110 protein-coding genes and 2 pseudogenes (1 of these 112 running past the window's edge) are annotated in these 115,343 nt (G+C 38.0%); 48 read left to right on the forward strand and 64 right to left on the reverse strand.

Annotated features, from left to right (window positions below; all coding sequences use genetic code 11):
* Positions 1–426 precede the first annotated feature (426 nt).
* Positions 427–1,401 (forward strand): transposase, encoded by a 975-nt coding sequence (locus tag H5092_RS11145; RefSeq protein ID WP_182733502.1) that lies wholly within the window; start codon positions 427–429, stop codon positions 1,399–1,401.
* A 280-nt stretch (positions 1,402–1,681) separates the two neighbouring features.
* Positions 1,682–1,903, forward strand: coding sequence for a hypothetical protein (locus H5092_RS11150; protein WP_002961860.1), 222 nt, complete (start codon positions 1,682–1,684; stop codon positions 1,901–1,903).
* Positions 1,904–2,115: 212 nt separating this feature from the next.
* Here H5092_RS11150 and H5092_RS20875 read toward each other — a convergent pair whose 3' ends face one another.
* The 3 genes from H5092_RS20875 to H5092_RS20885 all read right to left on the reverse strand — a co-directional run bounded on the left by H5092_RS20875 (position 2,116) and on the right by H5092_RS20885 (position 3,075).
* Positions 2,116–2,427 (reverse strand): IS3 family transposase, encoded by a 312-nt coding sequence (locus tag H5092_RS20875; RefSeq protein ID WP_404936175.1) that lies wholly within the window; start codon positions 2,425–2,427, stop codon positions 2,116–2,118.
* A gap of 139 nt (positions 2,428–2,566) precedes the next feature.
* A complete protein-coding gene (locus H5092_RS20880; RefSeq protein WP_404936176.1) occupies positions 2,567–2,710 on the reverse strand; it encodes a transposase in 144 nt (47 codons plus the stop codon).
* Positions 2,711–2,796: 86 nt separating this feature from the next.
* Positions 2,797–3,075, reverse strand: a complete 279-nt coding sequence (locus H5092_RS20885) for a transposase (protein ID WP_182733503.1) — start codon at positions 3,073–3,075, stop codon at positions 2,797–2,799.
* Positions 3,076–3,578: 503 nt separating this feature from the next.
* On the opposite strand from H5092_RS20885, the gene H5092_RS11165 reads away from it, so the two are divergent.
* The 4 genes from H5092_RS11165 to H5092_RS11180 all read left to right on the forward strand — a co-directional run bounded on the left by H5092_RS11165 (position 3,579) and on the right by H5092_RS11180 (position 8,199).
* A complete protein-coding gene (locus H5092_RS11165) occupies positions 3,579–4,400 on the forward strand; it encodes an SDR family oxidoreductase (protein WP_220492519.1) in 822 nt (273 codons plus the stop codon).
* A 10-nt stretch (positions 4,401–4,410) separates the two neighbouring features.
* Entirely contained in the window at positions 4,411–5,643 is a 1,233-nt protein-coding gene (locus H5092_RS11170) for an AGE family epimerase/isomerase (RefSeq protein WP_182733505.1), read from the forward strand.
* Between the two features lie 637 nt (positions 5,644–6,280).
* Positions 6,281–6,448 (forward strand): isochorismatase family protein, encoded by a 168-nt coding sequence (locus H5092_RS11175; RefSeq protein WP_310736010.1) that lies wholly within the window; start codon positions 6,281–6,283, stop codon positions 6,446–6,448.
* Positions 6,449–7,041: 593 nt separating this feature from the next.
* Positions 7,042–8,199, forward strand: coding sequence for a DUF547 domain-containing protein (locus H5092_RS11180; protein WP_182675837.1), 1,158 nt, complete (start codon positions 7,042–7,044; stop codon positions 8,197–8,199).
* Between the two features lie 638 nt (positions 8,200–8,837).
* On the opposite strand, the gene H5092_RS11185 is transcribed toward H5092_RS11180, so the two are convergent.
* Positions 8,838–9,866, reverse strand: a complete 1,029-nt coding sequence (locus H5092_RS11185) for a methionine synthase (RefSeq protein ID WP_182715455.1) — start codon at positions 9,864–9,866, stop codon at positions 8,838–8,840.
* A gap of 78 nt (positions 9,867–9,944) precedes the next feature.
* Positions 9,945–10,922, reverse strand: coding sequence for a DUF1852 domain-containing protein (locus H5092_RS11190; RefSeq protein WP_007582790.1), 978 nt, complete (start codon positions 10,920–10,922; stop codon positions 9,945–9,947).
* A 621-nt stretch (positions 10,923–11,543) separates the two neighbouring features.
* Between H5092_RS11190 and H5092_RS11195 the strand changes: the two genes are divergently transcribed.
* From H5092_RS11195 to H5092_RS11215, 5 genes and pseudogenes are all read left to right on the forward strand, one after another.
* Complete coding sequence (locus H5092_RS11195) at positions 11,544–12,293, forward strand: spermidine synthase (RefSeq protein ID WP_182733506.1); 750 nt, start codon at positions 11,544–11,546, stop codon at positions 12,291–12,293.
* 135 nt (positions 12,294–12,428) lie between these two features.
* A pseudogene (locus tag H5092_RS11200) lies at positions 12,429–13,441 on the forward strand (DUF5924 family protein).
* 71 nt (positions 13,442–13,512) lie between these two features.
* Entirely contained in the window at positions 13,513–13,749 is a 237-nt protein-coding gene (locus tag H5092_RS11205; protein WP_182733507.1) for a hypothetical protein, read from the forward strand.
* Positions 13,750–13,760: 11 nt separating this feature from the next.
* Positions 13,761–14,063, forward strand: coding sequence for a hypothetical protein (locus H5092_RS11210; protein ID WP_310736011.1), 303 nt, complete (start codon positions 13,761–13,763; stop codon positions 14,061–14,063).
* Between the two features lie 263 nt (positions 14,064–14,326).
* Positions 14,327–15,130: a hypothetical protein gene (locus H5092_RS11215; RefSeq protein ID WP_182733508.1), complete on the forward strand. Its 804-nt coding sequence runs from the start codon at positions 14,327–14,329 to the stop codon at positions 15,128–15,130.
* Between the two features lie 68 nt (positions 15,131–15,198).
* On the opposite strand, the gene H5092_RS11220 is transcribed toward H5092_RS11215, so the two are convergent.
* Positions 15,199–15,519, reverse strand: coding sequence for a hypothetical protein (locus H5092_RS11220; RefSeq protein ID WP_182733509.1), 321 nt, complete (start codon positions 15,517–15,519; stop codon positions 15,199–15,201).
* 12 nt (positions 15,520–15,531) lie between these two features.
* On the reverse strand, positions 15,532–16,578 hold the full coding sequence (locus H5092_RS11225; protein WP_182733510.1) for a YHYH protein: 1,047 nt from the start codon (positions 16,576–16,578) through the stop codon (positions 15,532–15,534).
* A gap of 250 nt (positions 16,579–16,828) precedes the next feature.
* Here H5092_RS11225 and H5092_RS11230 point away from each other — a divergent pair, with 250 nt between their 5' ends.
* The gene (locus H5092_RS11230) at positions 16,829–17,488 is read left to right on the forward strand and encodes an NADPH-dependent FMN reductase (RefSeq protein ID WP_182733511.1); all 660 of its coding nucleotides are present in this window, start codon (positions 16,829–16,831) and stop codon (positions 17,486–17,488) included.
* 121 nt (positions 17,489–17,609) lie between these two features.
* Positions 17,610–18,056 carry a hypothetical protein gene (locus H5092_RS11235; protein ID WP_182733512.1) on the forward strand — a complete coding sequence of 149 codons (447 nt, stop codon included), beginning with the start codon at positions 17,610–17,612 and terminating at the stop codon, positions 18,054–18,056.
* Positions 18,057–18,170: 114 nt separating this feature from the next.
* Here the strand turns inward: H5092_RS11235 and H5092_RS11240 are convergent, their stop codons facing one another.
* A complete protein-coding gene (locus H5092_RS11240; protein WP_182733513.1) occupies positions 18,171–20,186 on the reverse strand; it encodes a TonB-dependent receptor in 2,016 nt (671 codons plus the stop codon).
* Between the two features lie 225 nt (positions 20,187–20,411).
* On the opposite strand from H5092_RS11240, the gene H5092_RS11245 reads away from it, so the two are divergent.
* Positions 20,412–22,229, forward strand: coding sequence for a protein kinase domain-containing protein (locus H5092_RS11245; protein WP_182733514.1), 1,818 nt, complete (start codon positions 20,412–20,414; stop codon positions 22,227–22,229).
* Between the two features lie 114 nt (positions 22,230–22,343).
* On the opposite strand, the gene H5092_RS11250 is transcribed toward H5092_RS11245, so the two are convergent.
* Positions 22,344–22,868 (reverse strand): hypothetical protein, encoded by a 525-nt coding sequence (locus H5092_RS11250; RefSeq protein ID WP_182733515.1) that lies wholly within the window; start codon positions 22,866–22,868, stop codon positions 22,344–22,346.
* A 13-nt stretch (positions 22,869–22,881) separates the two neighbouring features.
* Positions 22,882–23,883: a YHYH protein gene (locus H5092_RS11255; RefSeq protein WP_182733516.1), complete on the reverse strand. Its 1,002-nt coding sequence runs from the start codon at positions 23,881–23,883 to the stop codon at positions 22,882–22,884.
* Positions 23,884–24,077: 194 nt separating this feature from the next.
* Here H5092_RS11255 and H5092_RS11260 point away from each other — a divergent pair, with 194 nt between their 5' ends.
* Entirely contained in the window at positions 24,078–24,509 is a 432-nt protein-coding gene (locus H5092_RS11260; protein WP_182733517.1) for a DUF3859 domain-containing protein, read from the forward strand.
* A 98-nt stretch (positions 24,510–24,607) separates the two neighbouring features.
* Here H5092_RS11260 and H5092_RS11265 read toward each other — a convergent pair whose 3' ends face one another.
* The 3 genes from H5092_RS11265 to H5092_RS11275 all read right to left on the reverse strand — a co-directional run bounded on the left by H5092_RS11265 (position 24,608) and on the right by H5092_RS11275 (position 26,774).
* Positions 24,608–25,024, reverse strand: coding sequence for a VF530 family DNA-binding protein (locus tag H5092_RS11265; protein ID WP_002960902.1), 417 nt, complete (start codon positions 25,022–25,024; stop codon positions 24,608–24,610).
* A gap of 72 nt (positions 25,025–25,096) precedes the next feature.
* Positions 25,097–26,089: an MDR family oxidoreductase gene (locus H5092_RS11270; RefSeq protein ID WP_182733518.1), complete on the reverse strand. Its 993-nt coding sequence runs from the start codon at positions 26,087–26,089 to the stop codon at positions 25,097–25,099.
* 49 nt (positions 26,090–26,138) lie between these two features.
* Entirely contained in the window at positions 26,139–26,774 is a 636-nt protein-coding gene (locus tag H5092_RS11275; RefSeq protein WP_182724478.1) for a TetR/AcrR family transcriptional regulator, read from the reverse strand.
* Positions 26,775–27,183: 409 nt separating this feature from the next.
* On the opposite strand from H5092_RS11275, the gene rmf reads away from it, so the two are divergent.
* Positions 27,184–27,354, forward strand: a complete 171-nt coding sequence (gene rmf, locus H5092_RS11280) for a ribosome modulation factor (protein ID WP_002960897.1) — start codon at positions 27,184–27,186, stop codon at positions 27,352–27,354.
* Positions 27,355–27,419: 65 nt separating this feature from the next.
* On the opposite strand, the gene fabA is transcribed toward rmf, so the two are convergent.
* Positions 27,420–27,935: a bifunctional 3-hydroxydecanoyl-ACP dehydratase/trans-2-decenoyl-ACP isomerase gene (fabA, locus tag H5092_RS11285; protein WP_002960896.1), complete on the reverse strand. Its 516-nt coding sequence runs from the start codon at positions 27,933–27,935 to the stop codon at positions 27,420–27,422.
* Between the two features lie 203 nt (positions 27,936–28,138).
* Between fabA and H5092_RS11290 the strand changes: the two genes are divergently transcribed.
* Genes H5092_RS11290 through H5092_RS11300 form a run of 3 tightly spaced genes read left to right on the forward strand, consistent with a single transcriptional unit; the run spans position 28,139 to position 30,244 of the window.
* Positions 28,139–28,996 carry a 6-carboxytetrahydropterin synthase gene (locus H5092_RS11290; protein ID WP_182724477.1) on the forward strand — a complete coding sequence of 286 codons (858 nt, stop codon included), beginning with the start codon at positions 28,139–28,141 and terminating at the stop codon, positions 28,994–28,996.
* Positions 28,989–29,807 (forward strand): M23 family metallopeptidase, encoded by an 819-nt coding sequence (locus H5092_RS11295; RefSeq protein WP_182693902.1) that lies wholly within the window; start codon positions 28,989–28,991, stop codon positions 29,805–29,807. Before H5092_RS11290 ends, H5092_RS11295 begins: the two co-directional genes overlap by 8 nt.
* A 5-nt stretch (positions 29,808–29,812) precedes the next feature.
* A complete protein-coding gene (locus H5092_RS11300) occupies positions 29,813–30,244 on the forward strand; it encodes an acyl-CoA thioesterase (RefSeq protein ID WP_182733519.1) in 432 nt (143 codons plus the stop codon).
* Between the two features lie 271 nt (positions 30,245–30,515).
* Here the strand turns inward: H5092_RS11300 and H5092_RS11305 are convergent, their stop codons facing one another.
* From H5092_RS11305 to H5092_RS11325, 5 genes are read right to left on the reverse strand one after another with little or no spacing between them, the layout of a single operon-like run.
* Complete coding sequence (locus H5092_RS11305) at positions 30,516–31,838, reverse strand: Na+/H+ antiporter family protein (protein ID WP_096793083.1); 1,323 nt, start codon at positions 31,836–31,838, stop codon at positions 30,516–30,518.
* Positions 31,839–31,846: 8 nt separating this feature from the next.
* A complete protein-coding gene (locus H5092_RS11310; protein ID WP_182733520.1) occupies positions 31,847–33,817 on the reverse strand; it encodes a DUF3488 and transglutaminase-like domain-containing protein in 1,971 nt (656 codons plus the stop codon).
* Positions 33,817–34,803, reverse strand: coding sequence for a DUF58 domain-containing protein (locus H5092_RS11315; protein WP_182733521.1), 987 nt, complete (start codon positions 34,801–34,803; stop codon positions 33,817–33,819). Before H5092_RS11315 ends, H5092_RS11310 begins: the two co-directional genes overlap by 1 nt.
* A gap of 6 nt (positions 34,804–34,809) precedes the next feature.
* Positions 34,810–35,715, reverse strand: a complete 906-nt coding sequence (locus H5092_RS11320; protein WP_182695959.1) for a MoxR family ATPase — start codon at positions 35,713–35,715, stop codon at positions 34,810–34,812.
* 13 nt (positions 35,716–35,728) lie between these two features.
* Complete coding sequence (locus H5092_RS11325; RefSeq protein ID WP_002960883.1) at positions 35,729–36,112, reverse strand: response regulator; 384 nt, start codon at positions 36,110–36,112, stop codon at positions 35,729–35,731.
* Positions 36,113–36,641: 529 nt separating this feature from the next.
* Here H5092_RS11325 and H5092_RS11330 point away from each other — a divergent pair.
* The 6 genes from H5092_RS11330 (at position 36,642) to H5092_RS11355 (ending at position 43,499) form a co-directional block, all read left to right on the forward strand.
* Positions 36,642–37,970 carry a hypothetical protein gene (locus H5092_RS11330; protein WP_165723449.1) on the forward strand — a complete coding sequence of 443 codons (1,329 nt, stop codon included), beginning with the start codon at positions 36,642–36,644 and terminating at the stop codon, positions 37,968–37,970.
* Between the two features lie 152 nt (positions 37,971–38,122).
* Positions 38,123–39,427 carry a sugar ABC transporter substrate-binding protein gene (locus H5092_RS11335; RefSeq protein ID WP_007377152.1) on the forward strand — a complete coding sequence of 435 codons (1,305 nt, stop codon included), beginning with the start codon at positions 38,123–38,125 and terminating at the stop codon, positions 39,425–39,427.
* A 146-nt stretch (positions 39,428–39,573) separates the two neighbouring features.
* Entirely contained in the window at positions 39,574–40,446 is an 873-nt protein-coding gene (locus H5092_RS11340) for a carbohydrate ABC transporter permease (RefSeq protein ID WP_182733522.1), read from the forward strand.
* Positions 40,447–40,448: 2 nt separating this feature from the next.
* The gene (locus H5092_RS11345; protein WP_002960878.1) at positions 40,449–41,279 is read left to right on the forward strand and encodes a carbohydrate ABC transporter permease; all 831 of its coding nucleotides are present in this window, start codon (positions 40,449–40,451) and stop codon (positions 41,277–41,279) included.
* Positions 41,280–41,289: 10 nt separating this feature from the next.
* A complete protein-coding gene (locus tag H5092_RS11350; RefSeq protein WP_182715476.1) occupies positions 41,290–42,291 on the forward strand; it encodes an ABC transporter ATP-binding protein in 1,002 nt (333 codons plus the stop codon).
* 248 nt (positions 42,292–42,539) lie between these two features.
* Positions 42,540–43,499, forward strand: a complete 960-nt coding sequence (locus H5092_RS11355) for a sugar-binding transcriptional regulator (protein ID WP_002960874.1) — start codon at positions 42,540–42,542, stop codon at positions 43,497–43,499.
* Positions 43,500–43,932: 433 nt separating this feature from the next.
* Here H5092_RS11355 and H5092_RS11360 read toward each other — a convergent pair whose 3' ends face one another.
* From H5092_RS11360 to H5092_RS11425, 14 genes are all read right to left on the reverse strand, one after another.
* Complete coding sequence (locus H5092_RS11360; protein ID WP_182733523.1) at positions 43,933–44,757, reverse strand: alpha/beta fold hydrolase; 825 nt, start codon at positions 44,755–44,757, stop codon at positions 43,933–43,935.
* A gap of 445 nt (positions 44,758–45,202) precedes the next feature.
* Positions 45,203–45,628 (reverse strand): response regulator, encoded by a 426-nt coding sequence (locus H5092_RS11365; protein ID WP_182715478.1) that lies wholly within the window; start codon positions 45,626–45,628, stop codon positions 45,203–45,205.
* 16 nt (positions 45,629–45,644) lie between these two features.
* On the reverse strand, positions 45,645–48,512 hold the full coding sequence (locus H5092_RS11370) for a hybrid sensor histidine kinase/response regulator (RefSeq protein ID WP_182715479.1): 2,868 nt from the start codon (positions 48,510–48,512) through the stop codon (positions 45,645–45,647).
* Complete coding sequence (locus H5092_RS11375; RefSeq protein WP_182733524.1) at positions 48,509–49,675, reverse strand: hypothetical protein; 1,167 nt, start codon at positions 49,673–49,675, stop codon at positions 48,509–48,511. The genes H5092_RS11370 and H5092_RS11375 overlap by 4 nt, the downstream gene beginning before the upstream one ends.
* A gap of 9 nt (positions 49,676–49,684) precedes the next feature.
* Positions 49,685–50,500 carry a type II secretion system F family protein gene (locus H5092_RS11380; protein ID WP_182733525.1) on the reverse strand — a complete coding sequence of 272 codons (816 nt, stop codon included), beginning with the start codon at positions 50,498–50,500 and terminating at the stop codon, positions 49,685–49,687.
* Positions 50,497–51,372 carry a type II secretion system F family protein gene (locus H5092_RS11385; RefSeq protein ID WP_182733526.1) on the reverse strand — a complete coding sequence of 292 codons (876 nt, stop codon included), beginning with the start codon at positions 51,370–51,372 and terminating at the stop codon, positions 50,497–50,499. The genes H5092_RS11380 and H5092_RS11385 overlap by 4 nt, the downstream gene beginning before the upstream one ends.
* On the reverse strand, positions 51,365–52,663 hold the full coding sequence (locus tag H5092_RS11390) for a CpaF family protein (protein ID WP_182733527.1): 1,299 nt from the start codon (positions 52,661–52,663) through the stop codon (positions 51,365–51,367). Before H5092_RS11390 ends, H5092_RS11385 begins: the two co-directional genes overlap by 8 nt.
* A 6-nt stretch (positions 52,664–52,669) precedes the next feature.
* Positions 52,670–53,437: a hypothetical protein gene (locus tag H5092_RS11395; protein ID WP_182733528.1), complete on the reverse strand. Its 768-nt coding sequence runs from the start codon at positions 53,435–53,437 to the stop codon at positions 52,670–52,672.
* 83 nt (positions 53,438–53,520) lie between these two features.
* Positions 53,521–53,910: a hypothetical protein gene (locus tag H5092_RS11400; RefSeq protein WP_076925982.1), complete on the reverse strand. Its 390-nt coding sequence runs from the start codon at positions 53,908–53,910 to the stop codon at positions 53,521–53,523.
* Between the two features lie 288 nt (positions 53,911–54,198).
* Positions 54,199–54,876: a lipopolysaccharide assembly protein LapB gene (locus tag H5092_RS11405; protein ID WP_182693153.1), complete on the reverse strand. Its 678-nt coding sequence runs from the start codon at positions 54,874–54,876 to the stop codon at positions 54,199–54,201.
* Positions 54,873–56,792 carry a pilus assembly protein N-terminal domain-containing protein gene (locus H5092_RS11410; RefSeq protein WP_182733529.1) on the reverse strand — a complete coding sequence of 640 codons (1,920 nt, stop codon included), beginning with the start codon at positions 56,790–56,792 and terminating at the stop codon, positions 54,873–54,875. The genes H5092_RS11405 and H5092_RS11410 overlap by 4 nt, the downstream gene beginning before the upstream one ends.
* Positions 56,793–57,004: 212 nt before the next feature.
* Entirely contained in the window at positions 57,005–57,577 is a 573-nt protein-coding gene (locus tag H5092_RS11415) for a tRNA-(ms[2]io[6]A)-hydroxylase (protein WP_165743839.1), read from the reverse strand.
* A 47-nt stretch (positions 57,578–57,624) separates the two neighbouring features.
* The gene (locus H5092_RS11420; protein WP_182733530.1) at positions 57,625–58,257 is read right to left on the reverse strand and encodes a sulfotransferase; all 633 of its coding nucleotides are present in this window, start codon (positions 58,255–58,257) and stop codon (positions 57,625–57,627) included.
* 14 nt (positions 58,258–58,271) lie between these two features.
* The gene (locus H5092_RS11425; RefSeq protein WP_182733531.1) at positions 58,272–58,643 is read right to left on the reverse strand and encodes an MAPEG family protein; all 372 of its coding nucleotides are present in this window, start codon (positions 58,641–58,643) and stop codon (positions 58,272–58,274) included.
* Between the two features lie 152 nt (positions 58,644–58,795).
* Between H5092_RS11425 and H5092_RS11430 the strand changes: the two genes are divergently transcribed.
* On the forward strand, positions 58,796–60,148 hold the full coding sequence (locus H5092_RS11430; protein WP_182733532.1) for a DUF2254 domain-containing protein: 1,353 nt from the start codon (positions 58,796–58,798) through the stop codon (positions 60,146–60,148).
* Between the two features lie 2 nt (positions 60,149–60,150).
* On the opposite strand, the gene H5092_RS11435 is transcribed toward H5092_RS11430, so the two are convergent.
* The 3 genes from H5092_RS11435 to ggt all read right to left on the reverse strand — a co-directional run bounded on the left by H5092_RS11435 (position 60,151) and on the right by ggt (position 64,765).
* On the reverse strand, positions 60,151–60,876 hold the full coding sequence (locus tag H5092_RS11435; RefSeq protein ID WP_182733533.1) for an SIMPL domain-containing protein: 726 nt from the start codon (positions 60,874–60,876) through the stop codon (positions 60,151–60,153).
* A 273-nt stretch (positions 60,877–61,149) separates the two neighbouring features.
* Positions 61,150–62,844: an NAD-dependent malic enzyme gene (locus H5092_RS11440; RefSeq protein ID WP_170070897.1), complete on the reverse strand. Its 1,695-nt coding sequence runs from the start codon at positions 62,842–62,844 to the stop codon at positions 61,150–61,152.
* Positions 62,845–62,986: 142 nt separating this feature from the next.
* Positions 62,987–64,765: a gamma-glutamyltransferase gene (gene ggt / locus H5092_RS11445; protein ID WP_182733534.1), complete on the reverse strand. Its 1,779-nt coding sequence runs from the start codon at positions 64,763–64,765 to the stop codon at positions 62,987–62,989.
* A gap of 97 nt (positions 64,766–64,862) precedes the next feature.
* Here ggt and rrtA point away from each other — a divergent pair, with 97 nt between their 5' ends.
* Positions 64,863–65,459 (forward strand): rhombosortase, encoded by a 597-nt coding sequence (rrtA, locus tag H5092_RS11450; RefSeq protein WP_182733535.1) that lies wholly within the window; start codon positions 64,863–64,865, stop codon positions 65,457–65,459.
* A gap of 89 nt (positions 65,460–65,548) precedes the next feature.
* Here rrtA and H5092_RS11455 read toward each other — a convergent pair whose 3' ends face one another.
* From H5092_RS11455 to H5092_RS11475, 5 genes are all read right to left on the reverse strand, one after another.
* Positions 65,549–68,053: a prolyl oligopeptidase family serine peptidase gene (locus H5092_RS11455; RefSeq protein ID WP_182733536.1), complete on the reverse strand. Its 2,505-nt coding sequence runs from the start codon at positions 68,051–68,053 to the stop codon at positions 65,549–65,551.
* A 132-nt stretch (positions 68,054–68,185) separates the two neighbouring features.
* Entirely contained in the window at positions 68,186–69,349 is a 1,164-nt protein-coding gene (locus tag H5092_RS11460; protein ID WP_182695939.1) for an endonuclease/exonuclease/phosphatase family protein, read from the reverse strand.
* A gap of 112 nt (positions 69,350–69,461) precedes the next feature.
* Positions 69,462–70,613: a 5-(carboxyamino)imidazole ribonucleotide synthase gene (locus H5092_RS11465; RefSeq protein ID WP_182711244.1), complete on the reverse strand. Its 1,152-nt coding sequence runs from the start codon at positions 70,611–70,613 to the stop codon at positions 69,462–69,464.
* 2 nt (positions 70,614–70,615) lie between these two features.
* A complete protein-coding gene (purE, locus tag H5092_RS11470; RefSeq protein ID WP_002962540.1) occupies positions 70,616–71,098 on the reverse strand; it encodes a 5-(carboxyamino)imidazole ribonucleotide mutase in 483 nt (160 codons plus the stop codon).
* Between the two features lie 150 nt (positions 71,099–71,248).
* Positions 71,249–72,838: an ABC-F family ATPase gene (locus H5092_RS11475; RefSeq protein ID WP_182733592.1), complete on the reverse strand. Its 1,590-nt coding sequence runs from the start codon at positions 72,836–72,838 to the stop codon at positions 71,249–71,251.
* A 637-nt stretch (positions 72,839–73,475) separates the two neighbouring features.
* Between H5092_RS11475 and H5092_RS11480 the strand changes: the two genes are divergently transcribed.
* The gene (locus H5092_RS11480) at positions 73,476–74,684 is read left to right on the forward strand and encodes a porin (protein ID WP_182733537.1); all 1,209 of its coding nucleotides are present in this window, start codon (positions 73,476–73,478) and stop codon (positions 74,682–74,684) included.
* An 89-nt stretch (positions 74,685–74,773) separates the two neighbouring features.
* Here H5092_RS11480 and H5092_RS11485 read toward each other — a convergent pair whose 3' ends face one another.
* Entirely contained in the window at positions 74,774–75,685 is a 912-nt protein-coding gene (locus H5092_RS11485) for a LysR family transcriptional regulator (RefSeq protein WP_182733538.1), read from the reverse strand.
* A gap of 108 nt (positions 75,686–75,793) precedes the next feature.
* Here H5092_RS11485 and H5092_RS11490 point away from each other — a divergent pair, with 108 nt between their 5' ends.
* A complete protein-coding gene (locus H5092_RS11490; RefSeq protein ID WP_182695935.1) occupies positions 75,794–76,966 on the forward strand; it encodes an MFS transporter in 1,173 nt (390 codons plus the stop codon).
* A 24-nt stretch (positions 76,967–76,990) separates the two neighbouring features.
* Entirely contained in the window at positions 76,991–78,136 is a 1,146-nt protein-coding gene (locus H5092_RS11495) for an MFS transporter (protein ID WP_182694208.1), read from the forward strand.
* A gap of 519 nt (positions 78,137–78,655) precedes the next feature.
* On the opposite strand, the gene H5092_RS11500 is transcribed toward H5092_RS11495, so the two are convergent.
* The 3 genes from H5092_RS11500 to H5092_RS11510 all read right to left on the reverse strand — a co-directional run bounded on the left by H5092_RS11500 (position 78,656) and on the right by H5092_RS11510 (position 80,824).
* Positions 78,656–79,537, reverse strand: coding sequence for an alpha/beta hydrolase (locus tag H5092_RS11500; RefSeq protein ID WP_182733539.1), 882 nt, complete (start codon positions 79,535–79,537; stop codon positions 78,656–78,658).
* Positions 79,538–79,567: 30 nt separating this feature from the next.
* Complete coding sequence (locus H5092_RS11505) at positions 79,568–80,179, reverse strand: MarC family protein (protein WP_033029579.1); 612 nt, start codon at positions 80,177–80,179, stop codon at positions 79,568–79,570.
* Positions 80,180–80,341: 162 nt separating this feature from the next.
* Complete coding sequence (locus H5092_RS11510) at positions 80,342–80,824, reverse strand: GNAT family N-acetyltransferase (protein ID WP_182733540.1); 483 nt, start codon at positions 80,822–80,824, stop codon at positions 80,342–80,344.
* A gap of 107 nt (positions 80,825–80,931) precedes the next feature.
* On the opposite strand from H5092_RS11510, the gene H5092_RS11515 reads away from it, so the two are divergent.
* On the forward strand, positions 80,932–81,132 hold the full coding sequence (locus H5092_RS11515) for a hypothetical protein (protein ID WP_002962626.1): 201 nt from the start codon (positions 80,932–80,934) through the stop codon (positions 81,130–81,132).
* Between the two features lie 58 nt (positions 81,133–81,190).
* Here the strand turns inward: H5092_RS11515 and H5092_RS11520 are convergent, their stop codons facing one another.
* On the reverse strand, positions 81,191–81,385 hold the full coding sequence (locus tag H5092_RS11520; protein ID WP_182733541.1) for a CPXCG motif-containing cysteine-rich protein: 195 nt from the start codon (positions 81,383–81,385) through the stop codon (positions 81,191–81,193).
* A gap of 281 nt (positions 81,386–81,666) precedes the next feature.
* On the opposite strand from H5092_RS11520, the gene msrA reads away from it, so the two are divergent.
* Positions 81,667–82,266 carry a peptide-methionine (S)-S-oxide reductase MsrA gene (msrA, locus tag H5092_RS11525; protein ID WP_039487894.1) on the forward strand — a complete coding sequence of 200 codons (600 nt, stop codon included), beginning with the start codon at positions 81,667–81,669 and terminating at the stop codon, positions 82,264–82,266.
* Positions 82,267–82,334: 68 nt separating this feature from the next.
* Here the strand turns inward: msrA and H5092_RS11530 are convergent, their stop codons facing one another.
* Positions 82,335–82,574: a hypothetical protein gene (locus tag H5092_RS11530; RefSeq protein WP_182695932.1), complete on the reverse strand. Its 240-nt coding sequence runs from the start codon at positions 82,572–82,574 to the stop codon at positions 82,335–82,337.
* A 323-nt stretch (positions 82,575–82,897) separates the two neighbouring features.
* Between H5092_RS11530 and H5092_RS11535 the strand changes: the two genes are divergently transcribed.
* The 4 genes from H5092_RS11535 (at position 82,898) to H5092_RS11550 (ending at position 87,473) form a co-directional block, all read left to right on the forward strand.
* A complete protein-coding gene (locus H5092_RS11535; RefSeq protein WP_182733542.1) occupies positions 82,898–83,812 on the forward strand; it encodes a 2OG-Fe(II) oxygenase family protein in 915 nt (304 codons plus the stop codon).
* Positions 83,813–84,146: 334 nt separating this feature from the next.
* Positions 84,147–85,409 (forward strand): hypothetical protein, encoded by a 1,263-nt coding sequence (locus H5092_RS11540; protein ID WP_182733543.1) that lies wholly within the window; start codon positions 84,147–84,149, stop codon positions 85,407–85,409.
* Complete coding sequence (locus H5092_RS11545; protein WP_024604289.1) at positions 85,409–85,849, forward strand: hypothetical protein; 441 nt, start codon at positions 85,409–85,411, stop codon at positions 85,847–85,849. The genes H5092_RS11540 and H5092_RS11545 overlap by 1 nt, the downstream gene beginning before the upstream one ends.
* Complete coding sequence (locus H5092_RS11550) at positions 85,842–87,473, forward strand: sensor domain-containing diguanylate cyclase (RefSeq protein WP_182733544.1); 1,632 nt, start codon at positions 85,842–85,844, stop codon at positions 87,471–87,473. The genes H5092_RS11545 and H5092_RS11550 overlap by 8 nt, the downstream gene beginning before the upstream one ends.
* A gap of 31 nt (positions 87,474–87,504) precedes the next feature.
* Here the strand turns inward: H5092_RS11550 and H5092_RS11555 are convergent, their stop codons facing one another.
* Positions 87,505–87,927 (reverse strand): hypothetical protein, encoded by a 423-nt coding sequence (locus tag H5092_RS11555; RefSeq protein ID WP_182715497.1) that lies wholly within the window; start codon positions 87,925–87,927, stop codon positions 87,505–87,507.
* A 264-nt stretch (positions 87,928–88,191) separates the two neighbouring features.
* Here H5092_RS11555 and H5092_RS11560 point away from each other — a divergent pair, with 264 nt between their 5' ends.
* Positions 88,192–88,893, forward strand: a complete 702-nt coding sequence (locus H5092_RS11560) for a metal-dependent hydrolase (protein WP_182715498.1) — start codon at positions 88,192–88,194, stop codon at positions 88,891–88,893.
* Between the two features lie 382 nt (positions 88,894–89,275).
* Entirely contained in the window at positions 89,276–89,878 is a 603-nt protein-coding gene (locus H5092_RS11565) for a thiamine biosynthesis protein ThiC (protein ID WP_182733545.1), read from the forward strand.
* A gap of 279 nt (positions 89,879–90,157) precedes the next feature.
* On the opposite strand, the gene H5092_RS11570 is transcribed toward H5092_RS11565, so the two are convergent.
* The 6 genes and pseudogenes from H5092_RS11570 to H5092_RS11595 all read right to left on the reverse strand — a co-directional run bounded on the left by H5092_RS11570 (position 90,158) and on the right by H5092_RS11595 (position 95,489).
* On the reverse strand, positions 90,158–90,601 hold the full coding sequence (locus tag H5092_RS11570) for a hypothetical protein (RefSeq protein ID WP_182733546.1): 444 nt from the start codon (positions 90,599–90,601) through the stop codon (positions 90,158–90,160).
* Positions 90,602–90,675: 74 nt separating this feature from the next.
* A pseudogene (locus H5092_RS11575) lies at positions 90,676–90,837 on the reverse strand (transposase); the annotation flags it as partial.
* A 200-nt stretch (positions 90,838–91,037) separates the two neighbouring features.
* Entirely contained in the window at positions 91,038–92,822 is a 1,785-nt protein-coding gene (locus H5092_RS11580; RefSeq protein ID WP_165735165.1) for an ATP-binding protein, read from the reverse strand.
* Positions 92,815–94,026 (reverse strand): hypothetical protein, encoded by a 1,212-nt coding sequence (locus tag H5092_RS11585; protein ID WP_182733547.1) that lies wholly within the window; start codon positions 94,024–94,026, stop codon positions 92,815–92,817. Before H5092_RS11585 ends, H5092_RS11580 begins: the two co-directional genes overlap by 8 nt.
* 205 nt (positions 94,027–94,231) lie before the next feature.
* The gene (locus tag H5092_RS11590) at positions 94,232–94,705 is read right to left on the reverse strand and encodes a hypothetical protein (protein WP_165735167.1); all 474 of its coding nucleotides are present in this window, start codon (positions 94,703–94,705) and stop codon (positions 94,232–94,234) included.
* Positions 94,706–94,901: 196 nt separating this feature from the next.
* Positions 94,902–95,489, reverse strand: a complete 588-nt coding sequence (locus tag H5092_RS11595) for a cold shock domain-containing protein (protein ID WP_182715501.1) — start codon at positions 95,487–95,489, stop codon at positions 94,902–94,904.
* 414 nt (positions 95,490–95,903) lie between these two features.
* On the opposite strand from H5092_RS11595, the gene H5092_RS11600 reads away from it, so the two are divergent.
* Entirely contained in the window at positions 95,904–96,524 is a 621-nt protein-coding gene (locus tag H5092_RS11600; RefSeq protein ID WP_154944503.1) for a trimeric intracellular cation channel family protein, read from the forward strand.
* Positions 96,525–96,595: 71 nt separating this feature from the next.
* On the opposite strand, the gene H5092_RS11605 is transcribed toward H5092_RS11600, so the two are convergent.
* Entirely contained in the window at positions 96,596–97,105 is a 510-nt protein-coding gene (locus H5092_RS11605) for a DUF421 domain-containing protein (protein WP_182715502.1), read from the reverse strand.
* A gap of 91 nt (positions 97,106–97,196) precedes the next feature.
* The gene (locus tag H5092_RS11610; RefSeq protein ID WP_220492521.1) at positions 97,197–97,649 is read right to left on the reverse strand and encodes a GNAT family N-acetyltransferase; all 453 of its coding nucleotides are present in this window, start codon (positions 97,647–97,649) and stop codon (positions 97,197–97,199) included.
* Between the two features lie 121 nt (positions 97,650–97,770).
* Between H5092_RS11610 and gloA the strand changes: the two genes are divergently transcribed.
* From gloA to H5092_RS11625, 3 genes are all read left to right on the forward strand, one after another.
* Positions 97,771–98,298 (forward strand): lactoylglutathione lyase, encoded by a 528-nt coding sequence (gene gloA, locus H5092_RS11615; RefSeq protein WP_182711227.1) that lies wholly within the window; start codon positions 97,771–97,773, stop codon positions 98,296–98,298.
* A gap of 168 nt (positions 98,299–98,466) precedes the next feature.
* The gene (locus H5092_RS11620; RefSeq protein WP_024589303.1) at positions 98,467–99,096 is read left to right on the forward strand and encodes a response regulator transcription factor; all 630 of its coding nucleotides are present in this window, start codon (positions 98,467–98,469) and stop codon (positions 99,094–99,096) included.
* Positions 99,083–100,681 carry an MASE1 domain-containing protein gene (locus H5092_RS11625; protein ID WP_182733548.1) on the forward strand — a complete coding sequence of 533 codons (1,599 nt, stop codon included), beginning with the start codon at positions 99,083–99,085 and terminating at the stop codon, positions 100,679–100,681. The genes H5092_RS11620 and H5092_RS11625 overlap by 14 nt, the downstream gene beginning before the upstream one ends.
* Here the strand turns inward: H5092_RS11625 and H5092_RS11630 are convergent.
* The 8 genes from H5092_RS11630 to bioB all read right to left on the reverse strand — a co-directional run bounded on the left by H5092_RS11630 (position 100,678) and on the right by bioB (position 108,763).
* Complete coding sequence (locus tag H5092_RS11630; RefSeq protein WP_182733549.1) at positions 100,678–101,220, reverse strand: hypothetical protein; 543 nt, start codon at positions 101,218–101,220, stop codon at positions 100,678–100,680. The genes H5092_RS11625 and H5092_RS11630 overlap by 4 nt on opposite strands.
* A gap of 201 nt (positions 101,221–101,421) precedes the next feature.
* Positions 101,422–101,940, reverse strand: coding sequence for a hypothetical protein (locus tag H5092_RS11635; protein WP_310736012.1), 519 nt, complete (start codon positions 101,938–101,940; stop codon positions 101,422–101,424).
* A 247-nt stretch (positions 101,941–102,187) separates the two neighbouring features.
* Entirely contained in the window at positions 102,188–103,051 is an 864-nt protein-coding gene (gene htpX / locus H5092_RS11640; RefSeq protein ID WP_182733550.1) for a protease HtpX, read from the reverse strand.
* A gap of 212 nt (positions 103,052–103,263) precedes the next feature.
* On the reverse strand, positions 103,264–104,847 hold the full coding sequence (locus tag H5092_RS11645; RefSeq protein WP_182733551.1) for an FAD-dependent oxidoreductase: 1,584 nt from the start codon (positions 104,845–104,847) through the stop codon (positions 103,264–103,266).
* Between the two features lie 121 nt (positions 104,848–104,968).
* Complete coding sequence (bioD, locus tag H5092_RS11650) at positions 104,969–105,652, reverse strand: dethiobiotin synthase (protein ID WP_154903079.1); 684 nt, start codon at positions 105,650–105,652, stop codon at positions 104,969–104,971.
* Positions 105,653–105,680: 28 nt separating this feature from the next.
* Complete coding sequence (locus H5092_RS11655) at positions 105,681–106,556, reverse strand: methyltransferase domain-containing protein (RefSeq protein WP_182733552.1); 876 nt, start codon at positions 106,554–106,556, stop codon at positions 105,681–105,683.
* Entirely contained in the window at positions 106,553–107,710 is a 1,158-nt protein-coding gene (locus tag H5092_RS11660; RefSeq protein ID WP_182733553.1) for an 8-amino-7-oxononanoate synthase, read from the reverse strand. Before H5092_RS11660 ends, H5092_RS11655 begins: the two co-directional genes overlap by 4 nt.
* Positions 107,711–107,722: 12 nt before the next feature.
* Positions 107,723–108,763, reverse strand: coding sequence for a biotin synthase BioB (bioB, locus tag H5092_RS11665; protein WP_002961242.1), 1,041 nt, complete (start codon positions 108,761–108,763; stop codon positions 107,723–107,725).
* A gap of 94 nt (positions 108,764–108,857) precedes the next feature.
* Here bioB and bioA point away from each other — a divergent pair, with 94 nt between their 5' ends.
* The 6 genes from bioA to H5092_RS11695 all read left to right on the forward strand — a co-directional run.
* A complete protein-coding gene (gene bioA, locus H5092_RS11670; RefSeq protein WP_182733554.1) occupies positions 108,858–110,159 on the forward strand; it encodes an adenosylmethionine--8-amino-7-oxononanoate transaminase in 1,302 nt (433 codons plus the stop codon).
* Between the two features lie 171 nt (positions 110,160–110,330).
* Positions 110,331–111,143, forward strand: coding sequence for a hypothetical protein (locus H5092_RS11675; RefSeq protein ID WP_002961238.1), 813 nt, complete (start codon positions 110,331–110,333; stop codon positions 111,141–111,143).
* Positions 111,144–112,184, forward strand: a complete 1,041-nt coding sequence (locus H5092_RS11680) for an extracellular solute-binding protein (RefSeq protein WP_096793161.1) — start codon at positions 111,144–111,146, stop codon at positions 112,182–112,184. It begins immediately after the preceding gene.
* Positions 112,184–113,683: an iron ABC transporter permease gene (locus tag H5092_RS11685; protein ID WP_024597048.1), complete on the forward strand. Its 1,500-nt coding sequence runs from the start codon at positions 112,184–112,186 to the stop codon at positions 113,681–113,683. Before H5092_RS11680 ends, H5092_RS11685 begins: the two co-directional genes overlap by 1 nt.
* Before the next feature lie 14 nt (positions 113,684–113,697).
* Positions 113,698–114,714, forward strand: coding sequence for an ABC transporter ATP-binding protein (locus H5092_RS11690; protein WP_007586793.1), 1,017 nt, complete (start codon positions 113,698–113,700; stop codon positions 114,712–114,714).
* A gap of 35 nt (positions 114,715–114,749) precedes the next feature.
* Positions 114,750–115,343 carry the 5' portion of a Vat family streptogramin A O-acetyltransferase gene (locus H5092_RS11695; protein WP_024604311.1) on the forward strand. 36 nt of this gene lie beyond the right edge of the window, so only the first 594 of its 630 coding nucleotides appear in the window; it begins with the start codon at positions 114,750–114,752; the stop codon falls past the right edge of the window.

A 115,343-nucleotide genomic window follows, 5' to 3' on the forward strand; every position in this document is an offset into this window, starting at 1 on the left:
TAGAGGAGCCTTCAATCAATCGAACTACTGTATAAAAGGCTTTGGTTGCAGCCAAAGCTTGGGCCTCACATTACCCGAACTTGGTTAAAGTATTAATTAATTTATGGGTTTATTATCCATACAAGTGTTTTCAAGTCGGACAAATTACAGTTGGCTTTTTGTTCGTGCCTCACTTATTTTAGCCAACAGCAATTTGCCGCTTAAAACGGCGTTATGTACCTAAATATGAATCTGAGCTCGTTTAATCAATTGATAATAAGTTTGTCTGCTGGAATTACAGCGTTAGACTTTGCTTTTTTACCTTCAAAAGACGGCGTATTTTCATCTTTATATATAAGAAATAACAGTGACACCCATCCTTAATTTTGCTCTTTTTAAAATTAAGGACTACGTTTTGTTTAGTCTAAAAAATAAGCAGGGTGTCTTATGGCTATCGCAAGAAAGCGTCAAGTAAGTTTGGTTGATACAAAATACTACCATTGTATTTCACGCTGTGTTCGTCGTGCATTTTTATGTGGGGAAGATCGTTTTACTGGTCAATCTTATGAGCATCGACGAGGGTGGGTTGAAGATAAGCTGCTTGAATTAGCTAAAGTATTTTGTATTGATGTATGTGCTTATGCCGTAATGAGTAATCACACCCATTTAGTACTGTATGTAGATGATAAGAAAGCAAACAGGCTGAATGATAAAGCGATTGTTATTCACTGGCACAAGCTGTGCAAAGGCACATTGTTAACGCAAAAGTACATACAGGGTGAAAGGCTAAGTAAAGTTGAGCTTATCTTTTTTAATCAAACAGTAAAGGAATATCGAGAGCGCCTATCAAGTATTAGCTGGTTTATGCGGGTGTTAAATGAAGACATTGCCCGCAGAGCAAATAAAGAAGATAACTGCACAGGGAGGTTCTGGGAGGGTAGATTCAAATCGCAAGCATTACTAGATGAAGCAGCACTTGCAGCCTGTATGGCCTATGTTGATTTAAATCCCATTAGAGCTAAAATGGCTAACACACCAGAAGAGTCAGACCATACCAGTGTACAAAATCGCTTAACATGCGCGGCAGAAGGTAAACAACCTAAGCAGTTACTACGTTTTGCAGGCATGCCACGTCAGATTATGCCTAAAGGGCTGCCGTTTGAGCTTAAATCGTACCTTGAACTCGTTGAGCTAACAGGGCGAATAATACGAGAGGATAAGTGCGGGCATATTGATAATATGAACCTTCCTTTACTAGAAAGGCTTAATATATCCCGAGATAACTGGCTAAAACTCACTACGCAATTTACGCGCGTATTTCACGGCGCAGTAGGCAGGCCGACCTCACAAGCAAGTTACTGTGAAAACTTAAAGCGAAAGCGGCGAGCGAATATCAGTAACTGCGAAAAGCTATTAGCATAAATTAAAAACCATTCAGTAAAAGTTAAAACAGATACTTTTATTGGTGAATAATTAGGCTGACACCCATTCTAATTATTACTTTTTGTTTTATCCAATATTACTGATCTCCACCATTTCGGTGCATTTGCGCACTGATTAAAAATAATTTTCAGTTAACTTATTGTTTACAGGTGTTTATTTGATGGTTAAGATAAATGCATTGTAATACATGGACATTTGTCGGTTTATAAAACGACAAATGTCGTAGACAAAATTGTTATAACCAAAGGAGCTGTAGTGGATGGAATCAAAAGTAAAGTTAACTGGTGGCACGTTATTCGTAATAGCGTTAATTGTTCTCTTTTTGGGGAATGCACGTTCCATAGAAATTGTAGAAAAACTAGATGAGATACAGTCTGATGTTTCTAGCTTAAAGAGTGAAGTTGCATCTTACAAGCAGCAAGTTGAAATATTGAAAAATGAAAACCTTAACTTAAAAGAACAGCTTAGAAGTGGTAATTAGTTATAACAAGCTGTTAAACAAGGACAATGCTCCTGACCCGTTTTAGTGGACACCTCCTCATCACTTTGAGGAAAATAATGATTAGGATGACACCCATCCTTAATTTTGTCATTTAAATGTTAGGTTCTCAAAGGTTGCATATTAAGTTAACCTTCTTTTTATCACCGACTCAAGGACTGTTTGAATGGGTGGAATGGACTTCCCAGCTTCCACTAGACAGTTTTTAACTCAGAATAATACGCTTCTTCAAACTTAGCAGGTGAAACACCGCCTGTGTGTGAGTGGCGCTTCCTTGGATTGTAAAACATTTCTATAAAATTGAATATCTCAGCTTTTGCATCTTCCCGTGTCGAGTATATCTTACGCTTAATTATTCGTTTTTTAATCGTAGCAAAAAAGCTTTCAGCAACCGCATTATCATGACAATTCCCAGCGCGGCTCATTGAAGGCACAAGATTATGTTCTTTCATAAATGCGAGATAATCAGCGCTACCGTATTGACTACCTTGATCACTATGAAGCATTACCTTAGTCTTCGGTTGACGTTGGTATACAGCCATCAACAGTGCGTGATGTTTTACCGCCTTTAATATGGCGACGTTTATACCCAATTTGCGCTTTAAGCTTGTGTTGTCGCATGATCTTAGCTACTCGATTAACACTTCATAGCTCACCGGCTTCACACAAGTCTGCATGTATCCAAGGGCTACCATACGTGCCACCACTGGCCACATAAAACGCTTTAATGAGTTTCAACAATCGATTATCTTCAAGCGCTCTATCGCCTAAAGGCTTTTTTAACCACACATACAAACCACTGCAATGCAGCTTAAAAAGGCGGCACATCGCAGTGATGGAAAACTCATTTTGGTGTTCTCGAATGAAGCCGTACTTTACTCGGTGTTGCTGGCAAAGTACCTTGCGGCCTTTTTAAAAATATCCCGTTCCTCCATGACTCGTTTCAATTGCGCCTCTAATTTAGCGATCTTTAATTTTTCATCGGATGATTGAACGGCTTTAGGTTTATCCGATAACTGGCTTCGCCAGTGATATAACGTTTTAGTAGAAATATCTAATCGTTCAGCGACTTCTGCGACTGAATATCCGCGCTCAGTAATTTGTTTAACTGCCGCTTCTTTGAACTCTTGGGTATAACGTTTGCCTTTGCTCATAAAACACCTCTAATTAGAAGTTACAATGTAACTTATTGGGTGTCTAGCAAACTATGGGAAGTCCAAGGTAACCTTTTTGCTAAAGTTAAACGTCCCAGATCACTGTATCAAAGAGTGGGCTAAAGTAGAGATAAATACCGTAGTACCATTATATAAATTTTGGTTTATTAATTAAATCAACAGGCTTGCAAAAAATTTAACAGGGATAAAAATAGTTTTTTTTACCCAAAACTCTAAACACGTTTTATTAAAGAGAAGCTTTTCTTTAACCTAACCTTTCGTTCAAAAAAAGCACAAACGGCTTTTTAATTTTACGTAAAAAGTCAGTAATCGACTGTACCTGGACTAGAGCTTGGGGATGGTTAAGACATCAAATTATAACGAATTATTTAAAATACTCGTACGTATCAATTTTGTTAAACCTAGGTTCAGTTATTATCAATATGATTATTACCTGAAATTAATCCAGTGCTCGCACTACTAATTAAATTATGGAGATCCCCATGAGTAAGCAGATAGATAAAGCAATGCCACAAGCAGAATTCATCGCGCAGGACTACCAAGGCTCAGGAAAGTTGAAGGACAAAACAATATTAATAAGCGGCGGTGATAGTGGCATTGGCCGTGCGGTGGCATTGCATGCGGCCCGTGAAGGCGCGAAGATAGCTTTTATATACCATACTGATGCTGACGCTGCAGAGCAAACCCGCAAAGCAATAGAATCCGAAGGGGCAGAGGTTTTGGTAATACAGGGAAATGTTGGTAAAAGTTCAAACTGTGATGCGGCGGTGGCTAAAGTGATTGATCATTGGGGTGAGTTGCATGTTTTGGTTAATAACGCTGGTTTTCAAAAGCCATTTGATAGCTTAACTGATATTAGTGATGAGCAATGGGCAGCCCATTTTGATGTCAATATGCACGGTATGTTCTATCTGGCGCGAGCCGCGCTGCCACATCTAAATGAAGGTGCTAGCATCATCAATACCACGTCTGTCAATGCATTTGCTGGTAATAAGCATTTGGTGCCTTACACAGCGACCAAAGGAGCCATCAACGGATTTACCCGTGCACTTGCGTTGCAATTAGCACAGAAAGGTATCCGTGTTAATGAGGTCGCACCTGGCCCTGTAGTGACTGAAATTCAGCTAACTTTCAAAGGATATGACGACGATATTATAAAAGACATGGATAAGGTCACTCCAATGCAGCGAATGGGACAACCACGTGAAATGGCTGCCGCATTTGTTTATTTAGCATGTCAAGATAGCTCTTTCGTTACAGGCCAAACTATTCACGTCAATGGTGGCATGATTATCAATGGTTAAGACTTTTGTTATGAAACAAATAAACAAAGATACTTGGTATAAACGCAGTACTCATAGGAATTGGTTGAGCAATCAAGGCCAGCATTTGCTTGAGCATTATAAAAAAGCGAAAGTAAGCGGAGGTTTTGGCACGCTGAATGATAAAGGGCAATTGACTGGCCACTCGGCTGTCACTATCGTTACCGCTAGAATGGTTCATTGCTATAGTCTTGCCTCATTACTGGGTGTTCCTGGCGCGAGCCAATTAGTCGATCACGGCTTGCAAGCACTGCTAGATGGGGCATTGAGAGACCATGAGCAGGGTGGTTGGTTTGAGGATGAAGGCCACAAAGGCATTAAACAGGCATATGTTCATGCTTTTGTGGCGCTCGCCGCGGCGAGCGCAAGTATGGCCGAGCGACCTCGCTCACAGGAACTGCTTGATGCTATCGTTGCGATTATTAATCAGCATTTCTGGGTTGAGGCTGAAGGCGTAATGGCCCCAAGTTTCGATGAGAAATGGAATGTAAGCGAGTGCTATCGTGGTGCTAATGCCAATATGCATACAACTGAGGCCTTCCTAGCATTGTTTGATGCGACAGGTGAAGAAATATGGCTAAATCGGGCTATGGGGCTGGTAGAGCGCTTCGGCCATGACATTGCTAGCTCGTATGATTACCGTTTACCTGAGCATTTTGATACTAACTGGCAGATATTGACGGATTACAACGCAAATAAACCCACAGATGATTTACGTCCGTGGGGGCTAACCCCTGGTCATTTTGCAGAGTGGGGTGGATTGTTGTTGAAAGTTGAGGCTGGACTTGTTGCAAGCGGGCAAGCAGCACCAGATTGGTTGTTAGAAGATGCAATAAGACTATTAGATAGTGCCATGCACTATGGTTGGAATGCCGATGGTAAGCAGGGAATGGTTTATACAATTGGATGGGACAATCAAGTTTCGGTTGCCAATAGGCCTTGGTGGGTTCAGGCGGAGGCTGCTAATACAGCATACCTATTGATCAGACGCACAGATGACATGAGGTTTGAGGCAATATATCGCGAAGTCTGGGATTATATTGCCAGCATGATAATTGACTCGGAAAAGGGTGGTTGGCTTCCTGAGGTTGACAACGATGGACAGCGAACCGAAAAGGTTTACCCACTTCGCGAAGATCTTTACCATGCATTTCAAGCAACCTTAACGCCGCTGCTGCCAATCAGCGCATCCCTTGCTGGCGGGTTGAGAAACCACAACCTATAAGTTTTGGAAAGTCATTACACAATAAAGCAAGGTGTGGTTAGATTGTCTTTTAACCACGCTTTAGCTGTAATAGATTGTAATTATTTTTTTAATCTAAAAATCTAGAGTTTTTTAAACTGTTATTAACAATTATCAATGAGATAAACACTTGTAGAGTGCCTTCTACTTTAACTGGGGGGCATCTACTTTATTTTCGGTTTTTTAAATAATGGCTGTTTTGTGGCTATAAGTACTACTTTTAAGCGAGTGGAAAGCATTGAAAAGGCATATTCATTACTAAATTTACAATATCTTCTATACCGCTCCAATGAAAAAATAAGTATAAATAATGTGTTAGTAAAACATTTTATGTAGTGATGATAAATACATAGTAAAAAATTTAATTAACGTCGTGAGTTATTATTTGAGGCGAGAATGTTTTTAGGTAGTATATTTACCATAAAAATTGCAACGTAAGCATATGAGTCGCCTCTATCATTTGTTGTGAAGCGTTAATAGGCATAACACTTACTTGGTCTTAACGGTTATCAACTATATAAAGACACATTCTAGTTGGCGTTACCTAAATTCACAGAAGATAAGTGATCTCTTTTTCAATAAACTTGTTATTACTTATATATTTAATTTAAGGGCTAATATGTTAACTAAAGAGAATACTGGGCTTATTGTTGTTGATATTCAAGGCAAGCTCGCGCGTTTAGTTCATGAAAGTGATGTTTTAATATCTAACTGTGAAAAGTTAATTAAAGGAGCTCAAGCATTATCGCTGCCAATTATTTATCTTGAACAATATCCTGATGAATAATTAGGCTGACACCCATTCTAATTATTACGAAAAAAGCCAACTAAAACAGTATGAAGTTTTCATTGTTATATAATGAACCACGAAAAAAAGCTGAGCCATGTAGGCATAATGAAAGCAAAAATAGATAGCCGAATCGGAAGACAATAGCTGTTTATTAAATAATGGCAAACGACTCGGCTGTATAGAACCGGCTTTCCTTTAAGTAAAAAGCGAAATATTATCGTGAATAAAGGGATGAACAAACTGACCTTACGAGGTCAGATGAAAATGAATGCCTTTACTTTATTGTGTGGAAACTGTATTGCCTTGTTCATAAAATACAGTTGCAAAAGACGATGCATTGAGAAAGGGAGGCCCTTTTACCCTAAATTAAAGCTACTCAACCAGCCGCAACCCTTTCCAAAACGCCAATTAAAACAACACCAAATTCCCACTTTATATTCTGCATAAAATACAGTAATCGATTGAACCAAAATAGGAACTCAGCTATGGTTTGTTTATCAATAAAAATAAATAAAAAACGAGTTAATCTACAGATTCGTTATGTTGCTCATGAAGAATGTGGGCTATTCTACTCAAAATAAGGATTTTTTATGAGTTTATTTAAATTAGTTAGTTTATTGATCAAGTTTAGTTGTTTGTTGTTGCTTTTAAGCGCCCCAAAATATCTTCATGCTGAGGATAAAGCCTACCCTCAATTTAGCGGTTATTCACCTAAATCTAAGTTAACAATAAACTTTGAACCTGTGAACATATTATTAGAATCGAATGTTCTTGATATGGGGCCATCCAGAAGAATAAATGCTAAACTTGACAAACCTCCGATAGGTACTAGGTTAAGAAATGTTTTCCCCAGTGCTACCCATAATGAAAGTAACAGATTCACGTATGAGTTGATAAAATCTCCTAAACAAAAAAGTTTAGTCAATGATGTTAAAAAATATTTAGAATCATTGCCCGAGAAAAACAACCTTAATTTATATTCAAAACAAGAGCAATTGGCCTATTGGCTTAATCTTTATAACATTACTTTAATTAACGAAATTGTTAAGCGGTATCCAATAGTTAGTTTAGAAAAAATATTAACTGGTCCTGACTCACTATTGGATAAAAAGCTAGTAAATATTGGTAGTCTTCAGTTGAGTCTCAGTGACATACAGTATGGGATTTTAGATAAAAACTATAGTAAAGAACCTTTAATTATTTATGGATTATATCAAGGGTATATCGGCAGCCCAAATATCAATAAAAAAGCCTTTTCAGGTAAAAATGTATATAAGCTATTAAAAAATAATGCAACAGATTTTGTCAATTCGAATAGAGGTACAAAAATTGATTCTCTAAATAGTTTAGAGGTCTCAAGTTATTATGCGAGAAATGCTGATTATTTTCCTAATTTTAGCAATGACCTCAAACTTCATCTGTTGCAATTTGCTGATAAAACAACCCAAGAAATAATAAATAAGTCGGATAAAATTGAGCCCATTATAAATAATTGGGCAATTGCTGATCTATTTGGAAGTAAAAGAGTCTTTGGTGGGGGCATATCTACTAACTCAGCAGCATCAATAGGAATGTCAAGAAATTATGCGTTGACCGATAAAGTCACTAAAGACGCGAACACAGGTGGAAAGTTCAGACTTTCAGCTAGAGAAATAACCAGGTTAAAGGAGTTAATGAGAGTAAGAGCTAAGAATTACGGTGAGACATCCGTAACGATAACAGACCTAGAATTACAAGATGAAAACTAAAATTTACAATATATGAACAGTAGCTCAGTATGGTGAGTAAAAAATAAACAAAATAAACTAGGCACCCATCCTAAATTTCATGAAAAACACTAATAGATTGAACCAAAATAGGAAGTCAGCTATGGTTTTTTATCAACAAAAACAAATAAAAAACGAGTTAATCTATAGGCTTGTTAGGTATACAAGGAAGTATTGAGTTTGGTGTTGATCCTTAAAGAAAAATTCAAAACTATTTTTGAGTCTACTTTCTTAATCGTTATATTCTTACTTTGTGGGTTGGCAATTAGTGAGATCCTAATTCAGCCGTTTGCAAAACTCGTATTAATATCTATATTCTTTTTAGCATGGTTTATATTGCTAATTTATGGCTTAATTTACAAAGAGTCTTATATGTTTAAGTGTTCTGTAAAAAGTAGATTATTAATATACTTAGCTGAGCAGTTTATATATTGTTCTTTGATCATAATTACAGGTATTGTTCTCTTTCGAGCAGTGTATACCTAACAACACCTCTGAGGTGGACAGCAAGCTCTAAAGCTCACTTCCCACCGCAAGTTTTAACAGTGGTGATCTCTTACTTTTCAATGCCGCTAGGTAAGTTGATTCATCTTAGGGCGTATGTAGATTTAAACCCTATTTTACTTATTTAGTTCTTTTCTTATAATTTCAGCTCCAGCGCTCAAGGCATTTAATTTGCCGTTAGCTATATGGTGAGGTAGTGGAGCCATACCGCAGTTTGTACACGGGTAGAGTTTGTCGGCATCTACAAATTGCAGTGCTTTACGCAGCGTATTAGCTACTTCCTCTGGCGTTTCGATAGTATGATTTGCTACATCAATAGCACCAACCATTACTTTTTTTCCGCGAATGAGTTCTAGTAAATCCATTGGTACATGCGAGTTATGGCACTCTAGTGAAATAATATCGATTTTAGATTGCTGAAGTTTAGGGAATGCTTCTTCGTACTGTCGCCATTCACTTCCTAGTGTTTTTTTCCAATCTGTATTGGCTTTAATGCCGTAGCCATAGCAAATATGCACGGCTGTTTCGCATTTGAGCCCTTCAATTGCGCGCTCTAAACAGGCAATTCCCCAGTCGTTTACTTCATCAAAAAATACATTAAACGCGGGCTCGTCAAATTGAATAATATTAACGCCTGCGGCTTCTAACTCTTTTGCTTCTTGATTTAGAATTATGGCAAATTCCCACGCTAGTTTTTCGCGGCTTTTATAATGATCGTCGTAAAGCGTGTCTATCATTGTCATTGGGCCTGGCAATGCCCATTTAATAGGTTGTTTGGTTTGCTTGCGTAAGAATTTAGCGTCTTCAACAAACACAGACTTTTGACGGCTAACAGGGCCAACAACTGTAGGCACGCTTGCGTCGTATCGGTCACGAATTTTTACTGTTTTACGTTTTTCAAAGTCAACACCGTTTAGGTGCTCTATAAATGTAGTTACAAAATGCTGCCTTGTTTGCTCGCCATCGCTAACAATATCAATACCGGCTTGTTGTTGGTCGAATAATGACAAGCGTAGGGCGTCGTGTTTTCCTTGGGTTAATTCATCACCTTGTAATTTCCAAGGTGACCAAAGTGTTTCTGGCTCTGCAAGCCATAAAGGCTTAGGTAAACTGCCAGCGGTAGATGTAGGTAGTAATTTTTTCATAATAAATAATGCCGTATATTTTAGTTAATTATTAAACGGAGCGTTAAGCGCGTTATTACTGGTTGTTACTATTAGTTGTTATGACAGATAGCGAGTAGAGAATTGCTCAAGAACCGTTTGGTACGGCTTGATAAAATGCTCTTGTGCAAACTTGCCTTGTTCATTTGCTAACTTGCCGCGCTCTTCTCGGTCATACACAATTTGCGTTAGTGAGTGATCCAAGTTTTTTAAGTTTGGTTTATATGATTTACCCGCTGTTGCGTTGGCATTATAAATCTCTGGTCTGTAGATTTTTTGAAACGTTTCCATCGTACTAATGGTGCTTATAAGCTCAAGATTGCTGTAATCATTAAGTAAATCACCAAAGAAAAACAATGCTAAAGGCGCGGCACTATTTGGTGGCATAAAATAACGTACCTGTAAGCCCATTTTTTTGAAGTATTGCTCAGTTAAAGACGATTCATTTGGTTCGTATTCAACGCCAAGTACCGGGTGTTGGTTTTCAGTGCGGTTGTAGGTTTTGTTATCTGACACACTTAGGCATATAACCGGTGGTTTTTTAAAGTTTTGTTTATATGTATCCGAATTTACAAATGACTGAAATAGCTTGCCATGTAAAACCCCAAAGTCATCAGGAATACTAAATTGAGGCTTGCCTTTATTGTGCTCTTGTAGAAGTACGCTAAAATCGTAGTCGCGCACATACGATGAAAAGTTGTTTCCTACAATGCCTTCAATGCGCTTATTAGTTTTATGATCAACAATATTTGTTTTTAATATTTCGATTGATGGGAAGCTTTCGCCGCCGTCTTCAATACCTATCTCAACAGAGACAATTTCAAGCTCAACAGCATAACGCTCACCTTTGGTGTTATCCCAATGGGCTAGGGCATTAAAACGGTTGTTAATCATGTTTAAGGCGTTACGCAAGTTTGCTTTGCGGTATTCACCTCTGGCTAAATTAGCAAAGTTGGTTGTGATACGCGTATTAGTTGATGGATGATAATTTTCGTCGAGTGAAACGCTCTTTATATTAAATGTAAAATCTTTTTTCATCGTGTTTATATCCAATTTTATAATTTAAACCTGATTGATGCTTTGCGCTTTATTAACCTTGCAACTTACTTAGCTGGCTTAGCTGGTTTAGGTATTCAGCAGCTTTAAGTTGTTAGTAATAGTGTTTAGTGCTAAGGGATGAGTAATTTATACGTGGATTGGCATATGAAGAAAAACGGTTTAATTTCACATAAAACATGAGTCATATTCATTACACATTATTGTTAGATGCGATTACGTAGTAATTGACGAAAAAAAGGCATAAATCGATAAAAATAAAGGATGGATGTTTAGCCGTTTAGACTTCCTTTGTGTTGGTGTGTACTTTATTCATGTTAAACATGAGGAATATTCAAAGAGTTTTTTTGTAGCTATATCAGTGTATTAGTTGGTTTTTAGCATATTGCATCGCTGTTTATAATAAATGTCGTCACGGGTAAGTTCCAGCTAGCTATATAAGTAGATACCTTAGCTAATCTAATCTCAAAAGATAAACCGACTTTTCTGAGTACGTATATAAATGCCTGTAAATTAATAAAAGGCTATAAATCATATTAATAGCCATGGCAGTACGTTAAGTAAGTTATACTCGTTTTTCATCACCTCACCTATTGAGTATTCGTGGATATCAAAGGCACTTGTATTGCATCAACTATTGATGAGCATGGCCCTGTTTATGTATATCAAACAAAAAAGAATCTTATTCTCAGCTTTGACGGAAAAATTTATCAAAGCTGTATTAAATTAAATAATATTAATGGGTTAAGCTTAGCTTATACGCAAGCTATGATGGCTGCGCTTTTTTTTATTCCGCATTTAAAAACCGCGATGATAATGGGACTTGGGGCGGGCTCTATCGCAAAAAGTCTTTATCATGCGTTTCCCGCGCTGACTATACATACCGTTGAATATCGTAAAGCCGTTGCTGATATGGCTATAAAATATTTTGAAGTTCCCGTGTCAGAACGTTTGTTTATTCATATTGATGATGCGGCAAACTACATGAAAAACACGCAGATAAAAACGGATGTTATTTTTTCTGATTTATATAGCTCAGATGGGATGGAGTCAGATCAGGTGCAATCATCCTACTTACGCGATTGTAAAAATGCGCTCACTTTTGATGGTGTTTTAGTACTTAATATTTGCCATACCAAAATTGGGCAGAGGGAAGCGTTTGATCAACTACTTGAGAAAGAATTTGCCGGACAGATTTTTAGTTTTATTATTGAAGGCGGTAATAAAATTGTGCTCGCTTTTAACAATAGAATGCCTGCACTTAGTGAGGATGAATTACTTGCTAAGGCTTACGCGTTACAAAAATTAATAAACGTACCAATGACGCGCTATGCCGGGCTTTTATTTAATTAAAATGGTTAGTTTGATGTACTGTTAAATGGGGCGTTTAAATCCATTCATCTATCTGTTGTTCATTTAAACTTGGTTAAACTAATCATACTCTGAATAAAAATAATAAAGTACGTACTCGTACGGAAACACTCATACATGGATTACTGTAAAAATATAATCGCTAAATTTATAAGCGCGATGCAAAAGCGGCCTGGATTATTGGCTGTGTTGGCGTTTTTGTCGGGCGTTGCTAGCTTTGTACTTGTAGATAGAAAAGAGTCTTTTTCGCAAGTTATTGCGATATTTTTACTTATTAGTTGGTTGTGGCTAATTATTGATAATTGGCTACGAGACAAAGTAGAAGAAAAATTTGGTGTGGCTGTATCTCCTAATGTAATGCGTTTTGCTCTACAAATGGTGCAACAAGAAAGTCTATTTTTTGCTTTGCCGTTTTTTTTAGCGGTTACGCAGTGGGACCATCCTCAAGCGTTTTTTACCTCCCTCATTGTGTTATGTGCGGTTATATCGGTAATCGACCCCTTTTATTATAAGAAGCTTGCTAAAAACCGTACGTTATTTAGTGTGTTTCATAACTTTGCTTTATTCGTTGTTTTACTTGTTACCTTACCTATTTTGTTAAACCTTACAACGAGCCAAAGTTTAGCTGCAGCCCTTGTAACTGCTGTCGTGGTACTCTTCCGAGTTTAAACAATTTAATGCCTAATGCACGCTGGTGGCGTTTTCCTATTCTTGTATTGATTTTATGTGCATTGAGCACTGCTGTGTGGCAATTAAGAAGCTATGTGCCTCCTGCTGCGCTGCGATTAACCGATATTACGTTAGCTCATGAAGTTGATTTACAACATAAAAAGCCAGTAGGGAGTATTAAACAGTTAGACTCTTATACACTGCATCATCAAGGTTTATATAGTTGGACTGCTGTTAAAGCACCAAGAGGCTTAAATGAAAAAATATTTCATGTGTGGCTTCATAATAAAAAGGAAGTTGATCGGATCACGTTAAGTATAAACGGCGGGAGAGAACTAGGTTATAGAGCGTGGACACACAAAGTAAACTTTCCTAAAGACTCTGTTGGTAAGTGGCAAGTAAAAGTAGTCACCGAATCAGGTCAGTTAATAGGTTTAACGAAATTTACTGTTACACCTTAATGATGGTAATAGGTTTGTAATCTAATAAATATTTGATAGGCTATTTTTACAGTGTTTATTGGATGAACGTTATGAGTTTTGCATTTGATCTGTTTATTTGGTTAATGGTAGAGACTATTTTAGGTTTTTTTATTTACTCAACAGGTTGTACTATTTTAAAAATAGTTACCTTTGGTAAGTTTAAATGTGATATTACCGATTACGTATCGTTTAAGGCGAATAAAGCTAAAAATGTTTATTTAATTTGTGTGTTCGGGTTTAGCTTTTACGTGCTATTAATTGGCTTTGTTGCCTACATGAGTCATTAAATTATAATTACATGAATAACAATACGTTATTTACAGCAGGCATTTTAAGCTTTATAGCATCACTTTTACATGTAGCCTGTGTTTTTGGAGGGCCTGACTGGTATCGCCTTTTGGGTGCTGGTGAGCAAATGGCTCAAATGGCAGAGCAGGGCAGTATGTATCCTACTTATGTAACTTTAGCTATTTCAGTTATTATTGCTATTTGGGGCTTTTATGCGCTCTCTGGTGCGGGCGTCATTTTAAAACTGCCACTTTTAAAAACTGCGCTCGTATTAATAACCGCAGTGTATTTAATACGAGGTATTGCGGGTTAAATCATTCCTTTTTTAACTTCAAGCCAAATCGTTCATCAGAATTCTATTCAATTTTGGATTATAAGCTCGATAATCTGCTGCATTTATGGGTTATTTTACTTATTTGGTACCCTTAAATTGTGGCGAATAAAAAATGTATGAATGCTAGATTTCCTGATTTTTTAAATTCAAATTATTAAATACTGATAGCTTATTTTTATATTGCGAAATACTATGTGCGACTATTTTTTACGCGCATATATTTTGGCTTTAGGTATCTATAAATGAATAAAACGTTATTGAGTACTTTGCTTGCAGCTCTTATTTGTGCATCTCTTCTAGCTAAAGTGCAGGCCCAAGATGTTCATGCACTTGAGCCTGAATTAGGTGTTGGCGGAAATATTAAGCTAGATGATGCAAGTACAGCTTATGTTGATGACGGTTTTGATTTTCATGTGCATCCACTTTGGGAAAGCCGATATGTAAGTGAGGGCCGTGACAATTTAGCGGGTAAAGGTATTGCCTCAATCGCAACTGAATTCAATTATAATGAAATAGCTATTATTCCGTGGGTTGCAACGGGTGTTGATAGCGATTATACCGAGTTTAACTTAAATGCTATTTATGCAACTCAGTTATTTAATACCGTTGATATGTTTATTGGTTACAACCATTTAAGATCGCGTGAAAATACCTCTAATGCTCTCGACAATGAGGTTAGCTTAGATTTTTCGTATTTTTACGATGATAAATTTCAGCTCACTAGCAGCGCATATTATTCGTTTGATTCTCAAGGCATATTTATAGAGCTTGCGATAAATAAAGACTACGAGATAAATGAAGCTGTTAATATCGATTTTCAAACGGGGCTAGGGTTTAATGCAGGTTATGTAAGTGAGGGCCATAATGGTATTAACAACCTTAAGCTTACAGCTAACGTGTCGTATCAAGTTATTAAGCAGCTTGAAGTATACGCATATACTAGCTACACCATGGCAATTAATAAAAACGCTGAGCGTTTTGTGGGTGATCAAACCTTAAAAAACGTGTTATGGAGTGGTATTGGTCTGAGCTATCTATATCGTTAAAAGTTAGCAGCACAATAAAATGGTTGTGCTGCTTATTAAGAGTTTATCAATAAAAATTAGCCCTAAATTTACATAGCTTTATTAACGTTGATTTTTAAATCACTCTTTTCTTTTTCGTGAGTGTGGCTTTTTATAGGGGCGGAAATTCCATTATCAATTTTTTGAATCGGCTGGCTTCGTACACACATTAAATCATCAGTCATATACTGGCAGCTGCCAATATATAAATCGTTATGGCCGCCTTCGTATTTACATGATTGAGATTTTACTTTATCTGCGCAGGCTGTAACTGCAACACCATTTAACGGCCCTGAATGAGCATTTAAAAATGTGGGTGCTGCAAGTAAAGCCATACCAAACAAGCTTAAACATCTACTTTTTATAAACATAACAACTCCTTTTTAATGTTTTTCAGGATCATGGCCTGGCGGTGGACCATTATGATCACCCGGTGGCCCACCTGCAGGCCTAACTGATTCTCCATGTAGGCACCCTATAAACATATTTTCGCTAGGACTGGCTGCGTGGTAGTGATAACCCCTTACTTTATCTGTATTACCTCGGCATTCATCAAGTGACTCTTCTTTACCGCTTGTATCATGCATTGCATAAATACCATAACCGTCTATTGCATAACCTATAAGAGGTGCATGTCCATCTTCTGTAGCAGATGAGTCAGTACAACCAGTGGTAGAGTGATAGTGATAACCTTGGTGTAAATTTATATGGCCACCACAATCATCAAATGCCGCAATGGTATAGCTCTCTAAAATTGCATTAATTGGAGCAGGCCCTGATAGCTCAGTACCGTCTAGTGCTATACCTACTGTTCTTAATCGGCCAGTATCAGATGCTGGAATAGGTGTAACAGGAATTAAATACGTTAATGAAAAATTATCTTCTAAATACGAAAGTTCACACTCAATACAATTTTGTTTATATTGCTCTTCAACATCAGGGCGAGCTGCGCCAGCGCAAGACTCTTTTGTAGCTGTATATCTAATTTTATTTGTTTTAGTGTCGTAAAGTACCCACTTTTCATCGCCGTAGTATTCATCAAGCTTGAGAATAAATTGGCCTGTTAAATCAACTAAATCACCAGTACCTTCTTTACTAAACCAACTGCCAGTTACATCAGCGCCATCGGTCGATGTGCGCGGGCAAAATGGACCTGGCTCTCTACCTGCGGGTGCGCCTGATGTAATTAACTCATAACACTTAGTTTTAGTTCCTTGCGCCGTTTCGCAATCAGCAATGTTAGGCTCAGATAAAAAGGCCCCTTTTTTAAACATAGATAAATTTATTGTTTGATTCGTTTTTTGTACTTCACTAAGGGAGCTACTAACTTGCTTAGTATTTTTATTAGTTGGTGAGTCGTCGCAGCCACTTAGAGTTAAAACTGTTGCGGTAATAATGATTGCAAACGCGCTGTAATTATTTGAGCCCATTACTTGTATCCTTTTCAGTATAGGTTTTGGTGTACTTATACTGTGGCATATTACTGGCTAAATGTGCAAAAAGTATGGAGAACGACAAAATAAGCACATGATAAAAAACCTTTAACAGTGTGTGGTTGCTAAAGCGCAGTTTTAAATTTAATTATTAGTGTTCAAAATTAATAAAAACGGATATGTGTAATACACATAAGCTAAAAGTGTTAGTGTTTAGATGTTATTCAAATACATATGAGGATTACATATGAAGTTTTTAGTGTTTTTAGGGACAGTGCGTAACAGCACGCCACCAAAACCTGCTCGCTTAGGTGAGAGAGTGTCTAAAGCCTGCATGGAGTGCTTAAACGAGCAATTCTCCGAACATGAGTTTGAGCTTATAGATGCACTTGATTACCCAAGTGATCAAGTTTTTAAACCACATTTTGCCTATGCTCAAGGTAAGGCGCCTTCAATGCTAAATACTTTAGCTGATAAAATTAAAGCGGCTGATGGATATGTAATGGTTAGCCCTGAATATAATCACAGTATGAGCCCAGCTCTCGCTGACTTACTTAATCACTTTGGTAGCTCACTATTTTCATATAAGCCCAGTGCTATTGTTACTTACTCTGCTGGGCAGTGGGGTGGACTCAGAGCGGCAATTAGTATGCGCTCGTTTTTATCAGAGCTTGGCTGTTTGCCTGTATCTGCAATGATCCATGTTCCAAAAGCGCAAGAAGTATTTAATGATAATGGATCTGTGCAAGTTGGTGAAGAGCAGTCATCGTGGTTTAATTATTTTCACCGTACTTTTGGGCAATTGGTTTGGTGGGCGCAAGCGGCTAAAAATCAGAGTGGCGTTGAAGATCCTGAGCAGATGCTAAAAAGCTTTAAATCAAATCCATCGCAGCGAAATGCCCCATAACGAATACTTTTAAAATATAACAAATTTAGCCCTTGATTGGGCTAAATTTGTTTCTTTTATAGAAACTTAAAATATATAAATGTTACTATTAACATCTACTTATAACAAAGGATGTTATATCTTGAAATACCTTACTCTTTTAAGTGTATTAACACTTAGTGCTTGCAGCTCTGTACAAAACTTACCGGCGCTAGGCGAAGGGACTACTGCTAATATGAATTTAATAGCTCTTTCGGAGCAGAGCGCGCCACAAGGTGTTAGCGGTACATTTCAGTTTTATATTAAAACTGCAGGCTCTCAGTACGGTGACGTATTTTTAAATACCGAAGCTGACTATCGTGATCGACGTGCTATTACAATTTCAATTGATTCAAAAGTAGCTGCTAAACTCACCGAAAAATACGGACAATCAGCCAACACATTTTTTAGAGGTAAAACAATTGAAGTAACAGGTGAAGCGAAGCGGGTAACTATCGATTTTTTAAGTAAAGGCAGAAAAACCAATAAATATTATTATCAAACACATGTTGCTGTTAACTCAATAAATCAACTTCGCATTGTTGAGTAACATCAGCCAGCTTGTTGAGGCATCGGATTAATTACTAAGATACTTATTGGCTAAGGGTATGTTTTACAGTTGTACTGTTTTTATATACAGTACCCCTGTGAATCTCAATGAATACTAAAATAATAAACTTACACTTAATCGAGCTGTTCGTGGCTCTATTGGATGAAAGTGGTTATCTTCAACGCCTTGTGCTGATTCGCCAGGTAAACGCGATGCATAATAGTAATCTATATCGTGGTCGGTGCTATTAAATAAGTTAAGTAATTCAAAGTTTACTTTCCAGTGAGTCTGCTCATAGCTAATTGCGCTATTTACTACTGTTAAAGGCTCTGAACGCTCGTTACCATCGCTAGTTAATGTACGTTTGCCAATATGGCGAACTCTAACTGATGACTGCCATTGCTCACTTAAGTGCCAATTTAAACCTGTACTTGCAACAACCGGAACAGCACCTTCTATATAATCATTATTGTCATTAATATCTAAACGAGAATGCGTGAACGATGCTTCTGCGTCGATACTAAAGCTGTCGTTAATCCAATAATAAGCGCTTATTTCTAATCCGTAACGCTTAGATGCATCACTTGGTTCTGTGTTACCCGCATCGCCAACAAATAAAAGCTCTGAGTCGAGTGTTAGCCACCAAAGTGCAGCTGATAGATTAAACTTTTGCTCATCAGCAAATCGGACGCCTATTTCAGCGCCTTCACTTTTAACTAATAAGTCAACTTGCTCTGCTTGCTCACCGGTAACAGGGTCAATATTAATAGTAGATCCGCGCGCATCATTTGAATGAAAAGATTGTCCCCAATTAGCATATGCAGCTACTAAATTTGTAAAACGGTAATTTAAACTCCCTTTAAAACTTACTAAATCATCCTTTGCTTTTCCTGAATTTACGGCGGTAATACTAGTCACGTTTGTATCAAAATAGTCGTACCTAACGCCAACGGTTGCTTCAAGTTTTGGAGTAAGTAAAAGTTTAGACTCCCAAAAGCTTGAGTAGCTCGTTTGCTTTAGTTCATCTTGCCTAACCGTACTAAGTCGCTCTCTTGCTTGTGTGTTATAAAGCCCTACGTTATCTATGTCGTCGTGGCGAAGCTCAATACCTACGGTATGTTGTATGTTTATATCTGATGTTTTGGTTTCAAACTGGTAGCTTATATCTGTTCCATAAATATTTCGGCTATCTTGCTGATTAAACTGATCGCCATTAATTGGATCATTTAAAAAATAACTAAAATTAGAATACAGGTTTAAATCGTAATTAATTACATAAGCGCTGGCTTTTATATGCTCGCCCTGCCAGTTACTCGATAAGCTATAACGGCTAGAGCTACCGCCAAGTGTGGTGTCAAGAGAGCCTAATTGAGTAATTAAATTTTGTGATATAGCGCGCTGTGGAATTTGATCTGCTGAATTCCATGTATTGTCGTATGCCATGGCACTTATTGATAAGTCACCATCAAAAGCTTTACCAACATAGCGCAGTAGGGCATTCTTTTTATTTACATCTTCGTTTATATCATCCCATGGGCCGTCATAGCCTTGCCATTCTGCCGCTGCAATGAGCTTACCTTTTGCAATGTTAGTAGATCCCAGTACAACAGCGCGTTTATAATTATCTTCTCCTATGCTGAGTTCTACTTGGTGATGTTTTAGGTTATCAGCAAGTTGAAATTGAGCACTTCCAGCGGTTGAAAAGTCACCTTGGCTTGCGCTATATGAGCCTTTTTGATAGTTAATAGTTGAAATAGACTCAGGGATTATAAAGTTTAGGTCGGTGTAACCTTGTCCGTGGCCATGGCTGCGCATATTAATTGGCATGCCATCTATGCTGGTGGCAAAGTCGGTGCCGTGATCTAAATTAAACCCCCTAATAAAGTACTGATTAGCTTTACCAGAGCCGCTATGTTGAGTGACCGCCATACCTGGGATTAACTCTAACATTTCGGCGCTTCTTAACATTGGGCGCTGCTGAATTTCACCTTGACCAATAATACCGCTAGATGCGCTGATTGACTCACCAATTAGCCCATCTCTGTGACCATAAACGGTTAATTTTTCTATGTTTGCATAGCTATAACCACTATACAAAGTGCCTAGCGCTAAAATTGCTAATGTTCTCATGACTAAAATCCCTATCTAATGTATTTGTTATTAATGCAGCTATGTTAAATACGGCTTAGATAATTTATTGGATGCAACATTTGTTGGTTATTTGTAATTATTTAGGGGTGAGTAAAGATGGGTAACTTAAAAACTACGCCGCACGCTATTGTAATCTTATTACATAAAACTAATAATCGAGTGCTTTAAATGACTTTATAACACTAACAAGACAGAGAGCCCGTATTGAAAGCCAAAGAAATCCGCAATTTTTACATTAACGAAGAGCAATCTGTTTATTTGCTTTCGCACCGCGATGCTAAAAAGCACCGTCAGTGGCTTAACATTTGTATTAAGCAGTTAACACTGCTGGGGTACAAAAATGTAGAAATGATTGGCTCGGGTGCTTTTGGCTTTGTGTTTGCAGGAGATGACGATAACGGCTTACCTTGGGTATTTAAGTTTTCGCGTATTACTCTTGCCCAAAGTGTGCGTGACCGCCTAGAAGATGAAGCGTATATGCTTTCGCAAATTGATAATCCGTTAGTGCCTACCTTTTATGCTTTTGAACGTATTAAAAAACAAGGGATTTTAATGATGGCACGCGCCATTGGAGAGGACCTTGAAAAAGTATCGCTTAAAACAGGGCGCTTTAGTGCCGCGCAAATAATGGCACTCGCGGTTAGGCTTCGTAATGTACTGGTTGATTTACGCAGTCATAAAAATGGCATTAGCCCACAACCTATAGTGCATGGCGATATAAAGCCTTCAAACCTTGTATGGGATGCAAACACTGATGCGCTGTCGTTAGTCGATTGGGGCAGCTCTGTGTATGCACAGTTAGATAGTGATGGTAATCCTGTTGCGAGTAACTTTATGGATTTAATGTCGGGCGATTTAAGCACAACGAATGCGCGTATGGGCGATGTGTACTTTATTGGTGAAGCGCAAATGTCGGGGGAGCAATCATCCCCACGATTTGACGAACAAGGTGTAGCCGCTACGTTGTATGCGCTAGCGTCGGCGCAGTCATGTCGCTTTGGTGCACAAGCTATCCCAGCAAGCAGCTTAGGGCTTCCAAAAGAGCTGGCTAAAGTCATTGACGGTATGCTTTCTAAAAGTAAAGCTCAACGTGATGGTGCTGGTGATTACTTTATGCGTAACATTACAACTATGGCGAAAGCGTATTTACCTGAGTTTGCTAAAAAACCAAAAAAAGCAGATATCCCTTTTTGGTATGGCAACGACGAGCAGCCAGATACGGTTGTGTATAGCTCACGAAAACAATTTTTACGCCAGGCTGATCAGAATCAACAATTACTAGATATAAACGACGCGCAACTTGACCGCTATTATAAAGAGTTTTTGTTTGATACAGGCGATACCGAAAAAGCATTTTTGGCATCAATAAGCCGATTAGCTAAGTACCCTGTAGTAGGTGGGCTTAGTTTTCATTGGAAGAATGAGTCAATGTTTGTTGAATCATCTTTAATTATGCATGACGAATCATTGGGTGATGCGTTTAGTGATGCGATTAATAACACAGTGATGCTTGCGCAAGCGATTAATCAAAAAGGGCTATTTAAGTGCTGTTTGTTTGATGCCCGTAAAACTATTCAACTAGAGCGAGATGGCACGGGGGCATTTAAGTTTGATAGCCTACCAGAGCTTGAATACGAAGTAGTAAGTATGAAAGCAAATGACATAACCCGCCCGCATTCATATTTTGAAGACGGTAAAGACCCTGACGAGCAACTACAGCTACCTAAAAAAGTTATTAAGTGCGTATTTGAGCTTAACCAAATTCATCATACCGGGTGTATTATTTTTGAAGCACTGCCGGACAGAATGAAAATTCACCATTACTACCGATTACTCGATTCGACCAAAGAAGTTGAGTTTAAACGTTTACTAAATAAACTTATGCAATATGCGGTAAATATTACTGATGTTGGTGTTGCGGGCTTTATGAAACTCCCATATAAAAACACCCGTGAGTTTAGTTTACGTGAGCAGCAACAAGAGCATTACTTTCCTAAAAATCCCAAGCTTGTATCTTTATAGAAAGAACCCTTAAATAAAGAGAGCTGCATAAAAAGACAAAGATAAAAAAAAGAGCACAAGTTTGTTCAAATTGTACTCTTTGCTACTTAATTATTTGGTAAGTATTACTAATTATTAAAACACCTTACTAAAGGGCGACGTTGGTGATAGCTCAAATTGATGAGTAAGTTTTTGCGTTTTATTAGTTGCTGTTATTTGATAATGCTGCTTGTGCTCATTGTTACTAAATAGCTTAACGTTAAAGTTAACTTTGGTTAGTTTACTTGGCAAAGAGTAGCGCCCAGTAATGGTTACTTGATCTATGTTGTTGCTTTTATGTTTATGTGACGCTTCTGGGTTTAGCAAAAGTCCGTCAATAGTAAATTTATACTGATGATCCGCTAAATAAACGTTTTTTTTAACTCGCTTAGTTATTAGTTTTTTATGAGTGTTAAACTCAATTATTGACACTTTGCCATCCTTGTTTTCATCAATCCCTTTAAAAGCCGACATAGGGATTGAAAGCACAATAAACACGTTATCATCAACAAAATTCAGCGTACCGTGATCTGCAACCATTAAATGCGCATTTGCTAATGTTGATGTGCTCAATAAGCCCAATGTTGACACACTTAACAGATAATTTTTCATATAAGGCATAACTTACTCCTAATTAAACTTCGCCTTTAACGCAGCGTTGAAAAAACGGATAAGTGTCTGTTGCGTAGTAGTGGTATATCCCTTGAGGAAACTCAGGTGTTACGCCAACGCGGCCATTACATTCATCTAAATCACCAGAGCCTGCTACGTATTCCCAATCTTGTGCAAATGTACCTAATGGGTATATATCGGTAGAAGGGCGGTTTGCGCTTAAAGATGTTATGTGTTGGTAGCTACCGGTCATTACGGTTAGCGCTGAAGTTGCATCATTTGAGTCTGAATAGCCGTAACGTGCATAAATAGGAAAGCCGTCTGCTGCCCAGCCTATTAGAGTCATAGTGGAGCTATTGCCACCTCGCATTGCTACAAAGCCTTCTGGCATACCATGATAGTGATATGTGCCATCGGGTTGTACGTGTGCATTGTTGTCGTCTGTTCCAAAACTAAACGTGTCTTGGCTTAAAGCTTCTATATTCCAATTACCGCTGTTGTCGCCTAAATCACAATCGGTGCCTGAATCATCGCAACTTCCGCCTGTGCCGGCGTCTATTTTAATGCCGTTAAGTACAACACCTATCATTCCACGAGGGCCACCAAGCATGGTTGCTTGTGTTGTTTCTACAGGCTCAAGTGTGTAGCTTTCATTTACTGATTGTTCAGAAATAGTATTTGGGTTATCGGCATTAGGGAATGTACCTACTTCGTGATCAGGTATGCCATTAGCGACTATGTCGCGTGTAGTTCCTGTGCATGACCAATCTGCCACGCTGGTGGCCTGTACTGATACTGACTCGTTATATTCACTGTAGCTATATTCACAAAGCACGCCTTGGGTTGAGCTACTCGTACCTGTACCGTTATCTAAGGTGGTTGGTGATGAATCTGTAGTTGTTGAGGTATCAACTATGCCTTCGCCATCTCCGCAAGCAACTAACGATGAAACAACTAGAGCCAAGGTGCTTAGTTTTATAGCATTTACCCTATTTCGATTATTATTAAGTGCGTGTAGTTTCATTGCTGCTTACCTGATCAATTAAGTTACTCAAACAATAATCAGCAATTGTGCAAATAATGATGACAAATTAGCAATGATGTAAATAGACGAAGTATTAAAGCTAAGTTGAGATTTAACTTTATTGGATTGTGTTTTATTTTAAAATTTCAAAAGTTAAACTAATGCAAAAATAGCTAATATAAAAGGTTACCTTAATGGCTAAAACAAAACCTGTAGTGACGTTACAAAGTCACGGTATTTACTCTAAGTGGGATAGCGAAAGTAAAGCACTGCCACAAATAGAGCAATTTACAACAAATGTAATAGCTGAGGTACATGTTGAGTTTGGCTTAATCGTAAATATTAAAAAGGGTAAAGGCGAAAAGCTTCACTATTGTATATATCATCCAGATATTCCAGACAGTCACGGTGATGTAATGGACCCCTTTGAAGGCGATGTATACGTTAAAAACAGTGATTGGAACTTTTATTTAGGCGACACGCTTTGGTTGCCAATAGAGAATAAATTGGGTGATTGGCGTATGACGATTGAGCTAAATGGGAAAATTATTGCTGATAAAACTTTTAAGGTGGCATTAGAGGTAGAGCGTACTGAAACAGATTTTTGGAAAAACCGAGGGTATTGATTTCTATTTGTTAGCTATATGGTGTGGATGTAATAAAAATTAATAAAAGAGAGTTGTAGAGCCATTTAAAATAGCTCTACAAAATTAAATTAGCGTGTTTAGTTACCCCAAGGGTTACTAGAATTAGAGCGTTGTTTGCGATCACGAGCACGTTGCTTTGATGCTTTTTTTTCCATAATACGTTTTGCATCACTAAAACTTAACTCACATGGCTCACCAGGTTTATGATCAGCTGGGATCACGCGATCACGTGGCGGTAATTCGTATTGCACATCATCAGGTCTAGGTAAGTTTTTTAGGCGATAAAGGTAAAAGTTATCTACTTTTTCTTGTGCCCATTGTGTTTTACGTAAAAATTTAACCGCTGACTTTATATCAGGATTGTTTTTAAAGCAGTTAAGTTGTAAATAAGCGTGTAGGAGCTCCCACCCGTATTGTTCAACCAGCTCTTCAACCACTTGTTCTAATTTAACGCCTTGCAGTGGATTATTACTGAAAAGTTCTTGGTTGCTCATAGGTGTTGCCTCGTTATTAAAATACAAATTGCATTATAAATTTAATAACGAGGCTTTAACAGAGTAAATAGCTTAACTTTGACAATTAACTACAACACGACCGCGAATTTTGCCTTGCATAATTAGCTCTGCGTTATCAATTACGTGTTCTAGTGATATTTCTGTCGAAATTTTATGTAAGTAATCAGCGTTTACTAATTTTGCTAAACGATCCCACGCTTCAATTCTGTCGGCTTTAGGGCGCATTACGCTATCAATGCCTATTAGTGACACACCACGTAATATAAATGGGGCAACTGAGGCAGGTAAATCCATGCCTTGGGCAAGTCCGCAGGCGGTTACTACACCCCCATACTTTAATGATGCACAAATATTAGCAAGTGTATGGCTACCTACTGAATCTATTGCCGCTGCAAAGCGCTCTTTTTGCAAAGGCTTACCAGGATTTGAAAGCTCGTTTCTGTCAATTACCTGTTTAGCACCTAACTCTTTTAAATATTCACTTTGATCTAATCGACCCGTAGCTGCTGTTACGTTGTAGCCAAGCTGGTTTAATAAATAAATAGCAAAGCTGCCTACGCCACCATTGGCACCTGTTACAAGTATTTCGCCAGATTCAGGGTTTATTCCTTGTTTTTCAAGAGCTATAACACTTAGCATAGCGGTATAACCGGCTGTACCTATTTGCATCGCTTGTTTTGGAGAAATACCTGCAGGCAAGGGGATTAGCCAATCGCTATTAAGTGCCGCTTTTTGAGCAAGCCCGCCCCAATGTTTTTCGCCTACACCAAAGCCATTTAATATTACGGTATCGCCATTTTTAAATTCATCGCTGGTGGAATTTGTAACCGTACCCACTAAATCGATACCTGGCACCATAGGAAAACTGCGTACAACAGGGCCTTTACCCGTAATTGCTAAACCATCTTTATAGTTAAGTGTGCTGTATAGCACGTCGATAGAAACGTTTTCGTTTGGTAAATCACTGCTTTCGATAGTCGATAATGAGGCGCTGTAGTTATTATCTTCTTTATTAATAACAATGGCTTTAATTGGGTTATTCATAGGATATCCTTTTAGACCGATCGTCTTTTAATTGGTAAATAAAAACGCATTAGGTTAGTAATGCGCGTAAAAACATTTCTGTATATAAAGTAAGTGGGGTATTTGATTTTGTGAGCTTGGCGCGCATAACCGCACCTTCCCAGCCAATCCAAAAGTACTCACTCATCAATTTTGTATTTACATGACTTGCAATAGTGCCTTGTTGCTTAGCTTGGTTTAAGCAAACCTCTACATGGTTTTGCCAAGCGGTGTAGCTTTGCATTAATCTGGTTTTAAACTCATCACTTAAATGGTTAAGCTCTTGATTTAAGTTACCGACTAAACAGCCACGTTTGTAATCGTATTTTTTCATTCCTTTAATTGCGCTTTGGGTAAAATTAACGATTCGCTCAAGTGGGGGAATATCTTCTTGCTGTAGGTAATGGGTAAGCTTTGCAATAAAGTAACTGTCGTATGCATCAACGAGGGCAATGCCGTAGGCTTCTTTACTTTTAAAGTAATGATAAAAGGAGCCTTTAGGTACAGCCGCTTTTTTTAAAATAGTATCGAGCCCCGTGGCGCTAAAGCCAAATTCAGTTAAGGTTTCTAGGCCCGTGCGAATAAGTAACGCTTTGGTATCGGCGTTCTCTCTGGCTATTTTAGGTGGGCGACCACGGCGTATTGGTGTTGATGTATTTTTGTCCATGTACATATATTAGACCGATCGACTTTAAATAATCAAGCATAAATTTAAATTGTTTAAAAATACTTCAAGTTAGGGGCGGGCTACTAATTTAAGATTAATGAAATAAAAGTGTCACGATTACATTTTTGTTTGGAACTTAGTCAATATTAGTCGGTCACAAATAAAGCACATAAGTGCTTTTTAGCGATTATTGAGTCGCATTTTATTTAGCATAAAACCGGTCAAATTAAATGTTGTATGACCACTTACTTTTTTAAATGTTAATTCATTTTTGCATCAGCAGCTTAGTTAAAGTCAAACAATTTAATTGCTTTTACGATTTGAATTTTACATTTTTATTAACTATTCATTAAATGTAGATTTCACTAATGCTACACAATATACAAATAAAAAGGTGAGGATATTACCGATGAAGAGACAGAAAAGAGATCGTTTAGAAAGAGCTCATTCTCAAGGTTTTAAAGCAGGTTTAGCAGGTCGCTCAAAAGAGCTATGCCCTTATCAACAAGTAGATCCCAAATCAGAGTGGTTAGGAGGTTGGCGTGAAGCGATTGAAAACCGCAACATGTACAAAACCTAAAATCAATAATAGAATTTAAGCAAAAAGGCCTCCACGTTGGAGGCCTTTTTGTACGCATTTAAAAATTAAAACGCGCTAGTGTCTTGGAACAAGCCCACTTTTAAATCTTTTGCTTCGTAAATTACTCGGCCATCTACTTCTACAGTGCCATCTGCAACGCCCATGAACAATTTACGTTTAATTACGCGTTTCATTACAAGGCGGTAAGTTACTTTTTTATTAGTTGGTAAAATTTGGCCAGTAAATTTAACTTCACCCACACCTAGCGCACGGCCAAGACCAGGGCCACCAGACCAACCTAAGTAAAAACCAACTAGTTGCCACATAGCATCTAAGCCTAAACAACCTGGCATTACTGGGTCGCCTTTAAAATGACAATCGAAAAACCAAAGGCTAGGGTCAATATCAAGCTCAGCAACAATTTCGCCTTTCCCATGAATACCGCCATCAGCAGTAATAGAGGTAATGCGATCCATCATTAACATGTTGTCACTTGGTAAACGGCAGTTACCTTCACCAAACATTTCACCTTGACCACACAGGATCAACTCTTCTTTTGTATAGCTATTTTTAGGTTCCATAACACTTATCTTCGCTTAGAAATTGCCAAGTACTTTAGCGTACACTTGTACGCTAAACAACTCGGAGCAGTTAAAAAATCAAAATATTGCATATTAAATAATCAATCAATCAACGCGATTGGTTTTTGCACTATAAAACCGCGCAATTACAATCAGAAATCATTATAATTAACGCTGTCTTATAACCAGTCTAAAGGAAGTTTATGATCCTTTTTGTTAACTCACTAACTGTGATTGATTTTTCTTACTTATGTAACAAACGCGGCGCCGTTGGCGAGAGCTGGATTGTTGATTTAACTTTGCACGGTAAACTTAACGAAGAGTCTATGGTTTTAGACTTTGGTTTAGTTAAAAAGCAAATTAAAGGCATTATAGATGAGTGTATTGATCACCGTTTAGCAATTCCTACAGGGCTTAATGGTACTGTATCTGAATTTGACGAGCATAAAACACTCGACTGTACATTTGGTGAAAATATTCACTTAGCTATGAGCGCTCCTCATCAAGCTTATTGCATGATTAACGCAGATGAAGTAACTGTTGAATCGGTTACCGAATTTTTAATTGCGACTATTTTACCGAAGCTACCAGATAACATCGAAAAAATTGAGCTGTCTCTTAAGCCTGAACACAGCCAAAGTTTTTACTATCATTACAGCCATGGCCTTAAAAAGCATGACGGTAATTGCCAGCGTATTATTCATGGGCATCGTTCTCAAATTGGTATTAGCCTAGATGGTATTTCTATGCCGCGCTTGCAAAAAGAATGGTCTCAAAAGTGGGAAGATATTTACTTAGCCACCAGTGAAGATCAAATTAACGCTGCTGATTTAAAACACATAACAGCCAAAGCGGGTGATGTATGTTTTGCTTATACATCGGCACAAGGCTATTTTGAAATGGCTATAAGCGAGTCTCGTTGCGACATTTTGCCAGTAGATACCACTGTAGAATGTATTGCTGAACATGTAGCTGGCCAAATTAAAGCCCAATACCCAGAAAAAGCAGTGAAAGTAACGGCTTATGAAGGTGTTGGAAAAGGATCGATTAGTTATGTTTAAAACACTTTTAGCAACAGCGCTTGTTGCCTCTGCTAGCTTTAGTGCTATGGCGCTTGAGTTAAAAGGACATTTAACACAAGGCGGTTTAGTTACTGGAAAGCTAGAAAACGCTAAATCAGTAAGCTTAGATGGCAAAAGCTTAAAACTTTCACCAAAGGGTGACTTTGTATTTGGTTTTGGTCGTGACGCTGAAACTACTCATACTTTAAAATGGGTAGATAACAATGGTAAATCGCATTCACAGCCAATAGCTATCACAAAGCGCGAATATAAAATTGATAAAATTACCGGTGTAGCTAAAAAATATGTCTCTCCGCCAAAAGAAGTTAGTGCGCGTATAAGCCGCGAAGCAGTTGCTGTGCGAAAAGCCAGAGAAGTAGACTCTGATTTATTGTACTTTTTAGACCCTGTGTTAAAGCCTGCAGAAGGGCGCATATCGGGTGTTTATGGTAGTCAGCGCTATTTTAATGGCGAGCCTCGTCGTCCGCACTTTGGCTTAGATATCGCGAATAAAACGGGCTCTCCTGTTTACGCGCCTATTAGTGGTACCGTGGTATTTGCTGAACCTGATTTATACTACTCTGGCGGAACATTAATTATTGATCATGGCCATGGTATTACCTCAACTTACATTCACTTAAGTAAGCTTGATGTAAAAGTGGGTGATAAAATTGAGCAAGGTAACAAAGTGGCTGAAATTGGTGCAACTGGACGTGTAACTGGTCCTCACCTAGATTGGCGTTTTAACTGGAAAGGCGAACGCCTTGATCCTGCATTACTAATGCAAGATACATTAGCAAACAAAAAGTAGAGATTATGACTGACGTAAATCGCGATGCAATAATTGCTCAGCGTATTGAAGACTCAACCACATCGGTAACTAAAACCGTGTTTCCAGGGCGTACTAATCATCACAATACTTTATTTGGTGGTGATGCACTGGCGTGGATGGATGAAGTGGCATTTATAGCCGCTACTCGTTTTTGCCGTAAGCCTTTGGTAACTATATCTTCTGATAGAGTCGACTTTAAAGAAGCCATACCAGCAGGTACTTTTGCAGAGTTAATAGCTAAAGTAGTGCATGTAGGTAACACCAGCTTAAAAGTTGACGTAGATATATTATTAGAAACTATGCACAAAGACGATAAGCATTCAGCCATTAGTGGCAGCTTTACCTTTGTTGCAGTTGATGATAACCACAGACCGACTCCGGTAGTATGCGAAAAAATGATTTATGGTTTTGATTAACTTAAAGCTTTGAATATGCGCTAAAGCAAATTTATATAAGCACCTTAATTGGTGCTTATATAAAACACCTAAAAGAACACATCATACTAAATATTCATAAAGTATAACCTCAACAACAGAGTGAGTATTAACTAAAAAAGTAATCAAACTGAAGCGAATTGATAGGGGTGAGAGATGTTGGATTTGGATACTAAAAAGGTATGCTTTTAACATACCTTTTTGGTTATATTTAGCTTTTAATTACATTTATTAATACTTACATAAATACTTTTTAAAGTACCATTGCTGCAATCCAGCCAAATATCAGCAGCGGTATGTTAAAGTGAATAAACGTTGGAATAACAGAGTCTCTAATGTGGTCGTGCTGGCCATCGGCATTTAAACCCGATGTTGGGCCAAGCGTTGAGTCTGAAGCAGGAGAGCCTGCATCACCTAAAGCGCCCGCAGTACCAACAAGCGCAGCGGTAGCCATAACAGAAAAGCCAAGGTCTAAACATAAAGGAACAAACAAAGTTGCAATAATAGGCACTGTTGAAAACGAACTGCCAATTCCCATTGTAATTAATAACCCGACTAACAAAATAACACCGGCGGCCAAAGGTTTATTACCATCAAAAAGGGCGGCTGCGCTGTGTACTAAGCTTGCTACATCGCCAGTGGCTTGCATAACCGATGCAAAACCTTGTGCCGATATCATAATAAAGCCAATCATGGCCATCATCGCAACGCCTTTACTAAATACGTCACCGTTTTCTTCCCACTTAACTACACCAAAAACACTAAATATCATTACACCTACTAAGCCACCTAAAATCATTGAGCCACTTAGGTTTTGTGCAAGAAGTGAGGCAAGTACTGCAAAAAGCCCCACAATCATTACTTTTTTAGGGTTTTCTACCTCAGCAGATTTACTCACAGTTGTTAATGGGAGCTCGGTGTATTCGCGGCGTTTTTTGTAAGTAATAAATACCGCAATAAGCAATCCAATAAACATACCTAATGCAGGAATTATCATCGCCACAGGGACTTGGGTATTTACAATGTCTAGGCCGTTATCAACTAGGTTTTTGTGCAAAATCGAATATAAGTAAATACCCCCAAAACCATAAGGAAGCACCATGTAAGACGTTGCTAATCCAAATGTTAAAATACACGCTATAGCACGCCTGTCTAATCTTAACTGATTAAAAACAACAAGTAACGGCGGGATCAAAATAGGAATAAACGCTATGTGTACAGGGACTAAGTTTTGCGAAGAAATTGCACAACCTAAAATAATTAATAAAATGAAGTAACTTAAAAATGTTTCATTACCGCTGCCTTTTGCATTTACTTTAGCAAGTAGCTTATCAGCGAGAATGCGTGTTAAACCCGACTTAGAAATAGCAACGGCAAACGCGCCGAGCATAGCATAACTTAGTGCAATTTCAGCTCCAGCTGAAAGGCCAGAATTAAACGCATCAACACTTTCTTTTATGCCCAAGCCTGCAGTAAGACCTGCAACTAACGCGCTTATGATCATGGCAACAATGACGTTAACGCGAGCAAGAGATAGCCCGAGCATTAAAATAACGCCTATAACAACAGCATTCATAGTATTCTCTATTTGGAAATTTTAATTAATTTTATCAGATCTTTAGCCTGAGTTTTACGCTCTTTCGTAAAAGGTTTTTTACCATAGCGTACTTGGTTAAATAACTGCCTAAAAGTGTTTATAGATTGTGCAGAACGAGGAAGTTGATCAGCAAAAAAGTCTAACTGCTGACTCGGTGTTAAATTATCGGGTGTATTTATTTTTTGTTTTTTAGCCCATGCTTTTACTTCATAAAACTCTTTAACCATAGGCGCTAATTTAGACGGGCGTTTTGGCAAGTTTAAATAAATAAAATAACCTATAAAACAAAAACCAGCTGTTAGTAAAACCATTAATGGTACAAGCCAAATGTTTTTACTACCAAAAATCGATTTTAAAAAATCATTTTGTTTTTCTTCGTCAAAACCAAGTACCCAGCTAGACCATTGATAATCGAGGTTTTCAAGTTCCAACCTTAACCAATTAAAAGCGGGGAAATTACTTAAACTCACTAAACCAAAATCAAGGTTACTTTTAAATTCGTCATTCAGCTCTTCGTTTTGCGAAAGTGAGCCATTTAAACGCTCCGGAGCTACAACAGCGGTTGCATCAAAAATAACCCAACCTTCGTTTTGTAGATATACTTCTACCCATGCATGTGCGTCGTATTGGCGAACAGTGAGCGTATTATTATCTTGATTTAATTCGCCACCTAAATAGCCACTTACTAGTCGAGCGGGTATACCTGCGGTTCTAAAAATGTACGCAGCGGCACTGGCATAGTGGCCACAAAAGCCACGTTGATTATCAAATAAAAATTGATCTATGGTGTTATCGCCGCTCATAGGAGTGGGTGTTAATGTGTAAGTAAATCCCGTACCTGCAAAGTACTGTAATAAGCGATTATAAAAATCGCGGTCAGAGTGTGTATTTTGCTTTAAGTTTTTAGCAAGTGATGATGTTTTTACATTCTTTTTATTGGAGAGGTATTTGTAGCGTTTTTCTTCAAATTCGCCAAGCGGTAAAGTTGTGAAGTTAAAGCTATTTACATCGTATTGTAAGTTTTTAGCTTGGCGACTTTTTTTACGTAATAAACCTAGCGAATTACCTTCAACATTTGGTGAGTTACTACTGGAATACGCTAAACCATAGAGCCATTTTTGTGTAGCAGGCTCTGTAATAACTGAGTAGCTTGCAATAAGTTGCTCATCATTTTCGCTCTGCGTATTTGTTTTTACATTATTATATTTTAAAAAGTCAGACGTAAGCCACGCATTACCATTAAACTCATCATGGACTATTGCTCGCCAATAATAAGGCGCTACAGGTTTTTCTTCGTTAAATTTAGCTCTAAACACAAGTTCATCTGAGTTTGAAAGCTTTGCAATATCGAATGGATCGACTTGTTCAGAAAGCCCTGTTTTAGCAAGCTTAGGCCCAGGAAGCTGCCAAAAGGCGGGCATTTTTGGCAAAAAAAGCAGTAAAAATATAGCTAAAGGAAGCGCTAAAAGTAGCAGTTTACCGCTTTGTTTAGAGGCTATTTTTAAATTATGTTTGGACTCGAGTAAGCCAAGTACTGCAAAGTTTAATATGTATAAACTACTAACAGTTAAAGTCGTTAAAATGCTTTGGTTAAATAAATACACAGATGAGAGTGAAAAAAACGTAAGCGTTGTAATTACATGATAGTGTTTTTTGGTTTTAGCCTGTAGCAGCTTAAATAAACTAGCAAGTAGCAGCATGGCCACAAATAAAATAACCGTATCCGACATGCCTACTGTGTAGAGCATTAAACCGAGTGACACACCTGCGAGTATATTTGCCAGCCAAGCATTTGGCTTTGGTTTATTACTCAGCGTTATGTAAAAGTTCCATGCACAAATAAGTGAAAGTACACCAACAAAAACAAGCGGTAAATGTGATACAAAAAATACAATCAAACATGCATATATAAAAGACAGCGAATAATTTATTACTTTTTCGTTTTTAAGTATGTCCATTACACATCACCATTAAATGAGCATAAGAATTCTAAGCATTGCTGCTTATGTTGCTGTCCGGTATTTGTATTTATTGTTTTATTCGGTAGCTTTAACATAAAAGGGGTGTTTTTCTCGGTTGCTTCACACACTAAAAAGCATAACTGGCTTAACCGTTGTTCTGTATCTCCATTCATTAACGTAAAATCGAAGAGCGCATTCGCTGTTTTAAAGTCTACAAACTCTTTAACTAACAACTGCTGTGTTTTTGCGTAATGCTTCCACGACACTCTTTGCAAGCCCATCTCAGGTAAGTGTGGGATAAGAGACTCAAACTCTTCGCTACCAGATTGTGTAGAAATACCTTTATCGGCTTGCTCATCAAGCATAGAAACATGCGCGTCACAGTGAACCTGTTCAAGCGACGGGTATACAAATACATCTTGTTGTAATTGAATGTAGCTCCAAACAGTTATCAAACCAAAGGGATAGTTACTCGCTATTTTAATACGTTGCACTGAGTACTTACCGCGTGAGCTGTAGGGTAAGTTGAGTGTAAGTAACTGAGGTTTACTATCAACTTGGCCGGTATGTTTGTGAGTTTGCTCACTACCTTGATATGTTAAATTAATAGATTGGGTAACAGAAGGGCTTTGTAATTCAAATATAATACTCGGTTTTTGAGGAGCGTAGCTGTTAAATGCATCTTTAAATTTAACTGTTAAGCCTTTAGCGTTACTGTAGCCCATTAATACAGCAATAATCATTACCACAAACATAAGATAAGACATTATTAAAATTAAATTATTTTGATAATTAATGCCCATCACAAAGTTTAAAATAGCTACAACTATAAAATACCAACCAAGGGATGATGGCAATACATAAATTGTTCTGTGTTCAAGTGTAATTGAGTTTTTTAAATGTTTATTTTTTAATAACTTATTAAATACACTTTGCTTAAATGACTTAAATAAAGAAGGGCGCTTAGCTGTTTTTTTTGGCATAAAAGTTTATACCGGAACTAATACGTTTTTTAAAATATCGTTTACTTGTGCTTCACCTGACTCATTATGCAAACCTAATCGATGCTGACACACACTTACAAATACGGCTTGAACATCTTCTGGCATTACAAAATCACGACCATCAATAAAGGCCCACGACCTAGCTGCTTTAGCCAAAGCCATACTAGCACGAGGTGATAACGATGATGCAAAAGCGTTGCTTGTGCGTGTGTAATTAACAAGCTCTATAATGTAGTCAATAACCGGGCTACTTAAAGAAATTTGGCTTATCTGAGTTTGAATTGCCGCTAACTCTTGTTGGTTAATACGCTTAGGTAATTGGCTGTAATCTCGTTTTTGCATATTCAAAATTAAGCGTTTTTCGGCTTCTTTAGGTGGAAAACCTAAGCTAATGCGCATTAAAAATCGGTCTAATTGCGACTCAGGTAACGGGTAGGTACCTGATTGGTAAAGCGGGTTTTGTGTTGCAATCACAAAAAATGGATTTGGCAGCGTATATTTTTTTCCATCAACTGTTACTTGTTGCTCTTCCATTGCTTCAAGCAACGCACTTTGTGTTTTAGGCCCTGCGCGGTTTATTTCATCAGCTAAAACAACTTGGCTAAAAATAGGGCCTTTATGAAACGTAAAACTGTGCTCGGTAGAGTTAAATACATTAGTACCCAGAATATCAGCAGGGAGAAGATCACTGGTAAACTGTATACGCTGATACGATAAACCTAACACAGCTGACAATGCATGAGAAAGAGTGGTTTTTCCCATGCCAGGCAAATCTTCAATGAGTAAATGCCCTTCGCTAAATAAGCATGTAAGTGCCAGTTTTATTTGTTGTTGTTTACCAAATATAACACTCGAAAGATCTTCTATAATCGCAGTAACGGTACTATGCATGCTAACCTTATTATTATTCTATTATTTCTAGACGCTTCATTACAGTGTCTACTTTTTTTGTATTAAAAGGTTTTGCAATAAAACCTTTAGCGCCCATTTCCCACGTGTTTTGTACGTTTTCGAGACTATTGTGGCCCGAACACATAACAACATGAGTGTGCGGGTAAGCACTATTAATGTATTCCAATATCTCTGCACCGTTAGAGTCTGGTAAATCTACATCTACAAATATAACGCCTGGCGGTTTATTGTCCATAATAGGTTTGGCAGAGCTAAAATCAGCACTTTCTAATATATCTTCAAACCCTAAGTCAGTTAAAATTTGGTTTAGATAATCACGAATTTCCTTAACGTCATCAATAATGAGGATGGGCTCTAGCGGGCGAACAAATTCCATATGTAGGTTACTTCTATTTTGAATACATCTAAGTGCTTTAATACTAAGCTAACCCCATCATAAGCTCAAGAACGTTACTTAAAAAACACCAATAAATAAACTGTTTATAGGTTTGCCCAACAACGTATTTTTAAAGGATTATCTGCTCTCATATCTTCTACTAACTTATATTTTCATTAATTGTAATGAACAATAATGACGTATTCATAAGAAATTCCTTAATCCAATACAACATTCCATCAAAACTTGATGTAACAAATTTGCTACTTAACTTATTGATTCAAAAATATTTACATATGAATTCGATTTTTTGTAAACGTTTTGTAATAAAAAATCGTTGACCTTCTAAATTCATTCTGTGATTATGCTCAGCAGATGGGCTTATGCTCACAAGTGCAGTTTCATTAACCACTTAATGTTTTGCTCAGTCAGCCTCATCTATACACACTGAATTAATACCAATTTCATTAAATGAAAATGCAATTTAATAAAGTTGGCATCACACACCACACTAAATAAAGAGCTTATTATGTTGAATAATAAAAAGACTAAATTTGCAATTTCTCTCATAGCGGCAGCTATGGCTACATCGGCTCCAGCACAGGCTGATATTTCTGAATATTTAGATCGCGTTGACGTAGACTTTTTACTAATGCAAAACTTTCAGTCAATTCAGGCTAAAGATGGTGCATTTCGTCCAGAAGATGAAGAACAAGAATCAGGATTTGGCCGTATTAGAGCTAATCTAATGCTTAAATTTCATATTAACGAGTTCATCACTGCCGATATAGATATTGCAGAAGAGCCTAATGACTTTGGTGGCGAAGATCGTGACTTTTCATTTCACAACGATTTTGCAGGTGTTGAATTTGACTTACTAGGTCTATATGGCACACCAAAAGAAAACGCAAATTTAACACTGCGTTTGGGTAATATTGGTGGCTCACCATTTCAATTTAAAGGCTTTCAAGACGGCGCAGATAACCAAAGTAATGCACTTATTGGTAATGGTATTACCGATTACGCAACCGCAGAAAACGGCGCACAGCTAAGTTACAGCGAAACTTTCGATAGTGGTGTAGTACGTGCTTATAATGTTACAGGTCACATTACGACTTCAAGTTTCGGTGAAGCATTTCAAGAAGACAGAGGTTATAACTACCGACTTCAAGGTACTCTAGAATTTGAAGGTGGCTTTAAAGCAGGCTTAAACTTATTAAAAGCGAATCAAGGCGACCAGTTACGTTTTGAAAATGGCGTAGCAAGTCTTGATGGTGTAACCACAACAAACTATCGCTTTGGCGATGGTGAAAACTATAATTTCTCAGCGTCACCTTCAAACGAGCGTGACACTCACGTTGGCGCAATGCCAGGGCTTGAGCAATCAATCATCCAGCTTAACTTAGCTTATCAACCATCTGACGAAACTAGCTTAATTTTTATGGTTGGTAAATCGTCTGATGATTACACATTTGCAGATGCCGCTGGTAATGCAGTTGCCGGTATTACCTACTTTGGTACAAACGGCATAGCTGATGAAAATGGCACTACTTTTGATTCAAACAGTGTAATAGAAGGCGACTCATCGGTTGAGTACTTCGTGTTTGAAGCACAACAATATCTAATCCCTAAAAAGCTATATGTAGCGGCTCGTTATGCAGAAGCCGATAACACTTCCGACTTAATTGAACAAACAGACAACACAGTAGAGCGTATTCAAGTAGCCGCAGGTTACTGGTTTAACGATAAAACGCTTTTAAAAGTTGAGTATGTTAACCAAGAAGAAGGTGTTAATTCGGGCGGCCAAATCGGTAAAGGATTTGACGGCTTCACTTCTGAAATATCTGTTAAATTTTAAATCATTATCCAACTAGTCTAACTATTTAAACAAAGGACCTAAAAAGGCACTTTGCGGGCAGTTTTATGCGTTAAAACTGCCATAAATAGAATTGGTAATAGATTGAAATTTAATAGCACTTGTTAAAACATAACGTGTATGGGGAATACCCGATGAAAAATAAATTAATTATGCTCGCGTGTGGCTTTATAAGCATGGGCGCTGCGGCAAAAGAAACAATCACAATAGCGACTGTTAACAATGGTGACATGATCACCATGAAAGAATTAAGCAGTGACTTTACCAGCCAAAACCCGGATATAGATCTAAAATGGGTTACTCTAGAGGAAAACATTCTTCGCCAACGTGTCACAACCGATGTTGCAACAAAGGGCGGCCAATACGATGTTATGACCATAGGTACTTATGAAGTACCAATTTGGGGCAAGCAAAATTGGCTAAAAGAGCTGGATAATTTAGGTGAAAACTACGATTTAGACGATTTAATTCCGGCAATTCGAAGCGGTTTAACGATTAACGACAAGCTTTATGCTGCGCCATTTTATGGCGAAAGCTCAATGGTTATGTACCGCACTGACTTAATGGAAAAAGCAGGGCTGACAATGCCTAAAGCCCCAACATGGGACTTTATACGCAAAGCTGCTAAAGCGATGACAGATAAAAAAGAAGGTGTTTATGGCCTTTGTCTACGTGGTAAAGCAGGTTGGGGCGAAAACGTTGCGCTTATTACATCCATGGCAAATTCGTTTGGTGCTCGTTGGTTTGATGAAAATTGGAAACCTCAGTTTAATACCCCAGAGTGGGAAAATACCCTTCAGTATTATGTCGATGTGATGAAAGAATCTGGTCCTGCTGGTTCATCTGCAAACGGTTTTAATGAAAACCTTGCACTTTTTCAAACCGGAAAATGTGGTATTTGGATTGATGCAACCGTTGCAGGCGCATTTGTTACTAACAAAAAAGATTCAGAAGTTGCCGATAAAGTAGGGTTTGCACTTGCGCCAGATAATGGTCTAGGTAAACGCGGTAACTGGTTATGGTCTTGGACTTTAGCCGTACCGGCAAGCAGCAAAAAACCAGATGCCGCAATGAAATTTATTAGCTGGGCGACATCAAAAGAATACACTCAACTTGTAGCTGACAAAAAAGGTTGGGCAAAAGTACCGCCAGGTACACGTAAATCACTTTACAGTAATCAAAAGTACATGGACGCAGCACCGTTTGCGCAAATTACCTTAGATTCTATCCAATCTGCAGATCCTAAAAATCCAACCGTTAAACCGGTGCCTTATGTAGGTATTCAGTTTGTTGCTATTCCTGAGTTTCAAGGAATTGGTACAGCTGTTGGGCAACAATTCTCAGCAGCATTAACTGGCCAAATGACCGTTAAGCAAGCGCTTAGTACGTCTCAGCACCTCGTTGAGCGAACAATGCGTAAAGCTCGCTATCCTAAATAGCATGTAATGGGCGGGTAAGTACTCAAACTTACCCAATATTTTATGTCAATTCTATTTACTTGTTAGTTATAAACGCTATCAAGGGTTTCTGATTTTCACTTGATAGTTAACAAGTAAATAGAATTGGCTTTTTTAAGGTCACCTTTATGGCAACAACTAACTCGCGCACGCTTGCTCGGTTTATGCTTCTTCCAAGTGTAATTTTATTACTTGCTTGGATGATAGTTCCGCTGTGTATGACACTGTATTTTTCTTTTATTGATTACAACTTACTCGTTCCAGGGGATAAAGAGTTTGTAGGCTTTTTAAACTATGAATTTTTCCTAACTGATCCGGCTTTTTTTGAATCATTTTTTAACACGCTCTACCTAGTAACTGGGGTTTTACTTATCACTATTTGTGGTGGTATTAGCTTAGCTATTTTACTAGACCAAGCAATATGGGGACGAAACTACGTTCGCATTATGGTACTAGCCCCATTTTTTGTAATGCCAACTGTGTCGGCATTGGTATGGAAAAACATGCTAATGAACCCAGTTAATGGCTTATTTGCACACTTTGCTATTTGGCTTGGCTTTGAACCTATCGACTTTTTTGCTCAAATGCCGCTATTTTCAATCATCATAATTGTGTCTTGGCAGTGGTTACCGTTTGCAGCTTTAATACTGCTAACAGCAATACAATCACTCGACCGTGAACAATTAGAAGCGGCTGATTTAGACGGAGCTGGCCCATTTAGTAAGTTCTTTTACATCGTTTTACCGCACTTATCGCGCGCTGTAACTGCGGTTATATTAATCGAAACTATATTTTTACTGTCAATTTTTGCTGAAATATTAGTTACAACCAGTGGCGGTCCTGGTTATTCGTCAACCAATATAACGTACTTAATTTATACGCAATCGCTACTTCAGTTTGATGTAGGCGGCGGTTCGGCAGGGGGCATAGTTGCAGTTATTATTGCAAATATAGTCGCTATATTTTTAATGCGCTTAATTGGCAAAAACTTGGAGGGTTAATTATGACTATAAAAGATAGCCGTCGTTCCAAACTAATTTATACCATTGCTGCATGGACAATAAGCGGCATGATTTTCTTTCCAATTTTATGGACGTTAATCACCAGCTTTAAAACGGAAGCCGAAGCAATTTCAGCAAGCCCAAGCTTATATGCGTTTGATTGGACGCTCGAAAATTACCGCGATGTACTGTCGCGCTCGCCATACTTTAACCATTTTTGGAACTCTGTAGTTATATCACTAGGTTCAAGTTTACTGGGTTTATTAATTGCTGTACCTGCTGCTTGGTCTATGGCTTTTGTACAAACTAAAAAAACAAAGCATTTATTAATGTGGATGCTTTCAACTAAAATGTTACCACCAGTAGGCGTACTTATTCCGATTTATTTATTGTTTCGCGACTTTGCATTACTCGATACAAAATTAGGTTTGGTTATTGTAATGACACTCATTAACTTACCAATAATGGTATGGATGCTTTACACCTACTTTAGAGAAATACCAAACGAAATACTTGAAGCTTCTCGTATGGATGGCGCAACAATTGGTGAAGAAATATTCCATGTTTTATTGCCAATAGCCTTACCAGGTATAGCCTCAACGCTATTACTCAATGTTATTTTGTCGTGGAACGAAGCGTTTTGGACACTTATTTTAACCGCTGCAAATGCTGCACCTTTAACGGCATTTATTGCCAGTTACTCAAGCCCTGAGGGGTTATTTTACGCTAAGTTATCGGCAGCATCTGCCATGGCCATTGTGCCAATTTTAATACTTGGTTGGTTTAGTCAAAAACAATTAGTGCGTGGATTAAGTTTCGGCGCAGTAAAATAGGAGAATACACATGGGCAGCATCACACTAAAACAAGTCACTAAAAACTTTGATGAAGTAAACGTAATTAAACCGCTCGACTTAGAAATTAAAGACGGTGAATTCATCGTTTTTGTTGGGCCATCGGGCTGTGGTAAATCTACATTACTTCGTATGATCGCAGGTCTTGAAGATACCACCAGTGGTAATATAGAAATTGACGGCATTGACGCCACAAAAACACCGCCGGCAAAAAGAGGCTTGGCAATGGTGTTTCAATCTTATGCGTTATACCCGCATATGACCGTGCGTAACAATATTGCTTTTCCTTTAAAAAGAGCCAAGGTAAGCCCTGCAGAAATTGAGAGTAAAATTGCTAACGCTGCTAAAATTCTTAATTTGACCGATTATTTAGATCGAAAGCCAGGGCAATTGTCGGGCGGTCAGCGCCAGCGCGTAGCAATAGGGCGCGCAATTGTACGCCAACCTTCGGCATTTTTATTTGATGAACCGCTTTCGAATCTTGATGCGTCATTACGTGTAAATATGCGTTTAGAAATATCTGAATTACATAAAAGCTTAGCTACAACAATGGTTTATGTTACGCACGATCAGGTTGAAGCCATGACAATGGCAGATAGAATCGCGGTATTTAATGCCGGTATTATTGAACAGGTAGGCACACCTTTAGAGCTTTATAAAAACCCAGTAAACAAATTTGTAGCTGGTTTTATTGGCTCTCCAAAAATGAATTTTATAGATGCTCCACAAAATGAAAATGCGAATGTTAGTTGTATTGGTATACGACCAGAGCATATAACACTCTCTACTGAGCAAGGCACGTGGGCTGGTACTGTCGGTGTAATTGAACATTTAGGGTCGGAGAGCTTTTTACATATAAATATTGAAGGCAAAGGGACCGTAACAGTAAAAGCAGATGGTGATTGTCCGTTAAAATATGGCGACAGTATTTACCTAAGCGCACCGGATGATAAAGTATTAAAGTTTGATAATAACGGTTTAACAATTCGCTAAAGCCAATCTTTAATTACCTTAAATAGCACCTTTATAAGGGTGCTATTAACTAAATTCTAATTACATAATCCTATGAAACCTAGGTATTTTTTATTAAGGAATGGTATATTTAAAACTATAAATAACAAAAACGTTATTGATAAATAGATAATCCAAAATTAATAAAATAATTTATATAGCAGCACATATAATTAAAATTATGTAATGAAAATAAGGACTTAGTTTTCCTTCTATTTTAAGAGGTTTACGTGGTAAAGCTATCAAATACAGAAATTAGAAAGCTAGATGATGCAGCCAGAGCAGGGTGGTTATATTATGTTGGCGGTAACACACAAGATGAAATTGCCAAAAAGCTAAATATATCTCGTCAATCTGCACAAAGAATGGTCGCATTATCTGTGAGCCAAGGATTAATTAAAGTTAGACTTGACCACCCGATTGCTAAATGTATGGATTTGGCCGAAAAATTAAAAAGCCGTTTTGGGTTAGATTCGTGTGAAGTTGTACCGAGCGATCCATCTGAACCTTCATCTACATTAGGTTTGGCTCAAGCTGGCGCGGCAGAAATAGAACGTCATTTAAAATCAGAACAACCCAAAGTACTTGCTATGGGAACCGGTCGAGTTTTACGTTCATGTGTGGATGAGCTAAGAACCGTTGATTGTCCGCAACATAAAATTGTAGCCATGCTAGGTAATATGGCTTTGGATGGATCGGCTTCACCTTATGATGTTGTAGTAAGAATGGCCGAACACACCAATGCAAAACATTATCCAATGCCATTGCCAGTTTTACCAAGAAGCATTGAAGAAAAAGAACAGTTGCACGCACAACAAAATATTACCGGTAATTTAAAACTCGCTAAAGATGCCGATGTAACATTTGTGGGTATTGGTAGCTTAGGTGAAAAGTCGCCATTACATATAGATGGTTTTATTGATGCGCAAGAACTTAAAGAGTTACAAGATCTGGGTGCTGTTGGTGAAATGATTAGTTGGGTGTTTGATAAAAACGGTAAGCTTTTAGATTGCACAGTTAATCAGCGTGTAGCAAGTACGCCATTAAAAACAAATGCTAACAAACAGATTTATGCGATAGCTGCTGGTGAAGAAAAAGTGTTAGCCATTTTGGGCGCAGTAAGGTCAAACATGATCAGTGGATTAATTACTAACGAATATACAGCTGAGCGTTTACTTAGTATTGATTAAACAAATTGATAAATAAAGTATCTGTATTAGTAATACTAGTTATTGTAATAAAAACACTTAATGTCCGATACCGTCTAGTATTGGACATAGTAAGGGCGCATTTAGGCGCTCTTTCTATATATACATTAACTACCTATAATTTATATTATGTTAAATAGCATAAATAAATACGTAACCAAGTTACTCACCTTCATTAATTAACGTATAAACGCGATATTTTGACTATTTAATAAGCATTAACCTACTTATCTTAATAGTTAATGTTTTTCCCATTTACGCTATTAGCTTCTTGAACATATAAAAATACCGCTTGGTTATTAATATATCCAAGCGGTATTAACAATAACTTCCTAGTAGATATTTCATCCAGTAAAATTCAAGATGTTGAATTTAATGGCTTTTTAACTATCCTACTGATGTACTTGCTGAGACTTTAGAATTTTTTATCATTCATGAATTCACTAATAAGCTCAGATACTTTATCTGGATACTCATCAACAACCCAATGTGCGGCTTTATCTATCCAAACCAATGATGAATTTTGAATTGCTTCTTCTAACATTGGCGCATATTTTGGCTTTTGAAATTTGTCTTCTTCACCCCATAATATAAGTGTTTCATGAGGTAAGCTTTTAAGATCGCCTGCAATAGCTTGTGTATATTCTTTATTGAGTCTGCGCATGTTACTAAATAAAGCGGCTTTTCCTTGCTCATTGCTCCATGGTTTTAAGTATATTTCCATTAACTCTTCAGTCATTACGCTAGAATCGTATACACCTTTAGGCATGAAATCTCTTAATGTATCAATAAATTCAGCTACACTTGTCTTTTCTTCTACACCAGGTTCTAGCAAAGGTTCAAATTCTGGTATTGGCCAAGAATCAAAACATACACTATCTATTAAAACTAATCCGTTTATTTTATCAGGATGATTTACCGCCATTAATTGAGCAACACCACCACCAATATCATGTGCAGCAATATTAACTTTAGAAATACCGAGCTCTTCCATAAACTTACACATTATTCTACATTGCGCATTTATAGATACATCGGTGTTAATTGGCATATCTGATTCACCAAAGTTTAGTAAATCAGGCGCTATTACTCGATGTTCTGATGCGAGTTTGGGCATCACATTTCGCCATAAAAATTTGTTAGTTGGTATGCCATGTATTAATAATAAAGGTGTGCCTTGTCCCATTTCTTGATAAGCAATTTGATGACTTTCTACTGTAACGTACTGTGTTTTGCTCATAATTTTGCCTCGTTAACTTTAAAAATTATAATGTTTAATAAACTATAAAATTAGAATATAACCTTATAAAGCAAATTCCATCCCAAGATGTGCATTTATTAATTATTAAAAAATATTAATGTTTTGAAAGTTAAACCCTTGTGATACGTGGGCTCTAGGCTAAATAAATTTACTAACTTTATAATATTACAGCGTTTAATAATTGAGATTATTAACCGCTTTAAAAAGTGTGAAACGATGACTCGTATACATGCAACAATTACAAAAGCGTAGTTTGTAATAATTTAAAGTAATTATTCTTATTAAAGGATTTTTACAAATTTAAATATATTAAAGGTTCATATACACAAAAGCACTAAATAAATATTAGTCTTTAAAAAATTATAATTTAATTTTTTAATAAGCTATAAATAAAAATAGTTAACCGCCCTACTGTTTCTATTTATCATTCCAAGAAAGTTCTAATATTTTCAATTAATACGCTTTGCTTAACTGGCTTTAACAAAAGACCGTTAAACCCAAGCTTCACGTACTTATTATTACTATTTTCGTTTTCACTAAATGTATGAGCTATAATTTTTGTTGCTGATGCGTCAGCATGCTTCCTGATTTTTAGCATTGCATCAGTGCCTGTAAATTGCGGCATTACTATATCCATTAAAATAATATCGTAAATATTTTGAGAAACCATCAATAGCGCCTCTATAGCACTTGATGCGAAATCTATTAAAATATTTTCTTCATTAAGCATTTTTCTTATTACTATTTCTATTAGTAAGTCATCATCTACTAAAAGTAGTCGTTTAGTTTTATTTATTGGCGTTACTTTAAACTCGATAACTTCTGCCATATTTTCATTAATGTTTTTCATTTATTACCCCAGCGGCTTATCTTTTTAAAATACGTGTTATTTGGTTTATTAAAACACCTTGTTTCACCGGCTTTAATAACATGTCATCAAAGCCCTGATTTACATATTTAGATTCTGTATCGGGTGTCGATGTATGCGCAATTATTTTAGTTTTAGAATTATCACTGTGTTTTTTAATTTTTAACATAGCGTCAGTTCCCGACAATTCTGGCATTACTATATCCATTAGAATAATGTCGTAACTATTTTGCGAAACCATCAACATAGCCTCTATCGCACTGCATGCGTAATCTATAATGATATTCTGATCTTTTAGCATTGCCCTAATCACAATTTCTACAAGTGGATCGTCATCAACAAGTAGTAGCGTGTTTTGGTGATTTTTAGTCACTAAACTCGCTTTTACTAAATCAGTATTTAATGAGCTACTTGGTACTTTTTGCACATTGTCTTTATCTTGCTTCGTTACTTTGTTTACCAGCATAGAAAGCGTTATCGTTGATTTATTCGCGTTACTACTTACAGTTATCGCTTTACCACCTAACATTTTAAATATTGAGATAAAAAACTTTAACTCTAATGAAACGTCTTTATCATCTATGAGACGTGCTATATCATCACCCGATATACTTTTAAGCTCAGTTATAAAGTAACTACTGTCGATTAAATTGCTTAATGAAAAGTCTAGGTGTAAGTAATTACGGTTACTTTCATTTTTAATCTGAGCGTTAATAGATAGCGTTGTATTATTTGACGAATCCAAAACCTCTGTCACTAACTGAATAACCAATTGAGAAATTAACTTTTCATCGCTTACCACGGTTAACCCAGGCGTAATATTATTTTTAAGAACTATTTTTTTGTTTTCAGCTTCTTTAGTTAAAATCGAAATATTATTATTGATCATATGATTCAGGTTAACGTTTTTGGCCTGCAGTTTTAACTTACCTATTTCCGATTTATTTATATTTACGAGTTGTTGAATTACACTTTCGAGCTGGTCGCATGCATCAGAAATATTCCCCACATTGTTTTTAAATTCGTTAAAGCTTATTGGATCTTTAGATATTTCAACTAATGACTTTAAAGATGATAAAGGCGTTTTTAATTGACGGCTAAGCCTTGTAACAAATTTTTCTTTTAATTGATTTGTCTGTTTTGATTTTTCAAGAACATCAGCGAGTAAACATTCTTTTTGATGTGGCTCTGTATCATCTCTAAAGTAGCAAACGAAACCATTAAAATCTGTATGTCTTTGTAATACAGTTATCCACTTCCCGTCTGTAAAACCTATATCTATTAATTGGTTACGATCATCATCAAGCTTATGATGTTCATGGTAGTGATTTATAATATTATTCTGCTGCGCAATACTTACCAGCTGGCTATACGATAGCTGACTATTTTGTTTATTCACTTGTGCAAATAAAAGGTTAAATGCATTGTTGGTGATCACAGGAAATTCGTGGCTATTAAAAATAGCAAACCCATGCGGCAGTGCATCAAGAGAACTTGAAAAAAGCTCTTCTCTATTGAGTATTAACTGATTTTTTTGTTTTATTTCGTTGTGTAAACGTCTTGGCAAACGTAAAAAATAATACACAAAGGCAAATACACAAAAAGAGATTAACCCTAATCTAATTAAACTATATTTAGTTATTTGTGGGCGTACTATTTTATTCATAGGTTGCACATGTAAGCGCCATGTAGGTGGAAAACGACTACTTAAAGCGCTAATACTATTTTTAATTATACTCGGGCTAACTTCTCCTTGTTTTCCTAAAGTAAACTGTGGTGTTACTATAAAAACGTTATAATTTTCAGTGTTTAATTTGCCAATAACGGCTTTTAAAAACTTACTTAAATCAAATGCTGTAAGTGTATAAATAGATCCTTGTTTAATTTTTATTTCAGAAATTAAGAAGGCCGTATCTGCAACAGTAAATACTTCTACTGCTTGTTTATTCGCTCTATTATTGAATTTTTCTAACCAGTTTTTAAATCCATACGCGGCTAAATCAAAATTATTTTTTGACCAAAGTGCAAGTTGGTTATACTCAGAATCAAACACAATATACCCTTTATAAGTTAAGCTTTGTGAAACCTGACTCTGTACTAAATCATTAAGCTGCTCTTTTGTATAGCTATTTTGGCTTTGTAAAAAGCCTGCGATAACTAAATCTTTTTGCGATATATATAACCCTTGATTATCAAATCGCTCTAAAGCATTAAATAACGTTTTACGTAATTGCTGAGTTTGTTCATTGTAATTACTTTGCAGCTCCTTTTTTTCTATAGTATAAAGCAGTAATGCAGTGAATGAGCATAATACTAATGCAATTAAGAATGCCACGGGCGCTAAACTAAATACATGAATATACTTTTCCCCATAATTTTTTTTCACAGGATTAGTACTTTGATTACTTACTGAATCTGAATTTTTATTTAACTGTGTCTGCAATAATTGAGCAAATGAAATAAACTGATTTTTTTGTGAACCTATTAATGTTTTAGGTGCTAAATCAGCCATCAGCACTACGCCAATTAATTTATTAGTGACACTATAAATTGGATATTGTGCATAAAAGCGAATTAATTTGTGCGTGTTGTTTGATACATCATCAAAAAAAGTATCTTCAAATAAATATAGTTTTTCTTGTGTGCAGCGTAGTTGATAGCTTAATAACTCATTTTCGACACTTTCTTTATCGTTGCAGGTTATTAACTGCTCTGAATAAACCTCTCTAAAATCGATAAATTTAACAATTGGAACATCATAAAACTGTTTTAGTAGCGTTAGCGTTTCTTTAATTTCTGTTGATATTTCATCAGTTGGTGTATCTGCTAAATTAGCATGTGAGGTAAATATATTAGAGGCGTTCATTGACGTTCTCCTTCCCCTTTTGGGGGAGTATGTATCCACGTTGTCCTGTTTTGGCCGCTATGTACTGGCAGTAAAACTTTAAATGGTGGCGTTAAACTACTAAGAGCAGGTTCGCCTGTGGTGATATTAATTACTTGTTCTGCATTAACTAAATTAAGTGATGTTTTGCAATATGTAATACCTGGCTCAATCCCTATTAAGTTCAGTGTTTCACTAATGATAAGGTTATTTACTAAATCGATACCGACCAGCTCAAATGTGGTTTGTAAAATAGTGAAAACAAGTGTTTCTACAATGTTTTCATCATCTTCTAAGCGTGTACCTTCTGGGCAGCATATTGTGCCAAGCTCTATATCAACGTTTGTGCCTATACCTACTAATGAAAGCGCATTAAGGGCTGTATTTAAAAGCGGTTCTACCTGAGGTAAATATAAATCAAGTATGTCACCTTGCGATTCGTACCCTGTTTGGCATGTATCACACGATTGTGATAAACCTTGATCGCTTGTACCTAAAAGTGGATTTCCTAAAGCTGTTACTCCAACTAAACAACTGCTGTCGGCTGGTTGCTTATCTATTTCAAAGCTTTCACAAGGTGAGCCTGTTACTACTTTTTGGGATACATAACGAGATAGAATTTGTTCACTATTAGCAGGGCATTGTTGTGGCGTGCTCCTTAATAACTGACCAATAACGCTGTTACCTAACTGCCCTATTGCGTAATTTGGACCTTGCTGCAGCGCATTTATATAACTTACATTACCGGTATTATTTAACTTGCTGACACCTTGGCTGTCTGTTGCTTCGTCGCTTAAGCCCTTTAAACACGGGTTACCTTGGCAATTTGGAGCATCGTAATAAACAGCTTCTCGCGAGGTAAACCTATCATCTCTTATGCCTATTAATGCCCTGTACGTGTTGTTTGCTCCACGATCTGTATAAAAAATGAGTGGTGCTTGATGCTCATCAAAACTTACTGCAATACCGAGTGGTCTATTGTTAGCATCAACTACAGTAATTTGATTATCTACCTTAGTTTGATGGCGCTTAATAAGGGCATCCCTTACTAAAATCACCCCACCAATTGAGCCAATAATTAAAATAGTTATAATTAATATAAGCTCAATAGTAAGTATGTACCCTTGTTGATAATGCTTTTTCATATAAGGCTCCTATAACACTTCTACAAGCATTTTAAGTACGTTCATTACTTGTAATGCTGCGGGAAAAAACACCAATACCAAAAACATCGGAAAACAAATTAAGATAATGGGAAAGGTTGTGTGCATCGCTTTTTTGTTTACCTTTTTAGCGAGTAAAATGTTCTTTTTTAAAGCTAGGCCTTCAAGTTGAGCCTCTACTGCTTGGATAAGTGGCGTACCAAGTTTTGACCCTATTAACATTAAGTTTGCGAGTTTTTTAATTCCTAATACGCCGGTTCTTTCAAAAAGTGAATTAAATGCAAATTCACGATCTTTACCTGCACTTAGTTCGAATAAAAATAACTTTAGCTCTTTGTATAATGGGTGTTTTTGACTCAATCCATGATCAACCGCCAGTGCAAATGAACGTTCTAACGAAAACCCGGCGCGCATGTAAACCAGTAACACCCGTAAAAAAAACTCTAAGCTGTTATTTATAGTGGTTTGACGTTGATTTTTACGTAATAAAAACCAGCATTCGGGTGCAAAAAAACACATAAAACACAGTAATAATTTAATCGATTGGCTCAGCTCATACCCTGTTAGCTCTATAACCGTAAATGCACTAAAAGTAGCAGCCACTTTAAAGCAGTACAGGCTTATTAATATTTTATTAATTTGAATCCCTGCTTGTCTTAGTTGACGTTTAGAGATGATAATTAGCGCATACCAGTTAATGTTTTTAGTATCGGGTTTATCTAATTCGACTTTAAGCGATTGCCTATGAATATGGATAAATGAGCCCATACTTACTAAAAGCCCGATAAGTAAAAGTATATCAATCATAATGTTACCCTTAAGCTAAGGCGTAGCCATAAAAAGCCAAATAGCTGACAAAGAAGCGCAACCGTTATAAATGCAATCCCATTAGGATCGTTTAATAATGGTTCAAACCAGGTTGGATCGGTATAGCTAAATAAAGGAATTAGTGCGTAAGGTAAAAAACCACTAAACACAGCAGCGTATTTAGTACCGGAAAGCTTAGCTTTCAGCTGTTGGCGGTCGAGAGTTATTAGCGACATCATGTTGCATACGCTTTTTAGCATGTCGGTCAAATCGCACTGGCTTTGTGTATGTGTAATGATGCTATGAGCAAACAATCTTACGGTTTCGCAGTTGTATCTTTCAATTAATGGGGCAAACGACGTTTCGGCATCACTACCCATGCTCATGCGTTGTATTAGTAAGGTGCTTTGTTTTTTTATATATGGGTCTGCATGTTCATCAGCAAAGTGCATTGATTGCTGTAGCGATAGCCCTGTGCTTAAACACGATTGTACGGTTTCAATAAATTCTAAAAAGTGATGCTCAAATTTTGCTAATTTATAATGAGCCAAGTCAATCACAGTTATAAAACAGGTTACAAAGACCACGATTGAAATAATAAACGCGCTGGTTGATGCCTCTGGGTAATATAATTTAGCTAAAAACCAGGAGCTACTAGAGAGCGAGCACGCCATGCTTATAAACCAGGCGTTACTAATATTTAAACCAAGCACTCGTAGTGACAGAGTAAGGACATCTTTTTCTTCTAAAATATCTGCTTTTTTAGCGCTTTGGTTGCTTTTATTATTCACATACAAAGAAGCCAATACACTCGCAGCCAGTACAAAAGTTATAACCGCCGCAATAGCTAATAAATAATCAAGTTTAGTCATTGTTAGCCTCCGGGTTATTGTGCAGTAATGCTTTCAATTCTTGTGCATTTGCGCCTTGACCTTTCATAAACTCAATAACACTTGAGTTATCTATTAAATCACTTTGTACTGGTTCTGCTTCGTTAATACTATAAAGCGGGCTAAATTGTGCCCCGCCATTAACACGCTTAATTTCACCAATACTTTTTAGAGTGCGGATGCCATTAGTTGAGCGAGAAACATGAACTATGAGCTGAATACTCGACGCGATTAGCGAACTTGTATGGGTATCGCTCAGTTGTGCATTGTGTAACTGCACTAAGGTAGATAAACGAATAACGGCATCATTTGCACTGTTAGCATGTATGGTCGTCATCGAACCTTGGTGGCCACAGTTCATTGCTTGGAGCATATCGATTACTTCGCCTGAGCGTACCTCACCTACAAGTATTCTATCTGCGCGCATTCTAAGGGCTGCTTTTACTAAATCTCTTAGGCTTACTGCACCTTTACCATCGCTGTTAGTGTCGTGGGCTTCCAATTGCACAACATGGTTGTGATGCAAATTAAGCTCAGCGCTTTCTTCAATGGTTACAACACGTTCGTTTGGATTAATTGAGTTGGCAAGTACGTTCAATAATGACGTTTTACCAGCCCCCGCATTGCCACAGACTAAAATATTAACGCCTGTTTTAACTGCACTTTTTAAAAATAATAAGATGTTTTTATCTAAAAAATGGTTATTAACTAAAAAGTCATCGTTTATTTTTTTATGATTAAACTTACGAATAGACACGATAGCGGCGCCGGTACACGCAGGCGGTACAATAATATGAACACGGCTACCATCTTTTAATTTGCCATCAACAATTGGCATAAGCGCATTTACCTGGCGACCACAGCCATCAAGTAAGCGATCAACAAATCGGCGTAAATGGCGTTCGTCATCAAACTTACTGGCTGTGCAAAGTAGTTTGCCTTGCTTATCAATCCAAATATCTTGCGTGTCGTTTATTAAAATATCACTTACCTGATCGTCCAGCATAAACTGTGCAATAGGACCCAGACCCTGAATTTCATCAAATACAGCCTGAACAACCTGCTCTTTTTGATGCTGATTAAATGAAGATTGATTAAATTGTGGAATTTCACTGCACAATGCAGAGATTTTTTCGAGAACATTACTTGATAAAAGCGCGGTTGGTTCTTGTTCGTACTCTTCGATAACGGCATCATGCAATAGCTTTTTAAGCACTTCAAAGGTACTTAAACTGGTTTGAACTTCTTCATGTTTGCTTGATAAATTAAACATAAAAACTCACTTAGCTACATATACAGCTTCATTTTTAACGCCTTTAACCACTTCGATTGTGCGACTGGTTTGTAAGCGTGAAAAGTTTTGCAAACGACCTTGTTCAATGTCATAAGCGCTATGCACAATAATTGAAACTTTGTCAGCGTTATCTATACCCGCCAACGAATAAACATCTTTTGGAAGTACCGCGAGGACTAATGAAACACCGCCCGCAGCAGAATTAGACTCTTTAGCTAAATTATCCATTACGCCACTTTTAGCAGCTTGCGATTTAGGACCTTTTGAAACACCAATAAGCTGTACATCACGGGCAACGGTTCTTACTAAGCGATTAGTTTTAGCGACTATGTCGAGTCGGTCACCTTTGTGTATGCGCGAAAGCGGAATATCCAAGGTGTTTAGTTTTAAAGTATATAAAACACGCCCTGCCGGTATGGCTTCTGATAAGTTTTGGCTTTTTGCTCTGATAAAATCGGTGTCAAACAAGGGTTGTTCAACCATTTTGTTAGTTGCTAATTTTTGACCAATTAATGCACGTGGGTTTTGAACGCTCAGTGCAATATTTGAATAGTTACTTGGATCTATACTTTTTTGCTCTACATCGTGAACGGTTACTGTTTGACCGGCCGACATATTTTTGTTTACTACCCAGGCTGTTACGTTATTTTCATCGTTTACCTGTCTAATTCCCAAAGCTGAAGCTAACATGCCAGAGGTGATGAGTAATGTGAGAGCCGCAGTGGTTGCGCCTTTGTTACTTTTACTTTTCATAATATTCCTCCGGAGTAACTTTCACTGCCACACTTTTGTGGCAGTGAGCCTTAAGCTTGGTATTCAAACCTGGTTACCTTGCGTTAGTTACCTTGTGAACCGCCTGCTGCTGTACGTGTTGCAGCATCGCCGCTTGGTGTTGCATTAACAAGTGCGGCACTTTCACTAAAGTCTGATGCAACAAAAGTGAATGAACTACCATCGCCTGCGTACACGTCAACTGAATCTACAAACCCAGAGCCAGACACTTCAGCTGTGCCTTCGGCGTTAATCATCCCGTCAAATACATAGCTTTGGTCAAGTGAGCCAATTGCTTCAGCTACATCTTCAAGCTCGCTGGTTACAGAGTCACGTAATGTAGATAAACCAATTACAAGTGCTGCTACCATTGATGTAGAAAGAATGATTAGCTCTGACGTTAGTACAAAACCTTTTTGCTTTTTGCCATTTAAGTTATGTTTAATAGTTTTCATAATCGTAGCCTTTAAATTAAAAGAGCTTATGCTCACTTTATATATAGCGAGGACCATGCCAATTGAAAATGGCTATTAAATACAGGTGGTTATAGTTTTTATGTGTGTGTTTTTTAGCTTTTTTTATTTTTGATTTGCAAAATGCAAATCAATATTAAAATGAGACTTGTGAGATTACGTATAAAACGTAGGATGAGCGAAAGCTTTACTCCTATTTTTAATAAATAATAAAGTGGTTTTGGCTCCTTAATAATGCCAAATTGTAGGCATAAAAAAGGCCCTGAGGCCTTAAGAGTAGCAATTACCTAAAACGGAGAGTTTTCCGCGCCTAGCAAGTGCTTTTTGATGCGTGGGTTCTGCACGTAAAACTTGCTCATAGTAGCCACAGGCCAATAAATTATTAGCATTCGCTTCTTCAATTAACCCTTTATGGTAAAAATAGGCGGTGCTATTTAAACCAAACTTAACCGAAAGCTCTAAGTAATTTGAAGCTATAACGTAACTGCCCTGAGCATAATGTATAGAGGCCATTTGTAGGTATGGTGAAGCATGTGTACCAAAAACATCAACGCCGTATTGGGCAATGCTTTTTGCTTTAGCTAAATTACCTTGCTCTATTGCTAACGTAACCCCTAAAGTAATTGCGTTTAACGGCGGGTTAGCTTTATTAAGCAAAGTGTTTATAACCTGTTGAGACTGATTAGCACGGCCACTTTTATAAAGTACATATGCCGATATTGAAAGTATTGCCGTGTTATCGGGGTGTTCAAGCATTAACTGATTCACCTCATGCACAAGGTTCAAACAGTCACTTGCATTAATACCTTCGCACATTAACGGTAGGGCATTTAATTGGTATTTTTTTACTATGTCACCCAACGCGTTGTAAGGATTTACTGTTGGCTTGTAATCAATATGAGCGCAACCCGATAAAGTAAGCAGTAAAATAATATAAAATATTTTCATAGCCCTTGCTCCTGTATGTAGCTAAGTACCTGGGTGTCTATATTTGCGTGTTCCCACGAACGTAATGTGTTAATTGGTTCACGCACCAGATTTGGAGTTACAACAATTATCAGCTCACGGTTGTTTTCACTTTTACTGGTTGTTTCGCTTAACTTGCCTAGCATGCTATTGCCGTTGCCATCAGGTACAAAGTCGTGGCTTGCATTGTTATCGGTGCTAATTAAGCCACCAATGATAAGAGGCTGCCCATCTTTTAAACGCGTTGACGTTTGCATGCTGCGTGTATTAAATGCACTACTGTTTAAACTGCTGCCTGTGCTTTGTGCAATTTCGGCTGTTAACGTGGTATCGGGTAGTGAAATTACTGGGTTTAGATCAAGTGTTATTCTGTCTTTGTCGTCAACCATCGCGCGTACATTTAATTCAACTCCGAATGATTTAAATTCCGTACCGCTAAACACCGACCCACTACTACCTTGCTGACCGCTTGTAATGCCAGATGGGCTATAACTTGTAGGTACAGGTACTTCACCACCGACTTTAAATATGGCACTTTCGCCGGCTAAAACCGTAATTGTAGGGCGAGAAAGCGTTCGCGATATACCTTCTTGTTCAAGTAATGAAAACAACATATCAATGGCAAACTGTGAGGTAGAAAGCTGTAAGTTATTAGTTAATTGACCACCAATTAATTGTAGCGCATTTTCTATTGTTGCAGAGCCAGATTCGCGATTAGTCATACCGTCACGGCCAAACAAGCCTGCTTCTTTTTCGTATCCATTTGAGAGCACACTAATATCTGGGCGCCATTGCTTTAACCTACGTTGATTTACTTCGTATAACTGTACCGATACACGCACTTGCGGTAAATCTTCAACTTCAATGCTCGACAAAACTTTACCGCCAGCCACTGAAAGAAGCGTTGCTCTTGCAATATTAGAACTCACATTACTTAAGTTTAATCCTGAGGTAGCATCATTTATTAAACCACCTGACTCGTTGGCAAGTACTTCAATACCTGAACTTTTATCCTGCGTTGCGCCGCCCATTAAATTATTAGGATCAAGAGGAGAACCCTGAGTTTGTAATGCTTGCTCTGGTTCGAATAATTTATTAATTGTATTTAATAAGCGCACTAGCTCAATTTGATTTTTTACAGAGCCCGAGAGTAAAAATACATCGTTGTCGTCATTTGACAATTCATCAACCGAGATGCGCTTAATAGTTACTTTATCTGCACCCATTGATTTAATTACTTCGTTAATACGCTCTTCTTTTGGCTTGGGCGCTTGAGTTACTTTTATTAAATTAATAATAGCGACTTTGCTCGAATTTTGAGAGGTACCACCGTTTGCGTTACCCAATCCTTGCAAGCGTTGAGCGAGAGAATTAAACATTCCTTGGTTAGGGTTTGAGGTAATAACGGGTTGTGATGCTTGTGAGCTACTGGCATAAAGGTAGTTTTTTGCAGCTTCATAAGCGGCATGACGATAATTTATAGTCGGTACTTCACCACGTAATACAACAGCATGGCGATCAGGCGCTATGGTTAGCTGCACGTCAGGATGAATATCGTTGAGGGCATTTTCAAGCACGCTGTAATCTTCGGTTACGCCAAGTAAAAATGTTTCCGAGCTTTTATCGTCGTACCACACCATCATAGATGTACGGCCCAACTTTTTAGCTAAAATTAGTAGCTCACGGCCATTAACCACGTTCACATCAAGTGTTGTTTCGTGGCCAAGTGCAATGCGAGAAATATCACGGGTAAACACAAAGCGAGTATGAGTCCATTTAACCAAGTGCGATACTTTTTGTACCCGCTCACCATTTGCATTTTCTATATAATCTAAATGACTTTCGCTGCCCATGGTGGTAAAAGATATTAGTAATAGTATAAAAATAAACTTTAACATAAGCCTTTCCCTCAATTTGCTTATTGAATAGGAAGCAAGTATGAGACCAAGGGTTTTTATTTTTATTATCAGTAGATTGAAGTTTATAAATGTGGTTTTTATTATTTTGATTTGCAAATTGCAAATCAACAATTCATGAAGAGATTATCATAGGAATAAGAGCAGAAGTGTATGGCGCAAAGCGAGTAAAATAAGCTCTGCGCGAGTTTTAATTAATGCAAAGCGGCTGTAAATGGGATGCTTTCACAGATTTTAGCTTCTGCTGTAAGTAACTCTTCTAGGCGAGTATCAACTTCTTCTTTATCAAAGTATTCGTAAGCAAGCTCTACAAAAAGGTTTTTATGTTTTTCTTCTGACTTGGCAATCGCAACATAAAAGTCTTTTTCTTTACCCTCAGGAAGTGCTTGTGCAACTAAAGAAAAACGCTCGTGACCACGTGCTTCAATTACACCGCCAACCAGTAATCGGTCCATTAAAAAACCATCACGACCATGTCTAAACAGTGCACGTATTTGTTTTATGTACGGGTCTTTTTTGTCGTCACCTAAGTTTACATCGCGCTCTAAAAGTAACTTAAGCACTTGTTTAAAGTGTATTAATTCTTCTAATGCTAAGTCGGTCATGGCTTTTACTAATTTACGTTTGTCTGGGTAATGCGAAAGCATAGACATAGCCATACCCGATGCTTTTTTTTCTGCAGCGGCATGATCTTGTAAAAAAGTATTAAAGTCAGCAAGGACAACTTCGGTCCATTCAAATGGGGTGTGGTATTTTAATTCAAACATGTTCTGTACAACTTAAATAATAATGCGGGGATTTTAACGTATTTGTTTTAAAAAATCTTGTAAGGCAGCAATTTATCTATGCGCCCTTTAGCGGTGGATTCGACTTTTAGCGGGTGTTTAATATCGTTCCATGCGGTGACTTTGCCGCCCATATTCATTTTTTCAAAATCAGTTTTATCACTTTCTAATCTTAAAAAATTACACAACTTTTTGTAACTATCAGGCTTTGCTATATCAATGGATAAAAAATCGTCGTCACGGTTATTAAAGTACGTTTGAGCATCATTAAAATGTGTTTCATAACAGTCTGCTAAGTAACTATCGTCGCTAATATTATTAAGCGAAAGCTCACTAAACGTATTTAAATAACAGCGTTTTATATGAATATTAAAGCCCCCGTCTGCACGGGTTAAATTAGTGTGCATACGCGTTAAAAGCTGTTTTATTGAAGGTAGCCATACACTCAGTTCGCGTTCTAAATAAATAAACTTAGAGTCTGGGTAATGAATATCAAGTGCTTTAAAGTCATTAAATATGGGAGTGTCGGCAATCGCGTTAGCATTTTCAAAACAAGCATTAGTATACGCGGTATGCGCCGTTGTAATGCCGAGCTCTAAAAATGCGTGGCACACACTCGTTGTGCCGGTACGCGGTAAACCTATTATAAATATTTTGCTCATTAGCTTTTCTTTAATTAGCCACGTGTTACTAGCAATAAAAAGGCGCTAACAATAATCACCAAAAATGTAGCAATAGTACCAATTTGGCGATATTTCAGACTTTTTTCTACTATGCCTAAATTTTGAAACACACGCCCTACTAATAACGCACCACCTAATATATGGCAGTAATGGCTAGCAAGCCCTTGGTACTCTGCTAAAAAAAGCAAAATTAAAGCAAATGGCACGTATTCCATAAAATTTGCGTGGGCACGCACAGCACGTTGCAGCGTTGCATTACCGTTATCACCAAGCGATATTTGCTCCGCACGGCGCACTTTTATTACGTTAAAGCTTAAATAAATGTAAAAGAATGCGAGTAATGCAGCATAAGTTGAAATGATCACGGCGTTTTCCTGTTATTTTTATCGCATAAATATGCGCTCTATTATTGTGGGCGTGATAATAACACATAAATTTGAGCAGCATTATCAGAAGTTTAATAATTGCCTATGCTAAGCTAGAGGTATTAAGTTAGTAGAAAATACATAAGGATTTTATGTTTGTACCTCGTAAAGTAGCCGACAGTTACCGTGAAATGATTAACAGTATTGGCTTTTACCCTTCGATGCTTTCAGTGGGCTTTTTGGTATTTGCCATTATTACAATGTCGGTTGAATATTTAGCCCCTGTTGAGCAGCTAAAATCGTTTATATCGGTTGTACTTGTAGATAGCGCCGAAAACGCGCGGACTATTTTAAGCACTTTAGCGGGGAGTATTATTTCGCTTACCGTGTTTAGTTTTTCGATGGTAATGGTGGTTTTAAATTCAGCCAGCGCGAGTTTATCGCCCCGCGTAGTGCCAGGGCTTATTACGCGCAAATCACACCAAATGGTTTTGGGGTTTTATTTAGGCAGCATAATTTACTCTATTATTATGCTTATAAATATTAATAAGCTTGATGGTGGCAGTACGGCTATTCCTTCAATTGGTGTGTTATTCGCACTTGTTTTTGGATTGATTTCATTAGGTTTATTTGTATTTTTTATACATTCAATCTCTCGTGCCATTCAGGTTGATAACGTATTAAATGGCTTGTTTAGCCAAACTAAAAACGAAATTAAAACAATAATACAAAGACAACAAGAGAACCCAGTTGAAGACTTTCCAGACTTTAGTAAGTGGCATTCGGTTAGCAGTAAAACAGAGGGATATTACAAAGGCGTCCAAACCGATAAGCTCAGTGCCATTTTGGCAGAGCAAGATATAAAGGTGTATATCTCTGTTAACCAAGGCTATTTTACAGTTAAAGGCTATCCGTTTTTAAAATGTAATAAAGACATATCAAACGATGAAGAGCTGATAAATAAAATTCTCGACTGCTTTATTTTTTATATAGAAGAGTACATTAGCGATCATTACCGTTATGGGTTAACGCAAATATCAGAAATTGCAGTTAAGGCAATGAGCCCGGGTATAAACGATCCCGGTACTGCGGTTAAATCAATTGATATGCTGAGTATTTTACTTATTCAACGGCTGTCAATTAACGATATTAACTACTCGTTTAAGCACAGTGATAATGCCCCATTGTTGTACCTTCATGAAACAAGCTTTGATGAGTTATTACATGACAATTTTACACCGCTGCGTAATTACGCCAAAGGCGATGCATACGTAATGACAAATGTGCTTGAGGCATTTAAAAATATTTTGTTTATTGCCCATAAAGATACCGATGCACGAAACAGTTTATTTAATTACTTAAATGCGATTGTTGATGACATAAATGAACATGTAACTAATGAATACGACAGACGCGAAGTGACTAATATGCTCAACTCAATAGCGCGCATTAGCCAAGAGCAAGGTGAGAAGTTGGTGGCACGTTTTGAGCACCACCAAAAATAAATTTAATCTATGTAGTACACAGCATAGCTTGAAGCTGTTACTTTAATCTCTCCAGCATGGTAGGCATCAGGTACATAGTTACTTGGTGCGCTATCAGCCATCATTACTTTTTCTGCGCGCATATAAGGCTGCGACTGCACATTGAGTGGACTCAGTGATGCGCTGTACAATCCTTTTAAATCAACGCCATAATCTTCACTAAACTCTTTTGCTGCATCCCGTGCGTCTTTAATTGCTAACTTTTGCGCTTTTTTGTGCAGCTCGTTGTAGTTACTTGCTAAAAATTGCGTTTGATTAATTTCGTTAATACCGTTGTTAACTAAGCTTTGTAGTAATTCAGGGTATTTATTTATATCGCTAAGTTTTACAGTTAATGTACGAGAAACCTTAAAGCCTTTAAATTCTTGATTACCGGTAGTGCGGTTATATTGGCTATCACGGTTTATTGAAATTTGTCCGGCGTTTATATCTCCCTCTTTAACACCAATTTCTTTTACGAGCTTAATTGCTTTTGCGATGGTTAAGTCGGTTTTATTTTTAGCAGCAATTAAGTCTTTATCAACTTCGGTAATACCTACGCTAAGCTGCACGTAATCTGGCATTGTGGTAAGAGTCGCTTCACCTTTAACATAAATATGAGGAGCATCGGGAGTTGCAGCAGCAAGTGCATCAACACTAAGTACATTTAAAGCCAGTGCGCTACCTAAAACGAGAGTTAATGTTTTCATAAGTCGATCCTTTAATTTTGTTAAGGTTATTAAAGACCTTACGTGGTTATACCAACCTGCATAAATCTTTGATCAATTTAACGAATTAAATTGCACTATAACGTCGTTAAAAGTTTTTTATTTAGAACAACTAGATATAAAAACTTTTGCCTAGTTCTAGCGTAATTTTCTTAACGTTAAATAGACTCCATATATAAGCAGATTGGTATTAATTAAATATGAACAAGCACAAAAAAACAGGCAATTGCCTGTTTTTTGTTTTAACTTAACGTATTAAACACTACAACGTTTATAGTTACGGTATTTTGGTAACCAGTAATTTTTGTCGATTGCTGCCCATAACGCATCATCAGTAATCTCAAGAGCAACGCCCTCTTCGATTGCTTTTTTAGCAATGGCAAATGCAATACGCTTACTTAGCGTTTCAATTTCCGTAAGGGCTGGTAATAAACTACCTTTACCTGTGTTTGCACGTGGCGACGACTCTGCAAGCATTTCGCTAGACACACTTAACATTGCATCTGTAATGCGTGTTGCTTTAGCAGCAATAACACCTAAACCAATACCCGGGAAAATATAGCTATTGTTACATTGTGGGATTGGAAAAATTTCACCGTTGTGTTCTACCGGATCAAATGGGCTACCTGTTGCAACAAGTGCTTTACCGTCAGTCCACTTAATCACATCAGCAGGATGCGCTTCTACCTGCTTAGATGGATTACTTAATGGGAAAATAATTGGCTGTTCACAACCGGCGTGCATTGCTCGAATAGCTTGCTCAGTAAACAAACCTGGTTGACCTGAAACACCAATTAAAATGTCTGGTTGTGCACAGTGCATAACATCAAGAAGTGATGCGTATTCACCGCTGTAAGTCCAATCACTTACCGAGCCTTGCGGTTGTGCAAGTGCTTGTTGGAAATCGCGTAAGCCTTCCATACCCTCTGTAAGTAGGCCAAAACGGTCAACCATAAATACTTGGCTACGCGCTTGAGCTTCACTAATACCTTCAAAAACCATTTGGCTAATAATTTGCTCAGCAATACCACAACCAGCAGAGCCTGCACCCACAAAAACTACTTTTTGCTGGCTTAGGGTTGAATTTTTAACGCGACACGCTGCAAGTAAAGAACCGACCGTTACAGCCGCAGTACCTTGAATGTCATCGTTAAAGCTACAAATTTCATTGCGGTAGCGCTTAAGTAACGGCATTGCATTTGGTTGGGCAAAATCTTCAAACTGAAGTAATACATTCGGCCAGCGACGTTTAACCGCTTTAATGAATAAATCTAAAAACTCATCGTATTCGTCTTGAGCAATACGCTTATGGCGTGCGCCCATGTACATAGGATCGTTTAAAAGCTTTTCGTTATTAGTACCCACATCAAGCATTACAGGCAATGTGTATGCTGGGCTTATACCACCACACGCTGTGTAAAGTGACAATTTACCAATTGGAATACCCATGCCACCAATACCCTGATCGCCAAGGCCTAAAATACGCTCGCCATCGGTTACAACAATAACTTTTACTTTACCTTTGGTAGCGTTGCGTAAAATGTCGTCAATTTGGTAGCGATCTTCATACGAAATAAATAAACCACGTGCGCTGCGATAAATGTCAGAGAATTTTTCACAAGCATCCCCAACTGTAGGCGTGTAAATGATTGGCATCATTTCTTCAAGATGATCCCGCACTAAACGGTAGTAAAGTGTTTCGTTGTTATCTTGAATCGCACGTAAGTAAATATGCTTATTAAGGTTATCTGTAAAGCTAGAATATTGCTGATAACAGCGCTCGACTTGCTCTTCAATTGTTTCAAAGCGAGGAGGAAGTAAACCAGCAAGATTGAAATTTTCGCGTTCTTTTTTACTAAAGGCGCTGCCTTTATTTAACAGCGGTGTTTCAATTAGGCCAGGGCCAGAATGATGAATATATAAGTAGTTAGGATCAGTATTAGTTGTCATATTTCCAGGCTTTAACGGAGTCTTAAGTTATGATCTGTCATTATCAGTGTTAAAGGTTTAATTGCAACGACAATTAAGCTAGTCAGACCATTGAGAGAAAATACATGCGGGCTTCACTGCCCGCATGCATATTATACATAATTTAAAATTTGATAGTGGCGTTATTATCAGTTAAATCAGATAACGCAACACCTTCACGGCGTGGATCAGCTCCGCCGTAAAGTTTGTCATTTTTAACTTCAACTGCGTGTAAGCCCGAGTTTAAGTCAATAATACGTACATTGTGGCCGCGTTTAGTAAGCGCAGGCGCAATGGCTTCAATAGCTGTGCCTTTTTCAAGGCTGGTGTAATCGTTACGATTTGTTGTACGCGGTAAGTTAATAGCGTCTTGCGCTGATAAATTCCAGTCAATAACACCCACAACAACTTGTGCAACGTAATCTATGATACGACTACCGCCAGGTGAGCCTACAATTAAACGTAAGCTGCCATCTTTATTAAATACCATTACCGGTGACATAGAGCTACGCGGGCGTTTACCAGCCTCTACACGGTTTGCTACAAGCTTGCCGTTTTTACGTGGCGATAACGAAAAGTCAGTTAGTTGGTTATTTAAAATAAAGCCATTAACCATAACCGTAGAGCCAAACGCCATTTCAATTGAACTAGTCATCGAAACGGCATTACCTTTACTATCTACAATAGAGACATGAGAAGTAGAAGGTAACTCGTATGAATCATCCATTGCATAACTTAGGTACCCTACTGGATTACCGGCTACGGCTTTTTGGTCTGTTTCGGTAATTAATTTAGCGCGTGAGGCAATGTAATCTTTGTTTAATAGCTCTTTTGTAGGTACTTGCGTGAAATCGGGATCGCCCATGTACATATCGCGATCGGCAAATGCAATACGCGAAGCTTGGCTAAAGTAATGAATCGCCTTTTCGCCATTTGGTTTAAGTGCGCTCATATCTTTATGTTCAAGTAGGCCAAGCATTTGTAGCACAGCTACACCGCCACTACTTGGTGGCGCCATAGAACACACGTTATAAGCACGGTATTGTATACATACCGCATCGCGTTCTTTACTTTTGTAATCTGCTAAATCTTGCACACTTAATTTACCAGGGGCTATTTTAGAGTGCTGTACAGCATTAACCATTTGTTTAGCGTTTTCGCCTTTGTAAAATGCATCAATGCCCTGCTTTGCAATGTCTTTGTATAAATCAGCAAGCGGTTGATTCTTTTTAACACTACCTACTTCAATTAACTTACCATTTGGGTAAAAGTATTCGTTAATAATCGGCATACTCAATACACCAGGGTTTAATTGGCGTGCTAATAAGCCATGTAAACGCGGCGAAATTACAAAGCCTTGCTCTGCAAGTTCAATAGCCGGTTTAAAAAGCGCTTCCCATGGCAATGTACCGTATTGTTTATGCGCGCTTGCAAAGGCGTGTAAAATACCAGGCACACCAACAGAGCGTCCGCCTACTACAGCTTCAATCCATTTAACGGCTTTACCGTGCTTATCTAAAAACAGCGTTTCGTCTGCATTTGCAGGTGCTGTTTCGCGGCCATCAAAACTAGTCAATTTATTGTTTGCTTTGTTGTAGTACATCATAAATGTACCACCGCCAATACCTGAGGATTGCGGTTCAACTAAAGTAAGCACTAGTTGAGTAGCAATCGCAGCATCTACGGCACTGCCGCCTTGGGCTAAAATTTGTTGACCGGCTTTTGAGGCATATGGATTTGCCGCAGCTACCATGTATTTATCACCTTGCACTACTTTTTTATGGATTAATCCGGTAGCAGCTTCAGGTTCGCGAGTTTCAATTTGAGTTGCTTGCTGTGCAAATGAAGGCAGTGATACTGCGCACAGTCCAATGACAAATAATGAGTTAAGTTTAAAATGCATAAAAATACTAAAAACACTTAATTACGTAGTTGTATTTGGCATCTTAAAGTTAAACGGGCACAATATGCAAAAATTTTGACTAAAAAAATATAATAAAATGCTTAATTTACCTATTCAACCTCGTTATATATTACCGCCTATTATTTTGCTGCTTTTTAGTACCATTTTTGCTGCATTTGATTTAAATAGTTTACTTGAATTTAACCGAAGCCTAATTGATGATGGCGAACTGTGGCGAATCTTTTCTAGCCAATTTGTTCATGCTAATTGGGCTCATTTGGGACTAAATGCCAGTGGTGTTTTACTAATATGGTTACTACATGGCGAATACACATCACCTACTCGTTACGCCGTTAATATAAGTGCGCTGGCACTGTGGTGTGGACTTGGCGTGTATTGGTTTTGCCCAAGCATACATATTTATACCGGATTAAGTGCTCTGCTGCATGGCGTAATTATTTGGGGGGCAGTTAAAGATATAACTGTAGGGCTTAAGTCGGGGTATTTATTATTTATAGGCGTATGGATTAAAATAGCGTTTGAGCAATTTAGCGGCCCTAATGCTGATATAGGAAAGCTTATTAACTCCACTGTGGCTATTGATGCACATTTAATTGGTGTAATTGGCGGGACTCTGCTTGCCATACCACTGGTTATAGAGCTCTTTAAAAAGAACTTTAAAAATAAAAAATAAAGTTAGATTTTTTTCAACCCAATAAAAACGCCGCATTAGTTAACTAAACCAATGCGGCGTTTTTGTTTTTATACTTTAAGAGTTAAAGATTAAAGTGTTTCTTTAAATAACTTATGAATACGGCGGTATTCGTCTAACCAGCTTGAAGGCTGTACAAAGCCATGCGGTTCAACAGGGAATATAGCCGTTTCAAAGTTTTGTTTTTCAAGCTCTATTAAGCGCTGTACTAAACGCACTGAGTCTTGAAAAAACACGTTATCGTCAACCATTGGGGCATTAATTAATAAACGTTTGTTTAAACCCTCAGCGTAATAAATTGGCGAGCTGCGCTCATACGCAATCGGGTCAACATCAGGATGGTTTAATATATTAGCAGTGTACCCCGTGTTGTAATGTGCCCAATCGGTAACAGGTCTAAGTGCCGCACCCGATTGAAACAACTCAGGCGCGGTAAACAATGCCATAAAGGTCATAAAGCCGCCGTAAGAGCCACCATAAGTGCCGACTGCTTTGGTATCAACGTTGGCATTTTGCGCCATCCATTTAACGCCATCGGCTAAATCTTGTGTTTCAGGCGTTCCCATTTGACGATAAATTGCGGTGCGCCAATCACGCCCGTAACCTTTAGATGCGCGGTAATCCATATCCATTACTATGTAACCTTCATCAGCGAGCAATGAATGAAACATAAATTCACGAAAATAAACCGAAAATCCCATATGTGAGTTTTGTAAGTAACCCGCGCCGTGGTTAAAAATAACTGCTTTGCGATTTTTACCTACTTCACCTTCAACGTAATCAGCTGGGTAGTACACTTTTGCGTATATTGGTTGTTCGGTATGGCTCGATGGCACAGCAACAATTTTAGGTGCAGTTAGCTTTTTAGCTAAAAACTCATCCGACACTGTATGAGTTAATCGCGTTGCTTTTGTATTGGCTTGTGCGTCAGCTACATAAAGCTCATTAGGCATCGTAATTGTAGAGTGCTTAAGGAGTAACTTAGTTTCATCTGGGCTCAACGTGTAATCGGTCATGCCGTTTAAGTCAGTAACTTGCTCACTCTTACCAGTTTGCGGGTTAACGCGGTAAATTTCGTACAGACCTGGGTGTTCAACATTCGCTTTATAATAAATTGCGCTGTCGTCACTTGTAAGCGTTAAGTTAGAAACCTCAAATTGGCCTTGTGTTAGCGCGGTTGCACTACCATTAACTGGTTTTTTATAAAGCTGGCTGTAACCCGACTCTTCCGATAGGTAATAAAGCGTGTTCGAGTTATGTAACCAACCAAAGTCGTTAAATGCGTAAGCAATCCATGCATCGTCATGCAGGCGATGTTGCGACACAAGTTTGTTGTTTTTAAAATCTACAGTAGCAAGCCAACGGTCTTTGTTGTCCCATGCTTCGAGCATGATAGCCACTTGCGAGCCGTCATCGTTCCATACTATTGGGCTTTGCTCAAAACCCCAGTCCATAATAAGGTTAATACCACGAGGTGCCTTTTTAGACTTATATGTTTTACCATCACGTGCATAATTTTCTTTTTTAACTGCGTCTAAAACATCTTCGTCAAAGCCCGGTAAGGTATTAAAGCTAAGTGATGTTTGCTCTTTGTTAGTTAAATTGATGTAGACAAGCTTTGAGGTTTCTTGTTTAGCATCTGCTACACGGCGGCGTGCTTTTTTAGGTTCTATAGTGGCGTCATTTGTAATGTAGTTAGGCATAATATCGCCATCACCACGCCAGTCTGTTTGCTTTTGTACAACGACTAACAGCGCATCACCATTTGGCGAAAGCTGCGCTTCTGCAACGGTATTTCCTTCGCCTAAGTAATAAGCTGTGTTAGCAATTGAATCGTTTTGTTCATTAATTTGCTCACTGCGTGCTTGCTTATCTTTTTTATTTTTTTGTTGAAGCGCCACAAATTTAATCAATTTATGCTGCTCTTTAGCAATATACGTGCTTGGCTCTTCAATACCTTTTGGCTCATCAGCAAGTTTTAAGTTAGCAAGCTCGCTCGTTAAGCCTGTTTTTAAATCAACTTTAAAAAATACATTGCCTTGGCGGTAAACTAAATCGCCATTATTTAAAAATTGTGGCTTTGACTCGTTTGCTGATGTAGCTGTAATTTGTTTAAGTTCGCCGGTTTTTAGGTTTTTAACAAATACATTGCCTTTAAATGTGTAGGCCGCCATTGTTTTATTTTTAGAATAAACGGCTTTATTTGAACCCACAGTATGAAGTTTATTAAGAGCTACTTGCTCTGCTGTTTGGCTAGTAACCGATTGGCTAAATAAATCGCGTAGTGTATTACCCTGCTCTTTTTGAGCATAAATAATAGTAGACGAATCGCTCGCCCAGTAAGCACCCTCTGGCTGATTACCCATCCAATCCGGATCGGCCATTGCTTGTTCTAGCGTTATTTTTTGTGAGCCGATATCTGCTGGCGTGTTTACAACCGCAGCAATTTTAGTTGCTGGTAAAGCACTTTGCTGTGTTGAAGAGGTATTAGCGGTAGCGCTACAACCTGCAAGCATAACACTTGAGGCAACAGCTAAGGCCACTAACGTTTTAGATGAAGACAAATTAAAAATCATAGTGCTTCTATACGGTTATTATAATTAAGCCGTATTTAAGCAGAAGCACTTAAGTTATTGCAATTTTTTAAGATAAATAGCCATTAAACAGGGTAAAGCTCAGTTTACTAGCGCTTCTCTTGTTAACAGGCGTTATTCAATTACCAAATCAAGCCAAACCATGCGGTGATCGCTCGATGCGTTTCTATCTTTAATTAAGCGATACTCACTACTCATTTTAGTAGGCCAAAACACACCACCGTCCTTAATTTTTAAACCATAGTTTGATGGTAAAACGTAATCAACACGGGCTTGCCAATTAGCACTGTAATTTTGTGCATATGGCACATCATACTGCTCTTTAGCACCTTCGCTTTTTGGAACAAAGCTTGCGTTGATAAGTGGGTTTTTAAGTAATTGGTCGGTGGTATTTGTACGGGCTTTGTCCCCCTCAGGGGCTGCATTTAAATCGCCTAAAATAACAAAACGAGAGTGAACTTTTAAACCGCCCTTTTCGCCTTTATCGTCATAAATATACTTAGCATTTGAAACGTAATCGGCAATTAATCTTACTTCATCGTGGTTACGCTTGCCGTTTCTATCCTCTTCACCGTCAAATACAGGCGGTGTTGGGTGAGATGCAATAACATGAATTGTTTTATCATTTATGCTGATAGGTAAATCCCAAAACGATTTAGAACTGAGTCTAAGTGCTTGCCATTCTTGTGCGTTATACCAGTTTTCACCTGTTTTAGGCATCACAGGCATTTGTGCATTTGGCATGTCTTTATATTTAAAGGTTTGAAGGGTTCTTACTTTATCAAAATTAATTGGGTATTTTGACAAAATAGCCATACCATAATGCCCTTCAAAAAAGCCAAAGCCTTGTGCATCGCCCATCACGCCATTTTTATTGCCATCGTTATCTAAATCAAACTCGGTAGCTAGGCCTGTATTTACTGGTGCAATATAAGAGTAAGGGTAGTTAATAGCGGCTTGTTTTTGCTGACCTACATTTAAATAATGCTGATTAAAGTATTCAATGCCTTGCTCTTTTGGGATGTAATCAAATTCGTTAAGTAAAATAATATCAGGGCGAACACGCTGAATAATTTCCGCTATGTTCTTAATTTGCTGGTGGTTAGCTTTAAGTGCATTAACTAAAGCATCACTTTTAACTTGCTCACCTTTAGGCGTGTGATTAGTTGCATCCATACTTACATTAAAAGTTGCAACACGAAGAGATTCCGATGCAAATGTATTTAAGCTAAATAATGCAGTAATGGCTAGCACGCCAGATATTGTTTTTAGTTTCATTGTTTTACTTCACAAATTTAAAATTAGACTTTAACAGTATTACATATTCAAAGCCCATTTTTATGACAAAAAAATACCGGCTTAAGCCGGTATTTATATAAAGGTATGATAACTATTCACTGAGCACTAAATTGGCAGCTGCTTTTAAAATACCAGGATAATCTTGCTCTGGTAGGTACTCTGTAAGTTCACCAAGTTTGTCCGCAAGCTCACTCATATTAACAGCTGATACATTAATATGGCCCATTTTACGACCTGGCTTAGCTGTTTTACCGTACCAATGGCTCGTTACATCAACCGTTTTTAATACTTCACTTGGAATACTTGGTTGGCCTAATACGTTTATCATCGCGGTAATGTGTTTAAGCTCTGTATTACCAAGCGGCAAACCTGCAACAGCACGCATGTGGTTTTCAAACTGTGAGCAATGGCAGCCTTGTTGCGTCCAGTGGCCTGAGTTATGTACACGCGGTGCAATTTCGTTAACGAGTAACGTGCCTCTTACATCAAAAAACTCAATTGCTAATACGCCAACGTAGTTAAGCTCGTTTGCTATTTTTGTAAATGCATCGTTTGCTTGAGCTTCAACACTTTGATTATTTTTACCGGCAATAGAAAGCGTTAATACACCATTTGTGTGCTCGTTTTCTGTTAGCGGATAAATAGCCACATTACCGTGTTTGTCGCGCGCACCAATAATAGATACTTCACGATCAAACGGAATCATTTTTTCAGCAATAATCGTATGTGGCGCAAGCTCGGTGCCCGATGCAATAAAATCAGCCATTTGTGACCAAATCTCGTCTATTTGATCATCCGATTTTAAACGCCATTGGCCTTTTCCGTCGTAACCCGCTTGGCATGTTTTAATTACAAGTGGTTTACCTAGAGTTTTAACGGCAAGTTCTAAATGCGCTTTTTCAGTAATTAATTGGTACGGCGCACAAGTTACGTTTGTTTTATCAAGCAATGCCTTTTCAAGCGAGCGATCGCCACCGGTTTTAATAGCGGCTTTACCTGGGTAAAACTTATTACTGTTACAGCAAAGGGTTAAAACATCATCAGGAATGTGCTCAAACTCGGCAGTAATGGCATCAGCGTTTGATATTGCTTGCTCAAGCGACGTGTTATAAACCTCACCGGTTAGCGGGTGCATAATTTGTTTACTGCCTACATCGTACGCAACAACGTTTAAATTAAGCGGCGCTCCTGCAAGGCTCATCATACGTGCAAGTTGCCCTGCACCTAATATTAAAATATTCATTATTACTCTGCAGGGTTTGGATTAGCTAATATAGTGTCGGTTTGAGCTTTACGAAACGCTTCAATTTTTGCAAAAATTTCTGGATTTTGACATCCTAAAATTTGTGCAGCTAATAAACCCGCGTTTGCTGCGCCCGGCTCACCAATTGCAAGTGTCCCCACTGCAACGCCTTTAGGCATTTGGCAAATAGATAAAAGTGAATCAACACCATTTAATGCTTTTGATTTTACCGGCACGCCCAGTACAGGAAGCGACGTAAAAGCAGCAGCCATACCCGGTAAATGCGCTGCGCCGCCAGCACCAGCAATAATAACTTTAATACCACGTTCTGCGGCTGAACTTGCGTAATCAGCAAGTAATTGAGGAGTGCGGTGTGCAGACACGACTTTGGTTTCGTACTTAATGCCAAAATGCTCTAGCATAAGTGCTGCATGTTCCATGGTTGGCCAATCTGATTTTGAACCCATAATAATGCCAACAGTCATAAATACTCCTCAGTAATGTATTTTAAAAATAGCGGACTTATGTCCGGTTTTAGGCGGGTATTATACCCAAACCAAGTTTAATTGCGACTCACAAAAACAAAAAAGCCATGTTTAAACATGGCTTTTTTGAGTTAACGGGTAAATAGCTAATTAAGCTTCTTTACTCGCTAAGTATTCGGCGTAGTTGCCTCTAAAGTCGATAACTTTACCGTTTTTAATTTCCCAAATACGGGTTGCAACCGATGATACAAACTGACGGTCGTGGGAAACAAACATCAATGTACCCTCGTAAGCTTCAAGGGCTAAGTTAAGCGCTTCAATTGATTCCATATCCATGTGGTTAGTTGGCTCATCCATTAACAATATGTTTGGCTTATGCATCATAATTTTACCAAACAACATGCGGCCTTGCTCACCACCTGAAATTACTTTAACTGATTTTTTAATATCGTTTTGAGAGAATAACATACGGCCTAAGAAGCTACGAACCACTTGCTCGTCGTCGCCTTCTTGTTGCCATTGCTCCATCCACTGAAACAAGTTCATGTCGGTTGCAAACTCATCAGCGTGATCTTGCGCGTAGTAACCAATATTCGCGTTTTCTGAGAACTTAAACTCACCAGCTTTAGGTGCTAGGCGCCCTGCTAATGTATTAAGTAATGTTGTTTTACCAACACCATTTTCACCAATAATAGCAATACGTTCGCCAACTTCTACTAAACCTTCAAGTCCAGAAAACAACGTATTGTCGTCAAAACCTTGTGTTAAGTTTGTCATTTCAAGTGCGTTTCTGAATAACTGCTTTTCTTGATCAAAACGGATAAACGGCGTTTGGCGTGAAGATGCTTTAACTTCGTCTAATTGGATTTTGTCGATACGTTTAGCACGCGATGTTGCTTGCTTAGCTTTAGATGCATTAGCAGAGAAACGAGATACAAACTGTTGAAGTTCAGCAATTTGGTTTTTCTTTTTCGCGTTTTCGTTAAGTAATTGCTCACGTGCTTGCGTTGCTGCAAACATGTATTCGTCATAATTACCTGGGTAAATACGAAGCTCGCCGTAGTCAATGTCGGCCATGTGTGTACACACAGAGTTTAAAAAGTGACGGTCATGCGAGATGATTATCATGGTACAGTCGCGCTGATTTAACACGTCTTCTAACCACTTGATGGTGTAAATATCCAAGTTATTAGTAGGCTCATCAAGTAGCATAATGTCTGGGTCTGAAAATAATACCTGTGCAAGTAGCACGCGCAGCTTAAAACCCGGTGCAATTTCTGACATTGGGCCAAAGTGTTGGTCAGTGCCAATACCTACACCTAATAAAAGCTCACCTGCTTTAGATTCTGCAGAGTAACCATCCATTTCAGCAAATTCAGTTTCAAGATCGGCTACTTTCATACCGTCTTCTTCACTCATTTCAGGTAAAGAGTAAATACGGTCTCGTTCTTGTTTAATTTCCCACAACTCTTTGTGGCCCATAATCACGGTATCGATTACTGAGTATTCTTCGTAGGCAAACTGATCTTGGTTAAGTTTAGCAACGCGTTCGTTAGGATCAGTACTTACATTACCTGCAGACGCTTCGAGCTCACCACTTAAAATTTTCATAAATGTTGATTTACCACAACCATTTGCACCGATTAAACCGTAACGGTTACCATCGCCAAATTTTGCTGAGATATTTTCAAATAATGGTTTAGCACCAAATTGCATGGTGACATTAGCTGTACTAATAATAGCGCTACCCTCCAAAGGAGTAATGATGTATTTAAATTGCGCGCAGTTTAAACCAAAATGGCCTGTTTTTCTATGAAAGTTTAAAAGCAAACCACTGCGTTTTAGCCATTTATTATGGCTATGTAGTTAGTAGTAAAAATAACGGATTAGATTTAATGGTTTCGTTAATTTTTATTCAGCTTATTCTAATTAAAATCCATAAAGTATGTTTTATAAACGGGCATAAGAGATTAGAAATTACGATACAAATTAGAGTAAAAACACTTTTAACGTATTTGTGTGTCTACTTAACTCATTTTTGTTCACCCTATAATAATAAAAAGTTATATTTATGAAAATAAAGTACTTTTAGAGCTTTTACACTAGTTACTACTTTTTAACCAAGATGAAATTAATTCAAATTACAATTTTTATATATCGCTAATTTCTCATCCTATTTACCTATCAAATCATTAAAAACATAAACTTTTGCAACACCTGAAAAACAAAATTAACCTTTAGTGAATATCCGTTAAGTTTAACGATTAATTTTATTGAGTATTTTTCACTTTTGAGCCGTTTATTGCTTTGTTAGTCTTCGAATCTGAATTTTTACCTACGTAAAAAATTGACCAATTTACACAGGGCAACACACAAGATGAGCAAAAAATTAGCGACGCTTATTAGCGCAAGTATTGTATTCGCACCCGCTGTTTCGGCAGTAGAATTATACAAAGATGACAAAAATACTGTTGAAGTTGGTGGATATCTTGATGTGCGTGTAATTAATACACAAAACGAAACCGAAGTTGTTAATGGTACCTCGCGCATTAACTTTAGATTTACCCGAAAGCTTAAGAAAGACTGGACCGCACTCGCACTCGTAGAATGGGGTGTAAACCCTGTTGGCAGCAGCGATATTATTTATAACAATCGTTTTGAGTCTATCCAGGATGAGTTTTTATACAACCGTTTAGGTTACGCAGGGCTTTCGCACGAAAAATATGGCCAACTTACCATTGGTAAACAATGGGGTGCATGGTACGACGTAGTTTACGGCACAAATAATAGCTTTGTATGGGATGGCAATGCGGCTGGTGTTTACACCTATAACAAAGACGATGGCGCTGTTAATGGCACTGGCCGTGGAGATAAATTAGTGCAGTACCGCAATAGCTATAACGATTTTAGTTTTGCAGTACAAGCGCAGCTTAAAAACAGCGAATTTTATACCTGTGACGTCACCGACATTTCAGAAGAAGAATGTGAAGCACTTTGGAACTCTGGCGATAGTGCAGCCCAAGAAGTTGAATTTAATTACACATTTGGTGCGTCTGTAACTTATACCCCAACTGACATGCTAACACTTACAGCAGGTGTTAACCGTGGTGAGTTTGATTTAACGTTTGGCGATGGTTCTACTCGCAATGTTGAAGATTTAATTTATGGTGCAGGTATTATGTGGGGCAACATTGATGAGCCCGGCCTATACGTTGCAGCCAACGTAAATAAAAACAAAAACCACGACACAGATAACATCGGTCGCTTAATTAAAGACGCAATCGGTGTAGAAACATTCGCATCTTACCGCTTTGATAACGATTTTCGCCCTTTTATTGCCTACAACGTGTTTGATGCCGGTGATGATTACGTAATTCAGCCAAACTTTAACGCCGATCCTAACGATGTATTTAAGCGTCAGTTTGCTGTTATTGGCCTTCATTACCTAATTGACGAAGCTACTATTGCCTACATAGAAGCGCGTAAGGACTTTAGTGACTTCGAAAGTGATAACGACGATCAACAAGCACAAATGGAGCAGTCGGAAGACGACGGTATAGCATTTGGTTTTAGATATAAGTTCTAAATATAAGCTCTAAATATAAGTTTAAAAACGACTACAACTTCCCTAAGCACAACCCTTTTAGCCCTTTTGACTTTTTTAATTGGGCTTTTTTATTCCGCCATACTTTTTTTAATACTTGGTTTTGTATTTAAGGCTATTTCAACAAATGCATTAACAGCCGCATTGGTATCTGCTTTTTTAAATTGTAATAGCACCGGAATTTGCGTAAATACATCGCTCAATTTTATAAAATGGCACCCTTTACTATACAATTTACGTACGCAATAAGGCGCAATTGCCACACCAAGGCCTGCAGCCACTTCGGTAACTAATGTTTGCATATGTCGAGGTTGGCTAATAATGTTCGGTGAAAAACGAGCTTGTTTGCATTGCAAAATGGTTTCATCAAAAAGACCAAGTGCTTCCTCTCTATTAAAAATGATAAATGGCTCATTTTTTAGTTTAACTAAATCAATGTTTTTATAATTTGCCAGCGCATGGTTTTGATTAACTATGGCCACTAATGAATCTACATAAATAGTATGACTTACAAATTCATCATTAATCGAATCAGGTAAAGGCCGTGAAAAACCCACATCAATTAAATCATTTTTAAACGCATGTATCTGCTCAGTTGCGGTCATTTCAAACAATGTAACGTGCACGCTTGGGTATTGCTGTTTGTATTCTCGAACCAGTGCTGCCATAAAGGCTAAACATGCCGAGCTTAAGTGCGCAATATTAAGTGTACCTACCTGCCCGTTGTGGGCACGTTTAACCTGAGTTTTAGCTTTGTCAGCTAGAGCCAAAATAGCGCGTGCATCTTTTAATAGCTGCTCACCCGCTTGAGTTATTGCAACATCGCGTGAATTTCTTATAAACAGCACAACATCAAGCTCGCTTTCGAGCTGTGCAATATGCCTACTTATTGCAGGTTGCACGGTGTGTAGCTCTTTGGCCGCTTCTGAAAAACTCTGATGCTTAGCCACGCTGACAAAACTTTTTAATGTTTTAATATCCATTACGCACCTTAAATACATTTTTTGTATAGATTCTATAAAATAATATCATTTTTGTTATAGGTAAAGAACTCATACCATAGCGGCATGAGTTAACAACACTAGACAGCTATGACCAAACCCAAACAAAATCAGTCATTAAGTCGATTTATTTTATTACTAATGACCACTGCAATTGCCGCAACAGCAGCAAACTTATACTACAACCAGCCTATTTTACCGCTTATAGCGAACGAATTTAATTTAACTGATTCACAGCTTGGGAGTATTCCCGCGCTTACACAAATTGGTTACGCGTTTGCGTTATCATTTATTTCTCCTTTGGGTGACTCGATTGCTCGCAGGCGTTTAATTACTATTTTGTCGAGCTTATTAGTAGTGGCTTGTAGTGCAGCAATGCTTGCACCTAACTTACCTTTATTACTTATATCGGTATTTTTAATTGGTGTAAGCGCCAATATAACCCAGCAATTAATACCCTTTGCAGCATCGCTTGTATCGAGCGAGCAAAAAGGTGCCACGTTAGGCACATTAATGATGGGCTTAACTATCGGTATTTTACTTTCAAGAACGTTAAGTGGATTTGTAGGTGAGCAATTTGGTTGGCGAAGTGTATTTTTAATGTCGGCAGTACTCGCAGCATTATTTGGTATATTACTGCGCGTGTTTTTACCTAGCAATAAGCCACACACTAATTTGCGTTATTGGCCTCTCATTAAAAGTACGTTGGCGTTGTTTATTAAACATAAATCACTGCAGCATTTTACACTTTCGGGCGCATTTTGGTTTGCATCATTTAATGTGCTTTGGGCAACACTTGCAATTTATGTTAGTGATGAGCCATTTAACTACAACGCTCAACAAGCTGGTTTATTTGGTGTAATAGCATTGGCTGGCGTAATAGGCGCTAAGTCATCGGGTAAATGGGTCAGCAAACTAGGGTCTAAAGCTCTAATTATGATTGCACTTACGCTTGCGGCAATCGGCTTTGCTATTACAGGTTTGTTTAATGGCAGTTTAGCGTCGTTGGTTATTGGTATTATTTTAATCGACTTTGCCATATTTAGTGCGCAAGTGGCTAACCAAGTGCGTGTTTTTAGTATTGAACCCACTGCGCAAAGTCGCATAAATGGAATTTACATGCTGGGTTATTACATTGGAGGCGCTGTTGGCTCAATGGTTGGTGTTAAGGCATTTGCACTTTATCAATGGCCTGGCGTTGTTGCTGTAAGCATTATATTTATTTTGCTAAGTGGCATTTTTAATTCATTTGCTAAAAAGTAATCGCTTAAAACTTAAGGAGTAAAAATGAATACATTGAAAACAGCGGGTAGCTTTACATTACTGTGTATTGCCAGCTTAACTATTATGGTGGGAACCCTACTTGCGCCAGGTTTAGTAAGTATTTCACAAGGATTAGGTATAACCGATAACACCGTACTTTTAATTACGTTGCCATCGTTAGGAGCTGTGGTGTTTGCGCCCTTCGCAGGAAAATTAATTGATAAATACGGCGCTTATAAACTTTTAGTAATTGGGTTATTTTTATATGGGGTTGAAGGTGCCAGTGCTTACTTTTTAAAAGGCCCAACGCTTGTATTTGCTAATCGATTTTTACTCGGCGGTATAACGGCAGTGGTTATGGCAAGTTGTACGGTTTTAATTTCTGATTGGTACACAGGCGAAGCACGCCTTGGCATGATTGCAAAACAAGGTATGGCGATAGAGTTAGGCGGTGTTATATTTTTATTTTTAGGTGGATTATTAGCCTCGCAATTTTGGGCGCTGCCATTTTCACTTTATTTAATAGCGTGGGTATTTTTGGCTATGCTTTTATTGTTTGTGCCAAATAAAAACTCAGTGGCTAGTAATAACGATGAAGTGTCAGAACATCTACACCACAAAGCTAATAATGGCCTCTCGTTAAAAAGCGTTTATGTAATTTCAACACTCGCGATGACCATATTTTTTACGTCTACTGTGTTACTGCCCATCGTAATGAACGAGGAAAACTTTGACGAATCACAAATAGGCCAACTACTCGCATTTATATCTTTAGTGGCTGTAGTTACTGCAGGCTTTATGCCTAAAATAACAAAGAAGCTTGGTGAGCCCAAGGTTTTGGCATTTGCCTTTTTAGCGTTTAGTTTATCGTATATTTGTTTTACACAAGTAAGCACCCGACCTTTAATTTTAGGCGCAATATTAATAGGTATAGGATTTGGTTTTAGTATTCCGCTTTTAAACCATATGACGGTAGAGCTCAGCGATGTGAAAGTACGCGGCCGTAACTTATCGTACTTTACGATGGCTGTATTCTCGGGTCAGTTTTTTACCTCATTTATGGAATATATACCTGGTGGTGAGAAAAACGTATTTATAATTTGTAGCGTTTCAGCATTTATAATTGCACTGGTATTATTTTTTAAACCGACCAAAGCAAAGCAGTCGTAACTTACAAAAGAGCATTTTTATAAATGCTCTTTTTTATCTAAACTTCCCACTTCCCACTTTACTATTTGCACTACTTCCCTGATTACTCTTTCTAATTTGACTCTATTGCTAAGTTTAGCGTTATAGCAGCATTTAGTATGATGTGTTCTTTTACTGTAAAGCCACCAGCCAATTTATATTAACTGCATTACGAGTATAAAAAATGGTTAAACTATATTGAACTGTAAAGTACTGACACTGCTTATTGCTGATCACAAAGGCGAAAGGCTGATTAAAAGCAGTAACAAATAGATGTGTATATGCTCATGGGTACTGACGGTATTCTAATTCAATAGCTGTGAGCTGTATATAAAAACAGTACATGTAATTGCTGTGCAAAAATAATTTAAACCTACCTTTTTTTGTAAGTCGTTAATAATATTGAATTAAGTAAATTGTTATAAAGCTGATTCGTTATCATAAATATATAAAACAACGACAACTGTATATGTATACAGTTGTCACTTAAACCTATCTAACCTACTTTTTAATAAACGTACTATAACCAGCTAATGCCTTAGCCACACTAATTGATGGATTATCTGAATGCTCAGCACCTTTGTTTATAGCACTTTGCCACACAAGGTTATTGTTAGGGTTGGCTGTTAAAGCGGCCTCTAAATTACTAAACGCTTTTAACATTAGCGGATGCTCTGCCCCGCCCACCGAGAGATATAAATAAGTAGACGACTTAACTTTGTTATTTTGAGCACTTAAAAACGCTTCTAAATTATTAACTACGGTCATATCGTCATACCAAGCCGCTGGGCTAAAAGCAAAATAGCCATTAAACAATTCAGGCTTTGTATGCAGTGTATAAAGCACAAAGCTACCACCTGCCGAAAAACCACTTAATACACGGTTATTACTAAGCTTATATTTTGCTGATAGATAAGGGAGTAACTCAGTTTCAATAAACGCTAAAAACTTGTCGGCTTCGCCATTTGGTTCAATAAGTGTTTCATGCTCTGGACGCGCTTGTGTATTTACATCTTGGCGGGCATAAGGAGGTACTAAATCGCGATTACGTGTATCAGTAAAAAACAAATTAGGAATAGACACCAATATAGCCTTATCCCCTTTTTCGCTCTTAGCTTGTTTTGTAAGTGCTTTATCCCATGTATCTAAATTAAAGTTACCATCGGTTTTAATAATTAACGGATACGCTTTTTTAGGATTGTAATTAGCGGGCAATCTTATAAACACTTTGCGCGACTCATTAAGCACGCTTGAGTTAATTGTTACATCAGTATAGGCCGATACATAATGGTTATAATAACGTATAGCTAAAATACCAATAGCAAAAATGACTACGGCTAAACTTAAATTAATAATATAGTGTTTTGTTATTTTTATTGCCATATGGCATTCCTTTAAATGTTTAGGAGTTATTTAATCGAGCTTAACCCATTGTTTTATTTCAAGCGCGGTCATAATAAGCTCAACCGAAAACGCGGCTAAAATCATGCCCATCACACGCGTTAAAATAGACGCGCCGCCAGTACCAATTAGCTTAATAATTTTACCCGAAAGCAGCAACAGTATTAATGTAATACCCAACACACCAAGTGTAACAAGCGCTGTGCCTATTTGAGTAGTAATTGGGTGTATGTGGTTATCGGTAAGTAGTATTACCGCCAAAATAGCGCCAGGAGTCGCCGTTGCAGGTATAGCAAGCGGAAACACGGCTATATCGTGATCGGGGTCTTGTTTGGCTTTGTTAGAATCGTTTCCAAAAATCATTTGCAGGCCAAACAAAAACAATATAATTCCGCCCCCTAACTGAAACGACACCAACCTAATTCCCATCGCATTAAGTATTAGTTGCCCTATTAAAATAGACCCTAATAATACGCCCCCGGCATAAAGTACCGTTTTAAATGCAGTTTTACGACGTTGTTGATCAGTTAAATGAGAAGTAAGCGCGGCAAACAGCGCCATAGTGCCTATTGGGTCAATGGTCGCCCAAATTACAAGCGCATCTTGAGAGAGTTTTTCTAGCATATAAAATCCTTGTTAAGCGTAAATGTTTAATAAAACACGGGTAACAAATTCATTTGCTCACGCTTAACTATAATAGAAAGCCGCTATTTTTTGTATTTTATTTACTGAGCTTTAAGGGGTGAGGATTGAAAAAAGGTAAGCACTTATAATTGCCGTCTTGAGTTAAAGTGATTTATGCCAAATAGAATTTTCTCTTAAACTAAAGCCCAGTTTCATAAGTAAATTATGGGAACGTGCATTATGTGCACTCACCTCAGCAGACAAATGTTTAAGCGGAATATGCTTAACTAGAGTTTCAATAAAACCGGTCACCACTTCAAACATTACGCCCTTATCCCAAAAGTCAGGATGCAGCTCAAATCCTATAAACGCACCACTTTTACACGGGCTTAAATTATAAAGCCCACAAGTACCCATTAACTTTCCAGATATATTATGTTCAATTGCAACTCGAATTACTTCACCTTCGTAATATGCACTAATATCATCTTGTATTAATTGTTTGATTTGCGTTTTGCTAAGTGGTGTTTCGTAGTCGTTAAATTCTGACACGTGCGGGTGATTTAAAATATTAAATAAACACGCTGCGTGTTTGTGGGTAACTAAACGTAGCGTAACGCGCTCAAGCTTTGTGGTGTTAAACATTTTATTTAAGTGGTTAGTTAAATTAGCTCTTTATGGGCACGCATTATTAACTTACCATACCCCTTTCACAAGCATTATCTTTAAAGCAAAAAGAGTAAGAGAACGTAATGAGTGACGATTTTAAAGTAATACAACCCACTACCACAGTATATTGCCCAAAGCGCGGCGAAGGCTGGACCTTAACAGGCATTACTAATATTAACGAGTTTACCTCAGTAATGTTTGACGGCACACGCTATACACTTCCTGCACGCGAAATAGTAGAAGAACTTCTCCCTAACCAATTAGCGCGTGAGCAAAATAGCTAACTAAACACATACACAGTAAAAAGGCTGCAATTTTGCAGCCTACTATCTAATTAACGAGTTAAAATGCATCGTCTTCGCTGTAAACATTAACGTTTAGCTCGTCATCACTTTCAAATACCACAAACGAAATAGGCTTACAGCACACTTGGCAGTCTTCTATGTATTGCTCATCAATATCTGCTGCATCAAGTAATACTTCTATACTTTCTCCACAATAAGGGCAGCTTATTGATGTTTCTGTTAACTGGTTCATTTATCACCTGCTAATTTATATCACGAATGTTGTCACTTTAATGAACATGTAAGCATAATTCAACACCACATTAAATAACGCATACTTGGCTAACCCAATTAAACCGTGCTACTAACTTAAATAGTGATCTTGTTACTCGCCTTATCCCTATAAAACTTGTCAAAGCACAATATTTTTCACCATAGATAAGTTGGCCAGCCCTCTACAATGAAATTGTATTAGCACTTAGCGGGTCTAACTTTATAAGTATTTATAAACTCACAGTACAGATGGATAATTTTATGAAAAAATCACTTACGCTTGCATTAACATCTGCCGTTATTTTGTTTAGTACATTCTCCCATGCAGCTAAAACCGAAAAAGCCGTTCTAGCTGGAGGTTGTTTTTGGTGTATGGAAAGTGACTTTGAAAAGCTAGAAGGCGTAACCGATGTAATATCGGGCTTTACTGGCGGTAAACTTAAAAACCCGACATACAATGGTAATCATAAAGGCCATTACGAGGCCGTAGAAATCACATACGATCCGGCCATAGTTAGCTATCAGGGCATACTTGATCATTACTGGGTAAATATTGATCCCTTTGATGCCAAAGGCCAATTTTGTGATAAAGGCCCTAGTTACTTAAGCGCTATATTTGTACAAAACGACGAACAACGTAAATTAGCCGAAAAAACAAAAGCTGCAGTAGTTGCCGAGTTCCCTAATCAAACTGTGGTTACACCTATACTAAACGCAAGCACCTTTTACCCTATAAAAGGGAGGGAAAGCTTTCACCAAGATTATTACAAAAACAATCCAATCCGATACAACACTTATCGTTGGCGTTGTGGTCGCGACAGCCGCCTAGAAGAAATTTGGGGCGACAGAGCAACCCATTAATCGCGTTAAATCAGGTATACCACAGTAAAATATTAAAAGGCTGGTTTAATTATCAGCTTTTTAATATTTTAGTTATTGCGAGATTCTTTAATAAATCGATATCTAAATTCAGATAAGTAACCAACAATGCTAACAAGCAAAGCAGAATTAAAATCACCTCTCACAAGCTGTGTCCAAACATTTCCTTCTCCATTAAAGCTAATGTAAATAGCCATAATAAAAGCAACAAACGCTGAAACTTGATACATCCAAGAATATTCACCAAAAAATTTCTGTGTCACACTTTTTTCTTTTAATTTATCTTCCACAATTAATCTCCATTTTATATTGCTATTAAATCCTAGCTATAACATAGGCAAAATAAGGAATTTATAATAAAGGTTTATTTATACACCGTCTATTTCATAAAGCCTTTGTTATTAAGCTAAATGCTTGAATAGCAAATAGGATACATGTCACTTCGCTTTAAGTGGACAGCACTGCTTGACTTAAGATACTCAGTTTTAGGATTCATTATCAATAAATAGTATATTCTGTTTCCTAAAGCAGGCTGTTTATCTACTAAATCAAATACAATAAATTGCACTCCTAGATTGATATAAACAAAATTTAACAGCTGGAGTTACACAAAATGTTTGCCAACCAATTACAACTAGCGCGTGCTCTAGAGTTACCAACACGACAAGCCATGCTTTACCGTGAACCAGCAGTACAAAACTTTTGGATAAACAACACTGACCTAATTGCAAACGCGTGGAGCGAATGGGAAGCAACATCAATAGATAGCTCAACGTTTACGCTAGACGACACACTACTTGATAAAAACATACGTGAAGCAGTAAAACAAGCATGGGAAGATCCATCAAAAGAGCTAGCCGTAAAAGCGTTATTACACGAAGTAGCGCCTGATGTGTTTCAATTTCAATTTTTTGATCCTGAGCGACTAGCAGTATTACGCGGATATTTAGAACAAGTATGGAATTCGCAAATCCCTATGCGCCCTCCATACGGCATAGTGTTAAATCGCCGTGGTGCCATGCTTGATAGCCGATCAGAAGGTTATTTAGCCGCGCCAAGCTTTCAAGCATTTTATAACGAAATACTAAACACTTATATGCGCCCTATTTCACGTATGCTGTTCTCGGAAATTATGGGGTTTGATACACAAACATTTGGCTTTTCAATTTATTATGAGCCAAATACAGATTCGTCAATTCGCCCACATACCGACGCATCAGCTGTAACGCTTAACATTAACCTAAATTTACCAGGCGAAGAGTTTACAGGGTCACAAGTGGACTTTTATCACCCGTACACAGGTGACATTAAATCACTTACCTTTAAGCCTGGTACTGCCATGTTACATCGAGGCAATATTGCACACGCAGCCAAGCCTATTACCAGTGGCGAGCGAACTAACTTTGTATTGTGGTTGTATGGGGAGCGCGGTCGATTACCAGCACAAGGCGCACCACGCATTCCTGTTGATGCTAAACAGCGCTGGACTAACCCAAACAAACCAAATGATGGCTATGCACCATTTTAAATAATCGCTTTTAAAGTTTTAAATACAAATGGCTGCCTAATTTAAGCAGCCTTATAAAAATAAAGCTTATCCAGTAACCAACACGTTTTAAGTTTAGTAATATCAAAAAACCGCCCTATTCATAATCTATATTGTCGCCACTTATAACAATTGATAACACAAATTTTCCGCCTTGCTTTTATTATGTCCCAGTACTTCGCTTAACAAAGTACAAAGTTTAGGAGGATGTCATGTTTTTTTGTATTTAATTGATAAGCCACTGTAATGCTTAAGTTGGTAATTTAATAAATTGTGCTATCTTTTTACTATCTACATTATAAAAATACGAGCTAACATGTTGTTCCGAGGTACAATTGCCATAGCAATATTGGCAATTTCTGCTGCTAATAAAACCTATGCAAACGACATAGATGTACAATTTAGTGGTTTTGCATCCTTAACACTCAGCTACACGGACGATTCAGATGTTGGCTTTGCATCGAGTTATTCAAATGTCAACGAATCTGGTTTTTCAGCAACGCGAGATTCAATTTTAGGTGGGCAGGCTAATATATCACTCTCAAAAAATTGGGACTCTGTGTTTCAAGTAGTTATTCAAGATCATGCCTTTAAAAGCTTTGATAATTTTTTAGAGCTCGCCTTTGTGCGCTATCGCCCTACCCGTCATTGGGCTATTCGTGCAGGCAGGTTAAATAGCGACCTTTACTTACTATCGGAATACCCTTACGTAGGATATGCCTATTTATGGGTGCGCCCGCCTCATTCGTACTACTCGTTTGCAAACATTGCAGGAAATTTCGATGGTGTAGATGTGGAATACAGCAAAGCAATTAACGACGGTTTTTTACGTTTAAAACTTGCTTATGGTAGTACAACAGCCAAGCTACAAGCCTATAATGACGACTTTTTTATTGATTTTGATAACTTAACAACTTTTAGCGCAACCTACTCTTTAGATGCATGGACTATGCGTTTTTCATTATCAAAGTCAGACTTTGGGGATTATAAGTTAACCTCTTTAGATGAGTATTTAGCCGCACTCAACTCAATACCACAGAGTATATGGCCGCAAGCGCAAAAAATATCAAACAAATTTAACACCAAAGGTAACAGTATAGAATACGCCGCGTTTGGGCTTACTTACGATCACAACAATTGGCTAATCCAATCTGAGGTGGGTATTTCAGAATCCGATTGGATAGTTGCTCCGTCAGTTCTTAGTGGCTACATTAGTGCAGGTTACCGTGTAGATAACGCAATATTTTATACAGGTTTTACAGCGGCTAAACACCGACATGACGTAATAAAAGTAAACGATCCTGCTTTTCCGCCAAGCACTCCCGAGCAATTTTCGGTGCCTATACAACAACTCGCAGTTGCCAGTCAGTCTGCTGTTAAAGTTACCAATGTTCACCAACACTCAATTAACGTAGGCGTAAAATGGCAACTGTCTGAGCGCATAGCATTAAAAGCCCAGTTAGACCGCTTTGATATAAAACCTCAAGGCGCTGGCTTATGGAGTCTTAGCAACCCTTCAGATGTTGATGAGGGCCACAAAGTACATATACTTAGTCTAAATGCTAGTATGGTGTTTTAATGATGAGCCCTCGTAACTTTTTTATAACTGCATTGCTGCCCTTGTGCCTGCTTTTTATGAGCTTTTATGCTAAATCTACAGAGTTTGTAGTCGTGGTTAATAAAAGCAATGCGATTAACGCATTATCAAAACGAGAAATTATTGATATTTACATGGGCAGGTATTTAACTTTCCCTGATGGTGAGACCTCAAAACCGCTTGATTTACCCGCGCAATCAACATTAAAAAACGACTTTTACTTAAAACTGGTTAATAAAGACGAGCAAAAAATAAATGCGTATTGGGCAAGGCTTTTATTTTCAGGGCGCGCAAAGCCACCCACGCCTTCAACATCGGTAGAAGACGCAATAAACAAAATAGCAGCATCACAATTTGCAATTGGCTACATTCCGCTATCGCAAGTTACAGATGCAGTAAAAGTGGTATACACATTTGATTAAAATTATTAGCCAAAAACTCTACATACGCGTCGCTATATCAATTGCGTTAGTTGCTATTGTTGTGTCTTTACTCTCGTCTATGCTCTCTTATTACTCAGGCTTTAAAGAGAAAAAAAACACAAATTACCTACTTGTTCAACAGTTAGCGCAAACAATGGAAAAAACAGCCGCTATTGCCGCTTACTTAAATGACAAAGAATTAAGCCAAGAAATTATTAACGGCCTACTCAGTAACGACTTAGTGCAAGGCGCAAGCCTAGAAGGAGAAGTAAACCCTAAAGGAGAGATGGATTTATTTATTGCAAAAGGCTCTACTAACAAAAAAAATGAAGCTGTTTTAATTAAATTAGTTCACCCCTTTATAGAAGACACTTTTATAGGTGTACTTGCCATATACCCTGACGATAACTTTATTGAACAACAAGCACAGTCAGCGCTTATAAAAGAATTTATCTTAATGCTGATTCAATCCATTGTTATCGCATTTTTTGTATCGCTGGTAGTTCAGCGCTGGCTTACACAGCCTATTCAAAACCTAACCGACAGCTTTGCTAAAATAAATCCAAGCGAGCCAGAAACCCTTAAAATGCTAACCTTCAAGCAAGGCAAGCGGGACGAAATAAGCCGTTTAACCCAAGGTATAAATGCCTTAATGCACGAGCTACATTTAACTATTAGTAATGAGCAAACACTGCGTAAAAAAACTCAAGAGCTAGAAGCTAAATTTAGACTTATTTTTGAACAAGCCAGCGCAGGTATTTGTTTACTCGATGACAAAAACATTATCACCACCTTTAACCCTGCATTTAAGCATTATTTTACCGTACCTGGTGAAGAAGAATTACCAACCTTGCATTTTCCTGAGTTACTTAGCAATGTAGACGAATTACAAAGCCTGCTGGCAGATATTCGCTCTGCTAAAAACCCACCACAAACCACCTTAGATGTAGAGTGTAAAGTTGGCTATAAAACTGTATGGTTTCATTGTTTGTTTGTAAGGTTAACAGACCAAAGAGATACCAAACGAAACCCCAAACAAGAGCAGCTAGTAGAAGTAATTTTACACGATGTAACCGAGCGCGCAGAACGCGAACAGCAAACCCGCTTTGAAGCCGATCACGACCCACTCACTGGCTTATTAAACCGACGCGCCGGTGAAAAACGCCTTAAAAAAGCACTACGTGAATGTATTAAACATAATGAACATTTAGTGCTTATGATGATTGATTTAGATAAGTTTAAACCCATTAACGACACCTACGGACACGAAGCCGGCGACAAAGTGCTAATTGAAATAGCGCACAGATTTAAAACACTTTTTCACGAAAAAAACGATATGTGTATCCGCCTAGGCGGTGACGAATTTATTGTTGCAAGGCAAGTTAATACCTACGATAAAACGGCAACACAACAAAAAGCGAACGCCTTACTCAATGAGTTACAACAGCAGGTTAGTATTTCAAACACAAAAACATGCGCAGTAGGTGCAAGCATAGGAATTGCAATAGCCCCATATGATGGCAATGAACTACATCAATTAATGCACAACGGTGATAAAACTCTTTATCACGTAAAAGAAACAGGCCGAGGGAAAGTTGCCTTTTATGACGATATAAAAAATTAGATGGCGTGAATTAGTAACTACATAGTAAATGCTATAATGTTTTTATGGCTTTCAAATAGTCTTTATTATAAAAGTACGCTGCTAAACCAAAGTAAATAACAGGACCAAAATAAGCGATTGGGAAGTGAGCATAAATACTAAGATAGATAATCGATAAAATAAAAAACAGACTCATGCTAAAGCAAACCACTGCCAAAAGCCTGCCTAAGCAACATATAGATTGGGCTGCAATATTTAAAACAAACAAGCTAATAGCACCAAGTATTACATACACTAAAGTGTTTAAATCTTCCCCATGCGCTAAACCATCTTCGGTATAGTACATCATGTAATGAGCAAGCGGAGTCAGTGCTAATAAAGCCCAGAAACCATAACTGCTCCAAGTTGATGAGACAAAATAGTTACTACCAATGTCAGGCGCAGGAAACGATGCTTTATATCTATTTTGGTTCATGTGGATTCCAGTTAAGCCGTTTTATATAAGTTGATAGCTAGGCTTTTATTTAAAACACAAAAGGCCAATAGGCAATAAAAACTATCTGTATTATTGATTTTTATCAAAAAAATTACAACTTGATTGCACTACTAACCAAAATACAGAATAACAATTGTACTATTAGCAATTAATCAAAGTAATAAAAAATCTAATTAAAAAGAATATTGAACAATAAACTTTTCAATTGATAGAATGCCCTACTTTTTCCCATAAAGAGATACAATGGCAAACTTCAATACTCATCTTAATACTGCCGTAATCATCACAGGCTTAGCCTCAGCCACCTTATTATCTGCAGGCCATATTGATTTAAAGGGCGCACTCTGGCTTTGGTTTTTAGGCTCAATTGGCGGCTTATTGCCCGACATAGATTCAGATAACTCAACATCACTCGATACTATTTTTAACTTATTCGCACTCAGCGCTGTATTACTGGTACTGCATTACATAACCACCGAACTCATTATTGAAATTAGCTTTATCGAGTTAATCGTAGTGCCGTTATTGGTTTACGGATTTATGAAATACATTATTAGACCCATTTTTGAATGGATCACAGTACACAGAGGTAGTTGCCACTCTTTACTATTTATACTGTTATGCGCGCTATTAACAACTCAAGTAACATGGAAACTGAATGACCAATCAACCACACAAGCAGCCGTCTTTGCCTGGTTAACGGGTGGGTTTATTTTACTCGGCGGATTAATTCATTTATTGCTGGATGAAATTTACAGTGTAGATTTGAGTAACGTCACCATTAAACGCTCTTTTGGCACCGCTTTAAAAATAGCCGACTTCGATAACAAACTAATTACGCTAGCATCAGTTATTGCCATTACAGGTTTAATCTATGTTGCGCCCCCTACAAAGCAAACTATTACAGCGTTAAGTGACTGGTCCCATTTTACGTTTTTATCTTAATGAAGGCGATTTAAGCCCTTTTATAGACTTGCCCTACTAAAGTAAGTGACTTTTGCAAAGTCGCTTATCCCCATTGCTAGAATGAATGCAAAATACCCTCTTAGTAATTTAAAAGTTTATGCACAAAGAGGGTAAGAGGCGCTGCGCTTTTAGAGGTTTATCAGCTTAAATCAATGCGACTTTGCTCGTTTAAGTTTAATTAAAAGCGCAAGTTTTAGCCTTTTTGTAATTAATTATTATTTTTATTGGTTTTAGTGAAATTTTTAAATCGCTTTGCCTGTCTTATAGTTTCAATATTTATATAAAAGTTTCAACGGTTTGATGTGTGCAAAACTACTGCATCTTTTAAAAGCGTTAAATATAAAATTATAAGAGGTCCATAATGGAATTTACACATAAACGCACCACCCTAATTACAGCATCGTTATTGTTGGTATTGGCGATATCACAGGGTATTTATTCAGCCCTTTACAGTGCTGAAATTAGTTTTTCAAGGCAGTATGCATGGGGACTAGAAGCCGTAGTTTTCACTCTACTTGTTGCCTTTGCGGGTTCTGCTATGGTGCAAGCACAAAACGCTCAGCTAGGATGGTCGGCTATAACATTTAGCGCAATTCTTAACATAGTACAGGTAAGCATTGGCCTTACTTTGTTTTCAACATTTGGAAAAGTTGCGGGCACAGTAGAAGGCGCACAACCTCTAATTGGTGGCGTGGTTTCTTTGTCATTCATGATTTACTACGCAGCTAAATTATTATTGGGATTAGCAGCACTTGTTTTTGGCCTGTCTTTTATCGCTAAAGGTGGCAAAGCAATTGGCGGACTTACAGCCTTAGCTGGCGGAGTTGCAATGCTTGCCAATGGTATTTTAATTACCTTTGGCCGTGATGGATTCCTTCCATCAGCTGTTGCTGGTGCATCAGGCATGATTGCAACGTTACTTTTAGCAATATGTTTGATTAGTCTTTACCGTAAACAAGACTAAGGCTTAATACCTTACAAGTAATGTGCTTATTTAAATGAGTTATAAACATCGGCGTGTATTAGAGTGCTAATTCGCCGATGTTTTACGTTTAAAGTGACGCCCACTTTCAACTTAAAGCGTTCGTCTACCGCACCCCAAGTTAATGCCCTCTTCGTAATCTCTAAAGACTAATTCACAAAGAGGTTATGAGGCGCTGCGCTTTTAGAGGGTAAAATAGCTTATATCAAAGCAATTCGACTAATTTAAGCTTTGGTGTGTGAAGTCAAGATTTGACTTCATTTATTCTCGTAAATTCTTGTTACTTACGCTTTTTAATAAATCGAATTTCGTAATGATATAAACAGGTTCTTTTTTACATTCGACTTTATAAAGATATTGATTTTTAAAAAAATTAGTTTTTTCTTTTATTAAACTAATTTGCTCCCATGGTATTAAAAAACTCCTGGGAAATAGTAGAATCAACATCCGTTTTTGGCTTATAAATATACCTTGCTGAAATGATTTGATATTTAGCCAAGTCCGATATTCACTGTTTTTCTCACGAGAAATACCTGCCACATTCGTCAAGTACATACTGCTTGATTTTAAAAGTGAGGAATCAGAAATAATTAAATCCGTTTTATATTCTCTAGCTAGTTTAGGGTAATACCCAATAATGCTTTGGATATAATTGACTAAAATATAGAACAATAAAAATAAAATTAAGCATATAACAAAGTCCATTTTTTAATACTCCGAAAACTTGCTCCGCACTGCAGAGTAAGCTGAAATTTAAGATGGGTGTCTTATTAATTTCCTAATTCAAGCAGCTTATCTTCAACCCACCCTCGTCGGTGCTTGTAAGATTGACCTGTAAAACGGTCTTCGCCACATAAAAATGCACGACGAACACAGCGTGAAATACAGTGATAGTATTTTGTATCAACCAAACTTATTTGACGCTTTCTTGCAATTGCCATAAGACACCCTGCTCTTTTTTTGAACTAATTAAAACCTAGTCCTTAATTTTTAAAAGAGCAAAATTTAGAATGGGTGTCACTGTTAATCTTTTAAATAATAAGAACACTTGGTTTTTGAATAAAAAGATCAAGAAAACACAGCTGCCTGCTTGACCGGAATTTTCTAATGAGTGACCCCTTTCGCTTTTTTCAATTATTCCTTACTTTCTCCAGCGTTCAACAACCTTATCAAAAGCTACATCCTTCCATGCCGAACTCCACTCAGTATATACACTTACACTTGCTGACTTTGGCTCTGGACTTGGTTTAGGGAGTTGAACTAAACTGGGCATTAGTACAGCATCTCCAACAATGAATGCTTCCCCTTGATTTAACGAAGGTAACAAATCAATAAGACCACTTGAACTGTCAGGCAACAGTGCTTTTATATAACTTTGATCTACTCTATTTGTGAGTCTTAACGCTAGAAAATTATTACATTGAGAGAAAATTGTATCAGATACTTCTGATGGTCTTTGACTAACCACCATTAGGCTAAGCCCGTATTTGCGTCCTTCTTTTGCAATTCTTTCGATAGATTTTTTTGAGGCTTTGTATTCTGCTCCCCCAATTCGCGGAATGTAATTATGGGCTTCCTCACAAACAATCATAAATGGAATATCGTTCGTTTCATCTAGATTATGCTTCAGTTTTGAATAATGAAATGCAAAATCAAAGATAAGCCGAGAAATCAAGCTAACAGTCAAACTCAAAACCTCAAAAGGGACTCCACTTAGGTCTACGACCGAGATATTTGATTTATCAATATATCCTAAGAATTGTCTCAATATTTCCTCAAAATCTTTAGTTTTGTATATCTCACTATTTTCAGTTAATGGATTAAGAAGAAAAGTGAGTCGTTTATCATTTAGCTTTGTCTCAAGCCTTGATATAAACCTATCAAATTCACCATTAAAACCTCCATCTTTGGATACTTTAGCATCTAACACTTTATGCTTGGCATTACCTGTGGATGCTTCAAAGTTTATAGTTTCCCACAACTTATCTTCATCAAACTCAATTTCAGCACTGAGTGTTGCAAATAACTTTTTTGAGTCCTTTTCATAAACGGTGAGCTCATTTTTGTTACAAATAAAACTGTAAACTTCTTTAATATCGAAATATACAGGAGAGTCATAAGTTATTTTATTTAGTGTAGGGTTATGCTTTTCTTTGTTAAGAATGACTGCGTGTTTAAACTGCGATAATTGATTGTGTGAGTTCTGTTCATTGCTTTCAATGAAAAGTGACTCTAACTCCTCAGAATTCATTAGCCAATACGGCAACTTTAAGTTATCGACGCTTAATTCATTCAAGCTAAATTTTTCTTCCTCATCAACTTTAAATGCCGACGAATACTCAGAGTGAATATCAAAAATAAGTACATGTGAATTTTTCTTATTTTCTTTATTTATATTTTTTGAATCTGAAATACCAACAGCATTCTGTATTAAGCTCGCAACAGCACATGATTTACCTGAACCAGTAGACCCAACTAATCCAATATGTTTACCAAAAAACTTATCACCATCAATACAGAATGGTACTTCTGTATTTCCAGAAAGATGACCAACATTAAAATTATAATCACCATCATTTGAAAAAATAATTGATAAGTCAGAATCATCGAAAATATGGACTATTTCTGTAGGAACAGGTAATACTTGTGTACCTCTGAAAAACTTCAACTGCCCGTTATCATTAATTAAGGCACCGACGGGCGAGGAATCAATAATAAAATTCCAGAGTAATTCCCCTTCTTTTTCGACTTTTTGACCACTTATATTATTTATCGTAGCTACTGCAAAGTTATGATTTCCATCTTCAATTTTTAAAAATTTCCCAACTTGTAACTTAGTTTTATTTTTTTCTAAAATTTCTAAACCATCAATTTCAATTGTTACTTGCTCTGGAGAGCTTGATGTAACATACCCTATTTTACTCATGGCTATTCCTTAAACTTACTACATATTCAAGTTCGTTGAAGTTATTAGTACCAACCTGATAATAGTTAATATCAGTTGTTTCTATACATTCAGGAGTTGAGCTACAGACTAAATAAAGATCATCACCTTTCCTGTGATTTATAGCATGCTGCTCGGAACTAAGTGCTAACAATCTCAAGTCAAACTCTCGATTTTCAATTTTACTTTTTTGTATTATTTGAATTGGATCTTTATAGAAGTTATCTACTTCAAAAACATCTCCAACTAAGCCAGTATTTGCCTTAATTCCCTTTATAAATAAACGGTACTGAATATCTTTAATGGATGAAAAATCAATATTCATTGCAAAAATAGGTGTTTTTAAGTGACTTGGTTTTGAATGGTATTTGTTTAAGTAATTACCAATGAATACAACAATTCTTTCTTCAAATTCTTCAATTTCATGAATATCAAAATAAAAACATCGCTCTCTACTGTTTTGCGAAAAAGAGTTCGCGAGTTGTTTTTTTGTTTTATTTAGAATTTCTTTACGGTTTTTAAGAGATAAAGTCCACTTTGAAATAGCTGTGGTTGTAACACTTGAAAGGTACTTTCGAAGATCATTATTACTAATTTTCCTGTGGGCTTCAGATTTTAAACTAGATAACTTCGAAATTTTTGTGATTGCGTTTGGATATAGTAATGTGTCTATATCACTACCAGATAATTTATATTTTCCTAAAGACTTTTTAACTTCGACCTCTAACTCATCAATTGAAGTTCCAAACTCGATTTTTACATTTTTCAAAAATTCATCAGCATCAAAGTTATTTTCAATCCTTGCTACAATTTTAATCAGGGATTGATTATCTGTTGCCATAGCCTCATTAAGCATTTCTTTTTCAACATTCCTAACACCTATAACTTCATTGGGTACGTGAAGAAATATAGTGTACTTAATGTCCTTTTTTGGGTTCTTTGAGAAAGCTTCAGCCATTTGCAGCAGTGGTTTATATATCAGACTACCTGTAAATTTATCTTGGGATTCATGATATTTACATTGTATTGCGTTTAGGCTTCCATCAGCACTATAGATATCAACATCTTCAACAAGCCCTTCTACGGTTATTATTTCATCGTCATCTGCTTGAGTTACTTCTAGCAACGTTTTATTAAATTGATATAGAAAGCCTTTAATGGTGCTATCAGCTGTTCTTCCTGTCATTGATACAAACTCCCTTTACCACTTTGATTATTTAACAAAACCAGAAATTAGATTGGTACCTAGTGAGGCTATAAAATAACTTCAACAGACACAATTAATTTAAATATGAGTTCTTGAAATCATAGCCCCTTTTAAGCATTAAGTAATGAATTCGAAGCTGCTTTCCTTAAAAAAAATTCTACAGCATCAACGCCTTGTTAGGCTTTTACATTTGACTTCTATATTCTCTTTTAGCCTCTTTGTTAATTATGTTTAAACAGAACTCAGCATTTTCCCTTAATTCTGCTAGCTTTTTTGGGTCTTCCGAGCTTGTTTGCATACTGAATAGTTTATTATAAAATCGTAACAACGATTCATGTGAGGTGTTATCCATAAAAAGAACGCTTGAATATACTTGAGTTTGTAATTTCAGCATTGATTTATTAAACATTAGTTTGCGATTATTGAGCTCTTCTTCATCGTGCTTTACGCCGTCAAGTTTAATATCAATCACCATATCGGCATAATTAATAATCACACTAAGAGCTTCAGATAATCCAATATAACAAGCTAGCTTTTTATCCCACCATTTTTCTGATTTGAATTTTCTCAATGCAAGCTTTACAGCGATGATTGCAGTAGGTATTGACACCACAAACGGAACAATAAATTTCATCGCTAGATCTACAAAATTATCCATAATTACCTTTTAGAAATTGAAGGATGAGTTCTAACAACTCATTCAAACCACTTTTGAGGCTATAACACCCAAAAAACGACTTTTAATAATGTTATAGGGCAAATTGCAAATAACTGTATTTATACACAGCCATTAATTAATTCTTTTTTTTTCACCCAAACCTTTAACTAAGCGATTTATCAAATTATCACCCATTTTAAAACCGTGAGTCCCTTTCGCAAGGATTACCATCACCGTCGCCATCCATTTTTGTATTCGGGCAGTTATTAATAAAAAATACTGCCTCGGCTCGTGAAGTCATTTGGCTACAGTGCTGCCTGCCATCGCAGGTAAAATTATTAGTGTTTTTTGGTATCACTATTTTTGGGTATTTTTCATCAAAGGTGGCTAAATCATCATTCGTAATAACGGGAGTTTGGCTACTTGAGTGGGTGTTGTATTTATTAAATGCATATAAACAAAGCACAGCGATAAGACCAATTGAGGCAACTTTACCTAAAAAGCTACTGGCAAAATTAGATTTGGCAATGCGATGCGGCTGGTTATTGTGTTTTTGGTAAGGTGCTTTAAGCTCTGCAACGCCTTCTATGCGGCAGTTAATTGCTTTGGTTTTACCGTCGGGCTGTGTTGCCACTTCAAAGTAAAGGGTGTCGCCCACTTTAGGCTTGCGGCTCATATGTTTGAGCGCTGAAATGTGTATAAAGGTGTCGTGCGCTAGGGTTTCTGATTTAATAAAACCAAAGCCCTTTTCGTCATTCCACGCTTTTAACAATCCTTTGTTCATGTATTTACCTGTGCTGATTAAGCTGCGATTACGCAAATTCCATTTAAGTTAAGAGTCGTTAGTATACGTTCCTAAATTGCTACCACGCAACCAAATATTCATATTAGGTTAATTTAAATATTCTAATAAGTTGGCAAAATACTTAACCGTATAGGGAAAATATCGAGCTTTAGCTTTAAAAACAAGGAAAAAATAGCGTGTTTTATTTTATAAATTACGGCCATTTGTCCTTTATTCTACAACTGCTGACTTTTGCGAAGCGATTAGCTTAACAGCTTGTTTACACTAGGTTTTGTTATAAGTTATTTCTATCTAAATGAAGCTCTTTTAGCATGATTTTTCATTCGTTATTTACTTAATTTATCTATACAATCCACACCTTATTTTTACGCACGTATTTTAAGTGATTATCTCATGTTACTAACCGTTGTTTATATTATTGGTATTACCGCAGAAGCCATGACTGGCGCACTTAGCGCAGGACGAATGAAAATGGATTGGTTTGGCGTAGTGCTAGTAGCCAGCGCCACGGCAATTGGCGGTGGTAGCGTGCGAGACATATTACTAGGCAATTACCCGCTTACGTGGGTACAACACCCTGAGTATTTATTAATTACCTGTATTGCCGGTATTGTTACTACGTGGCTTGCTAAATGGGTAGTTAAATTTAAAGGCATATTTATGCGCCTAGATGCACTGGGTTTAGCTGCTTTTAGTATTATTGGCTGCCAAGTGGGGCTAAATATGGGCCTGCATTATGGTATTTGTGTAGTGGCTGCCGTTGTTACTGGCGTATTTGGTGGATTACTGCGTGATTTAATATGTCGCCAAGCGCCGTTGGTATTACATAACGAGCTATACGCGAGTGTATCGTTACTTGTTGCCTGTTTATACTTAGCGCTACACCATTATAATATTGACGACAACATCAGCATTATTGCAAGCCTTGTTGCAGGCTACTTAATTCGTATGGCATCAATACGCTTTAAATGGCGCTTACCTACCTTTAGTTTATTAGAGCAGCACGCTAAATAAAAATAACCTTTAATACAAAATAAGGCAGGTAATATACCTGCCTTAGTTAATATAACTATTAGCGTATTAATTTAATGCACACTTACATCACTTAACGCAGTTTTTAAGCCGCTGTTATTTTGCTTAAGTACGCTAAAACTGCCATCGGTTTCTAGCACTACGGCAGCTACATCTTCTATGGCTAATATACCCGCACCACGAATAGCAGCGCGAATTTCTGATTTAGTTACGCGCTGTGATTTAAGGGCTGCCGTGCAATATTCACCATCACTCAGTAACAACGTGGGCTCTGCTTTTATGAGCGCTGCAAATTTTGACGAGCGCACACTAAGCCATGTAATAACATATTGCAGCCCTATTAATACGACAAAGGCAAGTATGCCCTCAGCTAACGGAACACTTTTTGAAATAATCACCGAGGCTAAAATAGAGCCCAGCGCAATGGTGACTATAAAGTCGAACACGTTCCATTTTGAAAGCGTACGTTTACCCGATACACGCAACCAAAACACCAGTGCGATATAACCCAGTACACCTATTGTAAGTACACGTAATAACCCCTGAATATCATCGTAAAACATAGTGGCTCCTTGCTATTAAAGGTGGCAATTAGCTTTTACTTATAACCCTACATGGCGCTAAGTTAAATAACGATGAATAAAGTGCCTGCATCTACTTTGTTAGTTGTTTTACAAACTTAATTTTACTTAGCTCTGTGCTTTGATTATCAACGTAGCCACAAACATGATAATCATTGGTGATTAGCATAGTCAGCATTTGAGGAAACCGGTTCATCGATTTTACGTGTATATCGGTAAAGCCTTGTTCATAAGCCCACTTTTCTTGTTGGACAAGTAATTTTTTAGCAATACCTAATCTACGATAGTTAAAATGCACTCCACCAAGCCAACTATAAAATTGTGTATTAGATAGCTCATAGCCAATTTTAAAACCAACTAATGTATCTTCTTTATGTGCTACTAATATCAATGTTTTTTTGTTTTCTAAACGGTTACGTAAAGTGTCACTATCAATGGCTGTTAGTAGTTCAGGGATATATTCACTCACTGCGGTTATATCATCAATGGTGCCTGTGGTTATAGTTATAGTTATAGTTATAGCCATAAAATTCCTTGTTTTTATTATATGATTTGACCTAGACAGTTTAAATTTAAACTACGGTTGATTATGATGGTTTAAGCATTATATCTCTATTTTCGCTTTTTAATTATTAGAAAGGATCACCATGTCTAACTATAACGAATCTCCAGAACAAGTTGAACAGGCCACTCAGGGCTTTGTTATGCAACAAACTATGTTACGTATTAAAGATCCAAAGCCGTCGCTCGAATTTTACCAAAATGTATTAGGTATGAAGCTGTTAGGTAAGTATGATTTTCCTGGTATGAAGTTTACGCTTTACTTTTTAGGCTACGAACAAGAATTACCGCAAGGTGATGATAGAACTAAAGCAGAATGGGTGTTTCGTCGCCCTGCGCTAATTGAGTTAACCCATAACTGGGGCACTGAAAGCGACGACAGCTTTGAGGGCTACCACAGCGGTAACCAAGAGCCCAAAGGCTTTGGCCATATTGGTATTAGCGTACCGGATGTTTACGAAGCCTGTGAGCGCTTTGCAAAATACGATGTTGAGTTTGTTAAAAAACCAGATGATGGCTCAATGAAAGGCTTAGCATTTATTAAAGACCCTGACGGCTACTGGATTGAAATACTATCTGCCGAAGGTATTGCTGATATTATTCTTTCTCAGTAATAATAAGCTGCTATAAAAAGAGCTTAGTTGTAATCTCCACCAGCAACTAATTACCAATTTAGAACCACTGGTTTTGTTACCTTGCTTTTAAGTGAGGTAACCCATTTAAAACGTTTTAGGTAATTAGTTACCCGCCCCGCTGTATTTTAAGCATAAAAGGAGATTTAAATGCTCATTGGCATCATAGAAGATCATCAATTAGTAAGAGACAGCTTTAAAAAGCTTTTAGAGTTACAACCAGATTGGAAAGTAATTATTGAAGCGTGCAGCGTGACAGAAGCCAAGCTGGCTGTAGAGCTTGAACAACCTGATATATTTATTGTTGATATATCGCTTAACGGCACTGAAACCGGCCTTTCTTTTTTGTCGTACCTTGAAGAGTTTTTCCCGCATATTAAAAGTATTGTTGCCTCCATGCACGACCACGAACCTTATGTAAGCAATGCTTTGCGATTAGGTGCTTTGGGTTATGTGTCTAAGCGCTCTGCCTCTGATGAGCTAATAGATGCAGTTAAAGCGGTCGCTTTAGGTAAAAGGTACATTAGTGAAGACGTAAATTTTTCGATGAGTAGCGAAAATTTAGCATTAACTGTGCTTACTAACAGAGAGCTTGAAGCCCTTCCGTTATTTTCTAAGGGATTAAACGCTAAACAAGTTGCGCAAATACTCGAAATAATGCCTAAAACAGCACATGTACACAAAGCAAACATATACAGCAAACTTAATGTTACGACCTCGTTTGAACTGCTAAAAATTGCAATTGATGCGGGAGTAATACAGTTAGATGAACTTACCTAACGTTTCTTCTTTATCTAATGTTAGTTTTACTACCGCATACAAAGAGGTAGCTAAACAGTTATTGGTGGGGCTAATTTACTTTATTGCTTCACTCGCCGCTTTTTGGGTTAGCCAAAACCTTGAAACCGTACCCGAGAGCAGCGCTATATTTATTCCCGCAGGCGTAAAAATTGCGTTTTACTTACTCACTCCAACACGATACTGGCTCACCTTATGGATTGTGTCACGCGCTTTAGCTGCGCAGCTTGGTTTAACATACAGTGGGGTTTGGGAGTTTGATTTATTTCATGGCTTTTGGCAGGAGCTTTGTTTTATAGCGCTTGTTTATGTGTTTAAAAATAGCCGTTGGCCGCCAAGCATTAACGACAGCCTAGGTATACTTTCGTTAATACTGCTTTGTGTTGCGAGTACATCTATAAAGTGGTTTTTGTTTGCCAGTGCGTTTGAATTTACAAATGTATTGGTTGCTAAAGAGCTACTGCAGTATCAGTTAAACATGTGCTTGGGCGATATTACTGGCTCGTTGTTAATTGCCCCTTTTATTATGTTAATTTACGATTCTAAATACAGTTTTAACACAGTCAGGCTCACTAAGTTATTTGGCCTAGTAGCCACTTTAGTGTGTTTTATATTAATTGTATTTTTTGTCTATGCGGTTCGCCCAGACACCTACCCGCTATTAAGGCTTGCATCGTTATTACCGATAATTTGGTTTTCGTATAAGTATGGCTCGTTAGGGGCTGTAAGCAGTGCAGCGCTTATTAACGCGTTAATAATTGTTGAAGCAAGCATTACGCACGAGCCTAGCAATACCTACATTAGCCAGTTATTTATTTTAGCAAACGCAATTACCAGTATGGTTTTAGGCGCTGCAATTACTGAGCTTAAACGTAAAAACAACGAGTTAAAGCAAACCAATAAAGAGCTTAAAGAGCAGCTAACTCAAAACACGGCGCTGGCTGCCAAAATGGTGTCGGTGCAAGAAAACGAGCGAAAGCACCTTTCGCAAGAGTTGCATGACGAATTAGGGCAAAACCTAACGGCATTAAAAACAGATTTAGCTATTTTGTCGCACCTTAGTAACGAAGATACCCAATCGTTTGTGACTACATTAAAAAACAATGCTAATTCGATGTATGACTCTGTTTATCAATTAATGCATTATCTTCGCCCGCGTGAGCTAGATGAACTCGGTTTAGAAAAGGCAATAACACAAGGGCGACTAAAAAGCTTACTGCACAAGGCAAATATTAGGTATCAGCCACAATTTAAGTTAGATAATAGCCTTTCAAAAGATCACGAAATAGCTATTTACCGAATTTGCCAAGAAGCAGTAACCAATTGTATGAAGCACAGCAATGCCAGCAAACTGATTATAAATATAATAAACAGCGACGAATTTATTGAGTTAACAATTAGCGATAACGGGACTTTAGTAACCCCAACAGATAACTCAGGTCACTACGGTTTAGCGTTTATAGAGGAGCGCACTACGGCATTAGGCGGCACTTTTAAGGTGTTTAAACAAAATGGCTTTACCATTAAAGTAAAGCTGCCTTTGAGTTTTGATGGCGCAATTAACTAGCAAACATGAACTTGTTTGGTATAAAACTTTTGCCTTAATTGGCCTTCGTCAAGGTGGTCGGGATTAACTTGGATCTCGGCTTGATTACCTAATAGCTGTAATAGCATGCCTTTTGATATTAGATAGTTGCCTAAACTTGATTTTACAATCACTTCTTTGCCTATGGCTTCTTGTAAGCGTGGCGTAGGTAGGCTCGGATGGCTAATTGGTTTTAAGCCCTCAGCTGAGGTAAATAAGTTTATGCAATGCTCTTTAGCTGCAACAATACTTTCGTTTTTACTTTTAATTACATCTACATTATTTAAAAAATGAATTAGTGCTTGGTTAGCCCGATCAAACTCTGCTGATACGTCATCTATATTGCGGGCGGTTGCCCATTTTCGCACAACTATATATTCGTTTTTTTTAAAACGAATTAAGCTTATTGAGGCTCCTGTCATTCTGCTATTCCACTCAATGCGGTAGCAATCAGTTCCTAAGCTGTGAAGCAACACGCTCATGCTTCCAAAATCCTTTGTACTTTCATCAATCAAGCTCATTTTCGATCCCTTCACTTGCAAGTTACAAGGAGTGTATAAACGATTGCTTAAGTAATAAATCATCCATATTCTTAATCGCTCTAGGAAAATGGCTTATATAAATTTTGGAATTAGTGGCTTTAAGTTAATAACTAATATTACATACAAAAAAGCGAGTGGTTTAGCTAACTCCTAATAATTAATTTGTAAGTGATTTATAGCTTATTTATAAGCCCAGGCATCGGTTATTCTTACTTGGCAATTGTTATAACTGGCCGCTTGTTTTTGCGCAATACCTCTTACTCTAAAGTTTGTTGAATCATTAGGAAGTATTATTAGGTCTTCGTCGGTTATTGATAGCGTATCGACTAGCGTGTTTTGATCTGTTAAAAAATCGACCTTAAACTTTATATTTTTAAAGGCGAAGTTTGATTCGTTTTTTACCTGCCCTATACATGCAACATACAATGCATCGTTTTCATTTTTAGTATTAATTTGGCTTACATTAGCGATTAAGTTTTTTTGTGCTTGGTCTTCAAGCCCTGCTACATAAATATTTTGATAAAAAATAAACCCAAAAATACCAACAATACTGAGCGCTAATGCACCAATAATAATGGGATTGTTTTCTAAGTTAGAATATTTAGCTTGAAGTGAGGTGCATTGCGGGCATTTTTTAGCCCGTGAATCTATAGTGCTAAAGCACATAATGCATTTTTTAGTGTGTTGCACCTTTTCCACTACAATAACCGTCCTTGTTAAGTATTAAATGTTAAGTATTAAAACCAGCAGCATTGCTGACTTTAAGGTATTTTAGTTTACTCATGCTAAAGAACCCCGTAAACACATATAGCTTAAAAAAGTAACGATTTTATAAACCAACACAAGATACTGTATATAAATACAGTTCATTGTATTTTTGCATTTTAACGTAAACATAAAAAAGCCAGCGGTTAAGCTGGCTTAGAATATTTACTAACTTACATAGTTACTTGCGTAGTGCGTCTATTCGCGCATCAAGCGGCGGGTGCGATGAAAACAGCTCAGCAACACCTTTGCCACTTGCAATACCAAAAGCCATCATTGAGCCTTCTAATTGCGAAGGATGGTTTTGCTTTAATCGCTCAAGGGCGGAACGCATTTTATCAGCACCAACTAGTTTTGCTGCGCCGCTGTCGGCTGCAAATTCACGTTTACGGCTGTAACTTGCAACCACTATGCTTGCTAGTACACCAAATAATACTTGGAATAACATATCGAATAAGAAGTATGTCCAGCTACTGCCGCCCTCTTCTTCATCGCTATTAATAAAGTTATCTACAATGCCTGCCAGTACTTTTGCGGCAAATATTACAAAGGTATTTACCACGCCTTGTATTAGCGTAAGCGTTACCATGTCGCCGTTAGCCACGTGCGATACTTCGTGGGCGAGCACGGCTTCGGCCTGATCTTTGGTCATGTTCTGCATTAAGCCTGTGCTTACTGCCACTAACGAGTTGTTTTTACTTGGGCCCGTTGCAAACGCGTTCATTTCTGGGCTGTCGTAAATAGCCACTTCTGGCATTTTGATACCTGCTTTTTGTGCTTGCGCAGATACCGTTTGTACAAGCCAATGTTCGGTTTCGTTTCGAGGCTGCGTAATTACGTGCGCGCCTGTTGATTTTTTAGCGATCCATTTCGACATAAATAACGAAATAAACGATCCACCAAAACCAAATACTGTGGCTATAAGTAAAATTCCGCCAAGGCTACGATGGCTTAAGCCCAGCGCACTCATTATTATTGAAAGCACTACACCTAATACCAACATAACCGCTAGGTTAGTTAATAAAAACAAAAATATACGTTTCATATTGTCCTCACAAAAATAGGTTTGATCACCGAACATAAAATTAAATTAGGTTAAAGCAACCACTGCGTTATGACACACTATGTCATAACGTTAGCTCTATTCTGTGACAAACTATGTCATAACACAAGTGTTATTTATGTGTTTATTGATAATTTTTTTAGGAAGGGTTTTACAGCAAATTTAAGACTAAAGTTTCTTTATAAGTCAGCTTATTACAAGCTGTTATTAAGCTCTGCCATATCAATCGGAAAACCACGCTCACCTGCCAATATGCGTGCAACTTCGTCAATTTTGTCGCCGCTATTATGTTTAAGGTACGACCATTGGTGGGTACTTCGGTGATGATTTACAGCAGGATCGCTACTTATTATTCCTAATTTTATAAACTCACCCACTATTTGATCTGCCGCTATTAACGTTGACGATGCTTTAACATTTTCGGCCCGTGCGTAACTAATATGCGAATATAAACTTACATCGGCTACGCGCAAAGTGTCGTCATCCCCTGGGATTTGTTGCCCGCCATACAAGGCATTATTTTGTGTGCTAGCAGTTTTAAATGCAGGTACAAACTCGGCTACATAATCAATTGCTGTTTGGGTGCGTGTTTGCAAGGCTGCTTCATCCCAGCCATCTTTAATATAATGCAGGTATTTATTGGGAAGTTTAGGTTGTGCGCTCATTGGCGTTGCATCAGCTAACCCATCATTAAACAATGTAATGTTGTTAGTCATGCCATGTATTTGAAAATACCCGTTAGGGTAAGGGGTTAGCTGCGCCATACCTTCTGGCGTACCACGGTTACCATAAATAATTATTTCGGGTATTTGCCCACCAGCACCTTGCCAATGAGTTATATAAGAGGCTTTAAATTCAACCATGCGTTTTACATCTACCCCAACCAAGTCATCAATAATACCGGTTTGAAAACCACACGCATTAATTAGGTAATCTACCTCAATGGTTTGCGTATCGGCTTGTGTATTGGTTGAAGTATCAGGTTGTTCATCAAGGCTTGGCTCTGATTGGTATTCAATGCGCCACTTAAGTGTTTGCTTATCATTATTGGTATTTATAACTGGCGATACATTTTTAACACTGGTACTTGTTAAAACGTGAGCGTGTTTGTACTGTGCAAGAGCGAGTTGTGCACTGGCCGATAAACGAAAAATATTCCAGCCATATTCTTGTGCAACAATTAGCGGAAACTTTAGCTTATCTAAATCTAAATGCTTAGCAACGGGTATCATCCACTCATCTAAAGACGTGGGCTTGGCTACTTGTTTTTGTTTAGCAAGCTTTAGCATTTGCTCATAACTATATAACTGATAATAATGCTCTGGCTCGCCTAACACTTTATTAGCGCTATCTTGCTCTACAAGCTCGCTGTATGCTTTTACTAATTTATTTAAACGCGGAAATAAGTCCTCCGGTGAGTCGTCATCGCGTTTAGGCACTGCAAATACTGTGGGGCGAACATCGATGGTGTAAGGATAAAGGCGCGCAATATCTATACATTGCTTGAGTAAATCTATGCAGTCTTCGTCGGGTATTTCACGATATAAGTTGCCACCCGCATGCAAATGGCACATTGGAGGGCCATCAATTAACGACTTTTTCTTTTCGAATACGTAAGTTTCTAACCCTAACGCAGCAAGCCTGATGGCTATTGTTGAGCCAGCTGTGCCTCCACCTATTATACCTACGCGTTTTTTAGGTAAGCCATAGTTTAGTGCTTTTGGCTCAGCGCTTACGTGCGCATCTGGGGCGTAGTTTTCAATAAATGGGGGCGTCATATAGTCGTTATGTCCTTAGTCACATTGTCTTTAAGCAAGCTATGTATTTATAAACGTTTATATGTGTACTAAGGCTGACTATTTCAAGATTTACCTAAAAAAGTAACTTTTTTAAAACCACTTAAGTGTTTATAGATAACGCACTAAGCAAGCTTTTGTATATTTGTAACTTAGGAGTTTGCTCGCTGTATGGGCTTATAGCAAGTATTGGAAACGGTAAACGTGCTTTAAGTGAATCAAGGTTTGCTTGGTATTCGTCCATGTTTTTATCTACTTGGTTTGCAATCCAGCCAACGCAGTTTATACCCATACTTTGCATATGCGCAGCGGTTAGTAATGCATGATTTAAGCAACCTAGCTTCATACCAACAACAAGTATTACCGGCAGTTGCTCTGCTTTAACCCAGTCGTATAAATAATCGTTTTTATTAATAGGTAATGCCCAACCACCAGCACCTTCAGTAAGGATAATGTCAGCACCTTGTTGTTTTACATTTTTATAAGCATCACTAAGTTTATCAACAGTAATACTTACCCCAACTTGCTCAGCGGCTATGTGCGGCGCAATAGGTGGTGCAAACGCAAACGGATTTACTACGTCGTATTTAGCGCTCACTGTTGCACTTTCCATTAGTATAAGGGCATCGGCGTTTACTAGCTGATCGAATGCCATTTCGCAGCCAGCAGCAAGAGGCTTAAAACCAATTGCTTGTTTTTTGTGTTGGGCAAGTAACTTTAATAGCAAACTGGTAACGTGGGTTTTTCCGGCATCGGTGTCGGTGCCTGTTATAAAAAATTCTTTCATGCGTTGCCTTTAATGTCTTTGGGCTTATTTAGTGTTTTTGTAATGATAACAGCACCACATGATAAGACACACATGCTTTATTATTTATAAGCGGATACGCACTGCATACTTTTTGTAGCGCCGATTTGGTAAGTAACCCTTGGCGCGTATTGGTATGATTTTGCGTTGTTGCACCAATAGCCTTAATTGAAGCAATAGCTTTTAAAGGTGTTGTGTATTCATCGGTGTAAATACGTTTTTTAGCACTATTAATAGTAAAGCCTGCCTTTTTGACTGATTGGTTTATATACAGTTCACTATTAAAGGTATTTATGTGGCTGTTAGAATCAAGCGCGGCAAAGGCCGTTTTTATTTCGTTTAGTGAGCCTTCTACCACAGTGCTTATGTACGCCTGCCCGCCTGGTTTTAATATGCTGTAAAGTGATTGCATTAAAGCCGAAAAATTAGCAGACCACTGCACTGCAAAATTACTGTAAATAACATCAACACTGTTTGCTTGTAGCGGTAAGTTATCCATATCGGCGCATATTTTGGGTGTGGTTAAATCACTACTTTGCAGCATGTTTAAGCTCAAATCCATGGCAATAACGCTTGCAAACACACTTTGTAAGGTATGCGTATTAACAAGCGGGCCTGCGCCTAAATCAACACAAAGCTTATTTTTATTAAAGCCTGGTTTTATGAGTGAAAATAGATCGCTCGCAGCATGTTTTTGTACATTTGCATGGGTGTTATAACTCGCCGCCGCTTTTGAAAACTTACTTTGTGTAGACTTTTTAAGCTCCTTGTTTAGCTCTCGATTTGGCTCCTTATTTAATTCTTTATTTAAATCGCTACTCACTAGGCACGGTTTTACAAGTTGTGTTTGCACTAGATCTGTTTTTAATACTGGCTGAGCAGTCATGCTATTGCACCTACTAAATGTTTAACTAAATGCGTTATGTCTTGCTCGGTATGTGCGGCGGTTAAAGTAATGCGTAAACGTGAGGTGTTATGTGCAACCGTCGGCGGTCTAATTGCAGTGAGCCAAATACCCTGTTGTTTTAGTTTATCTGCCGCTTGTAGCGTTTGCTCAGCGCAGCCTAATACAATGGGCTGTATGGCTGTGTTTGACTCCATTACAGCAATATTATGGCTTTTAGTGAGTTGCTTAAATAATGCAATATTGGCATTTAGCTTATCGCGTTTATCATCAGCTGTTTTTATGTTTTTAATACGCGCAAGAGTGTGACTTGCCATAAGCGGCGACATGGCGGTTGAATATGTGTAATCGCGATTAAACTGCAGCATGTAATCAATAAACTGCTGGTTGCCTAATACACACGCGCCACTACTGGCAACGGCTTTGCCAAAGGTAACAACCAGTACCTCGGGTAGTACTATCCCCTCATCTAGCAATGCTTCGCAACTGCCTAAACCTGTTTTACCTAATGCACCAAAGCCGTGTGCGTCGTCAATCATTAGCCATGCGTTGTGCTGTTTTGCTAAGACGAGTAATTCTTTAAGAGGCGCGGTATCGCCATCCATCGAAAACACGCCTTCGCTTATAATTAGCTTGTTTTGCGCTTTTGATTTTTCGAGCCGTGAGCGTAAATGATTCATGTCGTTGTGATTAAAACGCACTAAAGCCGCGTTACAATGCAGAGCACCGTCAATCAAGCTTGCATGATTTAACTTATCTTGAAAAATAGCGCTGTTTTGCGCAGCCGCTTTATCTTGAAACAACGCTTTAATTACGCTGCTATTAGCGCTAAACCCTGAATTAAATAACATTCCTGCGCCATAACCAAATTGCTCACATAAGTATTGCTCAAGCGCTTTTTGCTGCGCCTGATAACCCGTAACCAATGCAGAGCTGTGACTGCCTAATGCGTAGGAGTCATTAAGGTTTACAGCCTCATCCCCAAAGCCTAAGTAGTCGTTACTGGCAAAGTTAAGATAGGTTTTATTATTAACCGTTATGGTGCGCGCTGTAGCGTGCTCTACTACATTGCGTTTACGAAGCAGCGCATCTTGCTGGCGAGCCTCAAGATGCGTATTTATAAAATCAAAAGGCATAGATATAAAAGCCTACGCTTCGTAAAACAATTCAGACGTTGCTTTGTCGGCTACTTGCGATGAAAGCGAGGCTTCTACTGCTTCGTCTGAATAGTCGTGACGTTTTTCTGGGTTCATGCCTAATTTTTTAATTAGGTTCATATCAGCATCAGCGTCTGGGTTTTCGGTGGTAAGTAGTTTGTCACCATAAAATATTGAGTTAGCGCCTGCAAAAAAGCACATTGATTGCATTTGCTCGTTCATGGCATTACGCCCTGCCGATAAACGTACATAACTGTGTGGCATCATAATACGCGCTGTTGCTATGGTACGTATAAATTCAAAGTGATCTAAATCGTCTACGTTTTCAAGCGGTGTGCCTTTAACTTTAACCAGCATATTAATAGGCACGCTTTCTGGCTGTTGTGGCAAATTAGCTAGTTGCATAAGTAGTCCAAAGCGGTCGCTTGCTTGCTCGCCCATGCCGACTATTCCGCCCGAGCATACTTTCATACCGGCATCGCGTACGTGGTCAATGGTATTTAATCTATCTTGAAAAGTACGGGTTGATATAATTTGCTCGTAATACTCAGGTGACGTGTCAAGGTTGTGATTGTAGTAATCAAGCCCTGCGTCTCTAAGTTCATGGGCTTTTTCGTTAGTGAGTTTGCCTAGCGTCATACAGGTTTCTAACCCTAGCTCTTTTACTTCTTTAACCATTTGCGAAATGTATGGCATGTCTCTGTCTTTTGGATCTGACCATGCAGCCCCCATACAAAAACGAGTCGCGCCTTTTTGTTTTGCAAGGCGAGCTTGCTCTACTACTTTTTCTACCTCTATTAAGCGTTCGCGTTCTAAATCTGTTCGGTAATGGCCCGACTGCGGGCAGTACTTACAGTCTTCTGGGCAAGCGCCTGTTTTAATTGATAACAAGGTAGAAATTTGCACTTCATTTGGGTTGAAGTTAGCACGGTGAACCGATGCGGCTTTAAAAAGTAAATCGTTAAATGGCATTTCAAATAATGCTTTAACTTCAGCGTGGGTCCAATCGTGACGAACAGGTGCAAGTTCCATAATACTCTCTTATTTTTTTCTCAGCGGTGATATTGGCTTAGTCTACGAGTTGAAGTACCATTGTCAACGAAGCCCACCAAGTTAAAGTTTACATATGATTAAAAAGAATACGATTGACCTTGATTTTGATCGTGAGCACATTTGGCACCCATACACATCTATGACTAAGCCAATTCCGGTATACCCCGTTACACATGCAAATCACAATATTATTCACCTCGAAACTGGCGAGCTATTAATCGATGGTATGGCCTCGTGGTGGAGCGCAATACATGGCTATAATCACCCTGTTATAAATAACGCCATGATTGAGCAAATTAATAATATGAGCCACATTATGTTTGGCGGTATTACACATAACAGTGCGGTAGAGCTGTGCAAAAAAATAGTAAATATAACGCCGCCTAGTTTAACTAAAGTATTTTTAGCCGACAGCGGCTCGGTAAGTGTTGAAGTGGCAATAAAAATGGCCCTGCAATATTGGTTAAGCCAAGGCATTACAACAAAACAAAAATTAATGACGCCTTACAAGGGCTACCATGGCGACACGTTTGCAGCCATGAGCGTATGTGACCCCGTTAACTCAATGCATAGTTTGTATAGCGGCTTTTTACCTGAGCATGTTTTTGTACCTGCACCGGTGAGTAAGTTTGGCAGCGAATTTAACCAGGCAGAAGCCCAAGAGCTTGAAGCGTACTTTAAAGCAAACCACAGCCAAGTAGCCGCCTTTATCATTGAGCCTATTGTACAAAACGCAGGTGGTATGAACTTTTATCACCCTGATTATTTAGCCTGCGTACATAAATTGTGCACCCAATATAATGTACTACTAATTTGCGACGAAATAGCCACAGGTTTTGGCCGTACAGGTAAATTATTTGCTGTAGAGCACGCCAACATAGAGCCCGATATAATGTGTATTGGTAAAGCATTAACCGGCGGCTCAATGACGCTATCAGCCACTATAACTAGCGATAAAATAGCGATTGGCATAAGCGAAGGTGAAGCAGGCGTTTTAATGCACGGCCCTACGTTTATGGGTAACCCGCTTGCCTGTGCAGCGGCCTGCGCAAGTATTGATTTATTACTTGAACAAAACTGGCAACAACGAATAAAGCAGCTAAACACCCAGCTACAACAACTTAATAAATGCAGTGAACTAGATGCGGTTGCCAATGTGCGTACCTTAGGAGCAATAGGCGTTGTTGAACTGAACGAGGCTGCGGGCAATGTTGATGTTGCTAAAATTCAGGCTTATTTTGTAGAGCAAGGTGTATGGATACGCCCATTCGGTAAACTAATTTACCTTATGCCACCGTATATAAGTGACGACACAAGTATAAAAACACTGTGTGATGCCATTTATAATGCCATTAAAGGCAAGCATTACGCTTAATAGTCGGTCTCAATAACTAATCCTAATACAGGTTATAGCGCTATTTGCTGTAACCTACCGCTACATTTAGTGTTTTTATCTATTAAGCGAGTTTGTAGTTATTGATCTCGTTAACTATTAGCTATATGATAATGTCTATCATTTACAATTACCTTTTTGGACTTCTTTGCTATGAAATTACTATTTAAACCAGCCAAAACTTTAGGTGCAAGCCTTTTACTAGCCTCGGCGTTTATGGCTCAACCAGTATTAGCTAACGGCCCTATTGGCGAGCATGTTAATCATCTTCAAGCTAACCTTAAAAGTTACGCAGAAGAAGTAGAATGGATGGTAGGCAAAGTTGATACCATGGTAAGCGACTACGATACTAAGGGCGCAAAATCTGTAAAAACTGATGATTTAATTGAATATTGGGAATCAGTTAAGTTTCACAGCGCAATAGAAACTAACTTTGTACCAGTATACGCTTCTATTTGGCAGGGTCTTTATGGCGTAAAAATGGCCATTGATAATAAAGAGCCTGCTGAGGAAGTTCGTAAACAGCAAAAAGCGATGAACATAGCCTTGTGGCAAGGCCTTGGGGCTGTTAAGCTTGCTGCAAAATTCCAGCAAAAAGGCTTGTTAGACACTGTAAAAGCAACCGCTACAACTCAAATGACACAAAGTGCCACAATTGATGAAATTAAGCACAAATTAGACCGTGTAGTAGCAAAATTTGCTGAGCGTTTACGAGACGAAGCAACTGAAATTGTTCACGATACTTATCTGCACCTGTTTGAAGGCGTTGAAGGTACACTTATTGAACAAGATGCAAAACTAGTTGAAGTGCTGGAAAAAGACTTTAACGTAACACTGCCACAAGCCATTAAAAACAGCAAAAGCGTAGACGAAGTACGCGATGTGATCAGTGATATGCAAACAAAATTAGACCGCGCTAAGGTTTTAATAGAAAAAGCCGAAAAAGCACGTAAGGATGTATTTTAAGTGAAGCGTAGGACCTTTATTCAAGGCCTAGCTGCGTTAGGGGTGGTTGGCTCATTGCCACTGCCTCTTTCTCGTGCGCTAGCCGCTGATATAGCAAACCCTGTTTCTGTTGACGATTTACCAAAGCTTAAAGGCGAGTTAACGCTTTATTTAGGCCGAGGCGAAGGTGGTTTGTATGAAAACGTATTACAAGCAATCCAGAAAAAAAATCCAGACTTTAAACTCGGTATACGCCGAGGTCCTACTGCTGCTTTAGCAAATACCATTGTTGCAGAAGCTAAAGCTGGCGTTCGCCGCGCTGATTTATTTTGGGCAGTTGATTCAGGCGCAATTGGTTTAGTAACCGATGCTGGCCTTGCGCAACCCATCCCAGGTGATTTATCTGCTCAGTTACAACCACAATTTAGATATAAAGAGTGGGCACCTGTAACTGGCCGCATTCGTACATTGCCATATAACACGTCGCGTTTGACTAAAGATCAAATTCCAACAAGTATTATGGAAATTGCCGACAGCGATTTAAGTATTGGCTGGGCGCCCGCCTACGCTTCTTTTCAATCGTTTGTAACCGCAATGCGAATCTTAGAAGGCGATGACAAAACCGCTAAGTGGCTTAAAAAGATTCAAAAACGTGCTAAAACATACGCCGGCGAGCTAGGTGTTGTTATGGGCGTTGAACGCGGTGAAGTTGATATTGGTTTTGCTAATCACTATTACACTTTGCGTTTAAAATCAGGTAAGCCTGATGCCAAGCTAGATTTAGCATTTACACAAAATGATGCGGGCTGTTTAGTTAATGCATCGGGTGTATTAGCGCTTAACGACGATCCGCTTGCAACTAACTTTATGCGTTACTTACTAAGTAAAGAAGTACAAGGTTACTTAGCCAGTGAAGCGTACGAAATTCCGTTAGTAAATGGTATTACCCAACCTGAGGGTTTACCGTCACTTGCTAATATTTCTCCACCTAAAGTAGATTTAACACAGCTAGCTGATTTACGCCCTACTATAGATTTGATGCGAAGCAGCGGCGTATTGTAATGAAAATACCTGCCTCTTATCCAATGGCGCTGCTTGCAGCGCTTGTTGCGCTTACCCCTGTTTATGTATTAATTGTGCTTGCAAGCGATGCGAGCTCAGTGTTTGACACCCACAACCTGCAAATTTTAGGTAACACCTTATCGTTAATGGGTTTAACGGTACTTGGGTCTATTTTAATTGGTGTGCCACTGGCGTTTATTAGCGCGTATGTGCATTTACCATTTAAAAAGCTCTGGCTGGTTGTTTTTGCAGCCCCACTGGCAATTCCCAGTTATATTGGCGCATTTACACTTTATGCTGCTTTTGGCCCCGGTGGCGAAATAAATACCTTAACAGGAATAGAAACACCATCAATGTATGGCCTAACAGGTGCCGCCATTGTAATGACGCTTTATACCTTCCCGTTTGTAATGATGACAACTCGCTCATCCCTACTGAGCCTTGATGCAAGCATGGTTAATGCCGCACGAACGCTGGGCATGTCGATGACGCAAAGTATATTTAAAGTTATATTACCGCGCGTAGTTAACGGTATTGCAGCAGGCTCTTTGTTAGTCGCGCTTTATACGTTATCAGACTTTGGTACGCCCGCAATGATGCGCCTAGATACCTTTACCCGCGTAATTTATGTTGAATACAACGCCTTTGCGTTAGGGCGCGCTGCAATGCTTTCACTTCAGCTGATGGTTATTGTTGGTTTTTTACTTTTAGTTGAATCACAAATAAAAACAGCACCTGAGCGCCATGGTCGCCCGTTAATTTTATTTCCAAGTAAAGTACAATTAAGTGCCATGTTTGTTACGTTTGCACCTGTTTTACTGCTTGCTATTGGCTTGCCTTTGGCTATATTTTCGCTTTGGTTAGCTCGCGATGGTTTTAGCTCATTTGATTTTAATATTGCGTGGAACTCTACGTATGCATCGGGTATTGCGGCAATTGTAGCCGTTATCGTTGCGATCCCCGTTGCACATGCTGCACTGAGTGGAAAAGCGGGTCGTATAATGGAGCGTGTTACTTACTTTGGTTTTGGTATTCCGGGTATAGTAATGGGCACAGCGCTTGTTTACGGTGGTTTGCAGTTACCGTTTTTATATCAAACACTGGGATTGCTTATTATTGCTTATATGCTGCGATTTTTACCACTTGCTGTGGGCTCTGTTAGAACAAGCACTGAGCACTTAGATCCAAGCTTAGTAAAGTCTGCGCGCGTATTAGGGGCAAGCCCACGTGAAGTATTTACTCGCATAACATTGCCTTTAACTATGCGCGGTATTATTGCCGGTGCAGCACTGGTGTTTTTAGAGTCAATGCGCGAACTAGAAGCCACGCTACTACTTGGCCCAACAGGGTTTGAAACCCTCTCTACATATTTATGGCGTGTATACGAAGCGGGCTATTTTGGTCGCGCCGCGATTCCAGGGTTATTGTTAGTAGTGATATCTGCCTGCGGGTTAGCTATTATGATGTCTGGCGAAAAACGCAACCAGTTTGAACATTAAGGATTTAAGAAACAATGCTATCTGTAAGTCAGTTGTCTATAGATTATGGCAGTAACCGCGTAGTAAGCGATTTAAACTTATCGCTAGGTGAAAACGAAATCCTTATGCTTGTAGGGCCAACAGGTTGTGGTAAAAGTACAATTTTACAAGCCCTTGCTGGCCTTATACCTATTAGCGAAGGCGAAATAAACACAGGTAAATGGCGCGCTACACCCAAATTAACAATACCTCCTGAAAAACGCAGTGTAGGCATGGTATTTCAAGATTTTGCGTTATTTCCGCACTTAACCGTACAGCAAAACATTTGCTTTAGATTAAAAGATACAGCCCCTGCTGAGTATTGGATAAACCTACTTGGGTTGAGCGATTTTAGAGACAAAAAACCAGCAACGCTTTCTGGCGGACAAAAGCAGCGCGTTGCACTTGCGCGTACCCTTGCCCACCAACCTGACTTTGTATTACTTGATGAGCCGCTTTCAAACTTAGATGCCGCTCTTAAAGACATGCTTCGTTGGGATATTAGAAACGCACTTAAAGCCGCTGGCGTACCGGCGATTTGGGTAACACATGACCAAGAAGAAGCACTCTCAGTTGGCGATCGTGTTGGTGTGCTTAAAGGCGGTAAAATTCAGCAAATCGATACACCCGAGCGCTGCTTTAGTACCCCAAACAATCGCTTTGTAGCACGTTTTTTAGGTGAAGCCAGCTTTATTAGCGGCCAATTTAGCCAAGGACAAGCCACTACCTCAATTGGTAATGCGCCAGCTCATGGCGTTGACTGTGAAAGTGGCGACGTTGATGTACTACTACGCCCTGACGATGTATTGCTTGTACAAAGCAGTGTTGGTAATAACGGCGAAGTGATTTGGGTACGCTTTGAAGGTGGCAGCCGCTTGTGCGCTGTAAAACTTGCGTGTTCTACGGTGGTAACTAGCCGAGTAAGCCATGAAGTTGTGGTAAACCCAGGCGACGAAGTGCATGTATCACTAAGCACATCGCACCCACTAGCCGTTTATAAATCTATAGATTAATATCTATACCTAACTCAAAGTTAAGAGGAAACCCCATGAACGGACCAAACCCCAATAATCCTTCACCAATGGAAGGTTTTCCTCAAGTAGGTTTTTTAAAAAACTATATTACTTCTATCAATATTGAAGTAGGCGATTATACATATTATGACGATCCTGATGGCCCTGAGAATTTTGAAAAAAATGTGCTTTACCATTTCGATTTTATTGGGGATCGTCTGATCATAGGTAAGTTTTGTGCGATAGCTAAAGACGTTACTTTTATAATGAATGGCGCTAACCATCAAACTTCTGGATTTTCTACTTATCCATTTTTTATATTTGGTAATGGCTGGGAAAAATTTGTACCAAAATCAAATGATTTACCCTTTAAAGGCAATACAGAAATTGGTCATGATGTTTGGATTGGTTATAACGCTACAATTATGCCCGGGGTAAAAATTGGCAGCGGCGCTATTATTGCCAGTAAATCAGTTGTTACCTGCGATGTACCTGCTTATAGCGTTGTAGGTGGAAATCCCGCTAAAGTGATAAAAACCAGATTTGACGATAAAACAATAAATACGCTGCTAGATATAGCTTGGTGGGATTGGAGCAATGAAAAAATCACTGCTCATTTAGATGCCATT

Origin of the sequence: Pseudoalteromonas sp. SR41-7 (assembly GCF_014163935.1) — a bacterium.
Classification (GTDB): domain Bacteria; phylum Pseudomonadota; class Gammaproteobacteria; order Enterobacterales; family Alteromonadaceae; genus Pseudoalteromonas; species Pseudoalteromonas distincta.

Coding starts and splice junctions, on each gene's coding strand:
- H5092_RS20875 (WP_404936175.1), bottom strand. CDS start 2,427: ATGCTTCATAGTGATCAAGGTAGTCAATACGGTAGCGCTGATTATCTC.
- H5092_RS11440 (WP_170070897.1), bottom strand. CDS start 62,844: ATGACAACTAATACTGATCCTAACTACTTATATATTCATCATTCTGGC.
- H5092_RS11675 (WP_002961238.1), top strand. CDS start 110,331: ATGAAATTACTATTTAAACCAGCCAAAACTTTAGGTGCAAGCCTTTTA.
- H5092_RS11685 (WP_024597048.1), top strand. CDS start 112,184: ATGAAAATACCTGCCTCTTATCCAATGGCGCTGCTTGCAGCGCTTGTT.
- H5092_RS11380 (WP_182733525.1), bottom strand. CDS start 50,500: ATGATTGATATACTTTTACTTATCGGGCTTTTAGTAAGTATGGGCTCA.
- H5092_RS11250 (WP_182733515.1), bottom strand. CDS start 22,868: ATGCCTTATATGAAAAATTATCTGTTAAGTGTGTCAACATTGGGCTTA.
- H5092_RS11350 (WP_182715476.1), top strand. CDS start 41,290: ATGGGCAGCATCACACTAAAACAAGTCACTAAAAACTTTGATGAAGTA.
- H5092_RS11515 (WP_002962626.1), top strand. CDS start 80,932: ATGAGTGACGATTTTAAAGTAATACAACCCACTACCACAGTATATTGC.
- H5092_RS11255 (WP_182733516.1), bottom strand. CDS start 23,883: ATGAAACTACACGCACTTAATAATAATCGAAATAGGGTAAATGCTATA.
- H5092_RS11170 (WP_182733505.1), top strand. CDS start 4,411: ATGAAACAAATAAACAAAGATACTTGGTATAAACGCAGTACTCATAGG.
- H5092_RS11340 (WP_182733522.1), top strand. CDS start 39,574: ATGGCAACAACTAACTCGCGCACGCTTGCTCGGTTTATGCTTCTTCCA.
- H5092_RS11465 (WP_182711244.1), bottom strand. CDS start 70,613: ATGAATATTTTAATATTAGGTGCAGGGCAACTTGCACGTATGATGAGC.
- H5092_RS11590 (WP_165735167.1), bottom strand. CDS start 94,705: ATGGATAATTTTGTAGATCTAGCGATGAAATTTATTGTTCCGTTTGTG.
- H5092_RS11310 (WP_182733520.1), bottom strand. CDS start 33,817: ATGGACATACTTAAAAACGAAAAAGTAATAAATTATTCGCTGTCTTTT.
- H5092_RS11480 (WP_182733537.1), top strand. CDS start 73,476: ATGAGCAAAAAATTAGCGACGCTTATTAGCGCAAGTATTGTATTCGCA.
- htpX (WP_182733550.1), bottom strand. CDS start 103,051: ATGAAACGTATATTTTTGTTTTTATTAACTAACCTAGCGGTTATGTTG.
- H5092_RS11220 (WP_182733509.1), bottom strand. CDS start 15,519: ATGTTTATAAAAAGTAGATGTTTAAGCTTGTTTGGTATGGCTTTACTT.
- H5092_RS11190 (WP_007582790.1), bottom strand. CDS start 10,922: ATGAAAAAAGATTTTACATTTAATATAAAGAGCGTTTCACTCGACGAA.
- H5092_RS11395 (WP_182733528.1), bottom strand. CDS start 53,437: ATGAAAAGTAAAAGTAACAAAGGCGCAACCACTGCGGCTCTCACATTA.
- H5092_RS11175 (WP_310736010.1), top strand. CDS start 6,281: ATGTTAACTAAAGAGAATACTGGGCTTATTGTTGTTGATATTCAAGGC.
- H5092_RS11275 (WP_182724478.1), bottom strand. CDS start 26,774: ATGGACAAAAATACATCAACACCAATACGCCGTGGTCGCCCACCTAAA.
- H5092_RS11490 (WP_182695935.1), top strand. CDS start 75,794: ATGACCAAACCCAAACAAAATCAGTCATTAAGTCGATTTATTTTATTA.
- H5092_RS11410 (WP_182733529.1), bottom strand. CDS start 56,792: ATGTTAAAGTTTATTTTTATACTATTACTAATATCTTTTACCACCATG.
- H5092_RS11495 (WP_182694208.1), top strand. CDS start 76,991: ATGAATACATTGAAAACAGCGGGTAGCTTTACATTACTGTGTATTGCC.
- H5092_RS11305 (WP_096793083.1), bottom strand. CDS start 31,838: ATGAATGCTGTTGTTATAGGCGTTATTTTAATGCTCGGGCTATCTCTT.
- H5092_RS11225 (WP_182733510.1), bottom strand. CDS start 16,578: ATGGGCTCAAATAATTACAGCGCGTTTGCAATCATTATTACCGCAACA.
- H5092_RS11180 (WP_182675837.1), top strand. CDS start 7,042: ATGAGTTTATTTAAATTAGTTAGTTTATTGATCAAGTTTAGTTGTTTG.
- H5092_RS11145 (WP_182733502.1), top strand. CDS start 427: ATGGCTATCGCAAGAAAGCGTCAAGTAAGTTTGGTTGATACAAAATAC.
- H5092_RS11315 (WP_182733521.1), bottom strand. CDS start 34,803: ATGCCAAAAAAAACAGCTAAGCGCCCTTCTTTATTTAAGTCATTTAAG.
- H5092_RS11375 (WP_182733524.1), bottom strand. CDS start 49,675: ATGAAAAAGCATTATCAACAAGGGTACATACTTACTATTGAGCTTATA.
- fabA (WP_002960896.1), bottom strand. CDS start 27,935: ATGGAACCTAAAAATAGCTATACAAAAGAAGAGTTGATCCTGTGTGGT.
- H5092_RS11545 (WP_024604289.1), top strand. CDS start 85,409: ATGATGAGCCCTCGTAACTTTTTTATAACTGCATTGCTGCCCTTGTGC.
- H5092_RS11455 (WP_182733536.1), bottom strand. CDS start 68,053: ATGATTTTTAATTTGTCTTCATCTAAAACGTTAGTGGCCTTAGCTGTT.
- bioB (WP_002961242.1), bottom strand. CDS start 108,763: ATGGAACTTGCACCTGTTCGTCACGATTGGACCCACGCTGAAGTTAAA.
- rmf (WP_002960897.1), top strand. CDS start 27,184: ATGAAGAGACAGAAAAGAGATCGTTTAGAAAGAGCTCATTCTCAAGGT.
- H5092_RS11570 (WP_182733546.1), bottom strand. CDS start 90,601: ATGGACTTTGTTATATGCTTAATTTTATTTTTATTGTTCTATATTTTA.
- H5092_RS11210 (WP_310736011.1), top strand. CDS start 13,761: ATGAATAACAATACGTTATTTACAGCAGGCATTTTAAGCTTTATAGCA.
- H5092_RS11420 (WP_182733530.1), bottom strand. CDS start 58,257: ATGAGCAAAATATTTATAATAGGTTTACCGCGTACCGGCACAACGAGT.
- H5092_RS11150 (WP_002961860.1), top strand. CDS start 1,682: ATGGAATCAAAAGTAAAGTTAACTGGTGGCACGTTATTCGTAATAGCG.
- H5092_RS11295 (WP_182693902.1), top strand. CDS start 28,989: ATGTTTAAAACACTTTTAGCAACAGCGCTTGTTGCCTCTGCTAGCTTT.
- H5092_RS11510 (WP_182733540.1), bottom strand. CDS start 80,824: ATGTTTAACACCACAAAGCTTGAGCGCGTTACGCTACGTTTAGTTACC.
- H5092_RS11265 (WP_002960902.1), bottom strand. CDS start 25,024: ATGAGCAACCAAGAACTTTTCAGTAATAATCCACTGCAAGGCGTTAAA.
- H5092_RS11430 (WP_182733532.1), top strand. CDS start 58,796: ATGTTTGTACCTCGTAAAGTAGCCGACAGTTACCGTGAAATGATTAAC.
- H5092_RS11185 (WP_182715455.1), bottom strand. CDS start 9,866: ATGAAAAAATTACTACCTACATCTACCGCTGGCAGTTTACCTAAGCCT.
- H5092_RS11260 (WP_182733517.1), top strand. CDS start 24,078: ATGGCTAAAACAAAACCTGTAGTGACGTTACAAAGTCACGGTATTTAC.
- H5092_RS11215 (WP_182733508.1), top strand. CDS start 14,327: ATGAATAAAACGTTATTGAGTACTTTGCTTGCAGCTCTTATTTGTGCA.
- H5092_RS11655 (WP_182733552.1), bottom strand. CDS start 106,556: ATGACTGCTCAGCCAGTATTAAAAACAGATCTAGTGCAAACACAACTT.
- H5092_RS11330 (WP_165723449.1), top strand. CDS start 36,642: ATGTTGAATAATAAAAAGACTAAATTTGCAATTTCTCTCATAGCGGCA.
- H5092_RS11325 (WP_002960883.1), bottom strand. CDS start 36,112: ATGGAATTTGTTCGCCCGCTAGAGCCCATCCTCATTATTGATGACGTT.
- H5092_RS11400 (WP_076925982.1), bottom strand. CDS start 53,910: ATGAAAACTATTAAACATAACTTAAATGGCAAAAAGCAAAAAGGTTTT.
- H5092_RS11385 (WP_182733526.1), bottom strand. CDS start 51,372: ATGACTAAACTTGATTATTTATTAGCTATTGCGGCGGTTATAACTTTT.
- H5092_RS11505 (WP_033029579.1), bottom strand. CDS start 80,179: ATGCTAGAAAAACTCTCTCAAGATGCGCTTGTAATTTGGGCGACCATT.
- H5092_RS11460 (WP_182695939.1), bottom strand. CDS start 69,349: ATGAAACTAAAAACAATATCTGGCGTGCTAGCCATTACTGCATTATTT.
- H5092_RS11360 (WP_182733523.1), bottom strand. CDS start 44,757: ATGAGCAAAACACAGTACGTTACAGTAGAAAGTCATCAAATTGCTTAT.
- ggt (WP_182733534.1), bottom strand. CDS start 64,765: ATGCATTTTAAACTTAACTCATTATTTGTCATTGGACTGTGCGCAGTA.
- H5092_RS11205 (WP_182733507.1), top strand. CDS start 13,513: ATGAGTTTTGCATTTGATCTGTTTATTTGGTTAATGGTAGAGACTATT.
- H5092_RS11645 (WP_182733551.1), bottom strand. CDS start 104,847: ATGACGCCCCCATTTATTGAAAACTACGCCCCAGATGCGCACGTAAGC.
- H5092_RS11240 (WP_182733513.1), bottom strand. CDS start 20,186: ATGAGAACATTAGCAATTTTAGCGCTAGGCACTTTGTATAGTGGTTAT.
- H5092_RS11580 (WP_165735165.1), bottom strand. CDS start 92,822: ATGAGTAAAATAGGGTATGTTACATCAAGCTCTCCAGAGCAAGTAACA.
- H5092_RS11415 (WP_165743839.1), bottom strand. CDS start 57,577: ATGTTTGAATTAAAATACCACACCCCATTTGAATGGACCGAAGTTGTC.
- H5092_RS11300 (WP_182733519.1), top strand. CDS start 29,813: ATGACTGACGTAAATCGCGATGCAATAATTGCTCAGCGTATTGAAGAC.
- msrA (WP_039487894.1), top strand. CDS start 81,667: ATGAAAAAATCACTTACGCTTGCATTAACATCTGCCGTTATTTTGTTT.
- H5092_RS11595 (WP_182715501.1), bottom strand. CDS start 95,489: ATGAACAAAGGATTGTTAAAAGCGTGGAATGACGAAAAGGGCTTTGGT.
- bioA (WP_182733554.1), top strand. CDS start 108,858: ATGATTAAAAAGAATACGATTGACCTTGATTTTGATCGTGAGCACATT.
- H5092_RS11565 (WP_182733545.1), top strand. CDS start 89,276: ATGGAATTTACACATAAACGCACCACCCTAATTACAGCATCGTTATTG.
- H5092_RS11165 (WP_220492519.1), top strand. CDS start 3,579: ATGAGTAAGCAGATAGATAAAGCAATGCCACAAGCAGAATTCATCGCG.
- H5092_RS11370 (WP_182715479.1), bottom strand. CDS start 48,512: ATGAACGCCTCTAATATATTTACCTCACATGCTAATTTAGCAGATACA.
- gloA (WP_182711227.1), top strand. CDS start 97,771: ATGTCTAACTATAACGAATCTCCAGAACAAGTTGAACAGGCCACTCAG.
- H5092_RS11585 (WP_182733547.1), bottom strand. CDS start 94,026: ATGACAGGAAGAACAGCTGATAGCACCATTAAAGGCTTTCTATATCAA.
- H5092_RS11270 (WP_182733518.1), bottom strand. CDS start 26,089: ATGAATAACCCAATTAAAGCCATTGTTATTAATAAAGAAGATAATAAC.
- H5092_RS11290 (WP_182724477.1), top strand. CDS start 28,139: ATGATCCTTTTTGTTAACTCACTAACTGTGATTGATTTTTCTTACTTA.
- rrtA (WP_182733535.1), top strand. CDS start 64,863: ATGCTTAATTTACCTATTCAACCTCGTTATATATTACCGCCTATTATT.
- H5092_RS11230 (WP_182733511.1), top strand. CDS start 16,829: ATGAAGTTTTTAGTGTTTTTAGGGACAGTGCGTAACAGCACGCCACCA.
- H5092_RS11405 (WP_182693153.1), bottom strand. CDS start 54,876: ATGAAAATATTTTATATTATTTTACTGCTTACTTTATCGGGTTGCGCT.
- H5092_RS11335 (WP_007377152.1), top strand. CDS start 38,123: ATGAAAAATAAATTAATTATGCTCGCGTGTGGCTTTATAAGCATGGGC.
- H5092_RS11435 (WP_182733533.1), bottom strand. CDS start 60,876: ATGAAAACATTAACTCTCGTTTTAGGTAGCGCACTGGCTTTAAATGTA.
- H5092_RS11600 (WP_154944503.1), top strand. CDS start 95,904: ATGTTACTAACCGTTGTTTATATTATTGGTATTACCGCAGAAGCCATG.
- H5092_RS11345 (WP_002960878.1), top strand. CDS start 40,449: ATGACTATAAAAGATAGCCGTCGTTCCAAACTAATTTATACCATTGCT.
- H5092_RS11390 (WP_182733527.1), bottom strand. CDS start 52,663: ATGTTTAATTTATCAAGCAAACATGAAGAAGTTCAAACCAGTTTAAGT.
- H5092_RS11630 (WP_182733549.1), bottom strand. CDS start 101,220: ATGAGCTTGATTGATGAAAGTACAAAGGATTTTGGAAGCATGAGCGTG.
- H5092_RS11610 (WP_220492521.1), bottom strand. CDS start 97,649: ATGGCTATAACTATAACTATAACTATAACCACAGGCACCATTGATGAT.
- H5092_RS11560 (WP_182715498.1), top strand. CDS start 88,192: ATGGCAAACTTCAATACTCATCTTAATACTGCCGTAATCATCACAGGC.
- H5092_RS11320 (WP_182695959.1), bottom strand. CDS start 35,715: ATGCATAGTACCGTTACTGCGATTATAGAAGATCTTTCGAGTGTTATA.
- H5092_RS11620 (WP_024589303.1), top strand. CDS start 98,467: ATGCTCATTGGCATCATAGAAGATCATCAATTAGTAAGAGACAGCTTT.
- H5092_RS11365 (WP_182715478.1), bottom strand. CDS start 45,628: ATGAAAAACATTAATGAAAATATGGCAGAAGTTATCGAGTTTAAAGTA.
- H5092_RS11500 (WP_182733539.1), bottom strand. CDS start 79,537: ATGGCAATAAAAATAACAAAACACTATATTATTAATTTAAGTTTAGCC.
- H5092_RS11535 (WP_182733542.1), top strand. CDS start 82,898: ATGTTTGCCAACCAATTACAACTAGCGCGTGCTCTAGAGTTACCAACA.
- H5092_RS11690 (WP_007586793.1), top strand. CDS start 113,698: ATGCTATCTGTAAGTCAGTTGTCTATAGATTATGGCAGTAACCGCGTA.
- H5092_RS11625 (WP_182733548.1), top strand. CDS start 99,083: ATGAACTTACCTAACGTTTCTTCTTTATCTAATGTTAGTTTTACTACC.
- H5092_RS11520 (WP_182733541.1), bottom strand. CDS start 81,385: ATGAACCAGTTAACAGAAACATCAATAAGCTGCCCTTATTGTGGAGAA.
- purE (WP_002962540.1), bottom strand. CDS start 71,098: ATGACTGTTGGCATTATTATGGGTTCAAAATCAGATTGGCCAACCATG.
- H5092_RS20885 (WP_182733503.1), bottom strand. CDS start 3,075: ATGAGCAAAGGCAAACGTTATACCCAAGAGTTCAAAGAAGCGGCAGTT.
- H5092_RS11555 (WP_182715497.1), bottom strand. CDS start 87,927: ATGAACCAAAATAGATATAAAGCATCGTTTCCTGCGCCTGACATTGGT.
- H5092_RS11485 (WP_182733538.1), bottom strand. CDS start 75,685: ATGGATATTAAAACATTAAAAAGTTTTGTCAGCGTGGCTAAGCATCAG.
- bioD (WP_154903079.1), bottom strand. CDS start 105,652: ATGAAAGAATTTTTTATAACAGGCACCGACACCGATGCCGGAAAAACC.
- H5092_RS11540 (WP_182733543.1), top strand. CDS start 84,147: ATGTTGTTCCGAGGTACAATTGCCATAGCAATATTGGCAATTTCTGCT.
- H5092_RS11605 (WP_182715502.1), bottom strand. CDS start 97,105: ATGTTTTACGATGATATTCAGGGGTTATTACGTGTACTTACAATAGGT.
- H5092_RS11660 (WP_182733553.1), bottom strand. CDS start 107,710: ATGCCTTTTGATTTTATAAATACGCATCTTGAGGCTCGCCAGCAAGAT.